Origin of the sequence: Paenibacillus urinalis, assembly GCF_028747985.1 — a bacterium.
Classification (GTDB): Bacteria; Bacillota; Bacilli; order Paenibacillales; family Paenibacillaceae; genus Paenibacillus; species Paenibacillus urinalis.
The window spans coordinates 601,028-682,500 of record NZ_CP118108.1 but is presented as its reverse complement, the minus strand read 5'-3'; the positions used below and the strand labels follow the sequence as shown (position 1 = coordinate 682,500).

The following is an 81,473-nucleotide window of genomic DNA, read 5'->3' as shown; positions in this document are numbered from 1 at the left end:
GTTGACCACCAAAATATAAGCCATGGTCATAAACGTGGTTAAACCTGCAATAACTTCTGTTCTGACATTTGTCCCGTGTTCCCTTAATTTAAAGAACCGCTCCATAATCCGAATATTCCTCCTTAGAGATAAGTCGGTTACCTTAAAACGACAAAAAGCCCGCAAAGATGTTTGATCTTCATGGGCTTACGCTAAAAAGAGACGCAAAAGCAACCAAAAAGCAGCTTACACTTTATTCCGATCAATATGGACAGTGTCAGTACCTTTTGCTCTGGATTGCACTTCTCTTCTTTTCGTAGCCAGATCATTATGGTGATCTCGTAGAAACTCTCAGGCCAAATCCCCGAGATTATACGAAAAAGCATGTGTTTATTGGTTTTCCTTGTCTCATTCTAGGAGGGATATGTAAAATTGTCAATATAAAAATACGAATAATACAAACTTTATCTGTTAGCAATGTTCGGTAATTTCATATTCGTGAAAACTAACAGAAAGTACCGACATCTATTTTCATGATTTTTCTAACAAAAGGAAAAAAAGAGCCTCCGACACGTTGTCGAAGACTCTTCACTTCAAATACAAGGTGGATTCACCCTACCTGGTATTCCTATTCCCACTCAATGGTTGCCGGCGGCTTGCTCGTCACATCGTAAACGATACGGTTTACGTTATCGACTTCGTTGACGATGCGGACAGAGATTTTCTCAAGAACATCCCAAGGGATACGCGCCCAGTCTGCGGTCATACCATCGATGGACGTCACTGCACGAATACCTACGGTATAGGAATACGTACGAGCATCGCCCATTACACCAACACTCTTCATGTTCGGGAGAGCAGTGAAATACTGCCAGATCTCACGATCAAGGCCGGCTTTGGCAATCTCCTCACGCAGAATATAATCTGAGTCACGAACGATCTTCAGCTTCTCTTCGGTTACTTCACCAAGCACACGAATTGCGAGACCTGGACCAGGGAAAGGCTGACGATGAACAATCTCATCCGGCAATCCGCACTCAGATCCTACGATACGCACCTCATCCTTGAACAGAGCGTTAAGCGGCTCGATCAGTTTAAATCTCATATCTTCAGGCAGTCCGCCTACGTTATGGTGAGATTTAATGGTTTGTGCCGTAGCTGTACCACTCTCGACAATATCGGTATACAGCGTACCTTGTGCCAGGAAGTCGAAATCGTCGAACTTGCTGGACTCTTCATCAAATACGTAGATGAATTCGTTACCGATGATTTTACGTTTCTTCTCAGGATCATCAACGCCTTCAAGCTTGGACATAAAGCGATCACGAGCATCAATCTTAACGACTTTCATATCAAACTTGCCGACAAAGGTCTCCATAACGCTCTCCGCTTCACCTTTGCGCAGTAATCCATGATCAATGAACATACAAGTCAACTGATCGCCGATCGCTTTGTGAAGAAGGATCGCGACAACAGAAGAATCAACACCACCGCTCAGCGCACACAGCACTTTCTTGTCACCAACGGTTTCACGAATATCACGAATCTTATCCTCGATGAAGGTCTCCATGGTCCAGTTACCTTCACAGCCGCATACTTCATACAGGAAGTTACGAATCATATCGTTACCATTCACAGAATGACGTACCTCTGGGTGGAACTGAACCGCAAACAAGTTACGCTCAGGATGGCTCATCGCCGCAATTGGCGCACTTTCCGTACCTGCGTCAAGACGGAAACCGGAAGGCAATGTAACTACGTGGTCACCATGACTCATCCATACCGTTTGGTTCGCTTCAAGTCCTTTTGCAAGATGAGAACCTTCGTTGAACAACACGTCCGCTTTGCCGTACTCACGCTTATGTGCACGCTCTACTTTGCCTTCAAGCTGATGCGCCATGAGCTGCATACCGTAACAAATACCGAAGATCGGCAAGCCCAGGTCATAAATAGCTGGATCTACATGGGGTGCATTCTCTGCATAAACGCTGGACGGTCCACCAGAGAAGACAATCCCCTTAGGTGCGATTTCACGAATCTTCTCAACAGGCGTGTTATATGGAAGCAGTTCGCTGTATACTCCGAGATCACGAATTCTTCTCGCAATTAGTTGGTTGTATTGTCCCCCGAAATCAAGAACGACAACAATTTCATTTGGCTTTATCATTACCGAGCCTCCCTCAATTAATGAGATTAATTATACTGAACGACAAAACCTAACGTCAAGGATAGCTCGTCCTCTTCATCATTAAGAAATAATGTAAATCAAAATGTCATGGTGTAAACTGTTTATTTCGTAAATTATTTACTTCTTGAATCAATTTCATATTACCTTTAGCTGCTTCAATCAAGGGTATGCATAGATCAAAATGATTTTGTTTGTCTATATATAGTTTCAATTCCAACCTTTTTAATGATTTATGAAATTGATTCTTACTTAAGTGATCTAGAAATCCGCAGACAGCGATTCAGAAACGCTACGCTCGCCGCCCGAGAGAACGGCTCCGCTGCATACACCAGCGACTCCCAATCGGCGGCGAACTGCCGCACGTCATCGTGTACGGGAGTACCGGTTAAAGGCAGGGCTGCGGTGTACTCACGCAGCGTCACACCCTGTTCTCGCACCCCATATTTCTGTGCGATTCGCTCCCAGACCGGAGTCCCCACACGAAGCAGACGCTCACGGTCTGGAAAGACACGACTGCGCTGCCAGCTCAGCATCAGCCTCAGTCTTATAGCGGGGCTGTAGCTTCGCCCCGCCTGCACCGCTGCTGCAAGCAGGAGTGCGCTGGCAGCTGTCACAGACAGCGTCAATGGCTGCATGATCGATACTAGTCCGCTCTTAATAGCACTGCCAATCTTGTGTACCATGCTGATTATATTTCGCTGCTCGGACGGTGCAGCTTCGTCAGGCTCGGAAGCCCCCGCAGTTTCAAGCTCTTCTGTACTATATCCTGGTGTCGCCTCAAAAGGAATCCACCCTACTCCCGAAAAGTACACCTCAGCCCATGCATGAGCATCCCCGTGAGTTACCGTATATTCATTGGATCGCGGATCACTACGTTCGCCAGGGCCGAATCCCTGTACATATCTCGCGGGGATCCCCTGACTGCGAAGCAGCACAACCATGGTAGTGGAGAAATGGTTGCAATAACCCTTTTTCGTGGTGAACAAGAAGTCATCTACAAAATCCTTGCCGGACGGAGGCACTCTGGTATCCAGACTGTACGAGTAGTTCAATCTCAAATACGATGCAACCCTAGTTACAGCATCATATCTATTCGCTGTTCCATCCGTAATATTGGCGGCCAGTTCTCTAACCCTGTCCGGAAGAGCCTGCGGCAGCTGCAAATTCATGCGCTTGATCTCTGCAGGATCGCTGCCCGTTACGCCCCGCAGGCTGCTTAGATCTTCGATAGGAATCAAGACATCAGCACTATAGCTCGTCACAGTCTTATAGCTGTTTGAATGCATATCATCGAACCTTAAATTCCCTGAGGCATAATCGCTTACTATATACGGAAACTGCTGGTTGGCTTTATTTTGTCCAGTGATCCCTTTCTCATTCTGTGGGGCGCGAGCATTCTCTGATTGATAAAGATTCAGACGAACAGGCACTCCACCTGTAAAAATGTCTGCACCGCCCTGGGCTGGTGTCTGCAGCTCTACTGTCTGTTGGATCAGGCGAAAATAGGGATTCTCCTCAATTTCATCCTCCCGAATCCGACCTGAAGTGCTGATGTAATGCTTAGGCTCGGCATCATTGTATTCACTCTTCCAGCTTCGTCCATCATAGATGGATCGGGACTGCCCTCTCCAATAAGTTGCCACAGGACTATATGCTGTAAAAAACACTTCATTGTTGGTAACAAGGGGGGCGCCCATGTCACTTCCTCCATTGTCATACCCGGTCCTTGCCAAGGCAGCTTCAGATGGAGAGGATTGCAATCCATCCGCCCAGTCGATGAGGCGTTCCCTGGTATCCGCCAGAGCATTGAGATCCGGGGATTTGACAGGAAGAACCGAGGATACAGCAGCCGCACCTCCGACCAGGAGCACAGAACCCAAGGCAATGCCAATCCACAACAGATGGCGTTCCTTGTCCTTCACCCGAGCTGATAAGCCCATACTATTAAGCTTCGGAAGCTGCATGAGTGTCTGCAGGAATAAAAAACAGCTGATAATTCGAATCATGGCACCTGTCGCATTCTCTCCATTTACCAGTTCAACACCAAAGACGTACAAGGACGTTACCACACCAAATAACAGGACAGTCCTTAATTGGATGACCAGTATTTGTACAGCACTTACGAACAAGGACCAGCCCAGCGTAACCAAGATTGTCTTGGTCTCGTCACTGATGAGCCAGAAGCCGTCACGATTTAACCAGATGAATATGTCCTGCTTGAGGATCAACGGGTATTGAAGCATCCAATCTGCACCTGACACCTCCTTCACCATCCACCACAAGCCTATGAATGATAGGAGTAACCGGATCATAAGGGACTTGCCGAGTGACATATTCCATGTGCCAATCAGCAGCAAGAGAAGAGTTAGTACGATCAAACTAATGGAGGATGGGCTCCATAAATCACCGCTTATTCCTCCCGGTCTGAGCCATTCCAGGAACATAACAAATAAAGCGAGGGAGGCCGCTGCGCGAAAATACCATGGTTCATGAAAGGCCGCCGCTTGCGCTGCCGTCGCTCCCGCACCAACTTCTTTGGGATCAAAACGGTTCTGATTGTAAATAGTCATTCCTCCTCCCTTAGGTTCGATTACACGGCACTTCCCCTTGAATTCATCCGATCCACACCATCCTGGCCGTTTCCGATCGTTTCACATAAGACCATCTGTATATGCTGTCCGCTGTAATGCTCACAGATTGCTTTATTCAATTCCGTTGACATGCCAGTAATCATATAGACTAGGGAGCCTGGAGCAAGGTTTCCGTAAAAGGAAGGGTCATGGAGACTGTTTCCCGTATCTTGCCTCCATTGTCTTCCCTGACATTTCCATGTTCCTGCCGGTTCAAGACCTGCCAGATAATCCAACTGTTCGTACCCCTTCCCTTCTCCGGCGGCAGGCATAGCGATCCAATTCAGCACTGAATTATTTACGCCTCCGCCTTCTCTATCACTGTTACCCTTACCCCAATCAAAAATAGTCAAATGAGCACCTATTCCCTCTTCATAGGCAGACCGGAGGAGCTTCGCGCAGGTAGACACCGCCTCCTCATAAGCATCCCATGAAAACGCACTTCCGCCATCTGCCCGTTTAGACACATAGGCATGGATATTGTTATCCAGCATGAGATAAACCTGTCCGCCTCTCTGTTCCTCTGGAATGCGAACCTGCAGCTTCCCGCTGCGAGCCGAGCTCTTCCAATGGATATAGCGCATTGGATCCCCCTCTACATACTCTCTGACTTCTGTCCCCATTGAGGTCTGATGATAGCGTGTACGGTAAGCCGCGCCTTCCCAGGATCTATTCAAACCAGTACGTATATGACCCGAGCCTGTCTGGAGTGATGGATGAACAATCAAAGTACAAGGTGCCTCAACCCGGCAGCTGCCTGTAAACCAGCCGAACACATCACCCCAGACCACCTTGCAGGTGTCAAATACATACACTCCCCTATGCACCGCACGAATCGTATATTTATATGAATAAGAACGCGATCGTCCCGTAAAAATCAACTGCTTATGTTCAAGCTGAGAATCAGCTGCGACCTCTTCGATCCTCAGCCAGCGCAGTAATAATGGGATATCTGCTTCAAGGTGAACATGTACATTCACTTTATTTCCAGCTGCTACTCTGTCCGTTTCCAATGTCCGTACGATCCGTATATTCCGGGGCTTTGCCCATAGAATCAGTAATCCATAGCCCGCTATGGCTGCACAGCAAATCAAGAGAAACAGTAACGTCCCTCCACCTTGGATATGGTAAGCAAATGACAAACCAGCTAACAGCAACGTCATGAACAGCCAGTTACGATATGTCCTCCACATCTTCCATCACCCTCTTGCCCGTGCGGGCTGAACAGGGATCGGGATTTCCTGAAGCAAAGAGCGAATAATGGATTCTGAATTATAATGATGAGATAGATCTGCACGACTTCGAATACGGTGAGACAATACGGGAATAGCCACTTCCTTGACATCATCGGGAATAACGTACATTCGGCCGTTCATGTAAGCCGCTGCTTGAGCAGCACACATCCAGGCAATACTTCCTCTTGGACTAATACCAAGTACGAGCTCCGGGTGTATTCTCGAATGGGCTGCAATACCGGCGATATATTCCTTAATCACTGGATCCACAAAAACAGCCGATGCTTCTCTTTGCATTTTGACAAGCTCTTCCGCCAGCATAACGGGTCTGATGAATGCATCACCGGATCCTCCCTGCCGATTCATCATTTCTACTTCCTCATGGACTGTGGGATAACCCAAGCTCAGCCTCATCATGAAGCGATCCAGCTGCGCCTCTGGAAGACGAAACGTTCCCTCGAATTGCATAGGATTCTGTGTAGCCATTAGCAGAAAGGGTTTAGGCAGTGCATAAGTGGTGCCATCCACCGTTACACTTTTCTCTTCCATCGCTTCAAGCAGGGACGATTGGGTTCTCGGGGCAGCCCGGTTAATCTCGTCGCCGAGCACAATATTCACCATAATGGGTCCTGGTTTATATTCAAAGTCACCTGTGATCGGCTTAAACACCGATGTACCTGTAACATCTGAAGGCATCACATCTGAAGTAAATTGAATTCTTCCAAAGCTTGCACCCAGACATGAGGCAATCGTCTTGATGAGCTTGGTCTTTCCTGTTCCCGGTACATCCTCCAGCAAAATATGGCCTCCCGATAACATCGCGATCAGAATCAAACGAATTTCCTGTTTCTTGCCGACCATGACTGTCTCAACTCGCTGCACCAATCGTTCAAGCAAACTGGCAGCATAATCGCTAGATTTTGAGAATTCCATAATCGCTTCCCCTCCTTATTTGGCGCTAGTTCATATATCACTTCTCACATGATTTACTTCTATTATTTCCAATCCACAAATGATATAGACACTAGACAATCAAAGAGCTTACAGGCACAAAAAAAGACCCGGAGTTCAAATATGAACTCCGGATCTTATCCTCAGTTAGTGCTCTATGAAATTAATTTGATGTATCTTTACCAGGCTGTACTTCCTCGACTTCCTTCGTTGCCACATCCTCGGCAGGAACTTCTTTCTTCGAAGAAGCGAACCATCCAACAACCGCGATCAGCACAAGCACAATATAGAAGCTTGCTTTCCATGCTGCATTATGCGGGAAGTGCTCATCAATCAGACCTACATCAGGGTGTGCCAGTGTAATAACTGCCAGCTTAACCCCTACCCAGCCTACGATAACGAAGGCCGCAAGCTCAAGACCTGGACGTTGCTGCAGCAATTTAACAAAGAAGGTCGCTGCGAAACGCATAATCACAAGCCCGATGAAGCCGCCTAAGAAGATAACGATAAACTGTCCGCCATCCAAACCACCGATCTCTGGAATTCCACTTGGAGGCAGCGCAACAGCAAGAGCTACCGCTGCAAGTATGGAATCGACCGCAAATGCGATATCGGCAACTTCGACTTTGAGTACCGTCATCCAGAAGCCAGACTGCTTCTTCGGCTTCTCCGGCTTAGGCTTCGCATCCTCGGTCTGCCTTTTGCCAACAAAATGCTTGACCACGTGATTTATGGAAATATACAAGAGGTATAGGGCTCCAAGTGCCTGTACCTGCCACACGTCCACCAAGAACGAAATGATGAACAGTGATGCCAAACGAAATACGAACGCACCAAGCAAACCGTAGAACAACGCCTTCTTACGCTGATCCTCAGGCAGGTGCTTAACCATGATTGCGAGAACCAGGGCATTATCTGCCGCAAGTAATCCCTCTAGAGCAACGAGCACAAGCAGTACCCATGCATACTCTAAAAACAGCTCCATGAAACATCCTCCTAGTAATAAAATAAATTACAAAAAAAACCTTCACCGGCCGGCAAAGGTCTCACAAAAAAGAGACCTCTACCACAGTCTGTGGTAAAGGTCTCGCTAACAACGAATGGTTGCCAACAAAGCCGGGGACTATTCCCGAACTGACGACTTTGCTGTACAGCTACTCCCCTTTAATCACGTTCCTGCTTAACTGATATGATGATCAGCTAAACCGTGATATAAACATATTAAAATCAGAGCTTGAAGTCAAGCATTTTTTGACAACGCATGAATTCCAAGTCTTATCAACGGTTCGCTGAATTTGTATTCATAAAATTGGAAATGTCCTACTGTTTACTTGGCGTAGACGACAATTTCGACTGTTCCTCGGACCAGGGATTTGACTTCAAAATGGGCAGCATTCAGCAACGATCTCAATGGAAGCCACATCACTCCGTTTTCCATATAGATATCAGTCTCTGCTGCATATCCCCCTTCTGAAGCAGTGACAAGCTGCTCGTCCGGTTTTACCTTAATTACGTTTGTTCCGAACACCGTGTCAGCACTGCGCTCAGCTGTATTCCACTTCACTGTGCCTCCGAATTTCTCAATCACCTCTCTGAGAGGAACGATATACTGTCCATTTTCGAGCCGGTATTCGCCGTACTTGAGTTCAGCCACCTGTTTGCCTGCCTCGATGACAAGCGCAGGTCCCTCCTCGAATAGTTCAGCGTTAGGAGCGATAACATTATTTATCCATTTGCTGCTCGGCTGAAACCTCTTCTTTATCGATTCATCATTTTTCACACGGAACTGAACCGGCTTCTCCGCAGGATCGAGCACCGCAAACTGGTACTGCTGTTTCTGATAGTATTCGATAATGTCCGGCAGGGCTTTCACCGTCTCCCCATGATTTCCTCCATCATGCAGCAGAATGACCAAATCTTTATCTGAGCTGACCTCTGTGGCCTGCTGAGCGATTTCTGCTGCCGGGACCCCGCTGCGCTTCGAATCACCGCTGTCCACATTCCAATCCACAACCGAATAACCTGCCTGCTTCATCAGTTCAAAATAGGTCTGGTCAAAATGCCCAAACGTTCCTCCAGGCGCGCGTACCAGCTGTGGTCTGCTGCCGGTAATCAGCCGGATTGCTTCTTCTGTTTCTTTAATCTGTGACCAAAAATCAGGAAAATTATCATAAAGTTCATCATAATCGTGATTATACGTATGATTGCCAATGGCATGCCCTTCTTCATGCATTCGATAGACCAGTTCAGGATACGTCTCTACATATTTTCCAAGTACAAAAAAAGTGGCTGGCACCTCGTAACTCTCCAATATATCGAGTACTTCAGCAGTGTGCTTCCCCGGGCCGTCGTCGAAAGTTAGGTAAACTGTCTTTTTGCTCGCTTGGGAATCAGACTTCACCTTTGTTTCTGCGGATGCTTCATTTAGTCGGCTTTTATCTTCTTTAACCGCGCTTGCTTGTGCTGAACGAACTGCCTGTTTACTTGCTGCTTGCTTGACTGCCACTGTTGCTTCCGGTTTATTGATGCTGCTGTGAGCTGCATAGGCCATTTGTGAGACGACTGCCTTTGGGGGATTTTTCGCTTCTCTATCTTCTGTGACTGCAGAGCTGTTATCTAATTTACTTTCTTTCTCCGCTGAGGAATTGGCCGAGCTAATGATTTGGGAAGGATTTATGTACGCTGTTACTGCCAATATAAACAAGACAACCATACCTGCTACGATACTCATTTTCGCTTTCATCCTCATTGCCCCCATCTTTTATATTCAATAAGTAGATTTTGAGATTCACAATGCTATCTTATGAAACGGGCGGCTAAAAAAGACTATACAATTTGCAAATTGCTAGATTCATATTTTGAATTAAGTTGGATTCATAAAGTACATTTGGGGTTATTTTCTATAAAAAAAGCCGATCCTTAATGGACCGGCGGCAGTAATGGACTTCTTATGATCGAGACTACTTCTCCATATGGGTCTGAATAAACGCAAGCGCATCATCAATATGGCCCTTCACTTTAACCTTGCGCCATTCTTTCACTAATATTCCTTCTTCATCAATTAAAAAAGTGGAGCGAACGATACCCATATACTCTTTGCCATACAGCTTTTTGAGCTGCCAGACCCCGTAAAGTTCAGACACCTGATGATCCTCATCTGACAAAAGTGTGAATGGAAGCTCATACTTGGCAATAAATTTATCGTGCCGGCTCGCCGGATCCGTACTTACCCCCAGAATCACTGTATTCAGTGTGCTGAACGATGCATGAGCATCTCGAAACTGGCATGCCTCATCCGTACAGGAAGCCGTCATATCCTTGGGATAAAAGTAAAGTACAACGCGTTTACCGCGATAGTCGGATAACCGAACCTTCTGTCCTCCGCTTCCTTCAAGCACAAAATCAGGCGCCTTTGCGCCAATGGTTAGTTCCATGTTGCAGCAATCCCTTCTTCTATTGTGTTGCCTTCATGTGCGCAGGCCATCCAGAATTGATTTGTTTCCCTAAAAGAACTTATAATGTACAAGATATCATATGTATATTATTGTAAATCAACGCCGCCTTCTCGACCTTTATAAAACTCATGTGACTGTGAAAGGAAGAGCTTCAGATGACCAAGAAGACCAAACGAATTCTGTGGACCGCTGTTACCGTTGTGATCCTTGCTGTCTTACTGCCTGCAGCTTATTATTTTACTTCGGTTGTAAATGAACTTCAAGATTTGCAGAAGGAAGGCGAGGAGTCCCCTTTCTACAACGTCGAGAAGGTAGACCAGGAGAGAACACCCGAGCCTCCGAAATGGGAAGGTAAAGAACCTGTGAACATTCTGCTCATGGGCGTTGACGCCAGAGGCATGGCCGAAGGTGAAATACCAAGATCAGATACGATGATGGTTGCCTCCCTCAACCCGGTTTCCAAGAAAATTTCACTGTTCTCTCTCCTTCGTGATACATACACCGAAATTCCCGGATACGGCAGCGATCGCATTAATACGGCGATTACCCATGGCCCTAATGTAGCGATGCAGGCAGCCAGTGATCTGCTCGGCATACCTGTTCAGTATTACGTATATACGGACTTCCAAGGCTTTATCGCGCTGGTCGATGCGATCGGCGGCATTGAATTTGAGGTTGAAAAAGATATGCACTATGTCAGCAAGGCAGATCATCATGAATATGATATTGACCTTAAGCAGGGGCTGCAGCATCTGGATGGTGAAAAGGCATTAATGTATGTCCGATTCCGGCATGATGCCATGTCGGATTTCTCAAGAACCGAACGTCAGCGAGAGCTGATCGGTGCCATTGCAGACAAAATGCAGACAACAACGTCAATAGCCAAGCTGCCAGCCATTTTAAATGAAGTAAACCCATATATCGATACAAATCTCACCTTAAATGACATGTGGAAGCTGGCTTCGCTTGGATATCAGAGCAATTTTCAGGGCAGCGAGCAGATTCCGCCAATGAGCCTTCTTGTTGAAGAGAAAATCGGCGGGGCCGCTGTGCTTAGCGTAAGAGATGATGAAGAATTAAAAACTTATGTCCAAGAGATTGTTAATCCAACGGAAACGGAAAAGGTCCAGGATACAACGACTATCGACAAATCAGCCAGCGGTGACAGTCAGTAGACAGCTTGCCAGAAGTCACATTCAATCCTGCTGCCTCCCTGCCATAACCATTTGCAAAGTGATATACTGTAATAGATACAAACAAGTAAGGGCAGCGGAAGCTGCCCTTTTGAGTTGTCCGCCTGAGGGCTTAACTTTACAATATAGAATGCAGAAAGGATGATACAAATGAATCGTACGCAATCGGAGCATCATTACGCTGAAGCTCTTGAGCATATTGTTGGAGGCGTCAACAGTCCTTCACGTTCTTTTAAGGCGGTTGGGGGCGGTGCGCCTGTATTTATGAAGCGTGGAGAAGGAGCTTACTTCTATGACGTGGATGACAACCGCTACATAGACTACCTGGCTGCCTATGGTCCAATTATTACGGGACATGCCCATCCGCATATTACGAAAGCCATTACGGATGCAGCAGTGAACGGAACATTATACGGTACACCAACTACGCTTGAGGTCAAGCTTGCCAAAATGCTGAAGGAAGCTATCCCTTCCATGGATAAAGTGCGCTTCGTCAACTCCGGTACAGAGGCCGTCATGACGACGATCCGAGTTGCCCGTGCCTATACGAAGCGAACCAAGATCATCAAGTTTGCCGGTAACTATCATGGCCACTCGGATCTGGTACTCGTTGCTGCAGGTTCTGGTCCTGCGACACTCGGGATACCGGACAGTGCGGGTATTCCTGCAAGCATTGCTCAGGAGGTCATTACTGTACCTTACAATGATCTTGGCGGTCTGGAAGAAGCACTGAAGACATGGGGCCATGAGGTTGCGGCCGTTATGGTTGAGCCGATTGTCGGCAATTTCGGTATGGTGATGCCGAAGCCCGGATTTCTTGAAGGACTGGTGAAGCTTGCGCATGAGCATGGCGCACTTGTTATCTACGATGAGGTCATTACCGCATTTCGATTCCACTACGGTTCAACGCAAACCTATGCGGGACTGGATAACCATGATCTGATCAAACCGGACCTGACCGCCCTTGGAAAAATCATCGGAGGAGGACTCCCTATCGGAGCTTACGGTGGATCAAAGGAGATTATGGAGCAGGTTGCTCCGCTGGGTCCCGCCTATCAGGCCGGAACCATGGCAGGCAATCCAGCTTCGATCTCCGCAGGAATTGCTTGTCTTGAGGTGCTGAGTCAGCCTGGTGTCTACGAGGAAATGGAGCGCCTCACCATTAGATTGACAGATGGAATTAAAGCCGCTGCTGATCGAAACGGTATTCCGCTGACCATTAACCGGATTCGCGGCTCGTTCTCTACTCATTTCTGCGATCATCCGGTCACGAATTATGAAGAGGCCCAGGATACGGATGGAGAAGCGTTTGCGGCATTCTTCCGCCATATGCTGAACCGCGGTGTCCATCTGGCCCCTTCCAAGTATGAAGCATGGTTTCTAACTACCGCGCATACAGAGGCAGATATTGATGCCACCATTGAAGCGGCCGAGCAATCCTTTAAAGCAATGGCAGAAGCCTAAACTATATAATAATGCTTAGAAGCTGCGGCTCTCAGGAGGGACAATCCTCCTAGGAGCTGCAGCTTCTTTACTTTCATACGCCATATTTTCTTTGTGAATGAAAATTTATACAGCTGCGCACAATGAAATAAGTCTCTCGGTATATTTTCAAGGTGAGCGTATCTCAACAAGAAAGAGGCTGTTTAATGAATCCAGTGAAACCTTCCTTTTTACAAGCGGCGATGCTGATCATGCTGTCTGTGGGCTTAAGCAATCATGTGTTTATTATTCCGGTTCTGCTCCAAGTCGCAGGTCGGGACTCCTGGCTGTCTGTAGTGATCTCTTCCCTCCCTATCATCCTGTTTACCTTGGTCGTATTTCTCATATCCAAGCAGCTGAAAGGAAATACGCTGGCTGAATGGCTATCAAATAATTTGGGCAAAGCAGGCGGGTTCCTGTTCAAGCTAGTCAGTTCGGTTTATTTTCTGCAGGTCAGTTATTTTACCTTCTATGACACGGCCATGTGGGCAAAATCATCGTACTTATATGAATCGCCAATGTTTGTAATTGGTTTGATTCTGGCCTTCCTCTCTGTATTAACCGCCTGCTTGGGGATGCGTACTTTGGCCTTTGCTTCTGGTATTTTGCTGCCCCTGGTCGTCATCTTTGGCTTCTACGTTGCTACCGTCAACGTACAGTACAAGGACTATAATCGACTTCTGCCCTTATTCGAGCACGGATACACCCCGTTGTTCAGAGGTATATTCTACTGTATGTCCGGTTGGGTTGAAATTGCGTTGATTCTATTCATTCAGCCTTATCTCTCGAAGAAATTCAAGCTTTGGCAGCTGCTTCTGCTCATGTTTATTATGGTCGGCCTGACATTCGGCCCACTGACCGGAGCTATTATGGAGTTCGGTCCGTATGAGGCAGAACACATGCGATATCCTGCATTCGAGGAATGGCGCATTGCCTCACTTGGGAAATACATCACCCAGACGGACTTTTTCTCTATTTATCAATGGCTTGCTGGAGCCTTCACTCGAATTAGTCTAGCTATGTATATTGCCGTTGTGGTTTGGGACATTAAGAAGAAACGCAACTTAATCTTCATGATCTGGGGAATTCTGATGAGTGCAAGCTTGATCTACCCTTTGAATGACACGGTCTTTCAGAACCTGCTCATCACTCTGATTTTCCCGGTAAATTTTGTTTACTTCAGCTTTTTAATCATTATTGCTCTGATGGCTATTCCCATCGGGAAGCTTAAGAAAAAAAGGAGGGGGACCGGTGCAACCGCACGAGGAAGAAGCTCACCTTAATTATGAAATGCTGAACAACTTGTTTCAGAACTGTGCCGACGTGGTTGTGCATCATTTTACAGATATGTCCACGCCCATCACGCTGGTGTATTGCGACGGACTAACGGATCAGAAAACGATTAACGAAATTGTATTGCCACGGCTTACCTCTGTGGACTTGACTGATAGCTCCAATCTCTCTTCCAGGCTGGCTCTCACCTTGAATGAAATTGAATTTCCTGTTGATTCCGTTCAAATTGAGGAACCGGTATTTAGTGGACAGCTTCTGATCTTGACTGGAAGTGAACAGTACTCACGTATATACACACTAGACATCTCCAGTGTTCCAGGCAGAATGCCGGAGGAGTCTGCAATTGAATCGGCGGTGAAGGGAGCAAGAGACGGATTTACCGAGGAGCTTACAATCAACGTTGGATTAATTCGGAAGCGGCTGCGGACCAAATCCTTTTGCTATGAGCAATTTGTAACCGGCGAGCGCTCACATACCAAGATTGCTCTGTTCTATGTAGAAGATATTATCAATCCAGAGATCTTAAAAACAATTCGCGAGCGGTTGAGTCAGATTGATAGGGATGGGCTCGTGGGGTCCTCTATCATTGAACGAACCATTATGGGCAGCATTCCGTCCATACTGCCGCTGACGGATATGACGCAGCGTCCTGACTATGTTGTCACATCTCTCCTGAATGGCCGTTTCGCTGTCATGATGGAGGGATCTCCCGTTGCGCATATCGCACCGACAACACTGTTTAACCAGATCCATTCGCCGGAAGACGCCAGCACGCCTTTTTTTATGGTTGCTGTAGAAAGGCTGCTTCGAATCTTCGGTCTGATGGTTGCTTCTCTCTTCCCTGGCTTCTATATTGCTCTGACGTCCTTTAATCTCGAACAGATTCCACTTCCACTCCTGGCTACGGTTGCAGGTACACGGGTGGGACTGCCGCTCCCCGTTCCGCTCGAAACATTTATGATGATTGCGATGTTTGAATTGTTCAACGAGGCAGGAAGGAGACTTCCACGTGCGCTTGGGCAGACGGTTACGGTCGTAGGAGGACTGATCATTGGTGACGCAGCAATCCGCGCAGGGGTTACTTCCCCGACTATTATTGTCGCTGTCGCCATCTCTGTTATCTCCTCTTACATGCTCGTTAACACGGTCCTTAGTTCGGTAACCTCACTGATTCGGCTGTTCATTCTCGCGTTTGCTTCCTTTTTGGGAATGTATGGTTTCTTTATTGCAACGTTCATTCTTGTCATTCATATGGCCTCACTCGAAAGCTACGGTGTTCGCTATCTGTCTCCCGTCACACCACTTAAGCTTGGGGATGCCATACAAACCGTTCTCATGAAGCCAACCTTTGGGCGCAAGAAACGTCCTGAATCGCTGCAAACTCAGGATAATACGCGTACCGGTAACAAATCATGAGAGCGAGAATACTGCTGTTATGCTCCCTGCTCTCCCTCATGCTGCTGCTCAGTGGATGCTGGAGTACGAAGGAAGTTCAAAGCATCAACTTTATTACAACGCTGGGAGTCGATTACCGGGACAAGCAATTTATCGCCTATGCGCAGGTCGTGGATTTTGCCAATATCGCGAAACAGGAAGGCCCCAACCAAGTTAATGAAGGAACGATATGGGTGGGTGAAGGAAAAGGGAAGACACTGATGCTCGCAATTTATGATTGTACCGCACTTCACAGCAGAGAACCATGTGGACACATGTGAAAGCCATCGTTCTCTCTGAAAATATATTAAACCAGAAGCTGGAGGAGACGCTTGATGTCATCCTTCACTCGGGTGAGCTGCGTTATACGCCATGGATGTATGGCACAAGCGAAGACCTTAAGACACTGCTGACCGCCTCGTCCTTGCTGAACCAATCGGTGCAAAGCATTGAATTGTTTGAGCCTGTTTCTCTGTATCGTCAAAGCTCTGAATACGAACCGATCCGGATTCATTTTTTTCTAGACGGTTTTCGAGAGCCTGCTTCCACTGTCCTGCTTCCTTCTGTCGCCACAAATGCGGAGGCCTGGAATCAAGAGAGTAACAAGAAGCCGCATATGATCTATTTTGATGGACTCTACCTGATTTCTAAGAAGAAAAATACGGGGAAAGTCAGCGGTCAGGAAGCAGATGGTGCAAGATATGTCAGCTACCGTAAAATGCAGCAGTATCCCCTGGACCTTGATCCTGAATTGAAGAGCTCACATGTGATGCTCGTTCGTGATGCGAAGTCCAATATCTCTGCTGTAACCAAGGATAATCATACGGTTACCTTCAATATTACCGTAAATGCCGAAGCGACCGTTCTCGAGGACGAGCAGCTGGCATCGGATGTACAACTGAAAAAGGAAACAGAACGCCGGATGGTGGAGAAAATACGTTACACATTCGAACAGACCAAGGCGAAGAAAATGGATATTTACAGCTTGGAAGAGCACCTGTATCGAAGGCATCTTGACTTGTGGAAGAAATTATCCAAGGATAAAGAACACCCCATCGACAATTACGAGCTGGGAGAAGTAAAGGTGAATATCCATCCGGTAAATACAACTACGTACAAATAAGCCAGAATATTCAGAAGAGGAATGACTCACAATCCGTCATTCCTCTTTTTAATATGAATCTAGATCGGATAAGCCATTACACTCATCAGTGCCAGCTCCGGCTGTGTTGTATCCAGCCTGCTGTATTGAACAATGATCGGAATATCACTCTGCACTGTGATTGCATAAGGTACACCGGTAGGGATCTTCTGTCCCTCTGATTCAAGCCCTGCGGTTCGAATATGACGAGTTCTCCTGGCAGGAACGACAGTCTCGATTCCCTCCATCGGCTCCCTGTCTTCGAAATATATAGTCATCACCAATTGGGCATCCTCGCTGCCTGTATTAAGAACACAGATGCTTTCATGACTCTCAAGACTGCCGCTGCTGTCAGGCGGAATGTAACCGTCAGGAATCATCCACGTTGTGCGTCCAAGTGGTTCATATCCCTTTGCTTCTATTGGATTCATTGTGCTTATCCCCCACTTATCGATTGATATGGCCCCGAAGATACATCTGAAGCGGCTGCAATTGAAGCTCGGATAGGGCAGCTGCCACCTCTTTGGCCAGCCGGGTAGCTCCACGGACAGAGAAATGCGTGTTGTCCTCCACTCCTGCCGGGTGGTTTATATATTCGCCTGGGAACGCCCATAAAAAGTCATGTTTGCTCCCTTCCACGCCTGCTTCTTCAAAGAGCTCCCTGCTTCGCGCCGCTAGGTCGATCATCGGTACGCTTTCCTCCACAGCAAGCTCCTTAACCGCTGTAATGTAGTCGCCATGCGTGTCGATCAAGCTTCCATCCTCATTAAAATATCTTCGGTGCACAGGCGTAACAAGAATTGGATAAGCCTCATGACGCCTTGCCGTATCTATGTATTGGTGTAAATACTCTTTATAAGTTGTAAACGGCTGTGTCCCCCGCTGCGCATCCGATTTCTCATCATTGTGTCCGAACTGAATTAATAGATAATCTCCAGGTTTGATGCGTGTCTCGATCGCTGCAAGCCTTCCTTCGTCGATAAAGCTCTTCGTGCTGCGACCGGAATGCGCGTGATTGTCTACCACCACGTCATGCTTGAAGCAGGCAGGAAGCATCTGTCCCCAGCCCGAGTACGGGTAGCCTGCTGCAGGCTGGTCGCATACGGTTGAATCTCCGGCGATAAATACCGTCAATGTTTGATTGGCAGGCATAACCTCTATCGCATTAATCCGCGGCGCAGCTCCCGAGAAGGAGAGTCGTAATGAATCTCCCTCCCTCACATGAACGGTGCATTTCTCCTCAATCCATTGTCCTGGCGGCGTGTGTATCTCGGGAAGGATCAGCCTCCCTTCCCCCGCCTTTATGATCGTCCTCGTCTCGGTTAATTCATCACCGATGAGCAAATGAATTCGGTAGCTCCCCGCAGGGACATCCAGGCGAAATACCGTGTTCAGCGGAATGCAGAAGCTGTCCTGCAAACGCTTCCTGTCTGATCCAGATGCCCCCTCGCTCACATTGCTCTGTTGATTGTTCGGAGCCAATCGTACTTCCGCCCGGTCTCTTCCATAAATTTTGCCGACTGACTCAAACCCGTATCCGAGCCCCTCATCGTAAATCGTGTCAGGCTGGATTCCAATGTAACCGTTTGCAGTGATGCCGGGACCAAAGTCAAATTTGAAATGGGATAGTGTGCTTGTGCTCAAGAGTTCGTCCTCCTTACAATGTACAAAACATCATCTTGCCCTTCTTTTGTAATGAGACGGTGTCATCCCTGTCCATCTCTTGAATACTTGGCTGAAGTAACCTGAATTTCCGCCGAAGCCAAACCATTCTGCTAACTCGAAAATTCTGACATCCTCATCTTCCTGCTGAATATAACTGCAGGCTTGTCGTATCCGGTATTGATTTAAATATTGAGAGAAATTAAGCCCTGTATCCTTCTTGAACATTTTACCTAAATAATCCGGATTCATGTACAGCATATGTCTTGCTACCGTATTCAGGGATAGATCAGCATCGGCATAATGATGGTGCACCAGCTCCAGCATGGAGCTGACAATCGCCGATTGTTTGACGCTGTCCTCCTCCTCTCTGAAGACACGGAGTCTGATTACAGGTGCGGACCTTCTGCTGCCGGAATCCCAAGCTCGACTAACAACATGATCCAAATTATTCATGCATTCGCACGCCTCCTTTTATAGAAGCCTGACCTCAGTACGCAGGTAAATCGAAACAAAATCTGTGATGCAGAAATATAAATCATTAATTATTCTGTGTTTGTCTGTAGAAGTCTTTGTTGTTGATTATATTACAAGTTCATAATTATTGTACAGTGAATCGAATCAATTTCATAATACCTTTGGCTGCTTCAATCATCTTGATCAAAGCAATTGATCGGAATATAAAAAAGGCCGCCCTCATGAAGAGAGCAGCTACAGCTGTGAACAGGTATGAAGCACTATGAAGGGCTGTCATCTGCCTTATTTTTACGGATTGATAAAGACGGTCTTAAGCTTAGCATTGTACTGTACATCATAGCCCAGCCCTTCAGCGATAAGGGCAAGAGGTACATAAGTCTTCGCTACCTTGCCAACTTGATGGAGGAAAGGAGCATTCTTCACAGGAATCAGCTGATCATTCACGAGTACACTCGGCTTATCAATCTGGATCTGTACTCGATTTGCATTATAAGTAATCATCGTCGCCTTTGCTTCATGAATCCACTGTGATTTCGCGCCTACGGCACTTACAATATCCTGAATCGCCACATAATTCTGATTGTTTCGCAGCACCGGCTTATACGGAGTATTCAGCAGCTGTCCGCTGACGATAATGTTCATCGGCTCCCCGGCCTCTACCGCCTTTAATTTCACATATTGCCCCCATATTGTTTCTGCAAATACTTTGGCAATCGCCTCATAACCGAGCTGATTCGGATGAAAATCCCGGCTGCCAATCATATGGGTCATCGTTCCCTCTCCACCGACGAACGCCTCAGCGATGTGTGCGACCTTGATCGATACGCCCTGAGTGCTGAGTTCAGTGGCCAGCGCATCCACTGTGCGGGTAAAGGCAGCGCTTGCTTCCATCAGCTTGGCATAAAGTCCTGCATTCCCCACCTTGGGAACCGGCTGATACTGATCTGCCAGCACGATTATAGCATCACCATTCATGGTGTGGAGCTGCTGAACAGCGGCCGTAACCTCTAATGTATATTTTGCAAGCAGCTCCTCAACTCTGCGATCCAAATCTGAAGCGTTCATTCCGTCTGCGGTCACCAGCAGCTCCGATACATCATTGCCGCCGATCGTAATCGTAATGACATCTGCCTCGGCTACATCCTGATTAATCTGAGCGATACTTGCCATATAAGAGGCCACACGAGCATCTGGAAGTCCGGGCTGTATATCCTCAGGTGTTACGGACTTCTTATTTAGTATCGCTTCCGTAAACTGCTTCAATCCATTGCTTTTTAAGCCGCCAATTCCGTAGTTCGTTACCACGGTCCGCTCATGCAATAGACCTTGCTCAAGTAAACGCTCGACGTAGCCATAAGGAGCTGTAGAGTAATCCTCCATCCCCGGCTCATAGCCTACCGTGATGGAATCCCCAAGTGCGACGATCTTAAACGGCTCCGTGCCAGCCACTTCCTGCGCATTCACCGCCGTGTGCCCTGCGCTCAAGAAGAGCACCCCTGCAAACAGTGAGACAACGCCTTGCTTAGCCCTTCTCTTGAAGCCTGTGATCTTCATCATATGTAACAATATCCCCTCTCTCATGCCATGTTCCTTATTTTACCACCAAGCATATGGAGGGAGATACTACTATTTAACAACTTCACACGAAAAAGAGATGCCCCGATATCGGGGCATCTCTGTAATATTAATCAATAAATAGCGGTGATTACTCGGATAAACCGGCCTTCTTCATATAGTCATCATACCGATGATCTACTTCCTTCGCCATACTGCGAAACTTCTTCGTTTCTTCTACAATCGGATCGAGCTGTGTCTGAATGCGGATTTCGTGCTTCGGAGATATGTTCTGCCGCTCTCTTTCCTTGCGGTCTCCAAATTCAGGCTCTCCTTCCGTCAGCATTTCGCTAAGCTGGCGCTCCAGTTCACGTGAATCCTTCACGATCCATCACTCCTTTGTTTTTGCATACATTATTCCACCGCAGAGGAGCCTATTATGCAGCAGAGGCATCAGTTTACGCCGGTTGCATTCTCTTCTGTCAGTGTACGAATGAGTTCTTCATGAATTTGACCATTGCTTGCTGCAACATACCGAACCGCCAGATGATATGGATTGCCTTGTGTATCTGTCACGGTTCCCCCGGACTCTTGAACCAGCAGCGCTCCTGCAGCGATATCCCAAGGGTTGAGTCCAATCTCGGTATATGCGCTGAGTCTGCCTGCTGCCACATATGCAAGGTGAAGTGCGGCCGAGCCTCCTGCTCTCAAATTGCGAACTTTGGGTGCCAGTGCCTTAGCAACACTCATGTTTGCAGGAAGCGCAAATTCGGGATCAGGCGGAAACCCAATCGCGACCAAGCTGTCTGACAAGCTCTCTTCACGAGAGACCTTCATTCGATCTCCGTGAACATATGCACCTTTCCCCTTCTCCGCTACAAAGAGCTCATCTCGAATAGGATCATAGATTACACCTACGATCACTTCTCCGCGATGGGCAAGTGCAATGGATACGGAGAAAAAAGGGAAGCCATGCACGAAGTTGGTCGTGCCGTCTACCGGGTCTACGATCCACAAATATTCTTCCTCACGTGCAGCCTCAAGCGCCTTAGCAGATGCTTCCGCTCCCGGCTCAACCCCTTCTTCACCAAGGATCGCATGATCGGGAAAATGAGTCAGGATCAGTCTGCGAATCATCTGTTCTGCACCCTTATCCACCTCGGTCACCAAATCCTGGGCTGAGAATTTCGTCGTCGTTTTAACGGCAGAGCCGGCACGGCTCTTAATCCACTCTCCCGCTTTGGCAGCAGCATTAATTGCAACGGCAGTATAACTCTTACTAGTAACTACGTATGGAATCTTCTGATTGTCGTTCAAAGCGATCACACTACTTTCTTTGTATCTTTGCGCTATACAGAATGAACCTATAGCTAAGCTTACTATAATAGTAACGTTTAAAACGTGTTCTCGTTACACGTAAAAAGCCCTATTTCAAAATATTGTGCATTTTCTTACATCCGAATTGTGGCTCCGTCTATGATTTCGATACCTTCCCCCGCGAGCTTCTCGAAATCCTTCATTAAGTTAAATAACGCCTCATCCTTGCGTTTCGCTTCGATCATCACATCAATAGCAGGGGTCCGGTCCGCAATATGACGCAGGAAGTCCAGCAGAGGCTCCAGCACAACTCCATCCGCATGGCTCCTGATATCCTTCTCATTCTTGGGACTCGAAACGTGAATCTTGGGAGGCAGGACTTCTTCAGGAGAAGAATCCGCCTGAGCATAGATCGTCTTCCATGTCTCCAGAATATCTTCCCACAATTCCCAGGGCGCTTCCCCATCGTTATTCACCCAATGATGATGTATATCCAGCACCATAGGGAGGCTTGTCTTCTTACATACCTCCAGCGTTTCAACCGCTGTGAAGGTCTTATCATCATTCTCAAGCGTGATCCGCTGCAGCAGCTCGGGAGGCAGGGCTTCCGTATTGACGATGAATCGTTCTGCGGCCTTCTTCTTGTCCCCGTAAGCACCGCCGATATGAATATTGTTCTTCGCCCTTGCATCCAGTCCCATCGCATCAAGCATCGCCTTATGGTGCATTAGATCACGAATGGAGCTTCTCAGCACTTCCTCCCGTGGTGTACTTAACACCGTAAAATGATCAGGGTGAAACGAGACTCGCATCCCGTGCTTTTTCACAAAATCACCAACCTCCTGAAAAGAGGGGACTAATGCCGCAAATGGATCCCAATCGGCCAGATCTCCGTGTGTAGCAAGCGGAATGAGCTTGGATGAGAAGCGATAGACTTTGATATCACTTGCCAGATTATGCCTCAGCAGCCTGAGGGTGTTATGTAAGTTCTCGGCAGCAATGCGTTCGAGCTTACGGATCGCTGCTTCCCGGTCTTCTATCTTGTTAAAGCTCGCCATCGTCATCGTCTTAGACGGTGACGCGTTCGCTACCACCATTGACATGGCTACATATCCGAATCGTACGATCATGGAAGCGGTTCAATCCCTTCGTCATAATAGTACAGTTATACCCTATGTCTACGGATTAAAACCTGCTTGAAACGTCATTCAAGGCTACTTATTCTGCTCTCCAAAAAACATTTCGTGAGCTAGCGCAGTCTGAATCCGGGATTCCTCTTCGTTCAGCTTGCGTTCAAGTATCATCTCCACCTCAGTGACCTCTTGTCCTTGAAAATTAATCTCGGCAATACAGCCGACAATTTTCACTATAGCAACCGCGATATTCTCAGGTGTATAGGCAATAACCTTCTGACCCGTGGGGAACACCCTGAAGCCCTGCTTCACCATTTTGCCCCGGCCATATTCCAGCAGCTCATACAGCTCCTGATCACTCTTAAATTTACAGACCGAATTAAACTCTGTTTGAAATCCCATACGTACAACCTCCTGTATCCCAAATTTTATATCCATAAGATTCTGTGAACTTCCTGTATATATGAAAAAAGGAGAGCATATCACTCCCCTTCGTGTTCACATCGACTACCGGTTACCATTCTCGTAATTCAGTGCTTGTTTCTGAGCATACCGCTCCAGAGCAAGCTCAATCATCCGATCCAGCAGCGCTTTGTAGGATACACCTGTCTCCCGCCACAGCAGCGGATACATGCTGAACGGCGTAAAGCCCGGCATCGTATTCACTTCATTAATAAGCAGTGCTCCGTCCGATCTGCGAATGAAGAAATCGGCCCGTGTAATGCCGTTACCCTCAATGGCACGAAAAGCCTGGAGAGCAGCCTCGCGAACACGGTCGGCCTCCTCCTCATCAAGCGGCGCAGGAATCAGCATCTGTGACTGGCCGTCGATATATTTGGCCGCATAATCATAATATTCACTGGAGGATACAATCTCTCCCGGTACAGAAGCGATCGCTTCCTCGTTACCGAGTACGCTGACTTCGACTTCTCTCGCGTCTACAAATTCCTCGACGATAACTTTAATATCGTAGCGGAATGCGAATTCAACCGCCTGAACAAGCTCATCGCGATTACGAGCCTTGGAAATCCCAACACTGGAGCCGAGATTCGCTGGTTTAACAAACATCGGATAGCCCAGCTGGTCCTCCATCCCCACGATGAGATCATGACTCGCACGCTTCCACTGCACATGATTGAAATACGCAAATTCACATTGCGCAAGACCCGCCTGTGCAAACAGCTTCTTCATCACGACTTTATCCATACCTGCTGCAGAAGGCAGCACACCAGCACCCACGTAAGGGATATCAGCCATTTCAAACAAGCCTTGAATGGTGCCGTCTTCACCGTTCGTACCGTGCAAGAGCGGGAACATAACATCTAGTTCACCCTCGGTACCATACAGTTGTCCGAATACGGTATTCAGTGCATCTCTTGTCTCTTCCGCATTCCCACCGAGCTTAAGCTCATCTATACTGGCAGGAGGCGCAGTCAGTCTGCCGCCCTTAGCCCAGCTTCCCTGCTTCGAAATAAAGAAAGGAATAATTTCATATTTATCAAAATCAAATGCGCTGATGACGGCAAATGCAGTCTGCAATGATACCTCATGCTCTCCTGACTTGCCTCCATAGACCACGCCTACGGTCATCTTGTTGTCTTTACTGTGTACCATGACTTACCTCCGGTTTCTTAACGGTTACAGGTCCTAGGGAGAGAATCATTTTGATTATCGTATCCGCCAAGGCCTACCGAATTATGCCAATAGTATATTCATCTTAAGGATGAGCGTTACGCTTTTTTTAGGCTCCAAAAGTATCTGCGATATGGAATAACCGGTATGTTGTGTTCTCGGTCCAGGCATAAGAATCCTTGTAATCCCAATAACGATGCCTGCTGCTTACAGTGTTCGCATTCACAAGGGGCATTCCACCCGCATCAAATGCCGTTACAATCGTACTGTGCTGATACCTGCCGTCCCCATTCCAATCATAGAAAATAACATCGCCCAGCTGCAGCTGCTCCGGCCCGTCAACAAGCGTTGCCGTCAGCCCGCTATGATTCCGCGCAAGATAATTCTCCAAACTATCTGACACGGCCCAGCTGTAGCTCCATTGCTCTTGTCCCGAAGCGTAACCTTTATACCACCAGCCTGTTTCTCTCCTACCAGTATAGTTGATCGGCGCGCCCCCTGCAAAGAGACATTGCGAGATATAATTGGTGCAGTTCACTTCGAATTCTTCAAACTCCGGATTACCCGAATTCCACCATTGATCTGCATAAGCCACCGCATCCTCTCTCCGGTATCGAACCAGTCTGGCCGGAATACCTGGATACAACACCTCTCTATTCAGAAGAGGCTTCCTCAAGATACCTGCCTGCTTGGCATTCTCTGCTGCGATCAGCGTCTCATAGGCGACCGGCTTTCGTTCCTGTACATCTCTGACCACACGCGATACAACCCAATAATTACCGTCCTTGGTGAAGGTCAGCCGCTCTTTCTCGATGCGGTCCTCCCGGTGCGTCATCCCTCCCTTGGAGTAGAATAACCGGCTGTACAGCTGTACATCGACCACAGCTTCACCCTTGCGATCCGACAGTGTCCGGAGCAGCTTAGCGCTTGTCTCGCAGCGCAGAGGTACGGCCTGACGCTCGCGATACCACTCTTCCAGCTGAGCTGCCCGCTTGCCTCGTTCGAGCAGGACAGCAAGGTCTGTAATCATATGCTGCTCCTGCGGCTTATAATCAATCTCGCCTCGATTATATTCTTTCACATAAGAATATAAGGTATTTTTCCATTCTCGCTCCAACGGCCCATATCCCCTTTCTACTACTCCGGCTTACTTCTCGATCGTATGATTACCTTCTCTTTTCACTATATGACTAATTTTATGTTGGTATGTACGGGGCCTATCCAGAGAGAGTTGGAGCATTCACTTCCCTGTAAAAATAGGCGTTCTTACAAGAAAAAAAACTTTACGTCAATGGATGAAAACGGTATACTAAAATCAAAAGTTCATTTTTGAAATTACGTTTCACACTGTGAAACTCCATGGACATTGAACGGATAAAATGAACTTCTGGCATACTATTAATCAAGGAGGTACATCCATGTCTCAACAGAATCATTTCTCTGCTGCAAGCTCGCTTGAAGTCGGAGGCAAAACGTACCGCTATTACAGCCTCAAAACGCTTGAAGAGCAAGGACGCGGCGACATTTCCAAGCTGCCTTTCTCCATTAAGGTGCTCCTCGAAGCGGCGATCCGTCAGTTTGATGGACGCGCTATTACTGAAGATCATGTAAGCCAGCTTACAGGCTGGGCAGAAGGCAAAGATAACAACAAAGAAATTCCTTTTATTCCTGCGCGTATTGTACTGCAGGACTTTACTGGCGTTCCGGTGGTCGTTGACCTTGCCGCTATGCGCGATACAGTGAAGAAAGCCGGCGGCGATCCGAAGAAGATCAATCCGCTCGTTCCTGTCGATCTCGTTATTGACCACTCAGTCATGGTCGATGCATTCGGAACGAACAGTGCACTGGACTATAACATCAAAGTAGAATTTGAGCGCAATGAAGAGCGTTATCGCTTCCTTCGCTGGGCACAGACTGCTTTTGACAACTTCCGTGCAGTTCCTCCTTCTACAGGGATTGTTCACCAGGTTAACCTTGAATATCTCGCTTCCGTAGCTGCAACCAAAGAGATTGACGGTGAGACTGTTGTGTTCCCGGATTCTTTGGTAGGTACGGACTCTCATACAACGATGATCAACGGTCTCGGCGTTGTAGGCTGGGGTGTCGGCGGTATCGAGGCAGAAGCCGGAATGCTTGGACAACCACTCTACTTCGTAACGCCTGAGGTTATCGGCTTCAAGCTGACAGGCAGCCTGGCAGAGGGCTCTACGGCTACTGACCTTGCCCTGACGGTTACCGAAATGCTTCGTAAGAAGGGTGTTGTCGGCAAGTTCGTAGAATTCTATGGTCCTGGCCTGTCCAACATCAGCTTGGCTGACCGTGCGACCGTAGCTAACATGGCTCCGGAATATGGTGCAACCGTAGGTTTCTTCCCAGTCGATCAAGAGACGGTTAACTACCTGCGTAATACAGGTCGTTCTGAAGAACAAATTGAGCTGGTTGAAGCATACTACAAAGCCCAAGGCATGTTCCGTACGAACCATACCGAAGATCCAGTCTTTACAGATACTATTGAGCTTGATCTGGCATCGGTTGTACCGAGCCTTGCAGGACCTAAACGTCCTCAAGACCGGATTGAGCTGTCTCATATGAAAGAGAATTGGGAAGGCATTGTCCGCACACCAATCGACAAGGGCGGTTACGGACTAAGCGATGAGAAGATTGCAGAGAAAGTGCCTGTTACCCATCCTGACGGTTCCAAGAGTGAACTGGCTCCAGGTGCAGTTGTAATTGCTGCAATTACGAGCTGTACGAACACTTCCAACCCAAGTGTTATGGTCGGCGCAGGTCTTCTTGCGAAGAAAGCGGTAGAACGCGGACTGACCAAGCCTGGTTATGTGAAGACCTCGCTGACTCCAGGATCTCTTGTTGTTACAGAGTACCTGACCAAGGCAAACCTGCTCGATCCGCTTGAGAAGCTGGGCTTTAACGTTGCCGGCTACGGATGTGCAACTTGTATCGGTAACTCCGGTCCGCTTCCAGATGAAGTGAGTCATGCGATTGCTGACAACGATCTGACTGTTGCTGCAGTACTGTCTGGTAACCGTAACTTCGAAGGCCGTGTGCATGCCCAGGTCAAAGCAAACTACCTGGCTTCTCCGCCGCTGGTTGTTGCTTACGCGCTGGCAGGTACGGTGAACATCGATCTGCAGAACGATCCGATCGGCTATGATCAGAGCAATCAGCCTGTATATCTTAAGGATATCTGGCCGACTTCCGCAGAAATCCAAGAAGCAATTAATGTCTCGCTTAACGCAGATATGTTCCGAAATAAATACGCGAACGTCTTCACTGCCAATGAACGCTGGAATGCAATTGAAGTTCCAGAAGGCGAATTGTATGAGTGGGATGAGAACTCGACATACATTCAGAACCCGCCGTTCTTTGAAGGACTTGAAGGTGATCTGAACGACATCCAGAACATTCGTGATGCACGCGTGCTTGCGCTGCTTGGCGATTCTGTAACGACCGACCATATCTCGCCTGCAGGTAATATTTCGCCAACCAGCCCGGCTGGTCTGTACCTCAAAGAGCATGGTGTAGAACGCAAGGACTTCAACTCCTACGGTTCTCGCCGCGGTAACCATGAAGTTATGATGCGCGGAACATTTGCCAACATCCGTATTCGTAACCAAGTGGCACCAGGCACGGAAGGCGGCGTTACCAAATACCTCCCTACCGATGAAGTCATGTCCATCTACGATGCTTCTATGAAGTATCAGGAGAAAGGCAGAAACCTCATCGTACTGGCTGGTAAAGAGTATGGTACAGGAAGCTCCCGTGACTGGGCAGCCAAAGGTACGCTTCTCCTTGGCGTCAAAGCTGTTATCGCTGAGAGCTTCGAGCGGATTCACCGCAGTAACCTGGTTGGTATGGGCGTACTTCCGCTTCAGTTCAAAGAAGGCTATGGCTGGTCCAGCCTTGGATTGAACGGGCGTGAGACGTTTGATATCGTAGGTCTCTCCAACGAAGTTACTCCAGGTGAAGAATTGACTGTAACTGCAACACGCGAGGACGGTACTAAATTTGAGTTCCCTGTTATCGCGCGTCTCGACAGTATGGTTGACGTGGATTACTACCATAATGGCGGTATTCTGCAAACCGTACTTCGTCAGTTGATGAAATAATCGACGTACAAATAGTAAGGCCGTATCCCCTGCCTCTCGGCAGCTGGATACGGCCTTTTTTTATCTCTATTAGATTATCGAATTGCCATCTCTTTCATAAACAACGGGAACCTCGCCGCAAGCGCCTTGGTATGCTCATGTACACTTGCTGCCACGCTATCATCTCCATGACGCTTAAGCACAGCAGCAATACACTCTCCCAATATGCGCATTTCTTCATCTCCCATGCCCCTCGTCGTCAATGCAGGCGTACCGATTCGTATGCCGCTAGTAACAAATGGACTGGCTGTTTCTCCAGGTATCGTGTTCTTATTAACCGTGATGCCTACATGCTCCAGGATCGCTTCAGCCTGCTTGCCTGTAAGTCCCCAGGGCCGCACATCTATCAGCATCAAATGGTTATCCGTTCCTCCCGATACAAGTGTGGCTCCTTCTTGAATGAGAGTATCTGCAAGCACCTTCGCATTATCGACGACTCTGCCTGCATAGAGCTTAAAGGAAGGGTCCAATGCCTCTTTGAAGCTCACTGCCTTCGCTGCAATGATATGCATGAGCGGTCCGCCCTGTATGCCAGGGAATATGGATTTGTTAAGCCCCTTCGCCGTCTCCTCATCATTCGTCAGCAGCAGGCCTCCCCGAGGGCCGCGCAGCGTCTTATGCGTCGTACTTGTCGTAACATCCGCATAAGGGACCGGAGAGGGATGCAGACCCGCTGCAACCAGTCCGGCTATATGAGCCATGTCCACCATAAGCTTTGCCCCGACCTGATCAGCAATTCCCTTGAACTTTGCAAAGTCAATCTGACGGGGGTAAGCACTTGCACCAGCAATGATCAGCTTCGGCCGCTCTTTGCGGGCAAGGCTCTCTACTTGATCGTAATCGATCAGGTGTGTTACTTCATCCACTCCATAGGAGACCACATCAAACCATTTCCCTGACAGGCTTACTGGACTGCCATGAGTTAGATGTCCGCCTTGGGAAAGATTCATGCCCATCAGCTTGTCTCCTGGATTCAGGAGATGAAACAGCACTGCCGTATTGGCCTGAGCACCGGAATGCGGCTGAACATTCGCATAAGCAGCTCCAAATAAGGACTTTGCCCGCTCGATCGCGAGCGTCTCAGCACCATCCACATGCTCGCAGCCCCCGTAGTAACGTTTCCCAGGGTACCCTTCTGCATATTTGTTCGTTAGAACGGTTCCCATCGCTTCCATCACTTCAGGACTAACAATATTCTCTGAAGCAATCAGTTCCAGTGTAGCCAGCTGACGTTCCTGCTCTTGCTGAACAAAGCTGTAAAGCTGTGGATCAAAGGATTCCAAACTCATTAACAACACCTCCGCGAGATAAATGATAAATCTATGGATACGCAAAAAAGGACAGAGATCACGAACAAATTGTCGTGTTCTCTGTCCTGGGTACCTGAGAGTTTGAACGGCGTCAGCCGTCGTTACCCCTTGGGTGGCTATTGCTCTCTCCAGAGTTGCGTCCGATGGCGGTTCCTTGTACCTGAGAGATTAACTTTAAGACTCGACTAGCCATAAAGCTTGCTCCTTCGGCGCAAAAGCATCCTCATTAACGTGACCAAGCGATGCTTAAGACTCTCCCTGCCATCATCTTCCGCTTATGGATTTTTCTTTATCTGATTAAAGCAGAAGAAAGATCCTATGTCAATATAGCTGACAAAAAATCTTGATAAATGTATTTCTCTACATTTTCGGAGCAGTTAATAGGTCTCGCTGAGATGACAAGCCAGATATACCTTGAGCCAATCATCGGGATCATTTAGACTGACCTGCATCAGCTCCTCAATCTTATGCAGCCGGTGGTACAGCGTATTGATATGAATATGCAGCTCTTCGGCTGCTGCTGAAGCGGAACGATTTGCAGCCATGTAAGCTTTTAACGTGCGCTCCAGATCCTCACCCTGCTGCTTGCCCCTTGAATACAGAGGAGACAACACACTCTCAATATAATGCCCGATCTTTGCAGGCTCCTGATTGAGAAACAATTGATTCACCCCGATATCCTCATAACGGGTAAGTCCTGTCTTTTGCCTGCGGAGCAGAAAGGATAAGGCATCAAGTGCCTCATCGTTACTTCTGGCCACCTGCTCGAGGCCACTATACAAGCTGCCAATGCCCCCGCTCACGGATTTGCCTGTTGATCTTGCCCATCGCTCGGCAGCTGCTCTCATCCGTTCCACCATTTGCTTTTGCTGGGCGATATTCAGTGCTGCCGCAATAATCGTTACTTTATCATGGGAGCCAAATAGCAGCTTCTCACTATGACCAAGCTCTTTTTCCAAATCAAGTATCAGTTTACGTAAAAAAATCTCACGCTGCTTCAGATCCCCGTGCTCTCCCAGAAGGTGAAGGACACTAACGAATAGAGGAACATCCTTAGGCAGTCCAAAATTACTCATCTTGGCAGCGACTCGTTCAGGCTCACGAAACTGCACCAGCTCATTGAAGAACTCATGGCTCCGTTTGTAATACATTTCCGTGGCGGAGTGCGTGTTCATTAGCTGAAGTGCAACGATCGCACCTCCCTGCTCAAGTACAATGTGATCCAGCGGCTCCAGTGGACGAAGGAGTGGAATAACGAAGACGCCGAGCAGCACCGGGCCATTCACAACAGGGTACAGGTAATACCCATGCTCGTGACTGCCCGTTATCGTGACAGGAGCTTTATTCGCCTCAAACACTTGGAACAAATCCAGATCGGAGAGCTCATGCTGATCGTCAGCGACAGGATGCCAGTTGTTCAGCAGCAGGTCAACAAATCGCAAGGGCAGCTTCAGCATAGCGAGCACTTGATCAACCAGCACCTCCACACTTTCCTGGCGGACAGACAGCTTGGTAAATACATTGTGAATATCGCTCCGTTTCACGAGATACTCATTCGCTTCTCTCAGCTCTGAGTACATTCTTGCATTGGATATCGCAATAGCGGCCTGATCAGCAAAGCCCTGAAGATGCAGCAGGTCCTGATCATGAAAAGGTCTCCTGCCATCCTGCAGCTGATGCACCAGCATGACGCCGATCCGATCCTGATTCATCGTGACGGGAACTGCGATGACTGATACTACCTGCACCACATCTCCGTCAAATGCGTTAACAAGATAACTCAATGCATCCTTCGGAACATCATCCATCGCATCCAGGGCTGTTCTGGAGGTATATATTTTCCCGATCCCGCTCGTAAATACTTTACCTGTAATCCCCTGGCTATGCCTTGTCTGAAACTGATAAATCGTATCTTTAATCCCAATGCTCGCCCTGGGCACCAGTCTCTTCTCCGCCTCCTCATACATCATGAAGAAGCCGCAGTCTGCAGCGGGAATGACCTTCAGTGCATTCTGCATAATGTGCAGCAGCAATTCATTCAGGTCGAGAGAAGAGGTTAGCGCGCGGAGCCCCTCAAGCCAGCGTTCGTGATCCAGCTTTTGCTTGGCAAGCCTTATCATTAGCAGCTCCATTCTCGTCAGCAGCTCCAGCTGCTCAAGCTCACTGTCCGTCAATTCATCTTCAGCTTCAATCAGCATCAGCATGGGTCTCTGCTCTGAGGCATCATTCGGTGAAAAATAGATGAATAAGAGTGTGGATCCCTCCACACGCAAGGTCCGGCATACTAGCTTCTCCATGTGTTGTTGAAGCGGCAAACCCATTGCATTCATCTTCACTTTCTCGATCAGCCTGTCGGCTCCTTCTGTGCCCAGCCATAGGTATAAGCTTCCAGCACTCTCCGTATAAAACCATGCCCCATATTCCACGTCTCCAAATCTCTTCTCCAAAAATTGAGGCAGATCCACGCTTAACATCCCCTCTCCACTCCGTACGTGTCAGTTAATATAACATAAATGAATGCATTTCAACTTGAAATAGCTTGTCATTGGAAATATATACAATGTTATCTATAAAACATTAGTCATATGAACAATGATTTTCGTTAACTCACATTATAAAATGTTACCATACTTAACACAATCATTTGGAGCGTGAGATGCCTATGAAAAAAGAGCCCAACAGTAAATTGATACTCACCGCCTTATTCGCAGCCTGGATTGTCTCCTATATTGACCGAGGAGTAATTACGCTTGCACTCAGTCAAATGGGCAAAGACATGAGTCTGGATGCTTCGGCACTCGGAATTGTGCTGAGCAGCTTTTTCGTCGGCTATGCGCTCATGCAGATTCCCGGCGGATGGCTCGCGGACAAGTTCGGTTCACGCAAAGTCATCGTCGTCGCCATCCTGTTCTGGTCCCTCTTCACCGGTTTATCGGGCGCCGCCTGGTCCCTGGCCTCTCTGCTCGTGATTCGTTTCCTCTTCGGGATTGGAGAAGGAGCTTACCCTTCTGCCAGCACCAAAGCCATCTCTGATTACTTCGCCAAAGAAAAACGCACCAAGGCTCAAACGACCATGATGTCCTCCAATGCTCTCGGAGGAGCCATTGCCCCCATTATCTGTACTCCGCTGCTCCTGTGGTTAGGATGGAGACATACGTTTCTCGCGATTTCCCTGCTTGGCGTAGTGCTCGTTATATGGTTCCTTTATATCACCAGGGGATCTTCCGCCCAGCACAGTACTGCTTCACCCAAAGTGGAAAAGGGTGTGTATAAGGAGCTGCTGCGCAATACGACTTTGTGGAGAGTCATGGCACTCTTCTTCTTTGCCAACATTGCCAGTTGGGGACTCTCTTCGTGGATGCCTACCTATCTCATTGAAGCACAAGGGATCGATCTGAAGGCAGCTGGTCTTGTATCCGCTATTCCCGCAGTCATCGCTGCTCTTGGCATGCTCATCAGCGGACGGATCATCGATCGAATCGGAGCCAAAGCGAAGTATGTAGTCACAGGCTGCCTCTTCATGTATGCTCTATTCTTATTCCTCGTGACACGCGCCGGCGGACTCGCCGAAATTATGCTGTGCATGAGTATTGCCATGGCGTTCGGCTCCTTCACATTGTCCTTTGTGTTTACACTGCCTCACCGACTGATGAAGCAAAGAGTCGTTGGTACTGCCTTTGGTATGATTAACTTTGGCGGACAGGCCGCAGGTATCCTCTCTCCCGCAATAATGGGCTTCCTTATATCATCTACGAACTCTTATAACAGCGCCTTTTTATTCCTTACAGCATCATGCCTTGTCGCTGCAATCATTTCATTAACAATTCCTAAATTGAACAAACAGCCTGACGAGCCTATTACAGACCCATCTGCAGTTGTGTTGACCGCAAGACACTAAATCTTAGGAGGTATATAGCATGAGCAAAACAAACCTGATCCAAGCGCTTAACGAAGGAGAGCATCGCTTCACAAAAATGGCGAAGGACATATGGGAGCATCCGGAGGTCGGCTACACCGAATCCTACGCCTCCTCTCTTCAGGCTCGCCTGCTAGAACAGGAAGGCTTTCGCATCACATCAGGCGTGGGTGAAATTCCTACCGCCTTTGTCGCCGAGTACGGTCATGGAAGTCCGGTGATCGGCATCCTCGGCGAGTTTGACGCCCTTCCCGGTCTATCCCAAACGGTAAGCCCAGATCAGACACCGATCGTTCCCGGCGGACCCGGTCATGGCTGCGGACATAACCTGCTCGGCACAGCTGGAGTAGAAGCAGTCACCGCGCTTAAGCAGCTCATTAACGAAGGAACACTCCCCGGCACCATTCGTTATTACGGCTGTCCGGCAGAAGAGCTGTTATCCGGCAAGACCTTTATGGCTCGTGACGGCGTGTTCGACGATCTGGACTGTGTGCTCACTTGGCATCCAGGCAGCTCCAACATGGCGGCGAATTACAGCATGCAGGCATTGACTGGTGTGGAGTTCTTCTTCTCGGGTCGTACCGCACACGCTGGAGCCGCCCCTCATCTAGGCCGCAGTGCTCTAGATGCGGTGGAGCTGATGAACGTCGGCGCAAATTACCTGCGTGAGCATGTGCCAGACGGCAGCCGGATTCATTATCAGATCACAAACGGCGGTCAGGCTCCGAATATCGTGCCGGATGCGGCGAGCGTATACTACTTTTTACGCGGAAAAGACCGAGCAGCTGTCGATCACTTGCTAGAGAGGCTCATCAAAATCGCCCAAGGTGCGGCATTAATGACTGAAACGAGTGTACGGTGGGATATCAAAGCAGGCTGTTATGATACACTGCCAAATGCCACGCTGAATGATCTTATGCATGCTCAAACCGAAGTTGCAGAGCCTATTCAATTTACTCCGGAAGAAGAAGCCTTCGCCGAACAGCTGCTGAAGAGCGTTCATCCAGACGTCCTTGCAGCCAATCCAGAAGCTGCCCTGCACTCTGAAAAATCCATTCTGCCAACCGCGTTTATTAACAATAAACAAGTCTTCGGTATGACGATGGGCGGCTCCTCTGATGTGGGTGATGTATCCTGGATTGCACCGATGGGTCAGATCATGACGACTTGTGCTCCACTGGGAGTTCAAGTTCACACTTGGCAGGCCACGGCCGCCTTCGGCTCCTCCATTGGAATGAAGGGGATGCACTATGCCGCGAAGCTGATGGCTCTCTCCGCCTATGATCTGCTTCAGAATACAGATGGTGTCATTGAGCAGGCCAAAGCCGAATTTAAAGAAAGAGCAAGCGGCATTACTTTCACGGCGGGAATCCCTGCTGAAGTGAAGCCTCCAGTGCCGGCTCATATTAAAGTGACGGTACCAGCAGGCTGACTATAATGCGTATACTAGATATGCGACCAAGTCGGCGCGAATCATGTTCATTCTCTAGCAGATTTTGTTCCCATTAGAAAAACTCCAGTTCCCCTCGCTTTCAGGCAAGGAGGAACTGGAGTTTTTTATGTTGATTCTAGCCGTATTTTCACCATACAAAAAATGAAAATCACGCTGTTATGTGTTTAGATCATTCAAACCCGGGGCATGCTCATTCGGCATGTCTGGCAGCATGGGTACCGGATGACCAATTGGAGGAGGCGTTACTTCGAGCTCACCGCCATTACGGCTTGGGGATTTCCCGCTATAAATCTCCCCGATCCGAGTATCATCCAGCCTGAAATTAAACTGTGCATTATGAAAGCCCATGTCCACATATTTTCTGCACTCCGGATACTTGTTGATATCATAATTAGGTACCGGGAACAGCTTGCCCCACTCTACACCGAGCGTCTCAAGTGCTTTGGCGAACGCATTCTGATGGGCATTGTCCCGCACGATAAGAAAGGCTAAAGTTTCTCTGAATGTCTTATTGGAGCTCATTTCATAAATACGGGATTTCTGCAGGACCCCTGTTGATTCAAGCACCAGATTATCCATCAGGTCAGCTACAAGATTACCATGGTTGTACACATAGTTGCCCATCCACGGATTCCCAGCTGCATCTACGGGCAAAGACCCTTGAGCACCAACGATGTAGTGATGCGGATTCGCATGACGAACAGCCTCATCCAACGGAGCCCCATCCACACCTGCGTTACCCGGCGTCTCTTCGCCCGATCCGTTCAGCAGCTGATTAATGGTCGTCTGCACCAGCTCCACATGGCTGATCTCCTCCAGAAATACACCTCGCATCAAATCACGATACTGGGTCTTATTCCCACGGAAATTACTGCTCTGAAAAAAATACTGCATCATCGTACGCATTTCGCCGAACCGTCCGCCTAATGCTTCTTGCAGCACCTTAGCCGCAGCGGGATCAGGCTTGTCCGGAACGATAATATTGATAAGATCCTCTTTGTAGAAATACACAGGAAACACCTACTTTACTGGCGAATTTGGAAGACATCCTATTTTGTGTCCAGAGCACCTGTTTTATACAAAATGAGGAAGTTCTCGCAAAACACCTGAAAGGAGTGTGAGGGATGAATATCGGTTCTGCCAGACAAGCAGCAGTGAATTGGGTAATGAGCCACGGAAGCCAATCCCCCGGTTATCTCGGCGCATATTTTAGCGGCTCTACTGTTACCCTGCCTGACGACGCTACCCTGTCTCCTTCCTCGGATATGGATATCGTCATTGTTGTTCATGAAGTACCCTCTATTAAGCTTGGGAAATTCCGATATCAAAATGTCTTGCTGGAAGTAACCTATCTACCGTGGGATCTCTTCGATTCAGTAGAAAAGGTGCTTACAAACTACCATTTGGCCGGAAGCTTTCGCACGAACACGATCATCGCCGATCCTTATTCACGTCTGTATCCGATATACCAGCAGGTATCTCAGCACTTTGCTCAAAAATCATGGGTCGAGAAGCGATGTGAAGATGTCCTTTATAAAATAAAGGCAGGGCTCCATTCCATAGATATGACGCAGCCTCTCTATGATCGAATCACCGCACTTCTCTTCCCCGCTGCCATTACAACACATGTCCTGCTCACCGCTGCACTGCAAAATCCGACGGTTCGTTTACGGTATCTCCGTGTGCGAGAGGTACTCACCCAGTATAATGAGCTCCCGGTATACACTGAACTATTGCAGCTGCTCGGCTGTGAACAGATGACCGCAGAACAAGTTCGTCAGCATCTTGAACAGCTTGAAGTGACCTTTGATACAGCTGCGGATGTAGCGTCTACCCCTTTCTTTTTCAGCTCCGATATTACAGTAAGCGCACGCCCCATTGTGATCGAGGGAAGCCGCGAGCTCATCGAATCCGGGAATCACCTTGAGGCTGTGTTTTGGATAGCAGCTACCTTTGCCCGATGTCACAAAATTTTAGACACAGACGCAGCACCGGATACTAAGCAGCCACTTGCGCCAGCCTTCCAGGCGCTGATCGATGATCTTGGCATTGGTACATCGGAGTCCTATCTGAACAGGGCAGAGCAAATTCGAAACTACTTGCCTGCACTTTCGAAGACAGCTGATGATATGATCGCTGCCCACCCTCACATCTGGAGTTGATTCACAGGATTAATAATTCATCGCACAAAAAAAGTGGAGGCCCATATGCGGGCCCCCTTATGTGCAATCCTGTACAAGCTCCGTCACAGATCTACGGTCTTGTTCAAATCCATCTCATTCTTGCCTGTCATTTTGTTGATCAGATTCTTGACCAGCTTTGTTTTACTGCCTGTTTCCCAATACTCGGCGGTGTCTGCCTGAATCTTGATGAGCACCAGCGAAGGGTCGTCATAAGAAACATCAAGCAGCATCTCATAGGCTTTGTTCCAGAACTCCTTCACTTTCGCCGGATCCTGAATCAGCTCCGCTTCACCCCGTATGGAAACATAGGATTTACCGACATAGGCTACATTGACCAGCGGATTTTGCATCAATTCACGATACTTATTGGTGTCCTTTTTAGTTAAAAACCAGAGATCTCCGTCAAATTCAACCTCCTGTGTCTTCATCGGACGAGAGACGAGTCCTTCTGGTGTTACGGTTGTCAACATCGCTGTATCTATATCCTTGATCAAATCTCTTACCGTCTCAATTGCTTCTTGATTCACTGCTGAAGTATTCATAAATGCGATTCCCTCCTTGGCTTCTGGCTCTCACATTTATATTAACCAATTGGAGAATCTGCAATCTACGAAACGGGATCTCACATTATTTCCCTCATGCATTGGGAGATTGTTCGTTCACCTGTTCTGACCCCGATATTCTTCGGCCTTCTCCTGCATACCGGCATGGATCGCTTCCTTCTCACTAACTCCCTTGACGGATGCCATATTCCGAATATCCTGAGTGATGCGCATGCTGCAGAATTTGGGTCCGCACATCGAACAAAAATGCGCCGTCTTCGCTCCCTCTGCGGGAAGAGTCTCATCATGATAGGATAAGGCACGCTCCGGATCAAGGGACAGATTGAACTGATCCTTCCAGCGGAACTCAAATCTCGCTTTGGAGAGGGCATCGTCTCTTCTGTGCGCTCTAGGATGACCCTTGGCCAGATCGGCTGCATGGGCAGCGATCTTATAGGCAATGACCCCTTCCCTTACATCATTCTTATCCGGCAGTCCCAAATGCTCCTTCGGCGTAACATAGCACAGCATAGAGGTGCCAAACCAGCCGATCATCGCCGCCCCGATCGCAGATGTAATGTGATCATATCCGGGAGCAATATCAGTTGTAAGTGGACCCAGCGTGTAAAATGGGGCTTCCTGACAGATCTCCATCTGCAGATCGACGTTCTCTTTGATCTTATGCATGGGTACATGTCCGGGACCTTCAATCATCACCTGCACATCATGCTTCCAGGCGATCTGCGTCAGTTCTCCGAGTGTTGCCAGCTCTGCCATTTGAGCCTCATCATTCGCATCATAGATGCTGCCGGGTCTTAGTCCATCTCCAAGTGAAAAAGCAACATCATATCGGCTCATAATCTCACAAATCTCTTCAAAATGAGTGTACAAAAAGTTCTCCTGATGATGTGCCAGGCACCAAGCTGCCATGATCGAGCCGCCCCGTGACACAATTCCAGTCATTCGCTCTGCTGTCATTGGAATATATCTTAGAAGAACGCCTGCATGAATCGTAAAATAATCTACACCCTGCTCCGCCTGCTCAATCAGCGTATCTCGGTATATTTCCCAGGAGAGCTTCTCTGCCTCCCCGTTCACCTTCTCCAGTGCTTGATAGAGTGGAACTGTCCCAATGGGTACAGGAGAATTGCGGATAATCCATTCTCTAGTCGTATGAATATGGCGGCCTGTCGAGAGGTCCATGACTGTATCCGCTCCCCAATGCACAGCCCAGCTCATCTTCTCTACCTCCTCCTCAATCGAAGAGGAAACAGCAGAGTTTCCGATATTCGCATTGATCTTGACATGGAATCGGCTTCCGATCAGCATTGGCTCACTTTCCGGATGATTGATATTAGAAGGCAGGATTGCCCTTCCTCTTGCAATTTCACTCCGTACAAACTCCGGATCGAGTCCCTCGCGGATCGCTGCGAACTCCATTTCAGGTGTCACGATCCCTTTTCTGGCATAATGCATCTGAGTTACACATCGACCTGACTTGGCTCTAAGCGGCTGTCTTCTAACACCCGGGAACACCTCTACCTCCTGCTGGGCACTTCTGTCGGATCGAATCCCATTATCCTCTGGCCGTATTTCTCTTCCTTCATAAAACTCAACATCCTCACGCTCAAGGATCCAATTCCGGCGCAAGAGCGGAAGGCCTTGACGGATATCAACTTCTATATTCATATCTCCCATGGGTCCGCTCGTATCGTATACCCGAAATGGCTCATTCTGCTCTACCCCTTGGGGTGTGCTAGTGGGATGGAGCTCAATTTCACGTTCGGGTACGGCAATGTCCGGCCTTGATCCTTGGATATATACCCTCTTGCTGGCGGGGAATGGCTGGAGTCTTCCTGATTCGCCCTTTAATTGTTCTCCTCTTATAGCCGATGTCTCTGTGTTCAGTTCTGTGTTCGAATGATTCATATGTGCTTCCTCCTTTTTCGAGTTGGGAAGCCCTCTCCTGAGCTGTGTTTGAAAGATAGAAGATATACAAACGACAGCCAGTTATGCAGAAGCTGCGGCAACAAAAAAGAGCCGATTCCCACAGGGGGAATCAGCTCTAATCCAAATAAGATCTTACCGATGTACCGGCTAATGAAGCTGCATAGACTACTAGCAGAAGCTTCACCTCATACACGGATCTTATCCACATTTTATCGCCAATTACTTCCCTACGCTGGTATGATCCAGATCAGGTGCAAAGAGTCCGGCACCTTGCAGTGCCATCTCAGCCCGGCATTTCGGGCTCCCCTAGTAAATTGTTATTGTTGTTTAAATAAATGGTTTAACCTCATCCTTTGTCTGAATTAAGGTCCATACAAGATTATCTCATTCACAGCATATTTTCAACCTTTATTTTCCATCCAATCCGATAGCATTACCTCAGCATGAAACCCATTTGCGCCGCTGTCTCCATAACAATAGGTGCATATTCCCGAAGCGTCTCTTCTGACAGCCTGCTGACCGGTCCCGATAATGACAAGGCTGCCGCTACTTTGCCCTTGCGATCAAAGATCGGCGCTGATACGGCTGCTGCTCCAGGCTCTCTCTCTTCATAGCTCGTTGCATATCCCAATTCTCTAATCTCTTGCAGCTGACTCATATAAGTATCTTGATCAACAGACAAGGGGATATCAAAATTGCGTATCAGCTGCTCCTGCTCTTCTCTTGCTGCAAACGCAACCAACACTTTACTCGATGCGCCAACAGACAGAGGCAGCCTCACACCAACAGGCGCTACCCTTCGAATTGCTTGATTACTCTGCACAGCCTGAACGCGTATCCGCTCATTGCCGTCCTTCAAATACAAACTGACTGTCTCTCCCAAGCGATCTCGAAGACGCTCCATCGCAGGCAGCAGCAGAATGGCCGGATCATCACTCTGTGACATATGTGCCGCAAGCTCCCATATGCGAATGCCAAGCCGATACTTCTCTGTTGAAGGATTGCGTACAACAAATCCCCTGTCCTCCAGTGTTGTCAGCAAACGATGCACAGTACTTTTATGTAAACCGATCTTGCCAGAAATTTCTGTAAGACCCAGATCTGATTGCTCCGTAAAGCATAACAAAATATCCAATGCCCTCTCGACCGCTCGAACCGTTAATTTGCGATCTTGCTCTTCCATGGCATAATCCCCTCTCTGTTTCATCACGTGAAACCTGGTTACATAAATTATAAGAGAATCGAGGATCAAAGTAAAGATTTAATTGAGAATTAATCTCAATTACACAGCTCATTTTCTCTCATCCATCGATCATAATGGAAACATTTCGGAATAAGTCTTCCTTCACTTGACAAACATTTTTCACCATTAATTTCACTTACATTACAAGTGTGTAACAATTAGTCCCAATCGATTGACTTTAGACAGGACGCATCATAGGATAAAGAATAAAGTTATACCAACCTCATCTTTGATTACAAGTTGGTTTTAGTAAATTAGTCCTATATAACATTCTATTGGAAGGAGGAGTATGATGTTTCCTATCTCCGAGAATAGATCACTTAATCAAAACGTATCGAGTGCTCCTCCCGCACTTTCCACTCGGCTCATCCGTTTTAAGCATATTGTGGTTGCCCTTATTTTATCGATTATATTTTTCCTTGTATTTTGCTTTATTGCTCTTCATGCTTATATCGCATGGGTACTGTCCTATCCGGCAGTAGCTCCGGTATATTCCAATCCGCTGCTGTCCAAGGGCATGGAGTATGAAGAGGTGACTTTCCCTGCTACAGACGGAAGCCGGAACGTCAGCGGCTGGTACATCCCTGCCGAGGAGAACAGCAGCAAAACGATTGTGTTCAGTCATGGCTATGGTGCCAACCGGGAGGAATCCTGGATTCCTATGTATGATTTGGCCCATTACGCTCATCAGCAGAATTTTAATGTCATTATGTTCGATTACGGCTTCGCCTCCCAGAACACAAGAGTCGTTGCTACAGGCGGAAAGGCAGAATCGAAACAGCTTCTTGGCGCAGTACAGCTCGCTAAGCAAAAGGGAGCTCAAGAAGTTGTCGTATGGGGCTTCTCGATGGGTGCAGGAACTGCTCTCCAGGCTGCCCTTCAAACCGAGGACATTGATGCTATGATTCTCGACAGCACCTTCCTGCTGGAGCCGGATACGCTGTATCATAATATACAGAATCAGATTGACTTGCCGAAGCAGCCTACCCTGCAAATTCTAACCATGCTGTTCCCGATCCTGAATGGTACCAGTCTAAATTCCATTCCTTATCAGGAGGTAAGATCAAAGGCTTATGACATCCCTATCTTCTTCATCCATGGAACCCAGGATGAGAAGGCGCCTTATCCAATGGCAGAGCTCTTTGCGAGTAACCAGACCAATCCGAACTCTGATGTGTGGATCGTAGAGGAAGCACGTCATGAGCTCATATACAGAGAGCATCCAAGAGAGTACTTGAACAAGGTGTCTTCATTCCTTGGCGGTATAAGTCTCGCTCATAAATAGATTAAGCTGAGGCACCTTTAAACAGGTGCCTTTCTCATATCCTTTTTCAAACTCTCTCTTATTTTGACAAGTCATCATAGTCCAAGCTCTAATGAGAATAAGTATACGTTAGATCATTACGCCGTCTGCTGCTATGCATAACATTAGGTTTAAATAAGAATGATTCTTGGGAGGTGCCGAGCTTATGGAGCTCAGTTATGGACCCTATTTACCGCTGCGCGCGCTGGAAGAGATAAGGTCTTGGAAGGATACTGAAATGGGATGCACAAATATGATTACTTCGATTGCACCGGACCTTGAGGAGGCCTATGTGAAGCTTCTCAATGAATGGGGAAGCGTATTCCAACGATCGGCCGATGCAGCCGATGATCTGCTTCAGCGGGTAAGCACAGGCGTACAGCCGCCGGATGATTATGCGCTTGGTCAGCTCGATGTGCTGCTCGCCGCTGCGTTTACCCAATCGAAGGAGTTCCATCGCCATCTCGGACATATCCTTGAGCATAGTGCAGCTCTATCAAGCAACCCTGCTGCTGAGGTTGTTTTCCGATACATCCAGGACCAATCAGAGCATAATGTGAACAGACTCCGCGGACTGGATCAACCCGCAGCCATCTCCCAAAGAGTAAAACCTAGAAGCATCTGGAATGAAGAGCCCTTCCCTTATCCGGAAGTGTCGTCACCGCGAACGGGAGCTTCCGAGGAACTGGTTCAGGAATTATCCGCTGCTCTCACTGTATCAGACACCGCAGCAGCAGACAGCTCCCCTCCTGCGTCTCCAGTTCCGATTGGAGGGCACAAGCTGCCGCCGCTGCCTTATCCTTACAATGCGCTGGAGCCCTATATTGATGAGAAGACGATGCGCATTCATCATGACAAGCATCATAAAACGTATGTTGACGATCTTAACACCGCAGAGAAGAAGCTTCAGGAAGCACGGCAAACCGGGAATTTCGAGCTTGTGAAGCATTGGGAACGAGAGCTGGCCTTTAACGGAGCAGGACATTATCTCCATACCATCTTCTGGGACACCATGAGCCCGAATGGCGGCGGAAAGCCTGTCGGTTCATTGGGTGAACAGATCCGCAAGGATTTCGGAAGCTATGAAGCATTTAAGAAGCACTTTACAGAAGCAGCCAATAAGGTGGAAGGCGGCGGATGGGCTGTGTTGGTGTGGAGCCCAAGAGCACATCGGTTAGAAATATTACAGGCAGAGAAGCATCAAAATCTATCGCAATATGATATTGTTCCGCTTCTTCCACTGGATGTGTGGGAGCATGCCTATTACTTGAAGCATCAGAATGAACGCAAGAAATACATTACGGACTGGTGGAACGTCGTAAACTGGCCTGCTGTGGCAGAACGATTCCAGGAAGCCCGCAAGCTGAAATGGACTCCTTATTAAAAGTAGTAAGCACGTACCAAGACAGCTCTCCATAGTTCTTAGAATAATGTAGGCTGTCTAATCGCACCTCTATTCTCAAAGTAAAAGACCTCGTTCTGAGGTCTTTTTTCACTATACCTGTTATAGGATGAGCTTAATCGTAACGCTCCTTTAACACGGCGACTGTGCGCTCCACCTCGGATTGAGGAACAGATGGCCTAGCTCCGGTATACACCTTCTCTGCTGAAGCACCGATCGTTTCTATTAAAGACTGCATGTATGCCTCAGCAGACGGTACACCCGACAGCTCATTTAGACTTCCCATGCTCCCGTACCTCACTTGAGGATAGCCCTCATCAGCATCCCCGGCTGCCTGATCATAGAACTGGATGATGTCTTCTGTCAGCTCATCCCCGCTTCCTTCCACGATGATAAAGCCGGTAACAAGATAGGCCTTGGCCAAACGGCGCTGGGCAATTCCGCAAAACTTCCGTCCATTGATCGCGACATCATAGTCTCCCGGGCAATAGGCTCCTTCGATCTCTCCTGCCACTGCATGACCGCCCCAGGGAAGAATCGCCTTCCGAATATATTCAACCATGGATTTAAAATCATCATGGATGTTAATAGCATGTCCAGGGTTCGGAAGCATGAGACTTAGATTCACCACTCCTCTGGTCAGTCTGACCGCTGCACCTCCAGAAGGACGCACACAGGTGCTTATCCCCTTATTCCGAAATTGCTGCATGGCTTCCTCCGCCTTCTTCAGCCTGCGGTCTCGGAGACCGATGACAAGCGCATTCTCGTGACGCCAGAGATGAGCGACAGGGCGATGCCCCAGCCCCACTTGCCTGCACATCACTTCTTCCCATGCAAAAGCTTCAAGCACGTCCTCATCCTTCTTCATAAGCGGCGATTCCCAAATCTGGATCTCCTCGAATTTGTGAAGCAGTGTATCTTCCCTCGCCATGTGCGTCTTCTCCCCCTAATAAAAAAGCCTTGATCAATTCGATCAAGACTTTCCGAAATTTCGAGATTAACCTTTAACAAGAGACAGGAACTCAGCCCGGGAAGCGGCATTATCCCGGAATGTACCACGTGTAGCAGAAGTCACTGTCTTGCTGCCCGGCTTCTTCACACCACGAGCACACATACACAGATGTTCTCCTTCCACAACAACCATGACCCCATTCGGCTTAAGCGCATCCTCAAGGATGTCCGCAATTTGCGAAGTAATCCGCTCCTGCACCTGCAGACGACGAGTTACAGCCTCAACTAGTCTCGCAAGCTTACTAAGTCCGACAATTTGTCCACTTGGCACATATCCGATATGGACCTTGCCGAAGAAAGGAGCCATATGATGCTCACATTGACTGTAGTACACAATATCCTTCACAATGACGAGCTCCTCATGGTTCTCATCAAAAGTGACACCAAGTACATCTCTAGGATTTACTTCATAGCCCGCAAAAATCTCCTCGTACATGCGGGTAACTCTAGCCGGTGTTTCCAGCAGACCTTCACGTTCTGTGTCTTCACCGATCAGCTTCAATATCTGTTCAACATGATACTCAATCTTCTCGCGATTAGCGCCGACAGAAGAGTTCATGTAATCTTTAACTCCAGCCATTCCTTCTTCCTCCTCCCAAGCGGCATACACCTGTACCTGGCAGGCAAGATTGCAGCATTATCTTTTTCTTCCCTGGTTCTTGCGCATAGGCGGCTGCATCTTGCCTGCACCATTTCCGCCCTGCTGGGATTTCATCATCTGTTGAGCACGCTGCATCTGCTTGCTGTTCAAATTGTAGCCCATTTGTTTTGCCATTTTTTGTAGAGCCTCAGGATCACTCTGCATCTTCTCAAGCTGCTTGCGCAGATAGAATGCACCGATAAAGAATCCCCCAACGAGGCCCACAATTAGTGTAATAATGGGAATAACGATATCCATACTTATACACCCCTGTTTTTCGCTTGATTGCTATTCTTAACGCATCATACACGATATCATAGCATGTAGAAACGCGGCTAGCAAACGCAATTTGGTGTTTTTGTCAATTCGACTTCTGCCCTTCCAATGAGAGCAGGCGTTCCTTCACGTGCAGCCCTCCAGGGTATATCGTTACTCCACCCTCACTTCCCGTTAAACGGTGATGAGGAATAATAATAGGAAGCGGATTTTTGGATACCGCCGCCACAACCGAGCGAACAGCCTTCGGTCTACCTATCTTCTCTGCTAATCCAAGACTTGAGACATGCTGACCATATGCGATCTCTGTGAGTGCCTGCCATACCTGCAGCTCGAATGGTGTTCCTCTTAGATCCAGCTGAAGCTGGAACTCCGTACGCTCACCAGAAAAATATTCCTGAAGCTGCCATGTCACCTCTTGAAACCGGGATGGATCATGTACAAAATGATATTCACCCAGCCAAGTGCGTGCCCATTGCTGCAGATGTGCCTCTCTTACGGTATAGTTGCCAAAATCGAGCCTTGCAAGTCCTTGTTCCGTGGCACAAAGCGTCAGCTCTCCTGCTTCTGTTGATATTTCATGATAATAAACAGGCTCACCCGTAAGCTTGGTTACCGGAGTAGGCTTCCAGGCTGCTTTGTTGTCACTGCGATTCAGTGCCATATTAGATTCATTGTTACTGCCATCCGATGAACTCGTTTCAGACGAACCAAATTCAGCCGCAAACTCTGCTTCGGATTTCTTCTTCTCGGATAGAGGCCCCATGAGCAGCTTCTCCTGGGCTCTCTGCAGCATGTCCAGTACGTTCCCATCTTGTTCTCTTGCAGCAGCTTCCGATATCACATTCATTGCTTCTTCTCCTCCTATTTGGCTGAGCGACCAAGCAGCGGTTCCTCTCAGTTCGGGACGAGGATCCCGCAGCAATACTTCGCTCAGCTCGGGTACAGCGCTTTGATCTTTAAAATTGCCAAGCGCGATGACGGCATTGCGTTGTATTGGTTTTTTACCTCGCCAAGCGGCAGAGCTGTGTCCAAACCGTTCCTTAAATTCCTTATTGCTCAGGAAGAGCAGCGGTTTAAGCAAAGGCTTGACAATCTCGGGGTCGGGCGCAAATTCAGGATGATGATCCCAATTCTTCCCTCTATTCTTCGGGCATACGATCTGGCATGTATCACAGCCATACAATCGATTCCCGATCTTCTTCATATATTCTTCGTCCAAAAAGCCTTTGGTTTGCGTCAAAAAAGAAATGCACTTCTGGGCATTCAGCTGTCCCGGGCCAACAAGCGCTCCTGTAGGGCAGGCATCAATGCACTTCGTGCATTCTCCGCATCCTTCTGTCACCGGCGCATCCGGTGTAAATGGGATGTCTGTTATGAGTTCCCCTAGAAATATCCATGAACCGAACTTGGGTGATATGATCGCGCAGTTTTTGCCACTGAAGCCGATTCCCGCCCGCTCAGATACAGCCCGGTCCACCAGAACACCCGTGTCCACCATATTCTCAATGCGCGCCTCTGGAACCTTCTCCTGGATAAAAGCGGTGAGCTTGTCCATCGCTGCCCTCAGAACATGATGGTAATCCTGTCCCCAAGCTGAGCGGGCCAATATCCCTCTGTAGCTGCCAGGCTCTGACTTAGGCGGATCCTTCATCTTGGATGGGTAGGCAATGGCAATAGCAATGAGCGAAGCAGGCTTACCCGATTCCAGCGCGGGATTGACCCGCTTCTCAATATCAGGCTCTTCAAATCCTGACTCATGGCCCTTGGCACGATGCTCCAGCAATATGGAACGCAAGGATTCAAAGGGTTCAGCGGAGGCAAAACCAATATCATCGATTCCAAAAGACGGTGCTGCCTGCTTGATCTCCTGCTTCAGCCACTCAAAATGTACTCCTGGGCTTACGAGCGAGTCTCGACTAATCATATGATCACCTCTAATCTAATCCAATTCATAATATCTCTGGCTGTCTTCAATGGAATAAACGTGAATTCCTCACATATATCTGTATAGCCTAATCTTCTGTTCCCATTCACAGCTTCTTCATATCACTCATCGGCCAAAAAATAAATTCGGCCTTCCCGACGATCTCTTCAGCTGAGACACTCCCAAACGATCGGCTATCCTTGCTCTTGCCTGCATGCCTGTTATCTCCCATAACGAAGTAACGGCCTTCTTCAAGCCGGATTGGACCAAAATCCGGATCCTCAATTGGAGTATTTGTATAGGGTTCCGTCTGAGGCTCTTCGTTGATATATAGTACGTGTTCCCGTATTTCTACCATATCCCCGGGAATACCAATGACTCTTTTGACAAGGAATTCTTTACGATCAGGCGTATGGCTCGGATCATGCAGCACGACGACGTCGTGACGCTTCGGCGTATCAAATTCGTATACGATCTTATTAATGAACAAACGATCTTGTTCAACTAGGGTTGGCTGCATTGATTCGCCCTTAACAATGGAAATATTGAAGACAAACAAATTAAGAAGCAGCATCAGTACGACAGCAACCAAAATGGTCTTAAGCCAATCCAGAAGCTCTCCAGACAGAGTTGAGCCCGAAGAGGATGTTGTCGCCGTATTCTCTATATCTGGCGGTATTTCGCGGCTCATTTGCTTCTATCACCTCAAGATTATATTAAAAATGCCATATCAATAGAAAAGCATATCTCAGTTCCATTTGCAATTGGAAGCCAAGATATGCCTATTATGGATTAGCAATAAAATAGAATAATACCTATGTTCTCTCTCTATATCTAATCTCGCTCATTGCTTGAACATGAGACGCCAATCTAGCAAACCTATACCTTGCATTCAAAGCACTCTATTAGCTGTGTGCAAGAATACTAAGATTCTGGAATGCCTTCATGACCTGACTAGCTCCGTAACCCATCGCTTCATATAGCGGCATCGCGGCTTTGTTATGCTCATCACCAGCGACCCACACCCCTCTTACCTTGCGCTGTTGAAAACGCTGTTCAAGCGCCTTAACCAGGGCTTTTCCAACGCCTTGACGTCTGAAATCAGGGTGAACCGCAATACGATAAATACAACCATGGTTCTGATCAATAGTACCGATTAAAGCACCGATCAGCTCCCCATCCTGCTCAGCAACCATAATAAGGTCTGAATCCCAGGACAACTGGCGAGCGAAAGGACCCATCGTGTTCTCAAAGCAATCTTCCGACAAAGCAGCCGCAAGAAGCTCTGTTACACCATTTGCGTCACTCAACTGAAAGGAACGAACGTTCATCTGCTAAATCTCCCTTTTCGTTATCTTTAGTGAGGTTTTACAAAAAAGGCACGCCCTTTTTACCAAAAACCCGATGATGATCCATCTGAATATATTAGAATGATATGTACAGACGGAAAAACCGGCAAAAAGCCGGCCGAAACATCTGCCACGCCTATTAAGGAGAGCCAGAAATGTTCAGGAAATGATAATATGACAAAAAACGAGATATATCTTCTTCATCGTCCATTAAACCACACTTTGCTCCAGAAAACACGCTTTTTCTTCTGTAAGCGCTTAATATCAAGCGCTTACATTTTTATTGCTAAACTTTGTATATTTGGTGTTAAACTAGTTAACACAGTAATAGAGTTTGAAAATTGTTTTGTTAATTTCATGTTATATTAAAACCCTTTTATAACAGCTTAACAAACAAAAATGTTGATTAAATAGACTGAATAAGGTTTAATATAAGTGTCGAGGGGAAATCTACATAAAGATTTAACCTTTAATTTATTTTTAGGAGGAATTTCAATCATGGCATTCCAATTACCAGCACTTCCTTACGCAAACGATGCATTAGAACCACATATCGACGCTCAAACGATGGAAATCCACCACGATCGCCATCACAATACTTATGTAACGAACCTGAACGCTGCTTTGGAAAGCGCTCCTGAGCTTCAAGAGAAATCCCTTGAAGAGCTGCTTGCGAACCTCGACAGCGTACCTGAGAGCATCCGTACAGCAGTCCGCAACAACGGCGGCGGTCATTACAACCACAGCCTGTTCTGGGAAATTATCGGACCTAACGGCGGTGGCGCTCCTACAGGCGAAATCGCTGCAGCAATTGACAGCGAGCTAGGCGGCTATGACAAATTCAAAGAAGATTTTGCAAAAGCAGCAACAACTCGTTTCGGCAGCGGCTGGGCTTGGCTGGTTGTTGGCAAAGACGGCAAATTGGCAATCACAAGCACGCCTAACCAGGACAGCCCTGTATTTGAAGGCTTGACTCCAGTTCTTGGTCTGGATGTATGGGAGCATGCTTACTACCTGAAATATCAAAACAAACGTCCTGACTACATCGGAGCATTCTGGAATGTAATCAACTGGGATGAAGTAAATAAACGTTACGCTGCAGCGAAATAAGAATTAGACCTCTGCAGTTAAACAGCGGCAACGCTGTTTGCTTCTAAAAAAAGCAGTCCAGAATAAAGCGGCCTTTGCCGTTTTATTCTGAGACTGCTTTTTTTCTTAAGCTCTTCACTATCTAGTCTTTCAACTCATTAAAATAATCGCGCAATAATTTCAGAAATACATTCGGAAAGGCCATGGTATCCATATCCTTCGGCTCGATCCATCGGTACAGATGTCCTTCTTCCTTATATGCTTCGACCTGCTCTGCAACCATAGAGGATGTCAGCACAGCTTCCGCTTCTGCACAATGATATACCTGCAGATTCCAATGAATATGGCTGAAGGTATGCTCAGCCATTCTCCAGAACGTTGTAGGCTTAACGTGATAGCCCTCCTCAAGCAAATGTCCGGCAATCAGATCCATCGCAGGCTCGTGAGGAACCAGATGGGCCAGCTCGCCAGGTGCTGATGCCTGCATATGAGGAAGCTCCCACATCTTGGCCAGCAAGCCGGTTGCAGGACGCTGACGAACCAGCACCTTCCCTTCATTCACCCCCGTACCGACAACAAGCGCAGCAATTCTCTGCTCGGGGCGAGGGGGCTTGGCCTTTTTCTTCACAGGTAAGGTTTCTTCCCGTCCCTCAATCCGTCCCGTGCACATCTCCATCACTGGACAGGTCAGACAATGTGGAGATTTGGGTGTACATACGAGCGCTCCGAGCTCCATTAGTGCCTGATTGAAATCCGATGCTCGTCCCTCCGGGATGAGCTCCTCTGCCAGCGACTCCATCTTGACTCTTGTGCTGCCCTTCATAATGTCATCTTCGATCAGAAAATAACGTGACAGCACCCGCATGACATTTCCATCTACCGCAGGCTGTGGCTGATTAAACGCGATGCTCAGTATTGCACCCGCAGTGTAAGGACCAACGCCTTTAAGATTAAAGACCGCGTCCTTCTGGTTCGGAACTTCCCCGCCATGCTGCTCCATGACCTGCCTTGCGGCTGCCTGCAAATTACGGGCACGAGAGTAATATCCCAGTCCCTCCCACAGCTTGAGCACGTCCTCCTCAGGAGCCTCTGCCAAATCCTGTATCGTCGGAAAGCGTTCAATAAAACGCTGAAAATACGGGATCACCGTATCCACTCTTGTCTGCTGCAGCATGATCTCCGATACCCATATGTAATACGGGTCCCGATGTCGCCGCCACGGAAGATCGCGTTTATTTTGCATATACCAATGAAGCAGCTCCGTGCTAAAGAATTTTTTTGCATTGCTATGATTCATTCGATTCCTATTCTCCCATTCTGTAATACTAAATGATTCGTATAATCCTCAGTTACATCCGTTCAACGATGGCGAAGGCAGCGGCCACACTTGGCTGATGCGAGATGCTGATGTGTACCATGTAAGAATACTCGCCGCTAAGACCAAGCCGTTTCCAAGCGGACTCAGAGATCGTCGCAGTCGGCTTCCCCAGCTTATTCGGTAAAATCTCAATATCCTGGAAGCTCAGCAGCTCCCCGATTCCACAGCCAAACGCTTTGGATATCGCTTCCTTCGCTGCAAACCTTCCGGATACATACTGAACTTCACTCTGTGTACGCCCACTAAGTACAGCTCGCTCCTCTTCTGTCAGCACTCGGCTGAGAAATCTGGCCCTATGAGTGCCTTCCATGATTTGAGCAATCCGGTCTGTCTCCAGCACATCGTTGCCAATCCCGTAGATCAAGCTCTTCACCACCTTTTCAACCTAATCTATTGTATCAGTTGTTTGGACAAATCAAAAACCCTCGTCAGGGCAGTAAATTGTCCCATATTACGAGGGTTCTCTTGCTTATAGGCACCCGCTAATCAGATACCCGGAATCGCATTGCGTTTATGTGCTGTACGAAGGTAGGCTGCTTCAAGCTTCTCTCTTGCTTCTGCATTGATCTCCTTGCCTTCCAAATAGTCGCTGTTATCATCATATGTAATACCAAGTTCCTTCTCATCGGTCTGGCCTTCCCATAGTCCCGCTGTCGGCGCCTTGTCCAGAACCTCCTGCGGCACGCCCACATAGGCTGCAATTTGACGGACCTGACGTTTATTCAGGCTGGTCAGCGGCGTAATATCAACGGCGCCATCGCCCCATTTGGTGTAGAAGCCCGTAATAGCTTCCGATGCATGATCTGTCCCGACAACGAGCAGATTCATTTCAAACGACAATGCGTACTGTACAACCATTCGAGTTCTGGCCTTCACATTCCCTTTGCCCTGCGGTGTCATATGACGCGGAGCTCCAAGAGATTTGAAACCATGCTCTACTTCAAGAGCAATCTCGTTGACCGCTTCTTCGATATTTGTCTCCACCGTATATTTCAGGTCAAATGCCTTCGCTACCGCATAGCTGTGGGCAATATCCACTTGTTCTCCGTAAGGCTGGAATACGCCCAGTGTCTTGTATTCTTCACCCTTCTCCTCTGTCAGTTCATCCGTAGCCTGCTTACAGAGCGCTGTCGCTACCGCACTATCAATACCGCCGCTGATCGCAATAAGCAGTCCTTTTGTGCCTGACTTTAGGACGTACTCCTTCAGGAAATTCACCCGTTTCCGAACCTCTTCTTCCACGTTGATCTCTGGTTTCACTCGTAATTCTGCGATGATTTGTTCTTGTAAACTCATGTTTACGCACCCCGTCTCTTAGAGATTAGTAAGTATGAATAATGGAAAAAGCCAAAACGCCCCGTAATTTCGGGACTAATCCGAAAGAATCGGGGCGTTATGTAACTAACTTATTTGCAATACTGGTTAAATGCTCCCACCAGATCAGCCGCAATCTCTTCAGCAGAACGATTCTCAATCTGATGACGCTCGATAAAGTGTACCAGCTCTCCATCCTTCATCAAAGCAATGGAAGGGGAGGATGGCGGGTATGGAGCAAAATATTCACGAGCTTGAGCAGTCGCTTCTTTATCCTGACCTGCAAATACCGTAAACAAGTGGTCAGGGGTTATTTCATTCTCCAGCGCTCTGGCTACACCAGGACGTGCTTGACCTGCTGCGCAGCCGCAAACCGAATTGACGACAACAAGGGCAGTTCCTTCAGCACCCGGCAGTTTAGCTTCTACTTCTTCTACGGTACGAAGCTCTTCGATACCGAGACGTGTCAGTTCATCCCTCATTGGTTGAACCATATCTTTCATGTATTGGTCAAAAGACATTGACATGTTCTATTCACTCCTTCACTAACTTTTATTATACATTCCTAAGTTGTGAACGCAAGAGATAGACATGTCAAACCAGGCACCTGAGATTTTACTGACCAAGAATGGCCTGTAATCTCACGAAGTAACAAACCTACGTTGCCGGGAAATTATCCCCGTCGAGCTTCTTGTCAACGATTTGACCTTGCCCTCTCTGGTTCTTCTTATTGGACTGCTTCTGGATTTCCTGTTGTTTGGAATCATTTTTCGCCATGGGAAACTCTCCTTTTTCACTTCAAGATTAGGATTCTCACCCGTTTAACTAACAGATGGCCATGTTATTATGACTCCAGACGATCATTTCTATCCTTCAAGCAGCATATACAAGCAGGCAGCTCTACAGTTTAAAAACAACGGTAAATATCGTGCCCCGTCCATCACCAGAGTCCACCTGAATGGCGGCGTTATGCCGCTCAGCAATACCCCGGCATAACGCAAGTCCGAGACCGGTGCCCTTCGATTTGGTCGTATAAAAAGGCTCGAACAGCTTCTCTTGGACTGCCGGCGGAATACCCGGACCTTCGTCGATGACCTTAAGCAGGATTCGATTCTGCTCACACGATGTCTCGATATAGAGTGTTCCCTTGTTGTCCATAGCCTCCATACCGTTACGTGCCAAATTCAAGATCAGCTGCTTCATTTCCTTGGAGTTCAGATGATATTTAGGTATCCTTTCGCTCAAGTTAAGCTTAACCGACTGCCCCCTCATGTTCGCATCAGCCATTAGCAGCGGAAGCATATCGTGGATAATATCATGCAGGTGAACCTCTTCCTTCTCAACGATCCGATTCTGAGCGAGGGACAAAAAATCCGTTATAATTCCGTTTGCCCGGTCTAATTCTTCCATAACAATCCGATAATAGTGATCAAGTGACCGCGGACTTCTCTCATGCATTAATTGCAGAAAGCCTCTTACGACTGCCATTGGATTCCTGACTTCATGCGTGATACTGGCAGCCATTTGTCCAACAAGGCTGAGCCTCTCTACATGTGCAAGCTCGTTACGGAGATTCTCCAGCTCCGTGATATCCTGCAGCACAAGTGAGCTTCCAATCAAGGATCCTTCATAAGGATCTCTGACCGGTGAGATTAATGTATGGAAAATATAAGGTCCGACATTCAAATACTCTGAAGAGATCTCTCCACTCTTTGAAGCAGTTCGGATTCTCTCTGTTACTCGTGACCCGTGTTCTTGTCCAACGATCGATTCAATGCGCTTGCCAATCATATCGGACTCCTGATTCATACCGGGATTCCTTCTGCGCAGATCGTCTAACATTCGCTCGTTCATGTTCACAATTCGCCCATCGACATCAAAAGCGACGACCGAGACAGGGATCGTGTTCAATAGCTGCTTGTTCAAATGGGAATGGTGCATGAACTGCCTGCGTTTCGCTTCAATCTCGGAGGCAAGCGCCTGCTGCACGAACTGAAGCTCTGTGAATTGAATAATGGCCAGTCCTGTTCCTAGAGACAGGAGCGAGTAAACAAGAGAATATAGAATAAAGTCAATCTGAACCGAGTCTGCCTTGGCGAAATATGAAGCAAACGCTGCAGCCATGCTGATCATTGCGAAGAGCGCAAATGGAATCAGGAACAGCTTTCTTTTGCCTTCCAGTCCCTCTTGCTTGAAACGCTTTGCCAGCACGAGCAAAATAGGATACAACAAAATACCGGATTGAAGAAAGATCAGAGGATCATTCCATAAATCCGTTGTAAATACAAACAATAACGCACTAAAAATCGACACAAATAGACCCGCCGAAGTGCTTCCATAAAGAATTGCCAACGAAACAGCGAGTGTATCTAAATTCAAATACAGGGAATCAAATAAAGTCGTAGAGAAAACAACACAGAACACCATGGATATTATGCATGCCAGCAGCAAATGTCTCTCAGTAGTCTTTGAAATAGGAGACGAATTCAAGTCATGAATAGGACTGCGCATGCGTCCAATAAATAACGAAAAGAGAAGTGGCGTAATTCCTGCCAGCAGGATCTGCAGCAGAATATTCTTGACAGCAAACACAGGCGTTTTATCTCTCCTCTCATTTCGTTCACTGACAATCGACCTTATGTAACCTGATTAAAACATAGGCGACAGTATATTACAATATTTTCTATGTGTAGTTATGCAAATGAATCATTATATCCCTCAAGAAGACGATAAAATTGTTTCTAATAACAAAACATAAACAAAAAACGACAACGATCGGCGAATCTGTTACGATGTTTGAAGGAATTTGTATTGAAGAGGAGATTTATTAAATATGAAAAAAGTAATTGTCATCGGTGGAGGACCTTCCGGCCTTATGGCTTCCGTTGCCGCTGCTGAGCATGGTGCATCGGTTGTTCTCGTTGACAAAGGCAATAAACTGGGGCGTAAGCTTGGCATATCCGGCGGAGGACGCTGCAACGTAACCAATGCCAAAGATCAGGATGAGCTGATCAAGCACATTCCTGGGAACGGAAAGTTCCTCTACAGTGCATTTCAGCATATGGATAATCAAGGAATAATGCGTTTTTTTGAAGATCTAGGCATTGCCTTGAAGGAGGAAGACAACGGCAGAATGTTTCCGGTGTCTGACAAAGCCAAGACCGTCGTCGATGCATTGATTGGCAAAGCAAGCTCGCTGGGTGTGAAGATGATGACAGACTCCCCCGTAGCTGAGGTCCTCTATGAGGAGGGCAAGGTTGCTGGTGTGAAATTAGCTTCAGGCAAGGTTGTTCCAGCTGATGCGGTCATTGTAGCTACAGGAGGCAAATCCGTGCCGCAAACCGGATCAACAGGTGATGGCTATCCTTGGGCAGAAGCCGCGGGACATACCATTACAGAGCTGTATCCAACAGAGGTACCTATTACCTCTAATGAAGCCTTCATCACCTCCCGGGAGCTGCAGGGTCTCAGCTTGAGCGATGTCGCTCTGTCAGTTCATGATGCGAAGGACAAGACGGTCATTCGGCACGAGGGAGATATGATCTTCACCCACTTTGGACTGTCCGGCCCCATCGCGCTGAGATGCAGTCAGTTCATTCGCAAGGTGCAGAAGAAGACGGGGACGAAGAATGTCATCATGAAGCTCGATTTGTACCCGGCATACCCGCTATCCAAGATGGAGCAGGACCTGAAGGACAAGCTTGAATCAGAGCCTAAGAAAGCCATCAAGAACGCGCTGAAAGGTATTGTTCAGGAGCGGCTGATTCCTGTTGTATTGACAAAGGCAGCGCTGGACGGTGAGACAACTTATCACCATCTTCCAAAAGGCTCTATTGAAACGCTGGCTGCTGTCCTTAAGGGCATGCCGATTCAAGTGAATGGCACACGCTCGCTTGCCGAAGCGTTCGTTACCGGCGGCGGGGTGCATTTGAAGGAGATTTATCCTAAGACCATGGAATCCAAGCTCATGCCCGGCCTCTTTTTCTGCGGTGAAATCCTGGACGTTCACGGCTATACCGGGGGTTATAATATTACCTCCGCCTTCTCCACAGGCTATACGGCTGGCAAGCATGCTGCTATGGAAGACACTTACTAAGGGTCATAAATGAACAATTTAAGATAAGTACACACCAAAAAAAAACGATCCTTCTTCATCCATATTGTCGATACGGTGAAGGAGGATCGTTTTTTTGGTGTACAAGCTATTTGAAGTAAAGTTTGCTTGTTATTTAATCACTGTTACGAGACCCGGAGTATTACGCCTTTACGCTTCCGGAGAATCCGCCAAATGAGCCTCCGAATTCGGTATCCTCGGTTCGGTTATGCTCTTCCGCGAACTCTGTGTCATCATCCTCTGATGCTACATCGTAGCCTGATGACTCCATTCCATAGGGTGAATCGGAGTAGCCCGCCATATAGGATTCATCCAAATCCTCATTTACAGTATGTGCAGGAATCGGCATATAGGCAAACTCCGTATCACTCATTTGATTCATCTCTGGAGTCAAAGCCTCATGCACCTGCTGATTGCTGTCATCCTGAACCTCTCCGCCATAGGCTTCAATAATTTCGAGCGCTGAGGTTACATCCTGTCGCTCAATGTTGACATCCATCATGCCACCGCCAATCATATTTGGCTTGTAGCCCAGCTCGACGAGCATATCAAATGCCCCGCGGGCCTTCTGATCATTCTCGAATTGAACGAGAAATGCCGCATCATTCATTCTATTTCACCCTTTCGTTCTGTCTCTAAAATTAATTACCCTTAACTGTGCGCCCGTCACGCTAAGAGTAATATTCCACAAGGTGAAGTAAATTATATTAAATCGTTCTTTCGAAACAAAAGAAGCCCGGCTGCTGTTGACACAGTCCGGACTTCCTCTATCTAAACACCAATATATAATAACTCTCGTTCATGGATCTCGAAGAAGAATGGCATATGACTATCACACTAGCTATTCTTCTCTCTTGCCTGCAATCTGAGCCTGTGCAGCCACTCCTGACTCGACCGGTGACGGCGGCTGCTTGCGCAATCCCGCTGTGACAATAAATCCGCAGATTCCAATGATAAACATGATAAGAAATAAAGAATGCAGGCTTAGCTCCAGTACTTGCTGCAGCAATGCCTGAATGTTCTCTGGCAGCTCAAGCGTTCCGTGCGGCGCCAGAATCGTATTGATATCCTTCTGTGTTACGCCCTGCTCCGCTAAATTCATGGTCTCTGTATGTGCAGAAATTCGTGAGTTCAGCCATGTTCCAAACGCCGCTGCCCCAATCGTTTGTCCTAACGTACGCATAAACGTGTTGAGCGCAGTAGATGCTCCTCTCTGCCGATAGCCGACAGAGGATTGGGCAATAATCGTAAATACAGTGAAGGAGAAGCCGAAGCCCAGCCCATATACGAACATATAGAAGAGCAGCAGCCAGCTTGGTGAACTCGCGCTAAGGAAGATCAGTCCGGCGGAGCCGGCGACAATCCCGGTCAAACCGATCAGGGAGGTATAACGAGACCCCAGCTTCATCAGCAGTCGTCCCGCAAATATACCGCCAATCAGCCACCCGATGGACATCGGCGCAAGCGCAAGTCCTGAAGTCGTAGCGTTCCCTCCCTGCACACCTTGTATCCATAATGGCAATAACTCGTCAGGCCAATCATCAGGGCGCTGGTCAGTAAGCCTGCAATGTTGGCCAATGTAATATCACGTATCTTAAACAGTCCGAGCGGTACAATCGGCTCCTTCGCCTTGGTCTCCACGAATAGAAAAATCGTAATAAACACGACGGCAGCAAGTAATAGACCCAGGATGAAGGGAGAACCCCACGAGTAAGCGTGGCCTCCAAGGGATAGAGCAATGAGCAGGGAAGTAATGCCGACGGTAAACGTAATCGCTCCCAGATAGTCGATTTGCACTTTTTGCTTCACAACATCTTCCTTCAGATACCTGCCCACATACCACATGGCCAGCAGACCAAATGGAATATTGAAGCCAAATATCCACGGCCAGCCCAGGTAATCCACAAAATATCCACCAATCAGCGGTCCCAATAAGGAAGAGATGCCCCATACAGAGCTGATCATGCCCTGAACCTTACCCCGTTCCTCAATGCTATAGATATCCCCGATAATCGTAAAAGTCACCGGTACGACAGCACCAGCGCCAATCCCTTGTATCGCCCTAAACAAAATCAAGCTCTGCATGTTCTCGGCAAAACAGCATAGCAGGCTTCCGATCAGAAATAGCCCGACACCGATCAAAAAGACGGGCTTACGCCCGAACAGGTCACTGATCTTCCCAAAAATCGGCGTACTGACCGCCATCGTCAGCAGATACGAGGTGAAGATCCAGCTGAGCAGCGATACATCACCCAGTTCACTAACGATGGTCGGACCTGCCGGACCGATCACCGTTCCTTCAATTGCGGACAAGAACGTGGCAAGCAGTACACCCGTCAGAATAAAGCCCCGTTTTGGAATGTTAGCCTGTGTATTCAAGATTTATGTACCTTCTCTCTATAATTTACATCACTTCAACCATCATAACATGAGCTTACTTGCCATGGAATAATGAAGTAAAGTTTCGAGAAGGGATGTGACTGCTTACTTCTGCACATCCAAACGCCCATCTGCAAGATGCCATATTTGATCGGCATGAGCAGCCAAGAGCTCGGTATCATGCGTAATCATCAGGATCGCTGCTCGCTCATCCACCTTCTGTCTGCACAGCTGTATGAGGGCCTCAATCATGGCGTAATCAAGTCCGGCTGTCGGCTCGTCCAAGATGTAGAGCTGCTTCGGGACGACCAGCTGGGCGATGACACTGAGCAGCTTCTTCTCACCGCCGCTGAGCAGATAGGGCGAGGCATTCTTTTTGCCGATTAATCCGGTTACCTTAAGCAGATCCATTGCTGCTTCAGCATGAGCTTCCGGAATAACATCTTCAGGCTTCAGCGACAGTGCTCCCCGAATCCCGTAGATACATTCCTCCCGCACCGTACTCGCCACGAATTGATGCTCCGGCTGCTGAAAGACGTATCCCATCTCTCTGGACAGCTGATGCACCTTGAGCTCAGCGATATCCCTGCCTTGAAAATACAGGCTTCGCTTCGGCACCGGCAGCAAGCCCATCATGAGTCGGCTCAGGGTCGTCTTGCCTGAGCCGTTCTCGCCGGTCAGTAGGGTCCACTGACCTGCTGACAGCGTACCGTTCACCTCCTGCAGCGCCTTGCGGCCAGCAGGATAGGTGAACGTAAGCCCCCGCGCCGCGAGCAGCGGGGGCTGGCCTTGGGCCCGTGCCTCCCGCCCCGGAGCTTCGCCTCGGGGCGGGGGCGTAAGGCCCAAGGCCGCAAGCTCCGCAGCATGCTCGCGGAGCAGCTCCTGCGGCGTGCCGGCGAAGCGCACGGCACCGCCATCCAGGACGATCACGCGCGACGCTTGCAGTGCGTGATCGTCAAACCGCCCGGACGCGGTGATGAGCGTCCGGCCCTGCTCGTGCAGCGCGCTGCATAGCTGCACGAGTCTTCGCTGCGCCGGCGGGTCAAGGCTCGCCGCCGCATCGTCGAAGACGAGCACCTCTGGTGCGAGCGCCAGAATGCTGCTGATTGCGGTCCGCTGCTTCTGCCCCCCGGACAGCCGGGACACTTCATCGAACCGTTTCTCCACAAGCGACACAGCGCTGAGAGCGTCACTTACCCGCTGTTCCAGCAGCTCAGGAGCAAGGCATAAGTTCTCCGGGCCAAATGCGACCTCGTCCTCGACGATGCCCTGAACGAGCTGTGCATCCGGGTCCTGAAATACCAATCCGCAGACCGCTGCAATATCGGCAATCGAAGCGACGGCCGGGTCCAGACCACGAACCCGCAGTTCTCCCGTGCGTTTCCCTCCGCCGGACCGGGGCAAGTACCCATTAAGCAGCTGACATACCGTAGATTTGCCGCTTCCGCTGCCTCCGATCAGAGCAACCCGCTCCCCTTGGGAAATGGAAAAAGAGAGGCCCTTCAGCACAGGGCTGGCCTCTCCTTCGTATTGATAGCTGACATTTTTGAATTCAACCATGGGTTTATGAATCATAAGATTATTGTGTGCATCCTCCATATCTCCCGCTCCTTACACTTCTAACGGCTGCTCGGATGAACGATACCTCTTCAAGAGACCCGTGCGAATCAATCCATCCCCCAGCACTTTTGTCAGCCATCCGCACAGCACGGCACCACTAATGACACGAGTAACAAAAGCACTAATAAGAACAGGCCAGCCCCACGCCGTGTAGCCAAACATTTGCGCGGCAAAGACAAACCATAACGGCACAAGAGCCGCACCTGCGATGAGCATAAAGGTCAGATTCCATCTCTTATATCGTGTGATCCAGCATAGCCCTTCCAGAACTACCATATAGCATAGTGCCGCAACAATGATAGATGCCAGACCGTAGGCGGAGCCTATAAAGCTCTGCACCAGCGCACCTATACTGTATGTAATGACAGCTGTACCCGGCTTGCGGATAATGTAATAGGCCAGTAATCCATAGATCATATATAATCCCACAATGGTCGAAGTGGCAATAGGGCCTCCGAAATTGTTCAGCATTTTGTTCACGACCGACAAGTAAAAGGTCATGGCCCCATTCGCTGTCGCCAGCATAGCCATCAGAACAATGTCCAGGGTAGTAAACGCCGCAAAATGACGTTTAAGCCGAGATTGTTTATTTGACACGATCCTCTCTCCATTCTGTTCAGATATGATATAGCGATATACTTATACAAATTAGCAAGCTCAGTTCCGTCGACGTGTCTTGAGAATGCTTTACTGTACTTAATTTATAGACATGCCATTCAATTGTCAACATAAAAATAATCATTTTAGGTTAACAATAAGCTCAGAACAAGATACCATGATGAGCTGAACCGCTCACCACACCATTCCGATCAACACCATCAGAACGCTTCCCCCTGCATACCACGCACTATAACGCGAGAACCTGCGAACTCTTAGATAAGTACGCTCCGGATAGGCCCCGAACCCTTTTGCCTCCATTGCTCCAGCCGTCTGCTGCACTCTTCGAACACAGTTGACCAGAATTGAAACACCATAATTTCGATAATAACGAAGCTTATTGCGGATTCCTGTCTTCGGTTCACTTCCTCTCACCTTATGCGCCTGAGCAATCACTCTCCCCTCCTCCTCGAGTAAAGGCAGAAACGTGAGGGCAATCGAGACGCCAAACGCAAACCGGTACGGCACCTTCAAACGAAGTGTCAGTGAATGAACAAAATCCCGTGGATCCGTTGTTGTAATAAACAACAGAGATGAAACAAACAGATTAAACATGCGCACGGTTAGCGCGCCGGCCAGCATCATACTGTCCTCTGCGATATGAATCGGGCCCAGCTCCCATAACAGTTCCTTCCCAGGCACTGCGAGTGTAGTTAAGACAAAATACGGAAGACCAAAGCTAAGCACGAAGAAGACCGCTTTTCTCAGCTGTGAGAAGGGCAGTCCTGCACCTAATTTTCCAATTACCAGCAGAACGAGAAACATCAGTCCCTGTACCAGCAAATGCTCCGAATTCAGAACTGCTGCGGTCCACGCCGCAAGCATCACCAATTTGCTTAATGGGCTGATCCGGTGCAGTAGAGAGGCTCCCCTCCGATATTGAAGCAGCATTACTCCATATTCCTCCTTTATTCTTCAGATTTCTATTTATATTTCCATTCCTCAAACAAAATGGAGTGCATTTGCATATCCTTATATCCAGTCGATGTATAGTGCAACTGCCTAAGCAGGCCCTCACACTGGAATGACAGCGCATGAAGAAGCTGCTGTGAGGCTGTATTTCTAGGATCCACCAGCGCTTCAATTCGATTCAGTCCCATCGTTTCAAATCCGTATTGCAGCAGGGCTCGAAGCGCTTCTGTCATGTATCCCTTGCGCCAATGTGTGGAAGCAAGCTCATAGCCAATCTCTCCACGGAATGCACCTTGAAGCTGCCAATAATTAAATCCGCAGCTGCCGATAACAGCGCCGCTCTCTTGGAGAATGATCGCATAGCGGAAGCCGTCTTCTGTCCGTGAGGCCTGATCCAGCAGATCAATCATATCCTCTGCCTCCTGTACGCTATGCATCGCTGAGATGTTCATATAGGCAGTAACCTTTGGATCGGACCAAATGGTGTAGATCTCTTTGCTATCTTTTCTCATAAGCTTGCGAAGCAGCAACCGCTCCGTCTTCAGCTCAGGAATGTAACCGCCGCATACATACATTACTTCATACTCCTTTTTGCTCATGTACTGAAATGAATAATTCCAATTGTAGTTTATCTAATCACAGGATTGAAATGGTGACAAGCGTTTAATAATAGGTAAATGTGCCAAGTGGACATGAATGGCCGCAGTCATTCTAACAAATACTATTACTGATGTTGAAAGGAGGGTCTTCCATATATGTATCAAATCGCTTTTCTGCTTCTCTCGGTCTATTTCCTGATTGAAGGCATCGTTTCGTTTGGATTTAGGCAAATGATACGGATGAAAGTACGCAGTGAAGACTACCTGTTCTCACTCCTGGAGAAAGCCGGTGTGTATCATCGTTCTGATTTTAAGAAGCTTCAGAAAGAGGATGTCTGGATCCGAAGCCGTGATGGACTTAAGCTGCATGCTGTGATGATTGAACCGAATCCTTCCTCCAAGCGCTGGATGATTATCGTTCACGGCTATACCGCCTCACACTTTATTTCCACACAATACATTCAAATGTTTCAGGAGTCGGGCTTTAATCTCCTGCTTGTAGATCAGCGCAGACATGGCAAGAGCGAAGGAGTCTACACCACGTTCGGCTATAAGGAAAAGTACGATATTGAAGCCTGGGTGGAATACGTGAATCAGCGTGCTGGCGGAAATTGTGTTATAGGTCTGCATGGTCAATCTTTTGGGGGAGGCACCGTACTGGAATATAGCGCAATGGCTGCTTCTAATATCAAGTTCATTATTGCGGACTGCCCCTACTCCGATCTGACTGAGCTGATGAAATATCAGCTGCGAAGGGTTCGTCTATATCCTGTATCCTGCTTCTACTATCTGGTAAGCCGGCGTGTGATGAAAAAAGCAGGCTTCCGTTTCGATCAGGTATCCCCGACGAAGGCTGTCCAAATCAGTGACATTCCCACCCTGTTTATTCACGGAACGGAGGATCGTTTCGTACCGACGAAGATGAGTGAGGATTTATATAAGGTCAAAAAAGGGTTCAAACGGCTGCTCATGATCGAAGGTGCTGTTCATGCCAACGCTTATATGGTCAATCCGCAATTATATCGTACACAGGTTCTTGAGTTTATTGACGAAGTGCTTGAGCATGAGCATGTTCAGCTATATCCTGCATCCTCTATACCTGCTTCCTCTTCTTCGGTAGAACAGCAGCTACGGACCCAATGGGGCTAGAGAAGAAGATGATGATGCTAATGAAAAAAAGTCCGGTACCCCTGAAGCGAGCTTCCTGTGACTGTCAGTAATGACAGTAAGGATGCCTCGCCTTAGAGGTGACGGACTTTTTTTTGCCGATGACCCATATGAAGATGCCACCATAGCAAGCTACACTTTATTCGTTTCTCCCACTTCAGAGCACACCGTATTCAGAACCGTCTGAATTTCCTTGAATTCATTAATCCCTGCACCGGTAATGCTGAATTGTTCATTATGGGAAGTCAGAAAGTTCTCCTGCGTCAGTCTCTCCAGCTCCTGTTTCACTTCCCGTTCACCGACTCGGTAATCTAACGCCTCCAGCCGTGTCAGGACGTCTGTAACCGTCAGATCCTCCGTTTGAGCGAGATGAAGCATATGAATACGAATGAATAAGTTTTGCACATCTGCGAGCATAATCATATCCCCTTTCCGACTTCAATTACAGTATTTACTTCACCAATCCTCTTGCTTAAGAAACGTCCATCCCTTACAATGACAAGGATATCCATACAAAATTTTAGCTGGTGGGTCAATTTCATAGCTTGCTCAAAAACGTGAACAGGTCTATGAAATGGGCATACCCTATTCATACCGGAAGGTGATAAGAAATGTTCCATGCCATGACTTATGAGGGTACTCGAAGCGAGCAGTACCAAGCTGTTCTCGATCAATTGAAGGGCTTAATCTACGAAGAACCCGATGCCGTAGCGAATATGGCCAATGCCTCCGCTCTGCTGAATGTTTTTCTTAAGGACATTAACTGGGTCGGATTCTATGTATATGACGGCACAGAGCTTGTGCTGGGTCCTTTCCAAGGGCTGCCTGCCTGCATTCGTATTGCGCTTGGGCGCGGCGTGTGTGGAACAGCAGCGTCGGAGCGCAAGACTCAGCTTGTTCGCAATGTTCATGACTTCCCTGGGCATATTGCTTGTGATGCTGCGACGAACAGTGAGATTGTCGTTCCGATTGTGAAGAATGGCGAACTGTTCGGTGTGCTTGATATCGACAGCCCGCTGCTTAACCGTTTCGACGAAGAGGATCAGGTGTTCCTGGAGAAATTCGTGAGCATACTGGCAGCACAGCTGTAGACTGCTGTATATAATCTTTCAACACAAATAGCAGGGCGTGGATGGTCTCACCACGCCCTGCTATTTTATTAGGAGCTTCTATATACCACGGTTCATGACAACAAGCTTCAGCTCAGTCATTGCTTCTATCGCATATTTAATCCCTTCACGTCCATATCCGCTTTGTTTGACTCCGCCGTATGGCATATGATCCAATCGGAAGGTAGGAATATCATTAATGATGACGCCTCCGACCTCCAATAGATCCGCCGCCTTCAGCGCATGTTGAATATGATTCGTATAGATTCCTGCTTGAAGACCGTATACCGAATCGTTCACCTTCTCAATTGCCTCATCAATCGAGCTCACTTCGTGAATGACCACCACCGGACCAAACACTTCCTGGCTGGATAGCTTCGCCGAATGCGGCACATGGGTCATAATCGTTGGCGCAAGCACCCGTTGTGAGACCTCACCACCGGTAATGAGCTCAGCACCTTCATGAACGGCTTCCTCGATCCACTCCAGCACCCTGCTCGTGTCCTCCTCTGAGATCAGGGCTGATACATCCGTTGCTGCGTCCAGTGGATCCCCCGTTACCAGCGCCTCCGTTTTCTCTCTGAGCAGCTCGATAAATGAAGAAGCTGCCGACTCATGCACATAAATCCGCTGGACCGAAATACAGACTTGTCCCTGATAAGAGAATGAACCGTGCGCTATACGCTCTGCAACCACATCCAGATTGTCGAGATTCTTATCTACTATGACGGCCGAATTCGAGCCGAGCTCCAGTGTAACCCCTTTGAGTCCTGCCTTCTCCCGAATCCCCTTACCCACACCTGGACTGCCTGTAAAAGTAATATGCTTGACCCGTTCATCAGACACCAGCAGATCTCCGATCGTTTTGCCGCTGCCGCTCACTACATTCAGAGCCCCCTTGGGCAGTCCCGCCTCCTCAAACAGTTCGGCGATGAAATAAGCGGACAGCGGAGTCTGACCTGCAGGCTTGAGTACAACTGTATTTCCTGCCGCTAGGGCGGGTCCCAGCTTGTGTGCGACCAGATTCATCGGGAAGTTAAACGGAGTGATTGCCCCGAGTACACCAACCGGCTCTCTCACGGTATAAGCGACTCTTCCCTCTCCTCCGGGCGCTGCATCCATTGGCAGCGATTCTCCCTGAATTCGGCGGGCTTCCTCTGCCGCAAAACGATATGTTTCGATCGTTCGCTTGACCTCGGCTCTTGCTGCCTTCATTGGCTTGGCTGCCTCTCTTGCGATAAGAGCAGCCGCTTCTTCCTGCCGATGGTGGAGCAGGTCCACCACCTTGCTCAATATAGCTGAACGCTCATGCGCCGGCATACGCCGGGTCAATGCATAGGCTTTTTCGGCACTGGCGATGGCTGCTTCGACATGCTCCTCCTCAGCCACAGCGATCTCTGCAAGTGGTTCCCCGGAATAGGGAGAATACAGCGTCTTCCACGACGCTCCTTCTATCCATTCTCCTCCGATATATAACTGTTGTTTGCGCATGCTGCTTCCTCCTCTATATCAATCATTTATCGATATTCTTACAGTTCTTCACAATCTCTATTACCCAATACATAGGGCCAAGCCAGAGGGACATACAATATACAAACTAACGCGCGGACGATTCGTCCTAAGTACGAAAGGGGCAGCACCATGAAATACCGTGTTATCGGTGTATATGGCTCAGGTACGATCTCCCATGCTTCCCGGCCAAAATCCACCGTTATTGTTGTGAGCAGCTCAGATATTGTCTACTTTGTATTTACCGATATACTGCTCAATTCATGCTTGTATGCAGCACTCCGTTATATTCATGCCCCATCCCCGATGCTGACTAGCATCGCCGGTACGGAGGCCTTCAAACGCTGGGTTATGCGCTCTCCGAAGCACCGCCAGCTGACGATCAGCAGCAGCCGGAGAAAAGCAAACAAGCTGAAAGCCTTGCGAAATGCAGAAGCATAGGGCATCGTATTTCTTGGCTGTATAAACTGAACTGCCATCGGAATCCCGCGGCTAAACCAAAAAAGCTTATTCTCTCACAGTGAAGAGAATAAGCTTTTTGCGGCCTTCTTGCAAAGGGTCAGCCTTTATATTTCAAGATCCGCATGGAATTGAGTACAGCCAGCACCGTTACACCTACGTCCGAGAATACTGCCTCCCACATCTCTGCAATTCCAAAGGCTCCGAGGATGAGAAACAGCCCCTTCACCACAAGAGCAAAGATGATGTTCTGCCAGATGATCACTCTCGTCCGTTTCGCGATACGAATGGCCGTGGCGATCTTCGACGGTTCATCTGTCATAATGACGATATCAGCGGCCTCAATCGCAGCATCCGAGCCTAGACCTCCCATGGCTGCGCCAACATCAGCGCGTGCAAGCACAGGTGTATCATTAATACCGTCTCCGACAAACATGACCTTCTCCTTGGCCGGCTTGTTCTCCACCAGCCGCTCCAATTGCTCCACCTTGTCGGCAGGCAGCAGCTCTGCATGAATCTCATCGATCCCAAGCTCCTCTCCCACCGCTCGTGCAACGGATCGTGCATCCCCGGTCAGCATGACCGTCTTCGTTATATTGAGTGCCTTCAATTCCTCAATTGCTCTTGCCGCATCCTGCTTCACCTTATCCGAGATAACGATATGTCCTGCGTAGCTTCCGCCTACCGCGATATGAACCACGGTACCGTGCTGCATAGGCTCAGCGTAAGAGATTCCTTGCTGCTCCATCAGCTTCTTATTCCCTGCAAGTACCTCCGTGCCGTCAAGTAGAGCTCTGATCCCATATCCACTTATTTCTTCATAGCTTCCGACCCGATCCTGATTCAGCTCCTGACCATATGTGCTTCGGATGGATTCAGCAATCGGATGATTGGAATGATATTCTGCATAGGCCGCATATTTGAGCAGCTCTTCTGCTTGCACGGTTTCTGCAGGATATATGCCCGTCACCTGGAATACACCTTCTGTCAGCGTTCCCGTCTTATCGAAAACGATCGTTGTGACATCACCCAGCGCCTCCAGGTAATTGCCGCCTTTGACAAGCACACCTGCCCTTGAGGCTGACCCGATCCCTCCGAAGAAGCCCAGCGGAATGGAGACGACAAGCGCACATGGACATGAGATCACAAGAAAGACCAGCGCACGGTAGAGCCAATCGGAAAATTCCGCACCACTGATTACGAATGGCGGGACAACAGCCAGCAAGGCTGCAACAATGACCACAATTGGCGTGTAGACACGCGCAAATTTATTAATGAACGTCTCTGTCGGTGCTTTTTTGCTCGTTGCATTTTGAACAAGCTCCAAAATTTTAGACACCGTTGATTCACTATAATCCTTAATTACTTCCATGGTAAGCACACCATTCAGATTCACGAAGCCACTCAGCACTTCGCTGTCTGGCTGTGCTTCTCTTGGAACAGATTCTCCTGTAAGTGCGGAAGTATCCATCATGGAGGAACCGCTGATGACCTTCCCGTCGAGTGGTACACGCTCGCCCGGCTTTACAACGATGCGGTCGCCAATGCTCACCTGCTCTGGTGAGACTCTGACCACACCCTCTGCTGTTTCGAGATTAGCATAATCGGGGCGTATATCCATCAGTGACTGGATTGACTTACGCGAACGGTTTACTGCAAGACTCTGGAACATTTCACCGACCTGGTAGAACAGCATGACAGCGACGGCTTCAGGATATTCCTGAATGGCAAAGGCACCAATCGTCGCAATGGTCATCAAGAAGTATTCATCAAACACCTGTCCCCTTGTCATATTGCGAACCGCCTGCCATACCACATCACCGCCGACCAAGAGATACGCAAGGATGAACAATCCAATCTCAGCATAGCCTGACATGGGCAGGAGAGCAGCTAATGCTGCAACCGCTGTGCCGACGGCAAGACGTGCGCCGCGTTTCCACAGCTGAGCTGCTCCAGCGTCATGCTGATGTCCTGCATGTGAGTGTCCGCCCGCATGCTCTTCAGCGTGTGAAGCTGCATGGTCATGGTGATCTTTATGACGATGAGCTGCAGCATCTGCCGGCTCGATTACGGATACACGAATATGCGGCTCAATTCTCTTCACTCTCTTGGCAGCCTCAGCGAGCACTTCCGCTGATCTGTCTGCATCGGCCGTTATGCTCATTCTGGTCGTTGCAAAATTGACAGCAACGGAGGACACCCCATCAAGCTTGCCTACCCCTTCTTCAATCTTGCGGGCACAATTCGCACAATGCAGTCCTTCCAGAAGCAGCTCTTTTTTGATTTGACTTGTATTTGTACTCACCATGTGTCATCTCCTCTTCCCACCGAACAACATCAATATATGAGCAATCATTCATATGTCATGAATCCATTATATGCACCGGGTCAAAAAGAAGTCAATCTTTTGTGTTCTTCAAATTTATCTTTATGCAGACCACCTTATTTTGGCTATAATAGAGCTATTAAAGAGGCGGTGATATACATGAAAGAACAAAAGACAATCCCTGTCGTCGAGGAATGTGAGCCTACCTGCTTCGGAACCGAAGCACAGCTTGACCAGACGAAGATGTCCCTAATGGATAAACCAACTTCGGTACAAATGGCGGATTGGTTCAAGGCATTCAGCGACCCAACACGTCTCCGGATTATAGATGCACTTCTGCAGCGCGAATTATGCGTTCACGACCTGACTGTACTGCTTGAAATGGGCCAGTCTGCTATCTCTCATCAGCTGCGATCCCTGCGTAACATGCGTATCGTCAAGCGTCGCAAGGAGGGTAAGACGGTCTATTATTCCCTGGATGACGGACATATTGAGCAAATTTTTATCCAGACGCTTCAGCATATTAAACATGAATAGGATTAATTTCATACCTTTAGCTGCTTAAATCAAGGGTCTAAATGGTTTCTAATTCGCCCTGTTAATGAGTTATGAAATGGATTCTATAGAGCAAAAAAAGCGCTCAGTGGAATCAGGCTGCATAGCCCTGATTCCCTGAGCGCTTTTTGTATAAGAAAAAGAAATTTCCGCTGCCTGATACACTTATCGTTTGTAGCTGCCTTCTCCGTTCTCCGGTCCATACAGGCCTGACTGGTTCTTAAACCAGTTAAAGAGATGGGTGAATACCACCTTCAGCACAGCATAACCTGGTACAGCAAGCAGAATTCCGACGACTCCAAACAGATTGCCTGCTGTCAGAATAACAAAGATAATCGTAATCGGATGCACCTTAAGCGATTTGCCCATAATCTGAGGTGAGATAAATTTACCTTCAACGAGCTGTACAATCGTCCATACCGCAATCATCTTGAGCAGCATGATCGGCGAAGTCACCGCTGCGACGATGAGAGCAGGCGTGATGGCAATAGCCGGACCGAGATAAGGTACAATCGCGGTACAAGCAGCAATGACCGCCAGGATCAATGCATAATCAAGTCCGATGATGATGTAGCCGATGTATAGCAGAACACCGATACAGAAGCTGACGATAATCTGGCCGCGAATATAAGAGCTGATCTGATGATTGGCCTCCGAGAGTACTCTCGAAGTGCCGCCACGGATATTCGTAGGAAAGAACGACAGCAAATAACCAGGAAGCTTCTTCCCGTCCTTCAGCAGGTAGAACAGAATGAAAGGCACCGTAATGATAGCCAGAACAGTTTCAGTCAATACTCCCAGGAAGCCACCGATTCCCGTAACGGTCGAATTCACAATAGTACTCACCCGCTCGGACAGACTTCCCACAATATCATTGAAGTTAATGCGGAGCGTGTTCTCGATCTGCGTTAAGTAGCCTGTGCCAATGAATTGTTCAAATTGTTGAATTACATTCTCGTAATAGACAGGGAAGTTTTTAACCAGATCCGTAACTTGCTGACGAACAACCGGTATAACCGCCAGCACAACAATAGTAATAATTGCTGCGATCAGCAGATATAAAATAAGTATAGAGTATACGCGCTTCACTCTTCGTCTCTCGAGCATATCCACAATCGGATTAAGCAGATAATATACAACCCCCGTCAATATGATGGGCAGTATAATCGTCTTGAGCAATACTTCAATCGGGAGAAAAATAAAAGATATTTTGCTGAACACCATTACATTCAGCCCAACTAATAAAACGACCAGCAGGAACAACACAAATTTATTGTTAAGAAAAAATCTCTTGAACCTGTCTGGCCACACCTTCTCTTGTTCCATGCAGCCGCATCCCTCTCTAACCGAATAAAAGCTCTAACTATTCCTACATACATTCTACTGAAAATAGCGTAACAATAATACGTACAACTCCAATTTTCGTTTCAATAATTGTATAAATGTTGATTCATGTTAACTATTCTATCAAGGAAGCTTGCTAATTTCCATTCTGCAAATTCAAATATAGGGCTAACTGCCATTCTAAGAACTGAAATAAAAGTTGGAGTTTCCCGGTCTACTCGCGTGTCATTTTCACTAATTAGGTGTTAAAGTGCAAATGAATATGCAAATTTTATGAAAAAACAAGAAAATATAAAAGTTCTTATGTTAGATATATTGACAACAAGTGCTTTTGCACCTAAAATACGGTCAGAGCCTTTAAATAAGGAACCTTAAATCTTCTGAGATTCATTGGTAACTAACTCGCTGGGAATCCATCAGGATACATACTCTGCTTCAGCTTCTCGCAGAATACGTGAAACGTTCAGATCCAGGCGGGGAAGGTTGTCTATGTTTCAACGGCCAAGTCATTACCTTTGCAGCTGAATAGATTGATCTCTTGAAACAAGGCTAGTTCGACACCACCTTGTGTCATAATCATTCTATTTATAAGCGACTCGGCTATCTTGAAGGTTGTGATTTACAGATTAAGGTTGAAGTAGCGGATGTTAAGAAGTCAGAAGGGGCGCATCACACATCATACACAAGGAGTGGATCAGATGGAAATCGGAATTAACAGCGTATGGGTCATGCTCGGAGCTATTCTTGTACTGTTCATGCAAGCCGGATTTATCCTGCTCGAAGCAGGGTCAACTCGGATGAAGAATGCCGGGCACGTCGCAGGTAAAACGATCTTTACAGTAGGTATTGTCTCTGTAGTATTCTGGGCAGTAGGTTATGCACTTATTTTTGGTGGTCAAGGTAATTCTATCATCGGTTGGGGAGATTACTTCTTCTTTAATGAACCGGAGGTTCCGGCTGACAGCACCGTAGCACCAACCGTTATGTTCATCTTCCAGCTGGCATTTGCTGCAGTCTCGATGTCCATCGCATGGGGCGGCTTCGCAGAGAGAGCTAAGCTGTCCGCTTACTTGATCTTTGCAGCACTGTTCTCTATCCTTGTATATCCGGTTATCGCACACTGGATCTGGGGCGGCGGCTGGCTGGCAGATCACGGAGATCAAGACTTCGCCGGATCTACTGTTGTCCATTTGACAGGTGCTTGTGCAGCACTTGCAGCAACACTCCTGCTTAAACCACGTATCGGTAAATATAATAAAGACCGCAAGCCTCTTAATATGCCTGGTCATAACCAAGTCTTCACTACACTCGGTGTAATGATTCTCTGGGTAGGCTGGTTTGGATTTAACGCCGGCAGTACGATTACGGTTGAAGATGGTAACTTCTTTGGATATGTCGCTATCAATACGCAGCTCGGCGCAGCAGCCGGTGCCGTAGCCGCTCTTCTGATCGCTTGGGCTGTTATGGGTAAAGCAGATGTTTCCATGATGCTTAACGGTGCGCTTGCAGGTCTCGTTGCGATTACAGCATCTTGTGCTTATGTAGATTCCTGGGCAGCTATTGTGATCGGTCTTATCGCTGGTATTCTCGTATTCTTCAGTATCCGTATGTTTGAGAATCTCGGTATCGACGATCCGATTGCAGCACTTTCCGCTCACGGTACAGCAGGGATCTGGGGGACACTCTCCACTGGTTTCTTCGCAACTCCAGAGCTCGTTGAGAAACTGGGTGTAGGTAATGCAGGTCTCTTCTACGGCGGCGGCTTCGGTCAGCTGGGCGTTCAGGCTATGGGTGTCATCGCTTGTGGACTATACGCCTTCATCGTATCCTATGCGATTCTATGGGTAATGAAGAAGACGATCGGAATTCGCGTATCGGAAGAGGAAGAATTGATCGGTCTGGATATGAGTGAGCACGGAACTTACGGTTATCCAGAGCAGTTGTCCGTAGAGAACAACAAAACAAACGCCACTCTATAAATCAAATAAGATATGGCATTAGCCATCCGGGCCCAGGTCGATATGACCTGGGCCCGGATTTTTATTCGCTTAAGCATTCATCCCCTAATCTTCCGATATTTACCTCACCCATCATAAAAACAAGGGTATGATATAATAGAAGAAGAGATGCCTCGGTAATCTTTATATTAAGCTCCAAGTCTCAAGCAAAGTTGCATCTTTAGATCTTAGAGAAAAGGAGCCTTTATTCATGTATCAAGTAGGAGATTGTGTATTTTATCCCATGTACGGCGCAGGCTTTATTCATTCTTTAGAAGAGAAAGAAATTCTTGGGGAGAAACAATGGTACTTTGAGGTCCGCATTGATCATCCTCTTATTAATGTATCTATCCCTGTAGCGAAAGTAGACTCTCTCGGAATTCGCTGCATCAGTGATGAAGCAACATTGATGCTGGCCAAAGCCATGTTTCAAGAAGAATGCGGGGATATCCCCACAAATGCGAACACAAGACAACAAATGATGCTCGGCAAGCTGAAAACTGGAGACATTTGTATGGAAATTCAAGTTATCCGCGATCTGAGTAAGTTGATGACTCGTAAAACTTTAGGGTGGTCGGACAAAAACATGCTGAACAATGCCCGAAAGCTTGTGATCAGTGAGCTCATCTATGCTCGGAATGTTTCACCAGAGCAAGCAACGAAGCTGCTTAACGATTCTCTAGTTGCTCTTAATTAAGATTAACCCGGTAACGCTGGCTTTCTCGCGTTCCGGGTTGTTTTTAATTAACTGACCAGCATTAGCGATCAGCAGGATATACGAGTCCGATCTGCTTGCGAACGGTGTCCATAATTTCCATCGTTATGCTGGAATGCTGGTGTGAATTGTTAGCCGATTGAAGCTCACCGCTCTGAATGAGCCCGATAAACTCTGCCGCTTCATACTTCATGGCCGGAGCTTCGCTCCGTTCAGATATTTGCAAGGAATCACCGTTTCGATATCGCAAGGTTACCGCTCCGGGTGCGTTAATATGATCAATGATCATACTGCCCTCTTCACCTTGGATCTCTGAAGGCAGATAGGAATTGGTGATCTTGGAATAACTGATCACACCCTCCATATCTTTATATTGAAGCACGATGCTGCCCTCACCATCGACTCCCGATTCCAGCATGACACTTGTCGCTTTGACATTCTCCGGCTGGCCGAACAATACCACCATCGGATAGATGCAGTAGATTCCAATATCCATGAGTGAGCCATTTGAGAACTCAGGCTTGAATGCATTCTGAATGTCCCCTTGCTTGTAAGCATCATAACGGGATGAATACTGACAGTAGTTCACCATATATTTACGCACTTGTCCAAGCTTAAAGAGATGTTCCTGCATCGCCTTAAACCCCGGCATAAGCGTTGATTTCATCGCTTCCATAAGCACAACCTTATTGGCTTCTGCCGCAGCAACCATATCTGCAAGCTCTTTACTGTTGGATGCCATCGGCTTCTCGCACAGAATATGCTTGCCGTGCTGCATCAAGAGAACAGCCTGCTTACTGTGATACGAGTTCGGACTTGCTATGTAGACCGCATCCAGCACGTCGCTTTGGGCCATTTCCTCAAGATCAGTAAATACGTGCTCCGCGCCATGCTGTTCAGCAAATTCCCGACCTCTCTCCTCTGTACGCGAATAGACGGCTGTCAGCTTAAAATCAGGAAGAGTCGATGCCGCTTCAATAAATTGAACCGTAATCTTATTCGTTCCGATAATTCCAAAACGCACCATGTTACCTCACATCCTCTCTTTATCCGGCCCATTATAACATATTTTCGCACAAGCTCAGAATTCAACACTCGGCACTTACAGCTGTCTATTAAAATCTATATATCCAAAAAAATAGATAATAATAACAAAGGAGCTCCTTTCTTTATAAATTGTTTGTCAGCTCTTCACAAAACTGCTTAATGACGCCTTCATTACGTCTGTAATACGTCCACTGTCCCACTCGTTCCGATATGAGCAGCCCGGCCTTCTGCATTGCAAGGAGATAGCTTGAGATCACCGATTGAGCAAGTCCAGCCTTGACTTGAATATCTCCAACACATACACCCTTTGATACATCACCACCCGGCGGACGATGATACTTCTCACCGAAATGCTCTTCCGGATTCTTGAGCCATTCAAGAATATCCCGACGCGTCTCATTCGACAACACTTTATGAATCGTTATAGGTTCCATGAATATAATTATATCTGCTCTCCTTCATTTGTAAACAAAAGGACCTGCTGTCTTAAAAAAGCCCCTTTCGCTCAAAAGGGGGTTCATCTCAGGGATGTACACCTGCTCCTGACGAAAGGGGCTATTCATTATTATTGTACACAGAGCATCACTGCTGCGTAGGCACTCATGACAAACACAAGTCCTGCAATCAGGGAGCTGCCAGGTCTTGACTGATTCCGTCGGAACGAATACACGATAGTTCCAAGGCTGAGCAGCGCAATGATCGCGGGCATCAAGGCCCAGGCAGTTAGGCTGATGGATAGCGGAAGACTCGCCTCCGGATGCAGCATTGTAAACACATCGGAAGGCTCACTGTATTTAAGCGTCTCCGCCACTTCATGCGGAGGTGTCTGCAGCTTCATAAATGCCGTGAAGCCGAAGACGAGAATCACGATAATGGCTTCTGCCCGAAGCCAAGGAATCGGATTAAAGCTAGGATTGGACTTTAATTTGTGCTTATAAATAAATCCGTTGCCAAAACCAAACACGATCAGCGGAATGAACAGCAGATGCTTCATTAGCAGTGCTTGGCCATAGGATAGCATCCAGGAATTCACATACTCCGGTGTCGTGTAAGACATGGTCATAAGACCGGAGACCAGAATCATGAGCACACCGGCAATCGCTACTGGTGTGTACCATTTCAGAAATGCGGGCCAGTTCCTCGCCTCTTGTGTAAACCAGGCAATCACAAGCAGAATGCCATTCCATACCGCTACACCAAGCATATGTAGAAACTGTATTGCCGCTCCTGCAAGCCCGGCGATTGCTCCGAGATGGCTGGACCACCCGAAGATCGCAATGATACAAACGGTAATCAATACCGATGGATACAGTACCTTCTTCTCTTGCAGCGAATTTTTGAACAGCAGGAATTGGAGCAGAAGCAGGATACATAATCCAACGACAATTAAATAGGCCCTGCCTTCTTTGAAAGTAAATAATACACTCGAAATCGCTTGACCATAACCGATGCTCGGCCCAAATCTTATGATAATCTGCAGGAGAGGAGCAGACGCAAGCAGAATAATGCCGACGATGCTCAAATTAACGGTCCAGCGCGGAATCTCTACCAGCGGCTTAGAGCCTGCCGGTGCAAGCTGCACCAGTAGGCTCCCCATTAGATATGCATAGCAGATATATAATAGTCCATCGCTTAGGAAAGACATGTTTATTTTTTACCTCTCTTACGCATCGCTACATAAACACCCGCAATAACAATGGCCGCCACAATACCAATCCAGAGAGCAGTATTGTTAAAGCCGGATGCTGTCTCAGGCTGTGCAGTCTCTGCCGTATTCTCAGCTGCTTCTCCTGCTGGAGCTTCTGTACTTGAATCCGCGGCAGGCTCCTCTGTTCCTTGATCCTCATTAGAGACAGGCGTATCCCCGTTCTTCTCCTCTGCAGGCGGTGTGTCTGCTTCCGGCGCTGTCTCAGGTGCATTTACGGTAAACGCAACACTACCTGTGACTTCATGGCCATCTTCCCCGATAATTGTCCAGTTTGCTGTATAATTGCCATTCGCAAACGGAGCGCTTGTAGTTCCCGTAAGCACATTTCCTTCAACTTCCGTTGAAGCCAGCTCTACCTTGTCACCATTTTCACTTACGACTTCTACCGTACTCAGCTGCTCAATCGGTCCTTCAAAGGTCAGCTGAACCTCTGTCAGCTCTGTAGTGACTTCTTCCCCATCAGCAGGCAGCGAGCTCTCGAGATGCGTATGTGCAAACGCCGCTCCGGGCATCAGCAGTAGAAATAGGACTAGCATTAAAACAACTTTTTTCATTATTTTCGTTCCTTTCTGTGCTCTTAAATTTAGATGGATTAAACCTTATGTACATCAGCATAACTTAAATGCCTTGCCATGTTGAATAGCCCACTCGGGCCATTCTGGACGACAATGCGGGAGCAATCATCTTAAAAATTGAACAAAAAGCAACAGTTTCCTCCCACTGCTATATATATTAGACAAGTTTATCCCATTCCCATCCTTTGCTCGCCAAAAAACCTTAACCAAATGAAATATTCATTCGGTTAAGGTTCAATGATATATAATAGTAGAAAAAATAATTACCAGGCTGCAATGGTCCCATCGGTACGGTAATCCGTACCGCCTACAAGCACTCCGTTCTCATTGTCCCGTACAATAATTTGTCCGCGGCCAAAGCCGCCAGTACTATTCGCCCGCCTTATGTCATGACCTTTTCTGGCCAGGCTGAGTGCAATATGATCCGGGAAGTTCGGTTCGACCTCCACCGTCTTACCTTCAACCCACTGCCAGCGAGGTGCATCCAGTGCAGACTGCGGGTTCAGATGAAAGTCAATCATGTTCATTACAACCTGCATATGACCCTGCGGCTGCATGAATCCACCCATGACTCCAAACGGTCCGACCGGCTTGCCATCCTTGGTCAGGAAGCCTGGTATAATGGTATGGTAGGATTTCTTGCCGCCTTCGAGACGGTTAGCATGCGTCTCATCCAGTGAGAAGGAATGTCCGCGGTTTTGCAGCCCGATTCCTGTACCTGGGATCACGACGCCAGAACCAAAGCCCATGTAATTGCTTTGAATAAACGAGATCATATTCCCTTCACCGTCGGCAGCTGCCAGATATACTGTGCCGCTTCTGGCCGGATTCCCCGGTTCCGGCTGAATCGCCTCTTCGCCAATCAGCGCTCTTCTTTCTTCCGCGTACGCATCAGACAGAAGCTCTTCCACCGTCACCTTCATTTTGTCAGGCTGGGTAATGTAGTTCAGTCCATCCGTAAAGGCCAGCTTCATTGCCTCCATCTGTAGATGATGGGTATCCACTGTATCACGTGCAGCAAACTCATCCTTCTTCAGCATGTTCAGCGCAAGCAAAGCGACTAGCCCTTGACCGTTCGGTGGAATCTCCCATACGTCATAGCCTTTATAGTTCACAGAGATCGGGTCTACCCATTCCGGATAATAAGCGGCCAGATCCTCTTTACGAAGGAAGCCGCCGTGCTCACGGGAGAAGGCATCGATCTGATCAGCAATTTCTCCCCGATAGAAGGACTCTGCTCCTGTCTCCGCAATAGCACGAAGGGTCTTCGCATGGCCCGGTGACTTCCAGATCTCTCCGATCTTCGGAGCTCTTCCTTCCGGTGCAAAGGTTTCAAACCATCCGGCAAATTCAGGACCTGTCAGCTTCTCCTTGAACTTGTTATAAGCCAGATTCCAGTAATACCCAAGCGTTGGTGTCAGTGGAAATCCATTCTCCGCATAGTCGATAGCAGGCTGGAGCACTTCCGCAAGCGGAAGCTTGCCGAAGCGGTCAGATAACGCCTTCCATGCCGATGGTGCACCGGGGACAGTAACAGGAAGCCAGCCGTAAGTTGGCATCTTGTCATGTCCTTGTCCCTTTACTGCCTCAATCGAAATACCAGCCGGTGAAGGTCCGCTTGCATTCAAACCGTGCAGCTCGCCTTTCGTCCAGACGATGGCAAATGCATCTCCGCCGATTCCATTTGATGTCGGTTCGACAACGGTAAGACAGGCTGCTGTTGCAATCGCTGCATCAATCGCATTGCCTCCGCGCTTCAGAATGTCGAGCCCCGCCTGTGCAGCGAGCGGCTGTGAGGTAGCTACCATTCCGTTCTTTGCGTAGGTCGCATTGCGCTGGGATGTATATGGGTAGGATAATGGGTCGAACGTCTTCATGGATGATTTCCCCCTTGATAGATTGAACTAGTGCACAGCACCTTGAGGCTCCTTGGCCCGCAGGCTCTCGAGTATTTGCTCTGCATAATGACAGGACACCTGATGCCCGTCGCCAATATCTCTTAGCTGCGGAGCTGTCGTCTTGCATTCTTCTGTAGCAAAACGGCAGCGCGGATGGAACGTACAGCCGGACGGCGGATTTGCCGGACTCGGCAAGTCGCCTGTCAGCAGGATACGTTCTCTCTTCTGCCTTGGATTCGCCTGCGGTACCGCAGACAAGAGTGCCTGAGTATACGGATGGCTCGGACTCGCAAACAAGCTCCGCTTATCCGCAATCTCTACAATCCGGCCAAGATACATCACGGCAACCCGGTCGCACAAATGCTTGACGACAGACAGATCATGAGAGATAAACATCAATGTAAGGTCAAAATCCTGTTTCAAATTCTTGAGCAGGTTCAATACCTGGGATTGAATCGAAACGTCCAAAGCCGATACAGGCTCATCGGCAATGATCAGCTTCGGATTCAGCACAAGTGCACGTGCAATCCCGATCCGCTGGCGCTGTCCGCCGGAGAAGTCATGCGGATGGCGATCCAGATGCTCCTTTTTCAAGCCGACGATTTCAATGATCTTCTCCACCATCTCGTTTCGTTCCTTCGCTGTACCGATCTTGTGAACCGCCAGGGATTCAAGCAAAATCTTACGGATCGTCTTCCGTGGATTGAGCGAGGCGAACGGGTCCTGGAATACCATCTGGATATCGCGTCTTGTCTTGCGCATTTCCTCTTTGCCCAGCTTCGCAAGATCCTTGCCGCCGAAGATCACTTCCCCTTCTGTCGGCTCGTTCAATCTCATAATCGTTCTGCCAGTCGTTGATTTGCCGCACCCGGATTCGCCAACAATGCCAAGGGTTTCACCAGGATAGACTTCAAGATCAATGCCATCAACGGCGCGGACATGTCCGACGACTTTATTGAAGGCCCCGGCATGAATCGGAAAATGCTGCTTGAGACCTTTTACACGTAGTATTGGTTCCATCTTACTCATCCCCTTCCGCATACAGCCAGCAGCGGCACTTCTGTCCGTCCAGCTTGAACAGTGAAGGCTCCTGCTCCTGACAGATCGGCATCACCTTGCTGCATCTTGGAGCAAACCGGCAGCCCTTCGGCATCTCATGTGCGAGCGGAACCGAACCCGGAATGGTCTCCAGGAACTCTACTTCTTCTGACAGCTCAGGAATCGAGTTCATCAGACCGACCGTATACGGATGCTTCGGATTCTCGAACAGCTCGAATTTCTCGGCTTCTTCGACGACCTGGCCCGCATACATTACGATGACCCGATCACACATCTCTGCCACGACACCAAGATCATGTGTAATCAGCATGATGGATGTATTCGTCTCTTCCTTCACTTTCTGCATAAGCTCCAGAATCTGTGCCTGAATCGTTACATCCAGCGCCGTCGTAGGTTCATCGGCAATAATCAGCTTCGGCTCACAAGACATGGCCATGGCAATCATCACCCGCTGCCGCATACCGCCGGAGAGCTGGTGCGGATATTCTCCGTAAATTTCCCCCGCACGCGGCATAC

General features: G+C 48.1%; 70 protein-coding genes, 2 pseudogenes and 3 riboswitches (2 of these 75 running past the window's edge). Of the genes and pseudogenes, 20 read left to right on the top strand and 52 right to left on the bottom strand.

Features of this window, described 5'->3' with window-relative positions:
- The 8 genes from PUW25_RS03140 to bcp all read right to left on the bottom strand — a co-directional run.
- A protein-coding gene (locus PUW25_RS03140; protein ID WP_047911618.1) for an NCS2 family permease crosses the window boundary here: on the bottom strand, positions 1–105 show its beginning. It extends 1,263 nt beyond the left edge of the window; the window shows 105 of its 1,368 coding nt (coding positions 1–105); the start codon lies at positions 103–105; its stop codon lies off the left edge, out of view.
- A 171-nt stretch (positions 106–276) separates the two neighbouring features.
- Positions 277–377: riboswitch (purine riboswitch) on the bottom strand.
- 230 nt (positions 378–607) lie between these two features.
- Positions 608–2,146: a glutamine-hydrolyzing GMP synthase gene (gene guaA, locus PUW25_RS03135; RefSeq protein ID WP_047911617.1), complete on the bottom strand. Its 1,539-nt coding sequence runs from the start codon at positions 2,144–2,146 to the stop codon at positions 608–610.
- A 266-nt stretch (positions 2,147–2,412) separates the two neighbouring features.
- Entirely contained in the window at positions 2,413–4,737 is a 2,325-nt protein-coding gene (locus tag PUW25_RS03130) for a transglutaminase-like domain-containing protein (RefSeq protein ID WP_274338031.1), read from the bottom strand.
- A gap of 20 nt (positions 4,738–4,757) precedes the next feature.
- On the bottom strand, positions 4,758–5,990 hold the full coding sequence (locus tag PUW25_RS03125; RefSeq protein WP_205054329.1) for a DUF58 domain-containing protein: 1,233 nt from the start codon (positions 5,988–5,990) through the stop codon (positions 4,758–4,760).
- Positions 5,991–5,996: 6 nt separating this feature from the next.
- Positions 5,997–6,965 carry an AAA family ATPase gene (locus PUW25_RS03120; protein ID WP_205054330.1) on the bottom strand — a complete coding sequence of 323 codons (969 nt, stop codon included), beginning with the start codon at positions 6,963–6,965 and terminating at the stop codon, positions 5,997–5,999.
- Between the two features lie 181 nt (positions 6,966–7,146).
- Complete coding sequence (locus tag PUW25_RS03115) at positions 7,147–7,968, bottom strand: TerC family protein (protein WP_205054331.1); 822 nt, start codon at positions 7,966–7,968, stop codon at positions 7,147–7,149.
- A 342-nt stretch (positions 7,969–8,310) separates the two neighbouring features.
- A complete protein-coding gene (locus tag PUW25_RS03110) occupies positions 8,311–9,726 on the bottom strand; it encodes a polysaccharide deacetylase family protein (protein WP_274338030.1) in 1,416 nt (471 codons plus the stop codon).
- Positions 9,727–9,943: 217 nt separating this feature from the next.
- Positions 9,944–10,417, bottom strand: coding sequence for a thioredoxin-dependent thiol peroxidase (gene bcp / locus PUW25_RS03105; RefSeq protein WP_205054332.1), 474 nt, complete (start codon positions 10,415–10,417; stop codon positions 9,944–9,946).
- A gap of 176 nt (positions 10,418–10,593) precedes the next feature.
- On the opposite strand from bcp, the gene PUW25_RS03100 reads away from it, so the two are divergent.
- The 6 genes and pseudogenes from PUW25_RS03100 (at position 10,594) to PUW25_RS27580 (ending at position 16,963) form a co-directional block, all read left to right on the top strand.
- Positions 10,594–11,613: an LCP family protein gene (locus PUW25_RS03100; RefSeq protein WP_205054333.1), complete on the top strand. Its 1,020-nt coding sequence runs from the start codon at positions 10,594–10,596 to the stop codon at positions 11,611–11,613.
- Between the two features lie 168 nt (positions 11,614–11,781).
- Positions 11,782–13,095, top strand: coding sequence for a glutamate-1-semialdehyde 2,1-aminomutase (locus tag PUW25_RS03095; RefSeq protein ID WP_274338526.1), 1,314 nt, complete (start codon positions 11,782–11,784; stop codon positions 13,093–13,095).
- Between the two features lie 185 nt (positions 13,096–13,280).
- Positions 13,281–14,396 carry a GerAB/ArcD/ProY family transporter gene (locus PUW25_RS03090; RefSeq protein WP_205054334.1) on the top strand — a complete coding sequence of 372 codons (1,116 nt, stop codon included), beginning with the start codon at positions 13,281–13,283 and terminating at the stop codon, positions 14,394–14,396.
- Positions 14,365–15,822 carry a spore germination protein gene (locus tag PUW25_RS03085; RefSeq protein WP_274338029.1) on the top strand — a complete coding sequence of 486 codons (1,458 nt, stop codon included), beginning with the start codon at positions 14,365–14,367 and terminating at the stop codon, positions 15,820–15,822. Before PUW25_RS03090 ends, PUW25_RS03085 begins: the two co-directional genes overlap by 32 nt.
- A pseudogene (locus PUW25_RS27585) lies at positions 15,819–16,348 on the top strand (Ger(x)C family spore germination protein); the annotation flags it as partial. The gene PUW25_RS03085 and the pseudogene PUW25_RS27585, both read left to right, overlap by 4 nt.
- 108 nt (positions 16,349–16,456) lie before the next feature.
- Complete coding sequence (locus tag PUW25_RS27580; protein WP_476641288.1) at positions 16,457–16,963, top strand: Ger(x)C family spore germination C-terminal domain-containing protein; 507 nt, start codon at positions 16,457–16,459, stop codon at positions 16,961–16,963.
- Between the two features lie 59 nt (positions 16,964–17,022).
- On the opposite strand, the gene PUW25_RS03070 is transcribed toward PUW25_RS27580, so the two are convergent.
- The 10 genes from PUW25_RS03070 to PUW25_RS03025 form a co-directional block, all read right to left on the bottom strand.
- The gene (locus PUW25_RS03070) at positions 17,023–17,412 is read right to left on the bottom strand and encodes a sensory rhodopsin transducer (protein ID WP_205054336.1); all 390 of its coding nucleotides are present in this window, start codon (positions 17,410–17,412) and stop codon (positions 17,023–17,025) included.
- Between the two features lie 16 nt (positions 17,413–17,428).
- Positions 17,429–18,625: a rhamnogalacturonan acetylesterase gene (locus PUW25_RS03065; RefSeq protein WP_205054337.1), complete on the bottom strand. Its 1,197-nt coding sequence runs from the start codon at positions 18,623–18,625 to the stop codon at positions 17,429–17,431.
- Between the two features lie 30 nt (positions 18,626–18,655).
- A complete protein-coding gene (locus PUW25_RS03060) occupies positions 18,656–19,099 on the bottom strand; it encodes a helix-turn-helix domain-containing protein (protein ID WP_047911604.1) in 444 nt (147 codons plus the stop codon).
- A gap of 309 nt (positions 19,100–19,408) precedes the next feature.
- Positions 19,409–20,677 carry a GDSL-type esterase/lipase family protein gene (locus tag PUW25_RS03055; protein WP_052511891.1) on the bottom strand — a complete coding sequence of 423 codons (1,269 nt, stop codon included), beginning with the start codon at positions 20,675–20,677 and terminating at the stop codon, positions 19,409–19,411.
- Between the two features lie 148 nt (positions 20,678–20,825).
- Positions 20,826–21,059 (bottom strand): hypothetical protein, encoded by a 234-nt coding sequence (locus PUW25_RS03050; protein WP_177178758.1) that lies wholly within the window; start codon positions 21,057–21,059, stop codon positions 20,826–20,828.
- A gap of 68 nt (positions 21,060–21,127) precedes the next feature.
- Positions 21,128–21,991 carry an inositol monophosphatase family protein gene (locus PUW25_RS03045; RefSeq protein ID WP_370510329.1) on the bottom strand — a complete coding sequence of 288 codons (864 nt, stop codon included), beginning with the start codon at positions 21,989–21,991 and terminating at the stop codon, positions 21,128–21,130.
- 134 nt (positions 21,992–22,125) lie between these two features.
- The gene (uvsE, locus tag PUW25_RS03040; protein WP_047911602.1) at positions 22,126–23,121 is read right to left on the bottom strand and encodes a UV DNA damage repair endonuclease UvsE; all 996 of its coding nucleotides are present in this window, start codon (positions 23,119–23,121) and stop codon (positions 22,126–22,128) included.
- 84 nt (positions 23,122–23,205) lie between these two features.
- Positions 23,206–23,526 carry a hypothetical protein gene (locus PUW25_RS03035; RefSeq protein WP_047911601.1) on the bottom strand — a complete coding sequence of 107 codons (321 nt, stop codon included), beginning with the start codon at positions 23,524–23,526 and terminating at the stop codon, positions 23,206–23,208.
- A gap of 105 nt (positions 23,527–23,631) precedes the next feature.
- The gene (locus PUW25_RS03030; RefSeq protein WP_047911600.1) at positions 23,632–24,738 is read right to left on the bottom strand and encodes a D-alanine--D-alanine ligase; all 1,107 of its coding nucleotides are present in this window, start codon (positions 24,736–24,738) and stop codon (positions 23,632–23,634) included.
- A 127-nt stretch (positions 24,739–24,865) separates the two neighbouring features.
- Entirely contained in the window at positions 24,866–25,873 is a 1,008-nt protein-coding gene (locus PUW25_RS03025) for an amidase domain-containing protein (protein WP_047911599.1), read from the bottom strand.
- Positions 25,874–26,174: 301 nt separating this feature from the next.
- Here PUW25_RS03025 and acnA point away from each other — a divergent pair, with 301 nt between their 5' ends.
- On the top strand, positions 26,175–28,883 hold the full coding sequence (acnA, locus tag PUW25_RS03020) for an aconitate hydratase AcnA (RefSeq protein ID WP_047911598.1): 2,709 nt from the start codon (positions 26,175–26,177) through the stop codon (positions 28,881–28,883).
- Positions 28,884–28,957: 74 nt separating this feature from the next.
- On the opposite strand, the gene glyA is transcribed toward acnA, so the two are convergent.
- Together glyA and PUW25_RS03010 are read right to left on the bottom strand one after the other, a co-directional pair.
- Positions 28,958–30,211, bottom strand: a complete 1,254-nt coding sequence (gene glyA, locus PUW25_RS03015; RefSeq protein WP_047911597.1) for a serine hydroxymethyltransferase — start codon at positions 30,209–30,211, stop codon at positions 28,958–28,960.
- Between the two features lie 158 nt (positions 30,212–30,369).
- Positions 30,370–30,503: riboswitch (glycine riboswitch) on the bottom strand.
- Between the two features lie 106 nt (positions 30,504–30,609).
- Positions 30,610–32,697, bottom strand: coding sequence for a helix-turn-helix domain-containing protein (locus tag PUW25_RS03010; protein ID WP_274338525.1), 2,088 nt, complete (start codon positions 32,695–32,697; stop codon positions 30,610–30,612).
- A 197-nt stretch (positions 32,698–32,894) separates the two neighbouring features.
- Between PUW25_RS03010 and PUW25_RS03005 the strand changes: the two genes are divergently transcribed.
- Together PUW25_RS03005 and PUW25_RS03000 are read left to right on the top strand one after the other, a co-directional pair.
- Entirely contained in the window at positions 32,895–34,130 is a 1,236-nt protein-coding gene (locus PUW25_RS03005; RefSeq protein WP_047911595.1) for an MFS transporter, read from the top strand.
- Positions 34,131–34,149: 19 nt separating this feature from the next.
- Positions 34,150–35,580, top strand: coding sequence for an amidohydrolase (locus PUW25_RS03000; RefSeq protein ID WP_047911594.1), 1,431 nt, complete (start codon positions 34,150–34,152; stop codon positions 35,578–35,580).
- Between the two features lie 177 nt (positions 35,581–35,757).
- Here the strand turns inward: PUW25_RS03000 and PUW25_RS02995 are convergent, their stop codons facing one another.
- Positions 35,758–36,612 (bottom strand): manganese catalase family protein, encoded by an 855-nt coding sequence (locus PUW25_RS02995; protein WP_047911593.1) that lies wholly within the window; start codon positions 36,610–36,612, stop codon positions 35,758–35,760.
- A 113-nt stretch (positions 36,613–36,725) separates the two neighbouring features.
- On the opposite strand from PUW25_RS02995, the gene PUW25_RS02990 reads away from it, so the two are divergent.
- On the top strand, positions 36,726–37,763 hold the full coding sequence (locus tag PUW25_RS02990; RefSeq protein ID WP_047911592.1) for a hypothetical protein: 1,038 nt from the start codon (positions 36,726–36,728) through the stop codon (positions 37,761–37,763).
- Positions 37,764–37,846: 83 nt separating this feature from the next.
- Here PUW25_RS02990 and PUW25_RS02985 read toward each other — a convergent pair whose 3' ends face one another.
- The 3 genes from PUW25_RS02985 to PUW25_RS02975 all read right to left on the bottom strand — a co-directional run bounded on the left by PUW25_RS02985 (position 37,847) and on the right by PUW25_RS02975 (position 41,459).
- Positions 37,847–38,326 (bottom strand): pyridoxamine 5'-phosphate oxidase family protein, encoded by a 480-nt coding sequence (locus tag PUW25_RS02985; protein ID WP_047911591.1) that lies wholly within the window; start codon positions 38,324–38,326, stop codon positions 37,847–37,849.
- A 117-nt stretch (positions 38,327–38,443) separates the two neighbouring features.
- Positions 38,444–40,255: a phosphomethylpyrimidine synthase ThiC gene (gene thiC / locus PUW25_RS02980; protein WP_081872383.1), complete on the bottom strand. Its 1,812-nt coding sequence runs from the start codon at positions 40,253–40,255 to the stop codon at positions 38,444–38,446.
- Positions 40,256–40,483: 228 nt separating this feature from the next.
- Positions 40,484–40,594: riboswitch (TPP riboswitch) on the bottom strand.
- A 115-nt stretch (positions 40,595–40,709) separates the two neighbouring features.
- Complete coding sequence (locus tag PUW25_RS02975; RefSeq protein ID WP_047911590.1) at positions 40,710–41,459, bottom strand: IclR family transcriptional regulator; 750 nt, start codon at positions 41,457–41,459, stop codon at positions 40,710–40,712.
- 352 nt (positions 41,460–41,811) lie between these two features.
- On the opposite strand from PUW25_RS02975, the gene PUW25_RS02970 reads away from it, so the two are divergent.
- Together PUW25_RS02970 and PUW25_RS02965 are read left to right on the top strand one after the other, a co-directional pair.
- Positions 41,812–42,804: an alpha/beta hydrolase gene (locus PUW25_RS02970; protein ID WP_152557706.1), complete on the top strand. Its 993-nt coding sequence runs from the start codon at positions 41,812–41,814 to the stop codon at positions 42,802–42,804.
- Positions 42,805–42,988: 184 nt separating this feature from the next.
- A complete protein-coding gene (locus tag PUW25_RS02965) occupies positions 42,989–44,206 on the top strand; it encodes a Fe-Mn family superoxide dismutase (RefSeq protein WP_047911589.1) in 1,218 nt (405 codons plus the stop codon).
- A gap of 133 nt (positions 44,207–44,339) precedes the next feature.
- Here the strand turns inward: PUW25_RS02965 and PUW25_RS02960 are convergent, their stop codons facing one another.
- From PUW25_RS02960 to PUW25_RS02935, 6 genes are all read right to left on the bottom strand, one after another.
- Entirely contained in the window at positions 44,340–45,155 is an 816-nt protein-coding gene (locus PUW25_RS02960; RefSeq protein WP_047911588.1) for a lipoate--protein ligase family protein, read from the bottom strand.
- A gap of 66 nt (positions 45,156–45,221) precedes the next feature.
- Positions 45,222–45,815 carry a GTP cyclohydrolase I FolE gene (gene folE / locus PUW25_RS02955; protein ID WP_047911587.1) on the bottom strand — a complete coding sequence of 198 codons (594 nt, stop codon included), beginning with the start codon at positions 45,813–45,815 and terminating at the stop codon, positions 45,222–45,224.
- Between the two features lie 57 nt (positions 45,816–45,872).
- Positions 45,873–46,133 (bottom strand): YneF family protein, encoded by a 261-nt coding sequence (locus tag PUW25_RS02950; RefSeq protein ID WP_076314651.1) that lies wholly within the window; start codon positions 46,131–46,133, stop codon positions 45,873–45,875.
- A gap of 103 nt (positions 46,134–46,236) precedes the next feature.
- Positions 46,237–48,078 (bottom strand): tRNA epoxyqueuosine(34) reductase QueG, encoded by a 1,842-nt coding sequence (gene queG, locus PUW25_RS02945; protein WP_047911585.1) that lies wholly within the window; start codon positions 48,076–48,078, stop codon positions 46,237–46,239.
- 106 nt (positions 48,079–48,184) lie between these two features.
- The gene (lepB, locus tag PUW25_RS02940; RefSeq protein ID WP_047911584.1) at positions 48,185–48,769 is read right to left on the bottom strand and encodes a signal peptidase I; all 585 of its coding nucleotides are present in this window, start codon (positions 48,767–48,769) and stop codon (positions 48,185–48,187) included.
- A gap of 214 nt (positions 48,770–48,983) precedes the next feature.
- Positions 48,984–49,409 (bottom strand): GNAT family N-acetyltransferase, encoded by a 426-nt coding sequence (locus tag PUW25_RS02935; RefSeq protein ID WP_274338524.1) that lies wholly within the window; start codon positions 49,407–49,409, stop codon positions 48,984–48,986.
- Between the two features lie 516 nt (positions 49,410–49,925).
- Here PUW25_RS02935 and PUW25_RS02930 point away from each other — a divergent pair.
- Positions 49,926–50,537, top strand: a complete 612-nt coding sequence (locus PUW25_RS02930) for a superoxide dismutase (protein ID WP_076314654.1) — start codon at positions 49,926–49,928, stop codon at positions 50,535–50,537.
- Between the two features lie 121 nt (positions 50,538–50,658).
- Here the strand turns inward: PUW25_RS02930 and mutY are convergent, their stop codons facing one another.
- The 5 genes from mutY to PUW25_RS02905 all read right to left on the bottom strand — a co-directional run bounded on the left by mutY (position 50,659) and on the right by PUW25_RS02905 (position 55,800).
- Entirely contained in the window at positions 50,659–51,813 is a 1,155-nt protein-coding gene (gene mutY, locus PUW25_RS02925; RefSeq protein ID WP_047911581.1) for an A/G-specific adenine glycosylase, read from the bottom strand.
- Positions 51,814–51,865: 52 nt separating this feature from the next.
- Positions 51,866–52,267, bottom strand: coding sequence for a holo-ACP synthase (acpS, locus tag PUW25_RS02920; protein ID WP_337999903.1), 402 nt, complete (start codon positions 52,265–52,267; stop codon positions 51,866–51,868).
- 113 nt (positions 52,268–52,380) lie between these two features.
- Complete coding sequence (gene nadE / locus PUW25_RS02915; RefSeq protein WP_047911579.1) at positions 52,381–53,190, bottom strand: ammonia-dependent NAD(+) synthetase; 810 nt, start codon at positions 53,188–53,190, stop codon at positions 52,381–52,383.
- Between the two features lie 110 nt (positions 53,191–53,300).
- Entirely contained in the window at positions 53,301–53,735 is a 435-nt protein-coding gene (locus tag PUW25_RS02910) for a BrxA/BrxB family bacilliredoxin (protein WP_047911578.1), read from the bottom strand.
- Positions 53,736–54,108: 373 nt separating this feature from the next.
- The gene (locus tag PUW25_RS02905; RefSeq protein WP_047911577.1) at positions 54,109–55,800 is read right to left on the bottom strand and encodes an ATP-binding protein; all 1,692 of its coding nucleotides are present in this window, start codon (positions 55,798–55,800) and stop codon (positions 54,109–54,111) included.
- 241 nt (positions 55,801–56,041) lie between these two features.
- Between PUW25_RS02905 and PUW25_RS02900 the strand changes: the two genes are divergently transcribed.
- Positions 56,042–57,304 (top strand): BaiN/RdsA family NAD(P)/FAD-dependent oxidoreductase, encoded by a 1,263-nt coding sequence (locus PUW25_RS02900; protein ID WP_274338523.1) that lies wholly within the window; start codon positions 56,042–56,044, stop codon positions 57,302–57,304.
- Positions 57,305–57,464: 160 nt separating this feature from the next.
- Here the strand turns inward: PUW25_RS02900 and PUW25_RS02895 are convergent, their stop codons facing one another.
- The 6 genes and pseudogenes from PUW25_RS02895 to PUW25_RS02870 form a co-directional block, all read right to left on the bottom strand.
- Positions 57,465–57,932, bottom strand: a complete 468-nt coding sequence (locus PUW25_RS02895; protein ID WP_052511889.1) for a hypothetical protein — start codon at positions 57,930–57,932, stop codon at positions 57,465–57,467.
- A 231-nt stretch (positions 57,933–58,163) separates the two neighbouring features.
- Positions 58,164–59,701 (bottom strand): annotated as a pseudogene (locus PUW25_RS02890) (MDR family MFS transporter).
- 105 nt (positions 59,702–59,806) lie between these two features.
- Entirely contained in the window at positions 59,807–61,300 is a 1,494-nt protein-coding gene (locus PUW25_RS02885) for an ABC transporter ATP-binding protein (RefSeq protein WP_274338522.1), read from the bottom strand.
- A gap of 12 nt (positions 61,301–61,312) precedes the next feature.
- Positions 61,313–61,852, bottom strand: coding sequence for an ECF transporter S component (locus PUW25_RS02880; RefSeq protein ID WP_205054500.1), 540 nt, complete (start codon positions 61,850–61,852; stop codon positions 61,313–61,315).
- Positions 61,853–62,113: 261 nt separating this feature from the next.
- The gene (locus PUW25_RS02875) at positions 62,114–62,869 is read right to left on the bottom strand and encodes an energy-coupling factor transporter transmembrane component T family protein (protein WP_274338521.1); all 756 of its coding nucleotides are present in this window, start codon (positions 62,867–62,869) and stop codon (positions 62,114–62,116) included.
- Between the two features lie 32 nt (positions 62,870–62,901).
- Positions 62,902–63,465, bottom strand: coding sequence for a GNAT family N-acetyltransferase (locus PUW25_RS02870; RefSeq protein ID WP_274338520.1), 564 nt, complete (start codon positions 63,463–63,465; stop codon positions 62,902–62,904).
- 180 nt (positions 63,466–63,645) lie between these two features.
- Here PUW25_RS02870 and PUW25_RS02865 point away from each other — a divergent pair, with 180 nt between their 5' ends.
- Positions 63,646–64,638, top strand: a complete 993-nt coding sequence (locus tag PUW25_RS02865; protein ID WP_274338519.1) for an alpha/beta hydrolase — start codon at positions 63,646–63,648, stop codon at positions 64,636–64,638.
- 150 nt (positions 64,639–64,788) lie between these two features.
- Here the strand turns inward: PUW25_RS02865 and PUW25_RS02860 are convergent, their stop codons facing one another.
- A complete protein-coding gene (locus tag PUW25_RS02860) occupies positions 64,789–65,073 on the bottom strand; it encodes a hypothetical protein (RefSeq protein ID WP_047911571.1) in 285 nt (94 codons plus the stop codon).
- 194 nt (positions 65,074–65,267) lie between these two features.
- On the opposite strand from PUW25_RS02860, the gene PUW25_RS02855 reads away from it, so the two are divergent.
- The gene (locus tag PUW25_RS02855) at positions 65,268–65,747 is read left to right on the top strand and encodes a GAF domain-containing protein (RefSeq protein WP_274338015.1); all 480 of its coding nucleotides are present in this window, start codon (positions 65,268–65,270) and stop codon (positions 65,745–65,747) included.
- A 78-nt stretch (positions 65,748–65,825) separates the two neighbouring features.
- Here PUW25_RS02855 and PUW25_RS02850 read toward each other — a convergent pair whose 3' ends face one another.
- Positions 65,826–67,256 carry an aldehyde dehydrogenase family protein gene (locus PUW25_RS02850; protein WP_274338518.1) on the bottom strand — a complete coding sequence of 477 codons (1,431 nt, stop codon included), beginning with the start codon at positions 67,254–67,256 and terminating at the stop codon, positions 65,826–65,828.
- Positions 67,257–67,406: 150 nt separating this feature from the next.
- Here PUW25_RS02850 and PUW25_RS02845 point away from each other — a divergent pair, with 150 nt between their 5' ends.
- Complete coding sequence (locus PUW25_RS02845; protein ID WP_047911568.1) at positions 67,407–67,715, top strand: hypothetical protein; 309 nt, start codon at positions 67,407–67,409, stop codon at positions 67,713–67,715.
- Between the two features lie 118 nt (positions 67,716–67,833).
- Here PUW25_RS02845 and PUW25_RS02840 read toward each other — a convergent pair whose 3' ends face one another.
- Positions 67,834–70,041, bottom strand: coding sequence for a heavy metal translocating P-type ATPase (locus PUW25_RS02840; RefSeq protein ID WP_047911567.1), 2,208 nt, complete (start codon positions 70,039–70,041; stop codon positions 67,834–67,836).
- Between the two features lie 177 nt (positions 70,042–70,218).
- On the opposite strand from PUW25_RS02840, the gene PUW25_RS02835 reads away from it, so the two are divergent.
- Positions 70,219–70,596, top strand: a complete 378-nt coding sequence (locus tag PUW25_RS02835; protein ID WP_047911566.1) for an ArsR/SmtB family transcription factor — start codon at positions 70,219–70,221, stop codon at positions 70,594–70,596.
- Between the two features lie 183 nt (positions 70,597–70,779).
- Here the strand turns inward: PUW25_RS02835 and PUW25_RS02830 are convergent, their stop codons facing one another.
- Positions 70,780–71,940: an AI-2E family transporter gene (locus tag PUW25_RS02830; RefSeq protein ID WP_047911565.1), complete on the bottom strand. Its 1,161-nt coding sequence runs from the start codon at positions 71,938–71,940 to the stop codon at positions 70,780–70,782.
- A gap of 716 nt (positions 71,941–72,656) precedes the next feature.
- Between PUW25_RS02830 and PUW25_RS02825 the strand changes: the two genes are divergently transcribed.
- The gene (locus PUW25_RS02825; protein WP_081872379.1) at positions 72,657–73,937 is read left to right on the top strand and encodes an ammonium transporter; all 1,281 of its coding nucleotides are present in this window, start codon (positions 72,657–72,659) and stop codon (positions 73,935–73,937) included.
- 229 nt (positions 73,938–74,166) lie between these two features.
- Positions 74,167–74,652: a CarD family transcriptional regulator gene (locus tag PUW25_RS02820; RefSeq protein ID WP_047911564.1), complete on the top strand. Its 486-nt coding sequence runs from the start codon at positions 74,167–74,169 to the stop codon at positions 74,650–74,652.
- 61 nt (positions 74,653–74,713) lie between these two features.
- Here the strand turns inward: PUW25_RS02820 and PUW25_RS02815 are convergent, their stop codons facing one another.
- The 7 genes from PUW25_RS02815 to PUW25_RS02785 form a co-directional block, all read right to left on the bottom strand.
- Entirely contained in the window at positions 74,714–75,697 is a 984-nt protein-coding gene (locus PUW25_RS02815) for a Gfo/Idh/MocA family protein (RefSeq protein WP_047911563.1), read from the bottom strand.
- 142 nt (positions 75,698–75,839) lie between these two features.
- Positions 75,840–76,151 carry an ArsR/SmtB family transcription factor gene (locus tag PUW25_RS02810; RefSeq protein ID WP_047911562.1) on the bottom strand — a complete coding sequence of 104 codons (312 nt, stop codon included), beginning with the start codon at positions 76,149–76,151 and terminating at the stop codon, positions 75,840–75,842.
- A gap of 131 nt (positions 76,152–76,282) precedes the next feature.
- Positions 76,283–77,299, bottom strand: coding sequence for a copper resistance D family protein (locus tag PUW25_RS02805; RefSeq protein WP_205054356.1), 1,017 nt, complete (start codon positions 77,297–77,299; stop codon positions 76,283–76,285).
- A 65-nt stretch (positions 77,300–77,364) separates the two neighbouring features.
- The gene (locus tag PUW25_RS02800; protein WP_205054357.1) at positions 77,365–77,979 is read right to left on the bottom strand and encodes a copper resistance CopC family protein; all 615 of its coding nucleotides are present in this window, start codon (positions 77,977–77,979) and stop codon (positions 77,365–77,367) included.
- A 284-nt stretch (positions 77,980–78,263) separates the two neighbouring features.
- Entirely contained in the window at positions 78,264–79,877 is a 1,614-nt protein-coding gene (locus PUW25_RS02795) for a gamma-glutamyltransferase family protein (RefSeq protein ID WP_274338013.1), read from the bottom strand.
- Between the two features lie 27 nt (positions 79,878–79,904).
- On the bottom strand, positions 79,905–80,918 hold the full coding sequence (locus tag PUW25_RS02790) for an ABC transporter ATP-binding protein (RefSeq protein WP_274338012.1): 1,014 nt from the start codon (positions 80,916–80,918) through the stop codon (positions 79,905–79,907).
- Position 80,919: 1 nt separating this feature from the next.
- Positions 80,920–81,473, bottom strand: partial view of an ABC transporter ATP-binding protein gene (locus tag PUW25_RS02785; RefSeq protein ID WP_047911558.1) — the 3' portion only. Its footprint extends 415 nt past the window's final position; 554 of the gene's 969 nt are visible here — the last part of the coding sequence; its start codon lies beyond the right edge, outside the window — the gene reads right to left on this strand; the stop codon is at positions 80,920–80,922.

Coding starts and splice junctions, on each gene's coding strand:
- guaA (WP_047911617.1), bottom strand. CDS start 2,146: ATGATAAAGCCAAATGAAATTGTTGTCGTTCTTGATTTCGGGGGACAA.
- PUW25_RS03130 (WP_274338031.1), bottom strand. CDS start 4,737: ATGACTATTTACAATCAGAACCGTTTTGATCCCAAAGAAGTTGGTGCG.
- PUW25_RS03125 (WP_205054329.1), bottom strand. CDS start 5,990: ATGTGGAGGACATATCGTAACTGGCTGTTCATGACGTTGCTGTTAGCT.
- PUW25_RS03120 (WP_205054330.1), bottom strand. CDS start 6,965: ATGGAATTCTCAAAATCTAGCGATTATGCTGCCAGTTTGCTTGAACGA.
- PUW25_RS03115 (WP_205054331.1), bottom strand. CDS start 7,968: ATGGAGCTGTTTTTAGAGTATGCATGGGTACTGCTTGTGCTCGTTGCT.
- PUW25_RS03110 (WP_274338030.1), bottom strand. CDS start 9,726: ATGAAAGCGAAAATGAGTATCGTAGCAGGTATGGTTGTCTTGTTTATA.
- bcp (WP_205054332.1), bottom strand. CDS start 10,417: ATGGAACTAACCATTGGCGCAAAGGCGCCTGATTTTGTGCTTGAAGGA.
- PUW25_RS03100 (WP_205054333.1), top strand. CDS start 10,594: ATGACCAAGAAGACCAAACGAATTCTGTGGACCGCTGTTACCGTTGTG.
- PUW25_RS03095 (WP_274338526.1), top strand. CDS start 11,782: ATGAATCGTACGCAATCGGAGCATCATTACGCTGAAGCTCTTGAGCAT.
- PUW25_RS03090 (WP_205054334.1), top strand. CDS start 13,281: ATGAATCCAGTGAAACCTTCCTTTTTACAAGCGGCGATGCTGATCATG.
- PUW25_RS27580 (WP_476641288.1), top strand. CDS start 16,457: ATGATCTATTTTGATGGACTCTACCTGATTTCTAAGAAGAAAAATACG.
- PUW25_RS03070 (WP_205054336.1), bottom strand. CDS start 17,412: ATGAATCCAATAGAAGCAAAGGGATATGAACCACTTGGACGCACAACG.
- PUW25_RS03060 (WP_047911604.1), bottom strand. CDS start 19,099: ATGAATAATTTGGATCATGTTGTTAGTCGAGCTTGGGATTCCGGCAGC.
- PUW25_RS03055 (WP_052511891.1), bottom strand. CDS start 20,677: ATGATGAAGATCACAGGCTTCAAGAGAAGGGCTAAGCAAGGCGTTGTC.
- uvsE (WP_047911602.1), bottom strand. CDS start 23,121: ATGATCGTACGATTCGGATATGTAGCCATGTCAATGGTGGTAGCGAAC.
- PUW25_RS03035 (WP_047911601.1), bottom strand. CDS start 23,526: ATGGGATTTCAAACAGAGTTTAATTCGGTCTGTAAATTTAAGAGTGAT.
- PUW25_RS03030 (WP_047911600.1), bottom strand. CDS start 24,738: ATGGTACACAGTAAAGACAACAAGATGACCGTAGGCGTGGTCTATGGA.
- acnA (WP_047911598.1), top strand. CDS start 26,175: ATGTCTCAACAGAATCATTTCTCTGCTGCAAGCTCGCTTGAAGTCGGA.
- glyA (WP_047911597.1), bottom strand. CDS start 30,211: ATGAGTTTGGAATCCTTTGATCCACAGCTTTACAGCTTTGTTCAGCAA.
- PUW25_RS03005 (WP_047911595.1), top strand. CDS start 32,895: ATGAAAAAAGAGCCCAACAGTAAATTGATACTCACCGCCTTATTCGCA.
- PUW25_RS03000 (WP_047911594.1), top strand. CDS start 34,150: ATGAGCAAAACAAACCTGATCCAAGCGCTTAACGAAGGAGAGCATCGC.
- PUW25_RS02990 (WP_047911592.1), top strand. CDS start 36,726: ATGAATATCGGTTCTGCCAGACAAGCAGCAGTGAATTGGGTAATGAGC.
- PUW25_RS02985 (WP_047911591.1), bottom strand. CDS start 38,326: ATGAATACTTCAGCAGTGAATCAAGAAGCAATTGAGACGGTAAGAGAT.
- thiC (WP_081872383.1), bottom strand. CDS start 40,255: ATGAATCATTCGAACACAGAACTGAACACAGAGACATCGGCTATAAGA.
- PUW25_RS02975 (WP_047911590.1), bottom strand. CDS start 41,459: ATGGAAGAGCAAGATCGCAAATTAACGGTTCGAGCGGTCGAGAGGGCA.
- PUW25_RS02970 (WP_152557706.1), top strand. CDS start 41,812: ATGTTTCCTATCTCCGAGAATAGATCACTTAATCAAAACGTATCGAGT.
- PUW25_RS02965 (WP_047911589.1), top strand. CDS start 42,989: ATGGAGCTCAGTTATGGACCCTATTTACCGCTGCGCGCGCTGGAAGAG.
- PUW25_RS02960 (WP_047911588.1), bottom strand. CDS start 45,155: ATGGCGAGGGAAGATACACTGCTTCACAAATTCGAGGAGATCCAGATT.
- folE (WP_047911587.1), bottom strand. CDS start 45,815: ATGGCTGGAGTTAAAGATTACATGAACTCTTCTGTCGGCGCTAATCGC.
- PUW25_RS02950 (WP_076314651.1), bottom strand. CDS start 46,133: ATGGATATCGTTATTCCCATTATTACACTAATTGTGGGCCTCGTTGGG.
- queG (WP_047911585.1), bottom strand. CDS start 48,078: ATGATTAGTCGAGACTCGCTCGTAAGCCCAGGAGTACATTTTGAGTGG.
- lepB (WP_047911584.1), bottom strand. CDS start 48,769: ATGAGCCGCGAAATACCGCCAGATATAGAGAATACGGCGACAACATCC.
- PUW25_RS02935 (WP_274338524.1), bottom strand. CDS start 49,409: ATGAACGTTCGTTCCTTTCAGTTGAGTGACGCAAATGGTGTAACAGAG.
- PUW25_RS02930 (WP_076314654.1), top strand. CDS start 49,926: ATGGCATTCCAATTACCAGCACTTCCTTACGCAAACGATGCATTAGAA.
- mutY (WP_047911581.1), bottom strand. CDS start 51,813: ATGAATCATAGCAATGCAAAAAAATTCTTTAGCACGGAGCTGCTTCAT.
- nadE (WP_047911579.1), bottom strand. CDS start 53,190: ATGAGTTTACAAGAACAAATCATCGCAGAATTACGAGTGAAACCAGAG.
- PUW25_RS02910 (WP_047911578.1), bottom strand. CDS start 53,735: ATGTCAATGTCTTTTGACCAATACATGAAAGATATGGTTCAACCAATG.
- PUW25_RS02900 (WP_274338523.1), top strand. CDS start 56,042: ATGAAAAAAGTAATTGTCATCGGTGGAGGACCTTCCGGCCTTATGGCT.
- PUW25_RS02895 (WP_052511889.1), bottom strand. CDS start 57,932: ATGAATGATGCGGCATTTCTCGTTCAATTCGAGAATGATCAGAAGGCC.
- PUW25_RS02885 (WP_274338522.1), bottom strand. CDS start 61,300: ATGGAGGATGCACACAATAATCTTATGATTCATAAACCCATGGTTGAA.
- PUW25_RS02880 (WP_205054500.1), bottom strand. CDS start 61,852: ATGGCTATGCTGGCGACAGCGAATGGGGCCATGACCTTTTACTTGTCG.
- PUW25_RS02875 (WP_274338521.1), bottom strand. CDS start 62,869: ATGCTGCTTCAATATCGGAGGGGAGCCTCTCTACTGCACCGGATCAGC.
- PUW25_RS02870 (WP_274338520.1), bottom strand. CDS start 63,465: ATGTATGTATGCGGCGGTTACATTCCTGAGCTGAAGACGGAGCGGTTG.
- PUW25_RS02865 (WP_274338519.1), top strand. CDS start 63,646: ATGTATCAAATCGCTTTTCTGCTTCTCTCGGTCTATTTCCTGATTGAA.
- PUW25_RS02860 (WP_047911571.1), bottom strand. CDS start 65,073: ATGCTCGCAGATGTGCAAAACTTATTCATTCGTATTCATATGCTTCAT.
- PUW25_RS02855 (WP_274338015.1), top strand. CDS start 65,268: ATGTTCCATGCCATGACTTATGAGGGTACTCGAAGCGAGCAGTACCAA.
- PUW25_RS02850 (WP_274338518.1), bottom strand. CDS start 67,256: ATGCGCAAACAACAGTTATATATCGGAGGAGAATGGATAGAAGGAGCG.
- PUW25_RS02845 (WP_047911568.1), top strand. CDS start 67,407: ATGAAATACCGTGTTATCGGTGTATATGGCTCAGGTACGATCTCCCAT.
- PUW25_RS02840 (WP_047911567.1), bottom strand. CDS start 70,041: ATGGTGAGTACAAATACAAGTCAAATCAAAAAAGAGCTGCTTCTGGAA.
- PUW25_RS02835 (WP_047911566.1), top strand. CDS start 70,219: ATGAAAGAACAAAAGACAATCCCTGTCGTCGAGGAATGTGAGCCTACC.
- PUW25_RS02830 (WP_047911565.1), bottom strand. CDS start 71,940: ATGGAACAAGAGAAGGTGTGGCCAGACAGGTTCAAGAGATTTTTTCTT.
- PUW25_RS02825 (WP_081872379.1), top strand. CDS start 72,657: ATGGAAATCGGAATTAACAGCGTATGGGTCATGCTCGGAGCTATTCTT.
- PUW25_RS02820 (WP_047911564.1), top strand. CDS start 74,167: ATGTATCAAGTAGGAGATTGTGTATTTTATCCCATGTACGGCGCAGGC.
- PUW25_RS02815 (WP_047911563.1), bottom strand. CDS start 75,697: ATGGTGCGTTTTGGAATTATCGGAACGAATAAGATTACGGTTCAATTT.
- PUW25_RS02810 (WP_047911562.1), bottom strand. CDS start 76,151: ATGGAACCTATAACGATTCATAAAGTGTTGTCGAATGAGACGCGTCGG.
- PUW25_RS02800 (WP_205054357.1), bottom strand. CDS start 77,979: ATGAAAAAAGTTGTTTTAATGCTAGTCCTATTTCTACTGCTGATGCCC.
- PUW25_RS02795 (WP_274338013.1), bottom strand. CDS start 79,877: ATGAAGACGTTCGACCCATTATCCTACCCATATACATCCCAGCGCAAT.
- PUW25_RS02790 (WP_274338012.1), bottom strand. CDS start 80,918: ATGGAACCAATACTACGTGTAAAAGGTCTCAAGCAGCATTTTCCGATT.